This is a genomic window from Sulfitobacter sediminis, assembly GCF_040811725.1.
GTDB lineage: Bacteria > Pseudomonadota > Alphaproteobacteria > Rhodobacterales > Rhodobacteraceae > Sulfitobacter > Sulfitobacter sediminis.
The window spans coordinates 110,773-219,653 of record NZ_JBFNXX010000005.1 but is presented as its reverse complement, the minus strand read 5'-3'; the positions used below and the strand labels follow the sequence as shown (position 1 = coordinate 219,653).

Sequence of the window (108,881 nt, the reverse complement as noted above, 5' to 3'; positions counted from 1 at the left end):
CGACACTCAGCGCCAACCCGCGTCAGGCGGTGCTCATCTGGCAGCGCGGGCCCTTGCGCCCGGAGGGGACTTTGCTGCATTGACACCCCGGCGGATTCCGCTCATCCCTGAACCTTCAACCAAAGCGATCCCGGAGCGTTCCTCATGTCCATTCCCCAGTCCGGCGGCGGCCCCATCGAGCGGTATGAACAGCTTGCCGAATACCTCGAAGCCGGGTGCAAGCCGCGCGAGGATTGGCGCATCGGGACCGAGCACGAGAAGTTCGGCTATTGCAAGGACACGCTGAAGCCCTTGCCCTACGAGGGCGAGCGGTCGATCCGGGCGATGCTGGAAGGGCTGCGCGACCGCCACGGCTGGGCGCCGGTCGAGGAAAAGGGCAAGCTGATCGGGCTGGTCAAGGACGGTGCCAATGTCTCGCTGGAGCCGGGCGGGCAGCTGGAGCTGTCGGGTGCGCCGCTGGAGAACATTCACGAGACATGTGACGAGGTGAACCAGCACCTGCGCGAGGTCAAGGACGTGGCGGATGACATCGGGGCGGGCTGGATCGGCCTCGGGGCCGCACCGGTCTGGACCCATGAGCAGATGGATCTCATGCCCAAGGGCCGCTACCGGCTCATGAACGACTACATGACCCGTGTGGGTTCCATGGGGCGGGTGATGATGCGGCGGACCTGCACGGTGCAGGTGAACCTCGACTTCGGGTCGGAGGCGGACATGGTGCAGAAGATGCGTGTCGCACTGGCGTTGCAGCCTGTGGCGACGGCGCTTTTCGCCAATTCGCCGTTCTTTGAGGGCAAGCCGAACAGCTACAAGTCGCTCCGGTCGATGGTCTGGCGCAATCTGGATGCGGCGCGGACAGGGACCTTGCCATTTGTCTTTGACGAGGGCTTCGGGTTCGAGCGCTGGGTGGAATACGCGCTCGATGTGCCCATGTATTTCGTCTACCGGGACGGTGAGTATATCGACGCGCTGGGAATGTCGTTCCGCGACTTCCTGAAGGGCAAGCTGCCCGCGCTGCCGGGCGAGACGCCCACGCTGAGCGACTGGGCGGATCACCTGACCACTGCCTTCCCCGAGGCGCGGATGAAGAAGTTCATCGAGATGCGTGGGGCGGATGGCGGTCCGTGGCGCAGGCTTTGTGCGCTGCCTGCGTTCTGGGTCGGACTGATGTACGATCAAGGCGCGCTGGACGGGGCATGGGACCTTGTGAAGAACTGGACGCCCTCGCAGCATGACGCGCTGCGGGTGGCAGCCTCCATTGACGGGCTGCAGGCGAAAGTCACGGGCATCGACATGCATGAGATTGCACGCGAGGCGGTCGCCCTGTCAGAGGCGGGGCTCAGGGCCCGTGCGCGCACGGGTGCGGGCGGCATGGTCCCGGACGAGACGCATTTCCTGAGCGCGCTCAAGGAAAGCATCGAGACAGGGCGTGTGCCCGCCGACGATCTCCTTGCCGACTACCATGGCAACTGGAATGGCGATCTGTCGCGCATCTACGCGGACTACAGCTACTGATCTGCGGTGAACAGCTCAGCCTATGCGGGCCGTCAGCACCTTGAAGGCAATTGCACCGAAGGCCAGCGCGAAGAAAGCTTCGAACCAGCGCTTTGCGCCGAGATAGGCGCGGGCCATGGGCGGTGACGAGAAGATCACCGCGTAAAGATGGAACATCACCGTGCTTTGCAGTCCAACCGCGAGAATCACGAGAACCAGCGCGCTGACCGGTGCGTCGGGCGGCACGCCGATTGCATAAAGCGCGCCGAAGAACAGGATCGCCTTGGGATTCGTCAGGTGCAGCGCCAGCCCCTTGCCATAGGCGCGCCGGGGCGACGTTGCCGGGAGCGCCCTGGCCTGAACCCTGTTGCCCACCCAGGCAGAGCGCGCCGCCTTGATCGCCAGCCAGATGAGATATCCCGCGCCCATCAGGCGGACGATCTCGAACACCCAGGCATGAGCGGCCATGACCGCGCCAAGGCCGAATGCGGCAGAGATCGACCAGATGAAGGACCCCGTCGTCACACCCGAGGCCAGCGCCAGCCCCGCGCGTCTGCCGGAAGCCATGGAGGTGCCCGCGATGGCCAGCGTGGCGGGACCGGGGCTGCCGACGGCCAGAAGGGCGGCGAACAGGATCACGGGCAGGTTGATGTCGGTCATGCGGCGGCGCTTTCATCCGGGGCGAAGGAGCGCAGGAAGGCGATCACCTTTTCGGCGGGCATCTCGCAGGGATAGAGCCTGGGACCGCTTTCAAGGTCATAGAGGTTGAGGCTGATGTAGTCGGCACCGCCCAATTCCCTGGCGACCACTTTTATCGACCGGCCCGCGCTGAAGGCGTCGCGCGTCAGCAGGTAGCGTTTGCCGTGAGCGCTGCCGGTCAGCGCGCCCAAAGGCAGCTTCTTGATACGTGCGACGATGTCCCCGGGCGGTGTCACCCCTTCTGGCCGATCCGGGGTTCGGTGCCTTCACGGATGCGAATGATATTCGAACGGTGCCGCACATAGAGAAGGATCGTCAGCGCGATCCCGAGCAGCAGGGCATAGCCGTAGCCCAGTCCGACCAGCAGGAAGGTGGAGGAGGAGGCGGCGGCAAGACCGCCCATGGACGATGTCCGCGTGACAGCCGCAGCAAAGAGCCAGACGAGGCAGCAGCCGATGCCCACGGGCCAGGCCAGTGCCAGCATGATGCCAAGAAAGGTCGCCACGCCCTTGCCGCCACTGAATCTCAGCCAGACGGGATAGCAATGGCCGAGCATCGCAAAGAGCGCCGCAACCTGCACCGCATCCTCACCCGAGATGAACCGCGCCAGCAGCAGCGCCACGGCACCCTTCGCAGCATCTAGGATCAGCGTCAGCGCGGCAGCTTTCTTGCTGCCGGTGCGCAGCACGTTCGTCGCGCCGATGTTGCCCGACCCGATGTTGCGCAGATCGCCCAGCCCCATCATCCGCGTCAGCACGATGCCGTAGGGGATCGAGCCCAAGAGGTAGCCGACAACGGCCCAGACGATCAGAACGGTGATGGAACTATCAAGGGGCGGCATCAGGGCATCTCATACACGCTTATTCCGGCGACAAATGTTTGCAGCACCTTACCCTGCATGCGCATCCCGTCAAACGGCGTGTTGAGCGACTTCGACCGCAGGTTGAACCGGTCGAGGACAAAAGGCGCATCAGCATCGAAAAGCACAAGGTCGGCGGGGGCCCCCGCGCTGAGCCTGCCGCCCGGCAGGCCGAGGCGTTTTGCGGGGTTCAGCGACATCGCGCGCCAGAGCGTGGGCAGGTCCATCAGCTCGGCGTGGACAAGCCTCAGGGCGGCGGGAAGCAGCGTCTGCAAGCCGACAGCACCGGAGGCGGCTTCCTCGAAGGGCAGACGCTTTGATTCCTCGTCCTGCGGCGTGTGCATGGAGCAGACCACGTCGATCAGGCCGCTCGCCACCGCCTCGGCAACGGCAAGGCGGTCGTCCTCGTCACGGAGGGGGGGCTTGAGTTTAAAAAAGGTCCTGTAGTCGGCCACGTCGAGCGCGTTCAGAGTGAGGTGATGGATGCCGACACCTGCGGTAATGTCGAGACCGTTCTTCTTGGCCCGCGCCAGTGCGGGCAGGGCGCGCGCAGTGGTGATCTGGTCGGCGTGGTATCTCGCCCCTGTCATTTCGATCAGCGCGATGTCGCGGTCGAGGCCCATGCGCTCGGCCATCGGCGAGACGGCGGGCAGGCCACGGAGCGAGGCGAACTTGCCCGACGTGGCGGCGGCACCGGCGCTGAGGATCGGTTCCTGCGGGTGGGCGATGACCAGCGCGCCGAGGCTACGGGCGTAGGTCAGCGCGCGGGAGAAAACCTTGGTGTCGCTGACCACGCGGTCGCAATCGGTGAAAGCGGCAGCGCCTGCGTCCATCAGAAAGCCGATCTCGGTCATCTCGCGCCCGGCACGCCCCTTGGTCAGTGCCGCCATGGGGACGACATTGACGGGCGAGACCTCCTTGGCGCGGCGGGTGACGAATTCGAGCGTTTCGGGGTTGTCGATCGCCGGATCCGTGTCGGGTCGGACGATCATCGTGGTCACGCCACCCGCTGCTGCCGCCAGCCCGGCGGAGCGATAGCTTTCCTTATGCCGCTCGCCCGGTTCGCAGACCTTGACGCCCAGATCGACGATACCGGGGGCTAGGTATTTCCCCTTGCAATCAATTACCTCCGCGCCCGCTGGCAGGGGATCGGGCGCGGCACCGATCTGCGTGATCCTGCCATCCGAAACGGAAAGCGATCCCTCGGTGATCGTGCCCGCCTCCGGGTCGATGAGCTTGGCGTTGGTGAAGTGCAACGTCATGGGGTCTTGAAAGCCTCTCTCGCGGTCATGTCCTCTTGCCCGAAAAGTTGTTGCGAACCAAGGGGAGTCATCACTGGGGATCCCTTTTCGGCGGCGGGGCGGCGGCGGCACGCAGTTGGGCAGCGGTCTCGGCGGGGAAGGGCAGATAGCGCATCACGATGCGCTGGCCCGAGTGCAGGCGTACGGTGACCCGCCCGCCGAACTGGTGGCGCGCATCGGCGATCTCGGAAAGCGGCACCTGCAAACGGCCGTCGATATCGTCGTGCAGGAAATGGCCGTCGCTGATCTGCCACAGATCGGCCCGCGCGTTGCGCCAGCGCAGCAAATCCTCGATCGCAAAACCGGCGGTCAGGATCGCGGCCCCCAGCAGGCCCCAGCCCGCGGGCAGTGTTGCGAAGATGGCGAAGAGCAGCACCACAGCCAGAAGTGCGGCAAAGGTCATTGCAGAGCGGATCAGCACACGGCGCAGGAACACCCGTCGCACCGGGGCCCAGCTGAGCTCGTCGGGCTCTATGCGATCCACAGCATGATGCCCACGATGCCGAAAGCCACCAGGAGGGCGATCATGGCAAGGCGGCCTGATATTTTCGGATCTGGCTTTGGCTCCTGCATCCGGGGGTATCCTTTCAACTCAGGTCTTTCAGCGAAGCGCCCACCACAGCACACCAAGAACGATGAGGCCAAGGATGACCACCACGATTGATCCGCTGTTTCGCCGTCTGGCGGCGGGCAGGGGCGCGTTGTCGGGCGTACCGCTGTAGGGCAAGGCGGCCTCGGCCTCGAGCTTTTCGGTCGGGGTTTCGGGCCGGGTTTGCGCGTATGTCCCGATCAGCGTGAGGCTGGGGTCGGGGCTCAGGGTTACGGGTGCGCCGCCGAAGGCCGAGGAATGGACCAGCATCACCCATCCGTCGAGGGCGGCCAGTTTCGCACGATCCCGGCGCAGATCTTCCTCGCGCGCGTCGATCCCTTCGCGCAGATAGCCCATCAATCCGACCTCGTCGAGATCGGAGACCGCAAAGACCTCGACCCCGTCCGTATTGAGCACATCGGTGCCCAGGCTGGCCTTTTGTTGTTCTGCATCATCGCGCAGCGCCCGCGCGTCGGGGCCAGACATCGACAGCGAAAAGATGCGCGTCGTACCCTGTTCGCCCCGGGGAATGTCGATCTTGCTCATGTTGCCACCTATACCGCCTCAAGCGCGCGCTGGCGCAGGTTTCGGGCCAGCAGGTCCATCGCCGCCATTCGGACGGCCACGCCCATCTCCACCTGGTCCTGAATGACGCTGCGGTTGATGTCGTCGGCAAGCGTCCCGTCGATCTCGACCCCTCGGTTCATCGGGCCGGGGTGCATCACGATGGCGTCATCCTTGGCATGTGCGAGTTTCTCGGCGTCCAGCCCGAAACGGTGGAAATACTCCCGCTCGGAGGGGATGAAGCCCCCGTCCATCCGCTCTTTCTGAAGCCGCAGCATCATCACCACATCGACGTCCTTCAGGCCCTTTTCCATGTTGTCAAAGACCTCGACGCCGAAATCGGCGATGCCCGCAGGCATCAGCGTGGGCGGACCGATCAGGCGGATGCGGTTCTCCATCTTGCCCAGCAGGATGATGTTCGACCGGGCCACGCGGGAATGCGCGATGTCGCCGCAGATCGCGATTGAAAGCCGGTGCAGCCGCCCCTTGGCGCGCCGGATCGTCAGCGCATCGAGCAGGGCCTGCGTCGGGTGCTCATGCCGCCCGTCGCCCGCGTTCAGGACGGCGCAGTTCACCTTCTGCGCCAGCAGGTCCACGGCACCCGACTGCGGATGGCGCACGACCAAGAGGTCGGGGTGCATGGCATTGAGCGTCAGCGCCGTGTCGATCAGCGTCTCACCCTTTTTGATCGAGGACGCCTGCATTGCCATGTTCATCACGTCGGCCCCGAGCCGCTTGCCCGCGATCTCGAAACTGGCCTGTGTGCGGGTGGAGTTTTCGAAGAACATGTTGATCTGGGTGAGCCCGGCCAGCGCATCGGCATGCTTGTCCGGGCGGCGGTTGAGGTCGGCATATGTGTCCGCCAGATCGAGAATCGTGACGATATCGCTTTGCGACAGATGTTCGATGCCAAGCAGGTGGCGGTGCGCGAAGGACATGGGCGGGCGACCTCTTTCTCTTTCATGGTCTTATAGAGGGCGGCTTGCCCGCGCGGCAAGGCGATGCGGCGGAATAGGTCCGGAAGCAACAGGGGGGATTTAGGTCAGCCAGCCGGAGGAGTACGCTGCGTTTATGGAATCATCGCAGTTTCATCACGACCTCGCGCTGCTCGACTGGCAGATCGAACTTGGCGCGACCGAGGCGATCGGGGATGCGCCGGTCAATCGCTACGAGGTACCAGCGGCGGCGGAAAAACCGGCGGCTCCGCGTGAAGCACCGGTCGCGCAGGCGGCGACGACTGCGGTCGATCCCGTGGCGGTGGCCGAGCAGGCGGCGCGCGGCGCGCAGACGCTGGACGAATTGCGCGCGGCGATGGCGGCTTATGAACTCTGCGATCTGAAGAAGGGCGCGCGCAACCTCGTCTTTTCGGACGGGGTGCCGGGTGCGCGCGTGATGCTGGTGGGCGAGGCCCCTGGGCGCGACGAGGACCGCGAGGGGCGTCCTTTTGTCGGGCGGGCCGGGCAGCTTTTGGACCGGATGCTGGCGGCGATCGACATGGGTCGGGCGCATGCGGAACGGCCTGTCTACATCACCAACGTCCTGCCCTGGCGTCCGCCTCAGAACCGTGATCCGAAGCCCGAGGAGATCGCGATGATAAAGCCCTTCCTGCTGCGCCATATCGAACTGGCCAAGCCGGAGCTGCTGGTGATCGTCGGCAACTGGTCCTGCCAGGCGCTTCTGGGCAAGCGCGGCATCACCCGCCTGCGCGGCACCTGGACCGAGGCGGCGGGGCGTCCGGCGCTGCCGATCTTTCACCCCGCCTACCTTCTGCGCTCGCCCGAGTTCAAGCGCGAGGCCTGGGCGGACCTTCTGAGTCTGAAGGCGAGATTGAAAGCCGAATCATGATCGACCCGCTGCTCTATCTCGCGTTTTTGCCCGCGGCGCTGGCGCTGGTGCTGACACCGGGGCCCGATATGCTTTTCGCCATGGCGCAGGGGTTGCGCGGCGGGCGCATGCCCGCCATCGCGGCGGCCGCAGGGATTTCGGTGGGCGCCTTCACCAACGCGGCGCTGGCAGGTCTGGGCATGGGCGCGCTCGTCGCGGCGGCCCCCTGGCTTTTCGGGGTAATCCGTTGGGTCGGGGTCGCCTACTTGGTCTGGCTGGCGATAAAGACCCTGCGCAATCCGCTGATCGGGGAACATGGCCGCTCTGTGCGCCCCTCGCGCGCGTTTCGGGACGGCCTGGTTGTGAATCTCTCCAACCCTTCGGTGATCCTGTTTATCCTCGCCTTCATCCCGCAGTTCGTGGACCCCGCGCAGCCGATTCTGCCGCAGTTCCTGATCTACGGCGGGACCATCGCCGCGCTGGGCTTTGTCGTGAAATCCCTCGTTGGTATCAGCGCGGGCGGATTGGGCCGCAGGCTGGCGCGCAATCCACGCATCGAGCGGGCACTGCGCTGGACGACCGCGAGCATCTTTGGCGCACTGGCCGCGCGCGTCGCATTGACAGGAGGACGGGCATGAGCCGCATCGACGAAAGCAAGGAATTCATTCCGGTCCGCATCGCCGTGCTGACCGTGTCGGACACCCGCGACCTGTCGCAGGACAAGTCCGGCGATGTCCTGCAGGGCCGGATCGAGGCAGCGGGCCATACGCTGGTCGAACGGCACATCCTCCCTGACGAGCGGGACCAGATCGCCGAACAGTTGCGCCTGTGGTGCGCGGACGATGGCATCGACGTGGTGATCACCACCGGCGGCACGGGACTGACGGGCCGCGATGTGACCGTCGAGGCGCACCGAGATGTCTATGAAAAGGAGATCGAGGCTTTCGGCACGATTTTCACCATCGTGTCGATGCAGAAGATCGGCACCTCCGCGGTACAAAGTCGCGCCACGGGGGGCGTCGCGAACGGCACCTACCTTTTCGCTCTGCCCGGATCGCCCGGCGCCTGCAAGGACGCCTGGGACGAAATCCTGCAAAAACAGCTCGATTACCGCCACCGGCCCTGCAATTTCGTGGAAATCATGCCGCGCCTTGATGAGCATCAGCGCCGCAAGTAGGAAAATTCTGCCACTGCGACGGAAATTTCTGACATAATCGTATAGGACTTGTGGCTTGGTATTTCGGCAGGGGCGTTTAAGTTATGCCTCTGAGAAATCTTGCAAAGATCGGACGGAAATGCGGTTTCTTCGCCAAAGCATGATCGGCCTTTTCCTGGCTTCGGTGACGCTGGGGCTCCTGGTCTATGCCGCGACGCTTGTCGGAGACGCGGTACGCGAGCGGCTGGCGGACAAGCCAAACGGCCCGCCCGCGCGGGAGCGTGTCTTCGCTGTCAACGTGATCACGGCGACACCGACGGATGTCATTCCGGTGCTCGAGACCTTTGGGGAGCTACACAGCCGCCGCCAGCTTGAATTGCGCGCGGCCGACGGAGGCCGGGTGATCGAATTGGCCGAGGGGTTCGAGGACGGCGGGCTGGTCACGGCGGGGCAAGTGCTTGTCCGGCTCGATCCGGCGGATGCACAGGCTGCCGTGGACCGCGCGGCCAGCGATGTGGCCGACGTCGAGGCAGAGGGTCGCGATGCGGCCCGGAGCCTTGATCTGGCGCGCGCTGAACTGGCGGCCTCGGAAGAACAGGCGGCGTTGCGCGAACGCGCTTTCGAGCGGCAGCGCGATCTGGCCGAACGGGGTGTCGGAACGGCGAGCCTGACGGAAACCGCCGAGCTTGCGGCTTCTGCCGCGCGGCAGGCCGTGGTGTCGCGCCGTCAGGCCGTCGCGCAGGCCGAGGCCCGCGTCGATCAGGCTGCCACGCGTCTTGCCCGCGCCGAGATCGCGCTTGCCGAGGCCGAACGACGGTTGGAGGACACGGTGCTGCGCGCGCCCTTCGACGGGGTGCTGTCGGCGACTGACGTGCTTGTCGGGCGGCTGGTCTCGCCCAACGAGCGGCTGGCCGAGTTGATCGATCCGGATGACCTTGAAGTGTCCTTCCGCCTGTCGACCGCGCAATATGCGCGGCTCCTCGACGATAACGGCGACCTGATCAGGGCCGATCTGACCGCGACGCTGGACGTGGCGGGTGTGGATCTGAGCGCCGAGGGTCGCATCAGCCGCGCCAGTGCAGCCGCGGGTGAGGGCGCAACGGGACGGTTGATCTTTGCGCTGCTGGAAGATGCGGCGGGGTTCAAGCAGGGGGATTTCGTTACCGTCCGGGTGAAAGAACCGCTCTTGCGGGATGTGGTGCGCCTGCCTGCCTCGGCGCTTGGTGCCGATGGAGCATTGCTGGTGCTGGACGCCGAGAACCGGCTTGAGGCAATTCCGGTGCAGTTGCTGCGTCGGCAAGGGGATGACGTGCTGGTGCGCGGTCCGATCACGGGCCGGCAGGTGGTCGAGGCGCGCTCGCCGTTGCTGGGCGCGGGCATTGCCGTCAAGCCGCTCCAGCGCGATGCGGCGCCCGCCGCGACCGAACCCGAGATGCTGGAACTGACAGACGAACGCCGGGCGCGGCTGATGGCCTTTGTCGAGGCGAACGACCGGATGCCGGCCGAGGCCAAGGCACGGGTGCTGGCGCGGCTTGCCGAACCGATGGTGCCCGCGAACATGGTCGCCCGCATCGAGAGCCGGATGGGGGGCTAAGCCATGGCCCGCCCCATGCCCAGGGCCGCCGGAGGGCTTCTTTCCTATTTCGTGCGTCACAGGACGGCGGCGAACCTGCTCTTGCTGGTGCTGCTGGTTGCCGGTTTCGCTTCTGCACCGAACATGCGGGCGCAATTCTTTCCTGATGTGATCATAGACAACGTGACCGTCACGACCTTCTGGGAAGGGGCTGGGGCCGAGGACGTGGATACGGCCATCGTCCAGGTCTTGGAGCCTGCGCTGCTCTCGATCGAAGGTGTCGAAGGGTCGGTAAGTACCTCACGCGAGGGCCGCGCCATCGTAACGCTGGATTTCGAGCCGGGCTGGGACATGGCGCGCGCGGCGACTGACGTGCAGACGGCGGTCGATGCCATCACCACCCTGCCCGAGGAGGCCGAGGAACCCACGGTCAGACGTGGCGCGTGGCGCGACAGGGTCACCGACGTGGTGATCACCGGCCCGCTTTCGCCCGAGCAACTGGGCCGCTTTGCCGATGAATTCGTCACGCGATTGTTCGCCGCGGGGGTGACGCGCACCACGATCGAGGGGATCGCCGCCCCGCAGACGCTGGTCGAGGTGCCCTCGGCCCAACTCATCGCCTACGACGTGACGATGGAGGATATCGCCGCAGCCATCGCCGAAGAGGTCGATGCCGACCCGGCCGGCGATGTGACAGGGGCCAACGCGCGGGTGCGCACGGGCACGGCGAAGCGCTCTGCAAGCGAGATCGCGGGCATCGTCCTGCGCTCGAACCCCGACGGCTCGAAGCTGACGATTGGCGATATTGCCACCGTCCGGCAGGAGGGTGCCGACCGCGAGCGCGGCTTTTTCGTAGGCGCAGACCCCGCGATTTCGGTCCGTGTGGATCGGTCTGATCGGGGGGACGCCATCGGTATCCAGGAAACGGTTGAGCGCGTTGCCGCCGAGCTTCAGGCAAGCCTGCCCGCCTCGGTCACGGTTGAACTGATCCGGACGCGGGCCGAGGCGATAACCGGGCGTCTCGATATCCTGATCGACAACGGCCTGATGGGCCTGGGGCTGGTGATCTGCCTGCTTTTCCTGTTCCTCAACGCGCGCACCGCCTTCTGGGTCGCGGCGGGTATCCCCGTGGCCATGGGCGCGGCCATCGCGCTGATGTATCTTGGCGGGCTGACGATCAACATGGTCTCGCTCTTTGGTCTGATCATCACGCTCGGCATCGTGGTGGATGACGCCATTGTCGTGGGCGAACACACCGATCATCGCTTCCGCATGGGCGAGACCGCGATGCAGGCGGCCGAGAACGCGGCAAGGCGGATGGCGATGCCGGTCTTTGCCGCGACCATGACTACGATTATTGCCTTTTTCGGCCTGCTGGCCGTCGGTGGACGCTTTGGCGACCTGATCCGCGACATTCCCTTCACTGTGATTGCAGTGCTGGCCGCCTCGCTGGTCGAGTGTTTCCTGATCCTGCCCAACCATATGGCTCACGCGATGAAGGCCGCGGACAAGCAGCATTGGTACGACCTGCCGAGCCGCGTCGTGAACGCCGGATTCGTCTGGCTGCGCGAGCGGGCTTTCCGGCCCCTCATGGCGGGGGTGATCAAGGCGCGATACGTGGTGCTGGCCGGAACGGTCGCGATCCTTGCCACGCAGGTCGCGCTCTTTGTGCGCGGCGACGTGCAGTGGCGGTTTTTCAACGCGCCCGAGCGCGGGTCGGTTACGGGCAATTTCATCATGGCCGAAGGCGCCACGCGTGAAGACACACTCGAGATGATGCGCGAGATGCAGCGCGCGACAGAGGCGCTGGGGGCGGAATACGCAGAGCGCTATGGCACGAACCCTATCGACTACGTGATTGCGCAGATCGGCGGCAACGCGGGCTGGGGGCTGGCCGGGGCGGACAACAAGGATGCCGATCTGCTGGGCGGGATATCGATCGAGCTGATCGACGCGGACCTGCGGCCCTATTCCAGCTTTACCTTTGTCGGGGAATTGCAGGACCGCGTGGTGCAGCATCCGCTGGCGGAGACCGTCAGCTTCCGCGGCTGGCGTTCAGGTCCCGGCGGCGATGCGCTCGACGTGCAGTTCTTCGGCGCGGATACCGAAATACTCAAGGCGGCGTCGGAGGACTTGCAGAATGCCTTGCGCCAGTACCCCGAGGTCAGCGCGGTGCAGGATAACCTTGCCTACGACAAGGAAGAGCTGATCCTCGATCTGACGCCGCAGGGGCAGGCGCTTGGCTTTACCATCGATACGCTGGGCCGCGCCCTGCGGCATCGCCTGGGCGGGATCGAGGCTGCGACCTACCCCGAGGGACCGCGCTCGGCCGCGATCCGGGTGGAGCTGCCCGAGGGCGAGCTGACGGCGGATTTCCTTGACAGGACGCAGATGCGCTCGCCCAGTGGGCTCTACGTGCCGCTGGCCGACATCGTGAGCGTCGAACGGCGCACCGGGTTCAGCACCGTGCGGCGGGAGAACGGCATTCGCCTGATCTCGGTCACCAGCGACATCTCTGAGGACGATCCGGCCCGCGCGACCGAGATACAGGATGCGCTGCAGAACGATATCCTTCCGCGCATCGCCTCCGAGCAGCAGGTGGAATTCCGCCTCGCTGGGCTGAGCGAGCAGGAGGACGAGTTCCTCAACGATGCGATGACGGGGCTGATCCTGTGCCTGACGGGGATCTACTTCACGCTGGCCTGGGTCTTTGGCAGCTGGACGCGGCCCGCGGTGGTCATGGCGATCATCCCCTTCGGGCTGGTCGGCACGATATACGGTCATGCGCTATGGGACGTGCCGCTGAGCATGTTCACCGTGGTGGGGTTATTGGGGATGACGGGCATCATCATCAACGATTCCATCGTGTTGGTGACGACCATCGATGAATACGCCGAAACGCGGGGCCTGATCCCGTCGATCATCGACGGGGCGGCGGACCGGCTGCGGCCCGTGATGCTGACCACGATGACGACCGTACTGGGCATGGCCCCGCTGCTTTACGAACAAAGCCAGCAGGCGCAATTCCTGAAACCCACGGTGATCACGCTGGTCTACGGTCTTGGTTTCGGCATGGTGCTGGTCTTGCTGGTCGTACCGGCACTGATTGCCATGCAGCACGACATCGCGCGCCAGGTGGCTGCAATGCGCCGGGGGCTGCGTGCGCCCGTCAGTACGGTGCGGTTGGGCCTCTTCCTGCTCTGGGCCGCCATCTTGGCGTGGGGAGGCGTCACCCTCGGGTGGGCGGCATGGCACGATGCGCTGCACCCTGCGCTCCTGGCCGCTCTGCCCGCTGCCGGGTCCGTGCCCGCGCTGACGGCAGGGCTGCTGCTGTTCGTCGCAGGGGCCGGGACGGTTGCACTTGTCGGTTATATCTTCGCCGCCTTGGGCTTTGCTTTCGCGCGCCGCCGCCGGGCGGGCTAAGGCGCGTCAGTCGCTGGCGCAGCCGCGGATGTCGACGGCATGTTTGCTGCCCAGCACGGTGATGCGGATATCCGAACGGTCAAGCACCACGGGGGCGTCTCCGCTGCCCATCATCTCGCCCGTCGCCACCAGCGTGCTGCCGTTGCGCACGGTTTCTGTCTCGCTCATCCAGAGGCCGGGCTGACCGGGCTCAATGATCACCACCTCGTCACCGCCCGCAGACGGCAGGGCAAGCGTTGCCGTGATTTCCAGCCCATCCACCGTGGGCGTGAGCGCGCAGCGCGCCGAGGTGACGCCCGCCTCTCGTTCGCTGAAGGGCTGCGCAGCGAGTGCAGCGGCGATCTGGGCCGTGGGCTTTGTGTTGGTGTCCGACAGGACCGCGTCCAGCGTCATCTGGTGTGGCACGCAGATGTCGCTGCATACGCCGATATCGAGATGCGCCCTGAGCGAGATCGGCTGACCGGGCACACGGGGGGCAAGGGCGATCGGCAGGATCAGATCGCCGGAATAGCCGATGGTCCGCATTCCTGCGGCCAGAAAGACCTCGGGCGCGGGCCAGGTGATCCCGACGCCGCCAAGGTTTTGGGACCCCGACCAGTCGAACTCGGGCGGGATGCCCGCGTCGCCCGGCGTGCGCCAGTAGGTCTTCCAACCCGGCGACAGCTGCAGCCGAAGGGCGGCGATCCGTGTGCCATCCGGCTGCGTCCAGCCGGTCAGGATCTCACCTCTGACGGGGGTCTCGAAGGCATCACCGGCAGCCAGCGGCAGCGCGCCGATCCACCCAAGGGCCAAAGCAGAGAGCATACTTCTGATCATGGTACCTAGATGGTCGATTTCACCCGCACTTCCAAATCACGTTTGCTTCAAACTTTGTTTCGAAGGGCGGGGCAAGGGCAAGAACCTTGCATGGGGCGGCGCGGGCGGGCATCCTTGACCCAGCTGACCTCACTGACAGGCGGTCCCATGAGCACCGATACGCTTTCGCTGACCGGCAAGCTGCTCATTGCGATGCCCGGCATGGGCGATCCGCGGTTTGCGCATTCGGTCGTCTTTCTCACCTCGCATTCCGAGGAAGGGACGATGGGGCTCGTCGTCAACAAGCCGGCGGTAGGCGTCAGCCTCTCTGATGTTCTCGATCAGCTTTCGGAAGAGTCCGGTCCGGCCAAGCGGCAGCTTGGTGTTCATTTCGGGGGGCCTGTGGAGACCGGGCGGGGTTTCGTGCTGCATTCCGACGAATACCGCTCTGCGATGCAGACCCTGCCAATCGAGGGTGGCTTTGCCCTTACGGCGACACTCGATGTGCTTGAAGACATTGCCGAGGATCGGGGGCCGGAGCGGGCGCTTTTGATGCTGGGCTATGCGGGCTGGGGACCGGGACAGCTCGAGGGCGAGATCGCCCAGAATGGCTGGCTGACGGCGGATGCGGCGCAGGAGCTGGTCTTTGATCTGCCCGATGCCGAGAAATGGGAAGCCGCGCTCCGCTCGCTCGGGATCGACCCGCTGGTGCTCTCGGCAGCGGCGGGCCGAGCCTGAGCCTTAGCGCGGGGCGGCGGCGCGGCGCAGCCGGTCGTTGATCGCGCGGCCAAGGCCGGTCATGGGGACGGGGGCCACGGCAATGGGTTTTCTCATGGCATCGAGCCGGTGCAGATAGTCGAAGAGATGCGCTGCCGCCTCGACGAGATCACCAGAAGGCGAGAGGTTCAGATCGCCCGGGATGGCGCCGAAACCCAGCATCACCTCGCCCGGTTTTGCATGATCGGCATTCAGGCGGACCCGCGCGTCGGGTGCGTAATGGGACGAGAGTTGCCCCGGCGCTGAGATCTCCTCTGTCTCGGGTGCGGCCAGCGGCGCGCCAAGGGCGGTCTCGATCGCTTCTTGCGGCAGGCCGCCCGCCCGAAGCAGGACGGGTGCGGGACCGGCAAGGCCGACGATGGTGCTTTCCAGCCCGACCGAACAGGGGCCATCGTCGAGCACCGCCGCGATCCTGCCATCAAGCCCCGCAAGAACGTGGTCGGCGGTCGTCGGGCTGATCCGGCCCGAGGGATTGGCCGAAGGTGCAGCCACCGGGCCGCCGAACTGCCGCAAAAGCGCCCGTGCCGTATCATGGGCGGGCACCCGGATCGCCGCGGTGTCCAGCCCGGCGGTGACAAGCGAGGACAGGCCATGCCCTTCCTTCAGCGGCAGCACCAGCGTGAGCGGACCGGGCCAGAAGGCCGAGGCGAGTATTTCGGCCGAATCGGACCACACCACGAAGGCTTGCGCCGCTGCGCGGTCGGCGACATGGACGATCAGCGGATTGAAGCTTGGCCTGCCCTTGGCTTCGTAGACGCGGGCCACCGCCGCGCCGTTCCGCGCGTCCGCGCCGAGGCCATAGACTGTTTCTGTCGGGAAAGCGACCAGTGCACCCTCGGCCAAAAGCGTCGCCGCCTCGTTGAGACCGCCTGTTTCGGGCCTAAGTCTTTTCGTGCGCATGGTCCGGGACTCTCGTGACGCTGCGTTAGGGTTGCAGGTGGCAAAGCCCGCATTTCATGGTAATCCGCGCGTGCCCTTATCAGGGCCCCGTCCGGGTTGCCAAGCCAATCTGTGAATACCAGAGGAACCACACATGCCCTTTCACGCTGCCGTTGACGAGTACACTTTTCTGATCGAACACATCCTGGATGCCGAGGCACTGCGACAGACAGACAAGTTCGCCGAAGCGACCAGCGATCTGACCCAGGCGATTCTCTCCGAGGCGGGCAAGATGTGCGATGAGGTGCTGGCGCCTCTGCAGCGTGCCGGTGATCTGCACCCGGCCCGGCTTGAAAACGGTGTCGTGCGCACTTCGCCCGGTTTCGACGAGGGCTGGAAGGCCATCGCTGAAGGCGGCTGGATCGGCATTTCGGCCGACCCTGAGTACGGCGGCATGGGCCTGCCGATGCTTCTGACGAGTGCCGTGAACGAGATGATGTCGGGTGCCTGCCTGTCGCTGCAGCTCGCACCCCTGATGGGGCAGGGCCAGATCGAGGCGCTTGAGCATCATGCCAGCGAGGAAATCAAGGCACTTTATCTCCCCAAGCTGATTTCCGGCGAATGGACCGGCACCATGAACCTGACCGAGCCGCAGGCGGGTTCAGACGTGGGTGCCCTCAAGACCAAGGCGGAGCCCAACGGCGACGGCACCTACAGCATCACGGGGCAGAAGATCTATATCACCTGGGGCGATCACGACATGGCGGAGAACGTCTGCCACCTCGTGCTGGCCCGGCTTCCCGGTGCGCCCGAGGGGACGAAGGGCATCAGCCTCTTTCTGGTGCCGAAGTTCCTGCCCAAAGAGGACGGCTCGGTCGGCCCGCGCAACGGCGTCACCACCGTGAGCCTTGAGCACAAGATGGGGATCCATGGCTCCCCTACGGCGGTGCTGCAGTACGAGAACGCCAGAGGCTGGATGGTGGGCCCCGAACAGGGTGGCATGGCGGCAATGTTCACCATGATGAACAACGCCCGTCTTGGCGTCGGCTGCCAGGGCATCGGCGTGGCCGAGGCCGCCTTTCAGCACGCGATGGCCTACGCGCTTGAACGCAAGCAGGGGAAGTCGATCCACGGGTTCACCATCGCGGCCCATGCGGACGTCCGGCGGATGCTGATGGCGATGAAAGCGGATGTCTTCGCCGCACGCGCCATCGCGCTCAGCTGTGCAATGGCCATCGACATGGCGGAGGCGACGGGCGATGCCGGATGGGCCGCGCGCGCGGCGTTTCTGACACCCATCGCCAAGGCCTTCGGTACCGAGGTTGGCATACGCGTCGCCGATATCGGCATCCAGGTTCACGGCGGCATGGGGTTCGTCGAGGAGACGGGGGCCGCGCAATTCCTGCGCGACGTCCGCGTGACGGCGATCTACGAGGGCACCAATGGCATTCAGGCGATGGACCTTGTTGCGCGCAAGATGATGGACGGCGGCGAAATGGCGGGCCGCATGCTGGACGAGATCGAGGAAGGCGCCGAAGCCGCCCGCGCCGATCTGCCCGACATGGCCGAGGCCGTCTGGCAGGCAAGCGAGACCCTGCGCGAGACGACCGACTGGCTCACGTCGAAGGAGGATCTGACCGACCGTTTCGCGGGTGCTGTGCCTTATCTGCACGCCTTTGCCCGCGTGCTGGGCGCGCATTTCCATTTGCATGCGGCGATGGCCGACCGGGGTGGCCCGCGCGAAAAGCTGGCGCGGTTCTACATGAACCGGCTGCTCCCCGAGCACGCGTCGCTTCTTGAGACAGTGCGGATCGGTCAGGACGACCTTTATGCCATGGACCTCGACGAGTTGTCCGCCTGATGAACACGCAAGCACCAGCCGGTTTGCGCTATCCGTGGGACACGCCGCCTGCCCATGGCAGCGAGGTTATCGAAGTGGCCGATGGCGTGCTTTGGCTGCGCATGCCGCTGCCCATGAAGCTAGACCATGTGAACATCTACGCGCTCGACGAGGGCGACAGCTGGACGATCGTCGACACCGGTTTTGCGTCGAAGAAGTCCAAGGCGCTGTGGACGGAGGCGCTGGCGGGGCCGCTGGGCGGCAAGCCGGTGAGCCGTGTTGTGGTGACACACCACCACCCCGATCACGTCGGCCTCGCAGGCTGGTTCCAGACCGAGCACGGGGCGGAACTGGTCACCACGCGCACCGCCTGGCTGACCGCGCGGATGCTGACGCTGGATGAACAAGAGGTCGCGCCCGCCGAGACCCTCAGTTTCTATCGCCAGTCGGGGATGGACACCCATATCCTTGAGAAACGCAAGCAGGACCGGCCCTTCAATTTCGCAGATATCGTCGCCCCGTTGCCGCTGGGCTACACCCGGATCAAGCAGGGCGACACGATCACTATGGGCGGGCGCACCTGGGACATCCACATCGGCAACGGCCATGCGCCCGAACACGCCACCTTCTGGAGCCGGGATGACAACCTCGTCATCGCGGGCGATCAGATCCTGCCCTCGATCAGTCCCAACGTCGGTGTCTATCCGACCGAACCCATGGCCGATCCCATAGGCGAATGGCTGGAGGCCTGCGAACGCCTCGCCCCCCTCGCGCGCGTCGACCACCTTGTCTTGGGCGGGCACAAACTGCCCTTCACCGGCCTGCCCAAGCGGATGGAGCAGTTGATCGATAATCACCATGGAGCCTTGAAACGGCTTCTGGATTTCATCGAAACGCCCAAGGCTGCCTCGGAATGCTTCGCCCCCTTGTTCAAAAGAACGATAGGAGAAGCGGAATACGGACTGGCTCTGGTTGAAGCGGTGGCGCATCTGAGCCACCTTTACCAGACAGGCCATGCCACGCGCAGCTTGCGTGAGGCGGATGGCGCATGGATTTACCAGCGCAAGGGGTAAGGGCCCATGGACGACACGATCAGCACCGCTGCGGAAGCCATCGAGGCCGACGCCCTTCCGCGCCTTTACGAGGCCCATTGCAGCCCCGATGAGTCCAGCAACAAAGGCCCGAACGTGCCCGACTGTATCGCCCGGAAACCCGTCACCCAGAAAAGCCCCGCGCAATGGGCCTACGAGCGGACGGTGCTTTACCTCAGGAACTTCGAGGAACAGCTCGACAACGAACACGAGGTCGCCATGGGTTTTGTCGGTGGCAATGCGGGCGTGCTGCGGATCGAGGGGATGGGCTATTTCGACCCTGACATCGTCACGTTCTATGGCACAGACGCCGAGGGCGGGCGTACGCAGTTGGTCCAGCACGTCAGCCAGCTGAGCGTTATCTTCCGTGCGTTGCCCAAGGCCAGGCCGGGCAAGGCCCCGAACCGCATCGGCTTCCGGCTTGTCGAAGATCTTGAAAAGGCACAGGCCGCGACATCCTGACCGCTGCCTGCGGATGTGCTTTGACCGCGTGACAGCATTGTGCAAATAGGGTAGTTAGCCCGAAACCAAGACTCTGAGGGACATCAAAATGGCCGAACACGAACATGGCACCATGGACATCAAGACGCAGGAAAAGACCTTTGCGGGGTTCATGAGCTTTGTCACCAAGACGACGATCATCATCCTCGTCCTGCTGGTCCTGATGGCGATCTTCATCCGCTGAACAGCTTTGGTTCCGCGACGGGGGCGATCATCGTGAGAAAGCTCTTTGCTGCGCTTGTCGGTGTCGCCCTGATCGCGGGTTGCTCCGTCGACAACAGTCCCGACAGCCCGCCGCAGGCGGTTGCCGCCGCGGCCTATCGCTCGTCCGAACCGCCCAGCATCACCGTATTTACGATGGTGAACAACCGCACCGGCGCGGGCGGCCATTCCTCACTGATGATCAACGGCTCGCAGCGGGTTATCTTCGATCCGGCAGGCTCCTTCCGTCTGAGTCCCGTGATCGAACGCGGCGACGTTCTTTACGGCATCACGCCCGGCTGGTTGCAGGCCTACAAGTCCGCCCATGCGCGGGCGACATTCCACGTCGTTTCGCAGGAAATCCCGGTCACGGCGGAACAAGCCGAGATCGCGTTGCGTCTCGTCCAGAAGAACGGCCCGGTGCCCGGTGCCTTCTGCACCAACGCGACCACGGGCGTCTTGCAGAACGTGCCGGGCTTCGAGAACATCAAAAGCACCTTCTACCCCGTCAAGTTGATGGAGCAGATCGCGGAGCGTCCGGATGTAAAGACGACGAAGCTTTTCGAGGATGACGAGGGCCACATCATCGACGCGGTCCGCGCCGTGCGTCTAGCCCAGCAGCAGTAGCATCCCGTAAAGCGTCGCACCGCCAGCCAGCATCGCCGCCAGCACGTTTTTCGAGATGAGGCCCACCGCCAGCGTCACCGCCGCCGCGGCCATCCGTGCAGGGTCTGGCACGCCGTCCGTCGCTGCGGGCCAGAGCACCTGCGGCGCCACCAGCGCTGGCAGGACCGCAACCGCCGTGTAGCGCAGATGGCGCAGCAGCCATGCAGGCATCGGCCGGTCGCCCACGAACCCTGTGAAGGCAAAGCGCAACAGGAAGCTGCCCAATCCCAGCCCGATGATCACGCTCCAGAGGGTGGTCTTGTCGATCATGTCTCGGCCCCCTTGCGGCGCTCCAACCATAGTTCGACCTGCGCACCCGCGATCATGCCCGCCGCCCCCGCGATGATGATGCCGAGGGAATAGGGCACGCCCGCGGCCAGCAGGCTGACCACCACCGCGACAAAGGCCGCGGCCACATGGGCGAGGGTACGGAACATCGGCCCGATCATGGCCAGAAAGGTGATCGGGATCGCGAAATCGAGCGCCCAGCTTTCGGGGACTTGTGCGCCGAGAACCGCGCCCACGACCGTAAAGACATACCAGAGCGGCGCCACAGGCGTGACCGCACCAAGGAAATAGGCGACCCGCTGGGGTACGGTCATCGCCGGTTCCCGCTCGAACTTGCTGACCGCCACGATGTAGGACTGATCGACGGTCAGGTAGGCCGCCAGCGCCCGCTGCCAGAGCGGTGCGGAACCGATGTAAGGCGTGAGCGAGGCGGAATACATCGCCATGCGCAAATTCACCGCCAGCGCCGAGGCCAGCACGATGATCGTCGGTGCCTCATCCTGCATCAGTTGCAGGGCGGTGAATTGTGCGGCCCCCGCGATGACCACCAGCGAGAACACCAGCGCTTCGACCACGTTGAGCCCCGCCTCGACCGCCAGAAGCCCGAAGAGCGCGGCGAATGGAATGATCACCAGGATAAACGGCAAACCGTCAAGAACGCCCCGCACGTAGGCGGATTTCGGTGTGGAGGTGCGCATGGGAAATCCTTAGACTGCGAGGACACTCGTAACGGCATCGGCTGAGGGATACAATTGGCCCAGAACCCGGATATCAGCGACTATCTGATCGCGCCCGATCCTGCCGCGCCGCGGCTGACCCGAGCGGTCGAAGGTGTCGACCACGACGGGCAGCGGACCACCATCCGCGTGGTCGAGGAACGGCCCCTCACGATCTACCTCAACAGCCAGGAAATCGTCACCGCGATGACCATCGGAGATTATCCGGAGTTTCTTGCGCTCGGCTTCCTGCGGAACCAGCACATGCTGCGGGCTGACGATGAGATCACCGGGGTCGATTACGACGAGGAGCTTGAGGTCGTCGTCGTGCGGACCGCGCGGCAGACCGATTATGAGGACAAGCTGAGCCGCAAGACCCGCACCAGCGGCTGTGCCGTGGGCACTGTCTTTGGCGACATGATGGAGGGGCTGTCGGACGTCATCCTGCCGCACACCCCGGTGCGCACCTCGTCGCTCTATGCGCTGTCGGCCAAGATCAATCGCACGCCGTCGCTTTATCTCGAGGCGGGGGCGATCCACGGCACGGTGCTGTGCCAGGGCGACCGCCCGCTCGTCTACATGGAGGACGTGGGCCGCCATAACGCGGTGGACAAGATCGCGGGCTGGATGCTGTCGGAAGAGGTCCTGGCCGATGATAAGATCCTCTACACGACCGGACGGCTCACGTCGGAGATGGTGATCAAGACGGCGATGATGGGCATTCCGGTCCTTGCCTCGCGCTCCGGCTTTACCGCCTGGGGGGTGGAGATCGCGCAGCAGGTGGGGCTGACGCTGATCGGGCGGATGAAGGGCAGGCGCTTCGTCTGCCTGAGCGGAGAGGAACGGCTCATTCGCGATGCCGATCCGGCGGCTGTCGCCGATGAGCCCGCGCGTATAGGCCGCAAGGGGGGTGTGGCGTGAAACAGCCCTACGGTGTCATCCTTGCCGGAGGGCAGGCAACGCGGATGGGCGGTGGCGACAAGGGGCTTCTGTCGCTTGGGGGCCGCACGCTCCTTTCGCGCGTGATCGACCGGCTGGAGCCGCAGGTCGCGGGTCTGGCGCTCAACGCTAATGGCGATCCGGAGCGCTTTGCCGATGTCGGGCTGCCGGTGATCCCCGATAGCATCGACGGTTTCGCCGGACCCCTCGCAGGCGTTCTTGCCGGGCTCGACTGGGTGGCCGAGCAGGGGGGCGAGACCCTTGTGACCGCCGCCGCCGATACACCTTTCTTCCCCCGCGACCTCGTCCCGCAGCTTTTGCTGGCGAGTGAGGGCATGGAACACCCCCTTGTTCTGGCGGCGACCCCAGATGCCAAGCGCGGCACCGCGCGGCACCCGACCTTTGGCCTCTGGCCCGTGGCCCTGCGCGATGACCTGCGGCAGGCGCTTAAGGAAGGCCTGCGCAAGGTGATCCTCTGGACCGACAGGCACGGCGGGCGCGAGGCGCTCTTTCCGCAGGAGGCGGCCTTTTTCAACGTGAACACCCCCGAAGACCTCGCGCAGGCGGAGGCGATGCTGTGAGGATCTACGGTGTCGTCGGCTGGAAGAACGCGGGAAAGACAGGGCTCATGGAAAGGCTGGTATCCGAGATCACCGGACGCGGCATCACCGTCTCCACTGTGAAGCATGCGCACCACAGCTTTGACGTCGATCATCCCGGCAAGGACAGCTATCGCCACCGCGCGGCAGGAGCGTCCGAGGTGATCCTCGCCTCGCGCAGCCGGGTCGCACTGATGCAGGAGTTGCGCGGCGCGGATGAACCGGACCTCGCCACACTGCTCGCCCGCCTCAAACCCGTCGATCTGGTGCTGGTCGAAGGCTACAAGCGCGACGGGCATCCCAAGGTCGAGGCGCACCGGGCAGAAACCCGCAATCCGCTGATCGCGCCGGGCGATCCGACGGTGCGCGCGGTGGCAAGCGACGTGCCGCTCGACCTCGACCGCCCGGTTTTCGATCTGAACGACACGCGAGCGATAGCCGATTTCATCCTGGCGGAGGTGGGTCTGTGAGCGTTTTCGATACGATCGTCATGGTCGACTGGGCAGGCGGGAACGACCGTGGGCCGACGCCTAAGAAGGATGCGATCTGGGCCGCTGTGAACCACGACGGTGTTGCCGAAGAGCCTGCCTATCTGCGCAACAGGCAGGTTGCCGAAGAGTGGCTGAGCAACCTTCTCGAACAGGAAACCGCGCGCAAGCGGAGGGTGATGGTTGGTTTTGACTTCCCCTTCGGATACCCGGCCGGATTTGCCCACGCGCTCACCGGGTCGAACAATCCCATCGACCTCTGGCACTGGTTCGAGGAACGGATCGAGGATGCACCGGACCGCAACAACCGCTTCGAGCTGGCAGGCCAGATCAACCGTGCGCTCAGCCACGGCCATGGTCCCTTCTGGTTCTGCCCACCGGGCCAAGAGATCGAAGGCTTGCCTGCGACCAAGAACGGCTACCGGAACCCTTTCCCCGAGAGACGGCAAAGCGAAGCGCGGGCCAAGGGGGCTTTCACATGCTGGCAGATGGGCGGGGCAGGGGCCGTGGGCGGTCAGGTCTTTACCGGCCTGCCGGTGCTCGCGCGGCTCAGGCGGCAGTTCCACGCGGCGATCTGGCCCTTCGATGCGCTCGACCGGGAAGTGGCCTTTGTCGAGATTTGGCCATCGCTTACCGTCGGGACCGCTCCTGACGGGATGATCAAAGACGCCTGGCAGGTGACAGAGGTTGCCCGGCAGGTCGCGGCCCTGTCGCCCGAGCGGCTGGCCGCGATGCTGGACGTGACGGCCCCAGAGGAAGGCTGGATTTTCGGTCTCGGGTTCGAGCAGGAGCTTGCCGCGCCGCCCCTGCGGAACGATTGCTTTGCCCTGCCGCCCGGTGTCCATTGGACGCTCGTGGACGAGGCTTTGACCATGCTGCGCGACAGGCTGTCGCCGGTGACGGGCTTTGAAACGGTGCGGCTGGGCGCGGCGTTGGGCCGGATCGCCGCCGCCGATGTCCGGGCGCGCCGGTCCAATCCCGCGCTGCCCAATACCGCCGTGGACGGCTACGGCTTTGCCGGGGCGCGGGGCGAGGGCGTCCATGAATTGCCGCTCATGCCGGGACGCGCCGCAGCGGGAGATGCGCCCGGCGAGGTGCCCCAGGGCCATGCCATCCGCATTCTGACCGGCGCGGCGCTGCCCGCAGGGGTCGATACGGTCGTGCTGCAGGAGGATGTCGTGCGCGACGGCGAGCGCATCCGCTTTTCGGGCCCCGTCAGGCAGGCTGCCAACACCCGCAAGGCGGGCGAGGATGTGGCCGTCGGGGAAACGGTGGTGGCGGCAGGCCGCCGTATCACGCCCGCCGATCTGGCGCTGTTGTCCGCCACAGGCAGCGCCGACCTCGATGTGCGGCGACCGCTGAAGGTCGGGGTGCTCTCCACCGGCAGTGAGCTGGTCGAGGTGGGCGCGGTGGCGGCTGACGGTCAGGTCTACGACGCGAACCGCCCGATGCTGCTGGGGATGATCTCGCGCTTCGGGCACGAGGGCGTCGACCTGGGCCGTCTGCCCGATCACCGCGAGGCGATTGAACTGCGGCTGAACGAGGGCGCCCTTGCCTGCGATGTGATCCTGACCAGCGGCGGCGCATCGGCAGGGGACGAAGACCACGTTTCGGCGCTTCTGCAGGAGGCGGGGGCGATGTCGCTCTGGCGTATCGCGATCAAGCCCGGGCGTCCGCTGGCGCTGGGTCTGTGGCGGGGCAAGCCGGTCTTCGGCCTGCCGGGCAACCCGGTCGCGGCCATGGTCTGCACCCTGATCTTTGCGCGGCCGGCGATGGACCTGCTTGCCGGTGCCGACTGGTCCGTGCCCCAGGGCTTCGAAGTGCCCGCGGGTTTTTCCAAACGCAAGAAGGCGGGCCGCCGCGAATACCTGCGCGCGCGGATGCGGGACGGACGGGCAGAGGTCTTTGCCTCGGAAGGGTCTGGGCGGATCAGCGGGTTAAGCTGGGCGGAAGGGCTTGTGGAATTGCCGGATCAGGGGATGGAGGTGACGCCCGGAGACATGGTGCGCTTCATTCCTTTCGGCAGTTTCGGGGTTTGACATGAGCAATGGAACTAACAACCACAGCCCTTCCTACGGCTTCAAAACTCCGATGGACCTTCTTCTAAAGCTGGAACGTGAAATTGAGCAGTTCAGCGCGCCACCCCTTCCTGATGAAATCTTCAATAGCATGGTAACGGCACATTGCCTGAGGGATTGGACCAAGACTCACTACAAAAATAAGCCAAGTGTCGACCTGCTCGAAATCGCCGAAGAAGTAAGGCTCCCTCCGAATTGTGTGTCTTGGATAAGCGATTTAGAGGCAGCGGACCTAGGACAAGGAACACCCGAAGAACAGATTGCAATTTGCCTTTCTGATTGCCTGAATTTAGCTCGGGCGATAGCTAACGCAAGTAAGCACTATTATTGGCATAAAGATGTTCAATCAGTCTCCCAAGACCCATCCATCACCGATGCCTATCAATATTTCTTCACTAGTACCCGACCGGATGTCTATGTGACTATTGAGGGCAGGCATTACGGAGTCACACAGATTGCGTCAATTGTAGCGCAATTCTATCGAGGCTATCTCTCTGTTCTATCGAATGAATAGCTCCGCGCGATCGACGTTTGAAAACTAATCGAACGTCCCCGCACAGCGCCCCAGCAACATGAAGGCCCGCGAGGTGCGCGTATCCGCCATCGCGGAAATCTCGCTGTCGCTCGCGTTCTTCTCGAACTCGGCGAATGTCTTGTCGAAGCGGCGCAGGAAATGATGCGCGGCATCGCGAAAGATCGGATCCTGCTTCATCCGGGCGTTGGTCAGCGCCAGGGAGGAGCGGTCGCGGATGCCGCCAAGGGGCGCGATGGCCCGGCCGCGCGCGCCCTGTGCGAAGTGTCGCCAAACTTCGGGCCGCGCCCGGTCGGGACGCAGGTCGTCCATGTAGATGCCATCCTGGCTCATCAGCGTCAGCACATCTTGCGCGGCCTGCACCAGTTGCGAGGTGTTGCGGTCCTTCAAAGCACGGCGCAGCGCGGCGAACCCCACCTCGTCCTCCGCCGTTTCGGGGAAGTTCAGGGCGCGGATGAAATCCTCGTTCGACAACTGCGGGGCCATGTCGCTGGCCTGCGTGCCAAGCGCCAGCGCGGGCTGATTGTCGACGGGCTGCTGCACTGGCGCGAGGCGCTGGCGCGCATTTTCCTCCCGGCGCGACTGGAAGGTGGCAAGCGCCGTCTCGGTTTTGCGCGCTGTTGCCGCGATCTCGTCAAGCTTGCGGGTGACCGAGGTTTCGGGCCGCAGGTTTTGGCTTTGCTGCTGGTTGAGGTAGGACTGGCGCATCGCGTCGATCGCCGACTGCAGGCGTTGGCTTTCCTCGCGCATGACCCGGCTGGCCTTGGCCGCCGTCGCCGCCACCCAGATCATCGCCACGGGCATGAAAACGGCAAGCATGGTCATCAGGAATCGTAGGCTTTCCGCGCCGTCGCCCGCCGGGCTGTCATCGCGCAGGATCAGGAAGAAAAAGATCGCACCCAGAAGCCAGATCGCGCTGAGGACGATCGCGATAACCTCGATGCTTGTGATCGTCTCCTGCTTGGGCCGGTCGTAGATGCCAAGCGACGTCGGACGCGCGGGTGTGGCTGCCCCCTTGGAGCGGCTTTCGGTGACGTCTTGCGGGGACTGTGTCGTCTCAGCCATCTAGGCACTCCCGCTCAGGCGTAAACGATCTTGAGAACCTCATAGGCTTTGTCGCCCCCCGGCGTACGCACTTCGACGGAATCACCCTCTTCCTTGCCGATGAGAGCACGTGCAATGGGTGACTTGATGTTGAGTAAACCGTTCTCGATCCTGGCTTCGTATTCGCCGACGATCTGGTAGGTCTTCTCCTCGTCCGTATCCTCATCCACCAGCGTGACGGTTGCGCCGAACTTGATCGGACCCGACAGCTTGGAGGGATCAATCACCTCGGCAAGCGAAATCACGCCCTCCAGCTCCTTGATCCGGCCCTCGATGAAAGACTGTTTTTCCTTGGCGGAGTGATATTCGGCGTTCTCGGACAGATCCCCGTGCTCGCGCGCCTCGGCAATCGCCTTGATGATCGCCGGGCGATCCTCGGTCTTGAGTTGCTTGAGTTCCGCCTCGAGGGCGGCGTGCCCTGCGCGGGTCATCGGGAGCTTTTCCATGGGCCTTTGTCCACGTCATCTTGGCCGCGCACTGACACTCCGGTGCGCAGCCGTTTCTCTTCTCAGGTCAAAGGATACCTGACCCAATCCGGGGTGGAATTGCAAGGGGCCTTCGGGCACCCGGCAAACCCCGGCCGTCAGCCGTATTGGACAACCTCGTATTCGATGCCGTCGTGGTCATGGAAATAGAAGCGCCGTCCGGGTTCGTAGTCTGCGTGGTTGCCGGTCTTGAAACCGTGCGCCTTGATCGCGGTCTCGGCGGCGTCAAGGTCGTCGACCGTCACCGCGATATGGTTCAATCCGCCCACCGTGGTGTAATTCCCGCCGCTATTCGCATCGGGCTTGCCCGGTGTGTACAGCGCCACGTAGGCGTCATCGGTCCCGACGTGCACCGTGTGCCCGCCTGCAATGGCATCGCCCTGCCAGCGGATATGCCACCCGAAAAGCGTCTCCATCCAGGCGGCCGTCTTGGCCGGGTCCGAGACGGTGTAATTGGCGTGTTCCAGTTGCGCGGCCATGACAAATCTCCTGTATTGCATGTTCGATGAAGGCAGCGTAATTTCTAAACCTAACTTTAGGTCAAGGTATTTTTCATGGCAGTTTCAGAAGGTCTTTCCATCGGAGCGCTGGCGGATCGCACCGGTCTCGCCGTTTCGGCCATCCGCTATTACGAGGCCCAAGGGCTGATCAGGCCATGGCGGAACGCCGGCGGCCAGCGCCGGTTCGAACGCGCCGACCTGCGGCGGCTGAGCTTTGTCATGATCGCCCAGCAGTTCGGCTTTACCCTGCCGCAGATCAAGGCGCTTCTCGATCAATTGCCGGGAGGGCGTACGCCAACCAAGTCGGACTGGGCCAGCATCAGTGAGGGTTTTCGCGAGGCGTTGGATCAGCGGATCGAGACCCTGACCAGGCTGCGCGACAATCTCGACGGCTGCATCGGCTGCGGCTGCCTCAGCCTCGAGGCCTGCGCGCTTTACAACCCGACCGACCGCGCCGCGCAAAAGGGGCAGGGGCCACGCTACCTGATGGGGGACAGCCCCGAGAGCTGACGCATCCCGGTCCCGCAGCGCGCGTTTGCCTGAGGTATAGAGGTTTCGATCTGGCCAATCCGCGCTGGGAACAACACCAATGGTTGCAAGGTTGGGCTTTCAACCGACGAAAGGAAAGCCCATGCCGCATGCCGATCATCAATATCTCGCCCCCGGGTTCATGGCGACCCTCGTCTGGCTGACTGTTTTGGGCGCCATCGGTCTTGTCGGCGGGAATATCGTCGGTTCAATCGTGGTCCCCAACCACGACTTTGTCGCCGACACGGTCAGCGATCTTGCTGCCGGACGATACGAGATCATCCAGGACGTCTCGCTCTATGGTTTCGCCATCTCGCTTGTCGCGCTCGGCCTTGCCTCCGCACATGTCCACAACGGCGTGACCCGCTGGAGCCTCCTGACCTTCTGCCTCGTGCTGCTTGCGCTATGCGTCGTCATCATCGGCGCGCGTAACGAATACGGCGATGGGGACAACGAGGGCATCGTCATCCATATCTACATCGTCTACGTCCTCGGCATCCTGTTCACAGCCGTCTTTGCACTGATGGCGATGGAGGGTGGGCGGATCGCGTCCTTCATGAGACCGCTCTCCTGGATATGTCTCGCCCTTTGGGCGATCGCAGCGCCGATCTTCTTCATCCTGCCGACGGAATGGGACGGCATCTGGGAACGCGGCCTTGGCATCATCACGGTTGTCTGGACGCTCGGCTATGCCATTGCCTTGCGTCAATTCGCCCAAGAGCATCGGGACGAAACGCGCTAATTTTCACCCTACGTCCCGATTGCATTACGGCAATCGCTCGTTTAGCCAACGTGAAACGTATTTTTGCCCGGAGGGAATCCCAGCCATGGCCGATATCGAACGCGAAGCAATGGAATACGATGTGGTGATCGTGGGGGCGGGCCCCGCCGGTCTGTCTGCCGCCATTCGCCTCAAACAACTCGATCCCGATTGCAACGTCGTGGTGCTGGAAAAAGGCTCCGAAGTGGGCGCGCATATCCTCTCGGGCGCCGTGCTGGACCCCATCGGCATCGACCGCCTGATCCCCGACTGGAAGGAAAACGGCGCGCCGATCACTGTCCCGGTGAAAGAGGACAAATTCTACATGCTGGGCGAAAACGGCCAACTGCGCGTGCCAAACTTTCCCATGCCGCCGCTGATGAACAACCACGGCAACTACATCGTGTCGATGGGCAACGTCTGCCGCTGGATGGCCGAACAGGCCGAAGCGCTTGGCGTCGAAATCTTCCCCGGCATGGCCTGCTCGGAACTCGTCTACGGCGAGAACGGCGAGGTGAAGGGCGTTGTGGCGGGCGAATTCGGCATCAGCCCAGACGGCACCAAGGGCGACGGCTATGAGCCCGGCATGGAACTGCACAGCAAATACGTCTTCCTCTGCGAGGGCGTGCGCGGGTCGCTCTCTAAGCAGGTGATCGCGAAATACGAACTCGACAAGGGCAAGGAGCCGCAGAAATACGGCATCGGCATGAAGGAAATCTGGGAGATCGACCCGGCCAAGCACAAGGAAGGCTCCGTCACCCACACCATGGGCTGGCCGCTGGAAAAGAACGCAGGCGGCGGTTCCTTCATCTACCACCTCGACAACAACCAGGTCTACGTGGGCTTCGTTGTCCACCTTGGCTACAAGAACCCACATGTCTTCCCCTACATGGAATTCCAGCGCTTCAAGCATCACCCGATCGTCGCCGACCTGCTCGAAGGCGGCAAGCGGGTGGCCTATGGCGCGCGGGCGATTACCGAAGGCGGTTATCAGTCCATGCCCAAGATGACCGCGCCGGGCGTGGCGCTGCTCGGCTGTTCCGTCGGCATGGTGAACGTGCCGCGCATCAAGGGCAATCACAACGCCATGCTCTCGGGCATCGCAGCCGCCGAAGCGGCACATGCTGCGATCAAGGACGGCCGTTCCGGCGATGAACTGCCCGACTACGAAAAGGAGGTTCGCGAAGGGGCCATCGGCCGCGACCTCAAGAAGGTGCGCAACGTCAAGCCGCTGTGGTCCAAGTACGGCCTCACCGCGTCGCTCGCCATTGGTGGCTTCGACATGTGGTGCACCTCGATCTTCGGCGCGTCCCTGCTGGGCACCATGGGCCACGGCAAGTCCGATGCCGAGGCGACGGAGCCCGCTTCCAAGCACAAGGAAATCGCCTATCCCAAGCCCGACGGTAAGCTCAGCTTCGACCGCCTGACCAACGTGTCCTTCTCCTTCACCAACCACGAGGAAAGCCAGCCTGCGCATCTAAAGCTGACGGACCCGGATATCCCGGTGAAAGTGAACCTGCCGAAATACGCGGGCCCCTCGGCGCGCTATTGCCCGGCGGGCGTCTACGAATTCGTTCAGGAAGACGGCAAGGACCCGCGCTTTGTCATCAACTTCCAGAACTGCGTGCACTGCAAGACATGCGACATCAAGGACCCCAGCCAGAACATCACCTGGACCACGCCGCAGGGCGGGGACGGGCCGAACTATCCGAACATGTGACCCGTATCATCGGGAAAACGGCAAAGGCGGGGCTTGTCCCCGCCTTTTTTCTTGCGCGGGTGGCTCACAGCTTCGTCATGCGACATGCGCTCCCATTGCACTCGCAATAGGACCTGTTAGCCTTGCGCCAAAGCAATCGAGGCAGTCCAAGATGTTCAGAAATGTCCTTACCGGTGTGGCCGCGCTGCTGCTGAGCGGCGCTTTCGTCCCCCAGGCAAGCGCCCAATCCGTGGCCGGTGCCTACCTTGCCGCGCGCAATGCTGCGGTGAACAGCGATTATGCCGAAGCCGCCCGCTACTACGCCGAAGCGCTGGCGCGGGATCCCGGCAATGTTGAGCTGATCGAAAGCACGGTGCTCGCCCAGCTGTCCTTTGGCGATGTTGACAGGGCCATACCGCTGGCGCGTCAGTTGGAGGAAAAGAACCAGAACTCGCAGGTAGCCCGGATGGTTATCACCGCCGATCTTGCCCAGCGGGGCGAATTCCCGCCGCTTCTTGACCGCGCGCCCGATACCAGCGGCATTGGCCCCTGGGTGGATGGCCTCGTCAAGGCATGGGCGCACATGGGCGCAGGTGATGTGACCTCGGCCATGGCTGCCTTCGACGGGCTGTCACGAGAGGCGGGGATGCAGGGCTTCGTGATGTACCACAAGGCCCTCGCGCTGGCGAGCGTGGGGGATTTCGAAGGGGCCGAAGCGATCTTTGGCGGAGCACAGGCCGGTGCCATCGGCCAGACCCGGCGCGCCGTTATGGCCCATGCGGAGATCCTCGGACAACTCGGCCGGCACGACGAGGCGCTGACCGTGCTGCGCGCCAGCTTCGGTGAGGCAACTGATCCTGAACTGGATCGCCTGATCGCCGCGCTGGAGGCGAAGGAAGCCATCAAGTTCTCACACGTACGCGATGCCACTGCCGGAATTGCCGAGGTCTTCTTCACCTTCGCCGCCGTGCTCAAATCCGAGGCGGCGGGTGATTACTATGTCCTTCTGTATTCCCGCATTGCCCGGTTCCTGCGCCCTGATCACATCGACGCATTGCTGCTGACAGCGGACCTGCTGGAAAGCCTCGGCCAATACGACCTGGCGATAGAGGAGTACAAGGCCGTTCCGGCGGACGATCCGGCGTTCCACGTGGCCGAACTGGGCCGCGCCGAGGCGCTACGCCTTTCTGGCAAGGAGGCGCAGGCCGTCGAGGTCCTGGAGCATCTGACCCGCACCCATGGCGATCTTGCTGCGGTGCATTCCACCTTGGGCGATGTTTTGCGCAAACAGGAAGACTACACCCGCGCCATCGCCGCCTACGACCGTGCCATCGAATTGTCTTCAGAGACGACGCCCGCCCGCTGGGTGCTTTTCTACTCGCGCGGTATCGCCCACGAACGTTCGGGCAACGAGGAGGCGATGGAAGCAGATTTCCGCGCCGCGCTCGAGCTGAACCCCGAACAGCCGCAGGTGCTCAACTATCTGGGCTACTCCATGGTCGAGCAGAAGCGCAATCTCGACGAGGCGCTCGAGATGATCGAACGCGCGGTCGCGGCCAGCCCCAACAGCGGCTACATCGTGGATTCTCTGGGCTGGGTGCTCTACCGCCTTGGCCGCTACGAGGAAGCCGTGGTGCAGATGGAGCGCGCGGTCGAACTCCTCGCTGTCGATCCTGTGATCAACGATCACCTGGGTGACGTCTACTGGGCCGTGGGCCGCAAGCGAGAGGCGGAGTTCCAGTGGAGCCGCGCGCTGTCCTTCATTGATGAAGAGGACAACGACAGCGAGGCAGACCCGGCCCGCATCCGGCGCAAGCTGGAAGTGGGTCTCGACAAGGTGCTCGAGGAAGAAGGCGCGCCGCCCTTGAAGATCGCCAATGACATCTGAGGTCTTTGCCCCGGCAAAGATCAACCTCACCCTGCATGTGACGGGCCAACGGGCGGATGGATACCATCTGCTCGATTCGCTTGTTGTCTTTGCGGACATTGGCGACCGGCTCTGGTTCGCGCCCTCCGAAACCCTGTCGCTCACCGTGACGGGTCCCTTTTCCGGTGGCGTGCCCACCGACGACCGCAACCTCGTCTGGCAGGCTGCGGAGAAAGCGGGTCAGACAGCGGCCATTACGCTTGAAAAGAACCTGCCCCACGGCGCGGGCATCGGTGGCGGATCGTCGGATGCTGCTGCCGTCCTGCGCCATTTCGGGGTGAGCGACGGGCAAGGGGCGCTGGGCGCAGACGTCCCCGTCTGTCTCATCCCATCGGCCCAGCGGATGCGTGGGATCGGCGATGTGCTGGAGCCTGTGCCGAACCTGCCGACGCTGGAAGCGGTTCTCGTCAACCCGGGCGTTCACGTCCCGACACCCGAGGTGTTCAAGGCGCTCGACCGCCGGAACAACCCGCCGATGCCGGATCACCTGCCCGAGTTCCAGAGTGCAGGGGATTTCACCGCCTGGCTCGCTGGCCAGCGCAACGACCTGCAAACGGCAGCGGCTGCGCAGGCGCCCCAGATCGACGATGTTCTGAAGGCTCTGAACGCATGCCGGGGCCTGAAATTGGCCCGCATGTCCGGCTCCGGTGCCACAGTTTATGGTCTTTTTGAAGATCGCTCGGCAGCCGAAACCGCTGCAACCGCACTTGCTGACGCGCACCCTGACTGGTGGGTCCGCGCCTGCCGCCTCAGCTGATCCGGCTCACCACGTAATCGGCGATATCGAGAAGCATGCCCTTCACCTCGTGATCGGGCAACGGCGCCAGAGCGGCCTTCGCCTTCGCAGCCCACCCCAGCGCATCCTGCTGCGTGGCCGCCAAGGTCCGATGCTTGTCCAGCAATCCCAGCGCGTGCTCAAGATCGCCCTCTTCCTGACGACCCTTCTCGATGGTGCGCACCCAGAAGGCCCGCTCTTCGGCATCCGCCTTGGCCACCGCCTTGATCACCGGCAGCGTCAGCTTGCGTTCGCGGAAATCGTCACCGACATTCTTGCCCGTGGCCCCGCTTTCGCCCTGGTAATCCAGAAGATCATCCACGATCTGGAACGCGATCCCCAGCGCATCGCCATAGTCAAAGAGCGCCTGCACCGTCGCGTCATCCGCCCCGGCGATCACGCCGCCCACTTCCGTCGCAGCCGAGAACAACGCCGCCGTCTTGCCCCGCACCACCTGCAGATAGACGCCCTCATCCGTCGCCAGGTTCTGCGCCGCCGTCAGTTGCAGCACTTCGCCTTCGGCAATTGTCGCCGCCGCGTTCGACAGGATCCTCATCACCCGCATTGACCCAGGTTCGGTCATCAACTGGAAAGACCGCGCGAAAAGATAGTCGCCCACCAGCACGCTCGACTGGTTGTCCCACAGCAGGTTCGCCGTGGGCCGCCCTCGCCGTTGCTTGCTTTCGTCGACGACATCGTCATGCAAAAGCGTCGCGGTGTGAATGAACTCCACCGTCGCCGCCAGATGCACGTGATAGGGCCCCGCATAGCCCAGCATCCGCGCCGCCGCCAAGACCAGCATCGGACGCAGCCGCTTGCCGCCCGCGCCCACCAGATGCGCCGTCACCTCCGGGATACGCGGCGCATGTTCCGAGGCCATGCGCTCGGCGATCAGCGCGCTGACCTTCTCCATGTCGCCGCGCAGGTAGGCGGCCAGACGGTCATGGGGTTTCACGCTTGTTTCGATGTTCATCCGGACGACCTTAGCCCATAAATCCAATGAGGCTCGACAATCTGGCCATTCTGGCTCAAACCACCGATATGAAGGAACTCTTGCGCACAACGGACATGACGGTCATCGCCTTTGCCCAGGCCCTTCTTGCCGGTGAGGATATAGACTGCTTCGCGATGGACGTAAACATGAGCGCCCTCGAAGGCGGTATCGGTATTTTCCCGCGCCGCCTGATGGTGCACCCAGACGATCATGCGGCGGCCGAACGCGTGCTTCTGGAAAACAACATCGACCTGGGAATGTGAGCGCGTCCGCCGACAGCGACCTCACGCATGACGCCTTCCTCGGCGGCAGGCTGCACCTGTGGCAGCCCCGACAAGGCTACCGTGCCGGTATGGACGCGGTTCTGTTAAGTGCTTCCATTCCTGCGGAAAAAGGCCAACGCGTGCTGGAGCTGGGCTGCGGTGTGGGCACCGCGATCCTCTGTCTCGGGACGCGCTTGCCGGGGCTGACGCTCACCGGCGTGGAGCGCGATGCCGCCTTTGCGGCACTCGCGCGACGCAACGGGGGCGAGGCGCTAGAACTGGTCGAAGCCGACCTTTCCGACATGCCCCTGCATCTCCGCCAGCGACAATTTGATCACGTGCTCGCCAATCCGCCGTTTTATGACCGCGCTGCTTCCGTTGCGTCAGGCGAACCCTCGCGCGAGGCGGCGCATGGGGCGGACACGCCGCTACAAACCTGGGTCAGGACGGCGGCGCGCAGACTTGCACCAAAGGGTCAGGCGCATTTCATCCATCTGACCGAGCGCTTGCCTGACATCATCCGTGCCCTTCCGCACGAGATGGGATCGATCGAGGTGTTGCCGCTGACCGCCCGCCCAGGCCGCGCACCCGAGCGTATCATCCTGCGCGCCCGCAAGAACGGGCGCGGCGCCTTTCGCCTGCACGCGCCGCTGATACTGCATGAAGGTCCTGCCCATATCGAAGACGGCGACAGCTACGTCCCCGCAATCGCCGCTGTCTTGCGCGACGCGGCGCCGCTGCAATTCTAGGCGGCGTTAGGCAATCCTTTACCACCGCTCGGGGTATGCTGCGGGGCGGCGTGACTTGCGCCGCGATCTGTGATCCACTCGAATTCTGAACATTCATCAAGGAGGTATACATGGCTCTCAATGCACATCTGGAGACTCTCAAGCGGAAGCACCAGGAGATGAGCGAGGCTGTCGAACGTGCCCAGCGCTCTCCCGGGATTGACGATCTGGAAGTTGCAACGATGAAGAAGGAAAAGCTGCGCCTGAAAGAGGAGATCGCGCGGCTGTCGAGTTAGCCTCAGCTCTTACGATTGAAAGCTTGCGCGGGCCGCAGCCACGGCACCGCCGGTAATCAACAGGGCCGCCCAAAGCAGCGTATAGCTTGGGGCGGCCACACCGGCCATGACCAGCACCAGCGTCGACAGCAGAGGCGCAGCGTAGGAACTTGTTCCCAAAAGCTGGATGTCACCGCGTTTCACCCCGATATCCCAGACGAAGAAGGCAAGGCCGACCGGGCCAAGCCCAAGTCCCGCGACGGATGCCCAGGCTAGGGGCGTTTGCGGCCAAACGGTTTCTTCGAAGAGCAGGTGCAGCGGCAGTGAAAGCGCGGCCGAAGCCACGCAGAACACACCCACCGTCGCCGTCGGTGCGCTGCCGACCACGCGCGACAGCACCGAGTAGCTCGACCAACTCAACGCGCAGAGAAAGGCAAGCCCGTAGCCCGCGGCGTATTCCTGCGAAAATCCGTCGCTGCCCCCCAGTATGATCACGGCAGCACCGGAAAAGCCGATCAGCGCCCCGACCAAATGCCCGGCGCGCAGTTTTTCCGAAGGCAGGAAGCCCGAGAAGATCACGATCAGCAGGGGCCAGAGATAGGCGATGAGGCCCGCTTCCGCCGCTGGCGCAAGGCGCAGCGCCGAGAAATAGAGCGCGTGATAACCAAATAGCCCCAGTGTCCCAAAGATGTAGACGCGAAAGGGGACCTGCCTAAGCGCCCCGAGGCCACCCGCCAACCATCCCCAGATCAGGCCCAAGGTGCCGCCAAGGGTGAAACAGAGCGTGTTCAGCAAAAGCGGCGGTGTCGGTGCCGACCCGACGGTAAAGAGTGCAAGCAAGGCCCAAAGCAACACGGCGACAAAGCCGGTTGCGGTCGCCTGTGGCCGGGTCATTCGAGGACGGGTCTTTCCAACATGTCGAACCCATGGGCGATATGCGCGGTCCTGTCAATCTCGCGCAGGATCCAGTTCTGGAAGGCTGCGATCTGGGGTCGCGTTTCGGCTCCCTTGGCACAGACAAAGCGAAAACGCGCGCCGGTCGGCAGTGCCTTGCCATAAGGTGCCACCAGCCGCTCCTCCGCGAGGTCCTTGATGACCAGGGCGCGCCGCCCAAGCGCCACGCCGATCCCGGACATCACGGCATCAAGCGCATGGTCGGCTTGCGAAAACCGGGGCCCGGTTGGGACCAGCGGCTCGATCCCCATGGCGGCGGACCATGTGGCCCAATCGGCGGGCGGGTCCAGAAAACCGATGGACTCGTCAACGATCAGAACGGCATCGCGCAGGCTTTCCGGCGTCGGATAGCGCTCGGCCATTTCCGGAAGCATCACCGGCGTCACCCATTCCTCGGCCAGCGGCAGGGAATAGAGACCCGGGTCCGGGCCATAGCCAAAGCGGATCGCTACATCCACATCGTCGCGGGCGAAGTCCATCAGCCTGAGCGAGGCGGAAAAGCGTAATTCGATCTCGGGATGTTCATGGGCGAACTGGAAAAGCCGGGGGGCCAGCCACTTGGCCGTAAAGGCAGGACCGGCGGTTACCGTCAGGGATTGGTGGTCCTGCGTCCGTTGCGCCGCGCGCCAGCCATTCGTCAGTGTTTCGAACGCCGCTTTCGCATCCGGGGCCAGCGCCCGGCCTGCGTCGGTCAATTCCACCGCCCGGTTCAATCTGCGAAAGAGCGGGGCGCCTAGATGCTCCTCCAGCGACTTGATCTGAAAGCTCAGCGCGGCGGGCGTGACGTTCAGTTCTTCCGCTGCCTTGGCAAAGGACATGTGCCGTGCAGCCGCATCGAAGGCGCGCAGGGCTGTCAGGGGGGGGGGACTCAATGCCATGTTCAATTAAGTACATCTTAACCGAAGCGTTGAAAAGTCTCGTTTGTCGGTTTCCGGTCAAAGGTTCATATTCGTTTCAAGACAGAAACACTAAAGATTCCAGCCGAAAGGACCCTCCCAATGACCGAAGCCACAACCAACCGCACCACCCGCAATGCGATGCAAAACGCCCACCAGGAACGCGCCGCCGCGATGCAGGCGGCCTGGGCCTGGCTGCGCGGTAAGGCTTCCCGCTGAAGGCTGCAGACTTCTTACGGGATAAGGAAAGGGCGGCTCGATCGAGCCGCCCTTTTTAGTCTCGCAATCCTTTCGGATCAGACGAAGAACTGCGCCCCGTTGGCCGAAATCGTCGAGCCGTTGATAAAGCCCGCGTCATCGGCGACAAGGAACTTGACCGCGCGCGCAATCTCTTCGGGCTCGCCCAGACGCCCTGCGGGGATCTGCGCGATGATGCTCTCGCGGACCTTCTCCGGTACCGCCATCACCATGTCCGTTGCGATATAGCCCGGGCAGATCGCGTTCGCGGTGATACCCGCGCGCGCGCCTTCCTGCGCGAGGCTCTTGATGATGCCCAGATCGCCCGCCTTGGTCGCGGCATAGTTGACCTGCGCGAACTGGCCCTTCTGGCCGTTGATCGAAGAGATGACGACGATGCGCCCGAACTTGCGCTCGCGCATGCCCGGCCAGATCGGGTGAATGGTGTTGAAGACGCCGGTCAGGTTGGTGTCGATCACTTCGTGCCACTGCTCGGGCGTCATCTTGTGGAAGGGGGCATCGCGGGTGATGCCCGCATTGGCGACGACGATCTCGATGGGGCCCAGGTCCGCTTCGACCTTCGCGATGCCTTCCTTGGACGATTCGTAGTCCGCCACGTTCCATTTGTAGGTCTTGATGCCGGTCTCTTCGGTGAACTTGGCCGCTGCCTCGTCATTGCCGGCATAGGTGGCGGCAACGGTATAGCCTGCTTCTTTCAGCTCTTTGGAAATGGCGGCACCGATGCCTCGGCTGCCTCCGGTAACAAGTGCGACGCGGGACATGATATCCTCCTATCTTTCGGGTAATTTTTTGTCGTATTCGAATCTGGGCGCGCAATTATCTTGCGCGCCCGATCTCTTTAGGGGCGCTCAAGGCACATGGCAACACCCATACCGCCCCCGATGCACAGCGTGGCGAGGCCTTTCTTGGCGTTGCGGCGCTTCATCTCGAACAGCAGCGTGTTCAGGATACGCGCGCCAGAAGCACCGATGGGGTGACCGATGGCGATGGCACCGCCGTTGACGTTAACGATGGCCGGATCCCAGCCCATGTCCTTGTTCACGGCACAGGCCTGTGCGGCAAAAGCTTCGTTGGCTTCGACCAGATCGAGGTCCTCGGCCTTCCAGCCCGCTTTTTCCAGCGCCTTGCGCGAGGCATAGATCGGGCCCACGCCCATGATCGACGGATCAAGACCGGCGGTCGCATAGGACGCGATCCGTGCCAGCGGCTCGATGCCGCGCTTCTCGGCTTCATCGGCGCTCATCAGCAGGGCGGCGGCAGCGCCGTCGTTCAGGCCAGAGGCGTTCGCGGCGGTGACGGAGCCATCCTTGGTAAAGGCCGGACGCAGCTTTTGCATGGCCTCGATGGTCGCACCGTGGCGAATGTATTCGTCGCTGTCGACGATGGTGTCGCCCTTGCGGCCGGGCACGGTGTAGGCGACGATCTCGTCCTTAAACTTGCCGGCCTTCTGCGCGGCTTCGGCCTTGTTCTGCGAGGCGACGGCGAATTCGTCCTGCTGGTCGCGGCTGATCTGCCACTTCTCCGCGACGTTCTCGGCGGTCTGGCCCATGTGATAGCCGTTGAACGCATCCCACAGGCCGTCCTTGATCATCGTGTCGATGAGCTTCATGTCGCCCATCTTCTGACCGGCGCGCATCGCCTGGGCGTGGGGCGACATGGTCATGTTCTCCTGACCGCCAGCCGCCACGAGGGCGGCATCGCCAAGCTGGATGTGCTGGGCACCCAATGCAACGGCCCGCAGACCCGAGCCACAAACCTGGTTGATGCCCCAGGCTGCGCTTTCTTTTGGGAAGCCTGCGTTGATATGCGCCTGGCGGGCAGGGTTCTGGCCCTGGGCCGCGGTCAGCACCTGGCCGAGGATGGTCTCGGAGACCTCGGAGGCATCGACACCCGCGCGGGCGACGATTTCCTTGAGAACGGCGGCACCCAGGTCATGGGCGGGCGTGTTCGCGAACGAACCGCCAAAGCTGCCAACTGCGGTACGTGCGGCGGATGCGATGACGACATTGGTCATAGGACTGGCTTCCTCTTCCATATGGCCGGGGATCAGGTGACGCCCGTACGCTCCCGCACGACGCGACTCCCCCGCCTTCTGCGGTGGGTCTTACATGATGCGCTGCATCGCGGCAACTGACGTTGGGGAATGACGGCTATGCATGCTTGCGCCCTGGAAATCTCCGCTAGGCCGTCTTGGATTTTGCACTGCGCAGCCAGGCCGGCTGTACCGTCGGTGCGCCGAAGAAATATCCCTGCAAGCAATCCACGCCCATCTCTGACAAGAGCGCGGCATCCTTGGCCTGCGCGACACCCTGTGCGACCGTGAGCATGTCGAAATGCCCCGCGACCGAGAGAAGCGCGGCGGTGATCGCGCGGTTGTCCGGGTTCTGCGCGATGCCGCTGACGAACTGACCGTCGACCTTCAGAATATCAAAGAAGAAATCCTTGAAATACCGGATCGCTGTATGCCCGGCACCGTAGTTGTCGAGGGCGAAACAGATGCCCAACGGCTGCAATTCATCCATCAGACCGACCACAAGCTCGGGCACCAGCATGGCCGAATCTTCCGTGATCTCGAGGATCAGCCGCTCCCCGACGGTGTCGTCCTGCTTGAGCACGCGCATGAGCGTCTTGTGCCAGCTTTGATAGCCGATTGACCGTGCCGACATGTTCAGCGACAGCCGCAGACCCGGATTGTGCCTGAGAGCCTGCAAGCCCATGCGCAGTGTCAGCACGTCCAGCTCGCGGCCCAGTTCGCAGTTTTCGACCTCGGATACGAACTCCCGCGCCGGGATCACCCGGCCCGTTGCGTCCAGTACGCGAATCAACCCTTCGTAGAAGGCCACCTTCGTCTGTGCGCTGGCGCGCATCACCGGCTGGTAGGCCAACATAACCTGCCGGTGCCGGATGGCGTCCTCCACCATCGACAAAACCTCGGCATCGCGGCGCGTCACCGCATAGTTCAGCGGGTTTTCCATACCCGGCATCACGTCGGCCCTGCGGTTATTGAATCGATTGACCACGGCAATTTACTTTCGCTGATCCGTGGCAGACCATGTAAGCCAAGTGATAAGCACCTGTTAAGATCGCGATTTGGCTTGAATTGAATCCGCCGGTCGCAGCGGGAGGGGGCGCGAATGGAACGCTGCGGATGGGCCGGGCCGGAACAGATATACAAAGACTACCACGATACCGAGTGGGGCGTGCCCGAATGGCAAAGCCGCGCGCTTTGGGAAAAGCTTATTCTCGATGGTTTCCAGGCAGGGCTGAGCTGGATCACGATCCTCAAGAAGCGGGAGAATTTCCGTCGTGCCTTCGCCGGGTTCGATCCCAACATCATCGCGGAATGGGGCGACGGGGAGGTCGCGCGCCTGTTGGGGGATGCGGGGATCATCCGCCACCGGGGCAAGATCGAGGCGACGATCGCCAACGCCAAGGCCTGGCAGGAGATCGAGGCACAGGGGGGCTTTGATCGCTTCATGTGGCGCTATGTTGACGGCACCCCGCTGCAGAACCGCTGGCAAAGCCTGGCCGAGGTGCCGGCCAAGACCGACCTGACCGAAAGAATATCCAAAGACCTCCGCAAGGCAGGTTTCAAGTTCTGCGGCCCCACGATCGTTTATGCCTGGATGCAGGCCTGTGGCTTGATCAACGACCATCTCGTCTCCTGCCCGCGCCATGCCGATTGCGCGGCGCTGGCCCGGCAAAAGCCGATGCGCTGACCGCGCCACGGTTAAGGCCCAGTTCACGATTTTCTCTGATGATCCGCCGCGAGGGAGCGCGCCATCGATCCGGTGGCGGTTTCGGCGATTGCCGGTCCCCGCCCCGTTGTCGTCTAGAAGGACCAAGCCCATGCAAAACGTTCAGCCCGGCGGCACGCAGACGTCGCTGACGAATTACTTCGAGCAGGTCGATTCCGCGGCCCTGCACGATTGTGACCGCGAACGCATCCATCTGACAAACGCCACCCAGGGCAGCGGTACGCTGATCGTCGTGGACCCGGGCACCAGCCGCATCGTTGCCGCCTCGGCCAGCGCGCCGGGGTTCCTCGGTATCCCGATGGCCAGCCTGCTCGACTGCAAGCTTGAGGGCGTCGATACCGATCTCGCCGAACAGGTCGCGGGCGCCCACGATGACACGCAGATCCTGCACGAGGTGCTGGATTGCACCTTCACTTTCAACGGCATGTCCCATGATACCGTGACGCATCTGCACGACGGACGCCGCATTATCGAGTTCATCCCCAACCTCAGCCCGTCGCCCGGCGAGGCGCGCAAGAACATGCGCATTTGCTCGAAGGCCTGTGCGCGCATTCTCCATGCCGCGAGTTTCGCCGAGGCGCTTCAGATCGCCGTCGAGGCCGTGCGTGACATCACCGGTTTTGCCCGGGCCAAGATATATCGCTTTCTGCCCGATTGGTCGGGCGAGGTGATCGCCGAAAGCCGCAGTTCGGCGCTGCCGTCCTACCTCGGGCTCTGCTTTCCGGCGGGTGATATCCCCAGGCAGGTCCGCCACATCATGTCCATCATACCCTACCGCGCCATCGGATCGTGCAGCGATGACACCGTGCCGATAGAGCAGCGCGCGGATTTGTCAGGGCCACTCGACCTGACCTGGTCGGTCCTGCGGTCGGTATCCCGGATGCACACGGCCTATCTGCGCAACATCGGGGTGAAATCGGCCTTCTCGACCAGCCTGATGTACGACGGCAAGCTTTGGGGCCTGATTGCCGCACATGACGTCGATGAAGGTATCCTGCCCTTCGATTGCTGGAGCCTCGTGCAGGAAATCGGCACCGCCGTCATGCTGCGAAACGCACAACAGCAGAGGACCGACATCGCCGACATGATCTCGCGCCTACGCCAGGTCGAAAACGGGTTCGCCGCCGCGCTGCGCAAGGACGGCGATGTGGAATCGGTGCTGTCCAAGCTCATGCCGGTGTTGCGCGAATTTCTCGGCGCCGACGGTTTTGCCTTCCAATTCGGCAGCAACCTGCATGTTACCGGCCAGACTCCGCCAGCGGATTTCATCCGCGAGTTGATCACATGGGCGGTGCGCAAAGGTGAAAGCTCCGACCAGTACCAGACCATCGCCCTTCACGAGGACTGGACACCGGCAAAAGAGCATGTCGAAACCGCCTGCGGCGTACTGATCCAGCCCATCGTTGTACACAGGGTCTGCCAGCTGATCTGGTTCCGCGGGCCGATCACGCGCACCGTCAACTGGGCCGGTCGGCCCGAGGACAAGGAAAAGCCCCGCGCGCTGGGCCCGCGCGCCTCCTTCGATAAATGGGTACAGCAGCACGAGGACCAGAGCGCCCCCTGGCGCGAGGTGGAGTTGCAGAGCGCGCGGGAAATCTTCCAGGAGTTCCTCGACATCATGGCGGCTCAGCTTCTGCTGAAGGAGGAAAACGCCACGCTGCGCCAGTTCGCGGCAACCGCCGCCCACGATCTGCGCGCCCCCTTGGTGGGGCTGAACCTCGCGCTCGACTGGATGAGCGAGGACGGTTTCAGCGCCGAGTCGATCCGTGAAACCCATGCGCTTGCGCAGCGCTCGTCCAAGCGGATGCAGGATTTGACGGAGGGGTTGCTTGAACTGGTGGTGCTCGAAAACCAGACCCAGAGCTTCGATCCCGTCGGCATGGAGAAGCTGATCGAGGATATCACCCATCTGCTCAGCGCGCAGATCAGGGAAACGAAGGCGCAGATCATCGTTGACGAAATCCCGGTCCTCGCCGGGACGCAGCGCCTGCTGCTGCGGCTCTTCCTGAATCTGATCTCGAACGCGATCAAGTACCGCAGCTCGGACCGCAAGCCGCGGATCAAAATCAGTGCCCGCAACCAACAGAATGGCTTTGTCGAGATCGCCGTGGCCGACAACGGCGTCGGCATTCCTTCCAAATATGCCGAGCGGATCTTTCAGCCGCTGCAGCGGCTCCATTCCAAGGACGAGGTCGAGGGGGCCGGGCTCGGCCTGGCGATCTGCCAGCGGATCGTTTCGGCACACGGCGGGACCTTGCGTCTCGACACTGACTACACAGGCGGTGCCTGTTTCCTGCTTCGCCTGCCGACGCATCAGGGCTAGGATGTCATGCTACCCGTCCTTCCAATGATCGACGTGAGGGAAGACCTCGCCCGCGCGACCGCACCGGCGCACCTTGCCCTTCACGATCACCGCTGGATCGGCCAGCTCGCCGCGCCCGGGCTGTCCCGGGAGGTCTATCGCGGCATCCTCACGGCCTATCGGATCGTCCATGAGGAGGTCGAAGACCACCGCAACGCGACAGGCCTCTTCGAACCGCTCAGCCTTGCGCCTGCCGTTGCGGCCCTGCGCGCGGACCTCGATGTGCTGGGGCCATTTCCGCATCCGATTCCGCCGCCGCGAGACACCGAGTTGTCCGCCGCAGGACTGCTCGGGGCGCTGTACGTCTTGCACGGCGCAGGTTTCGGTGCGCGCAGCCTGCGGGCCGGGGCCGCCCGAAATCTGACGGGGGCGCCCCTCGGCTATCTCACGCTCGGTACGTCGCCCGCGCTTTGGCGCAGGCTCAAGACGAGCCTTCAGGACCTTGCAGAAGACCCGCCAGCCCGCGCCCGGCTGGAACGCGGCGCGCGGGACACTTTCGGCAGAGTGGGGGAGACAGTCAGCCATATCTGTGAAGGCGCAACCACGGTGGATGCCGGCGCTGTTTTCCCGCCATCCCTGCATTGACTTTGCCGATTCTCCCCGTATAAGCGCCGTCTGTTGGTGTTGGTGGCCCCCGCAAGGGGAGGCCTGTCGGGGCTTCGGCCCAGAGGACAACGCCCTTCAACCGGGCTGTGCAGCTGCACGGCCCAAAAACCATATGAAGGAGATCAGCCGTGACCAAACGCACGTCTGCCAAGCACAAGATCGACCGCCGCATGGGCGAAAACATCTGGGGCCGTCCCAAGTCCCCGGTCAACCGCCGCGAATACGGCCCCGGCCAGCACGGCCAGCGCCGCAAGGGCAAGCTTTCCGATTTCGGCATTCAGCTGCGCGCCAAGCAAAAGCTCAAGGGCTACTACGGCGACCTGACCGAAAAGCAGTTCCGCCGTATCTACGCCGAAGCCGAGCGTGTGAAGGGCGACACCGGTGAGAACCTGATCGGCCTGCTCGAGCGTCGCCTCGACGCCGTGGTCTACCGCGCCAAGTTCGTGCCGACCGTTTTTGCCGCGCGCCAGTTCGTGAACCACGGCCATGTCCGCGTGAACGGCCAGAAGGTGAACATCCCCTCCTACCGCGTGAAAGAAGGAGACGTGATCGAGGTCCGCAACCGCTCCAAGCAGATGGTTGCCCTGCTCGAGGCCACCCAGCTGCCCGAGCGTGACGTGCCGGATTACATCGAGGCCGACCACTCCAAGATGACCGCCAAGTTCGTGCGCACCCCGGCGCTGGGCGATGTGCCCTATCCGGTGATGATGGAACCAAACCTCGTCGTGGAATTCTACGCGAAGAACTAAGTCTTCGCGGACAAAAGCAAAATACGGGCCGCGACGGGACAACCGCCGCGGCCCTTTGCATTCAGGGAGAACATTTGCATGACCACCTATCCGACCTATGGCCGCATCGACGGCCCGCTTGTCATCATCGGCTTCGGCTCCATCGGGCGCGGCACGCTGCCGCTGATCGAACGGCATTTCGATTACGACAGCGACAAGCTGGTGGTCATTGAACCGGACGACGGTGTCGCCAACTTCCTCAAGCAGCGCAAGATCCGCCACATCCAGCAAAAAGTGACCCGCGACAATTACCGCGAGCTGCTGGGCGACCTGTTCAAGAACGGAAAAGGGTTCTGCGTCAATCTCAGTGTCGACACCTCCAGCCTCGACATCATGAAGCTCTGCCACGAGCTTGGCGTGCTCTACATCGACACCGTGGTCGAACCGTGGGAAGGCTTCTACTTCGAAACGCCTGATAACGCCAAACGGACCAATTACGCTCTGCGCCAGAAGGTCCGGGACGAGAAAGCCGCCAACCCCGGCGGCACCACCGCCGTCTCCTGCTGCGGCGCCAATCCCGGCATGGTCAGCTGGTTCGTAAAAGAGGCGCTGCTGACCCTCGCCAAGGACACGGGCCATGATGCCACGGCCCCCACGAACCGCGACGGCTGGGCAAAACTGATGCAATCCCTCGGCGTCAAGGGCGTGCACATCGCCGAGCGTGACACACAGGCCCGCCGCGTGCCGCGCCCGCGCGGTACCTTCGTCAACACATGGTCGGTCGAAGGCTTCATCGCCGAAGGTTTCCAGCCGGCGGAACTGGGCTGGGGAACGCACGAAACATGGTTCCCCGAAAACGCCCACGGCTACGACACCGGCTGCCAGGCCGCGATCTGGCTCGAACGCCCCGGCGCCATCACCCGCGTGCACACCTGGTGCCCCACACCGGGCCCGCAGTTCGGTTTCCTCGTCACCCATAACGAGGCGATCTCGATCTCCGACTACTACACCGTCGGCCCGGCAGACGCGCCCGAGTTCCGGCCCACCTGCCACTACGCCTACCACCCCTGTGACGACGCGGTGCTTTCGCTGCACGAGATGTTCGGCTCGGGCGTGACGCAGACCAAGCATCACATCATGGAGCCCGACGAAATCGTCGAGGGCATCGACGAGCTTGGCGTGCTGCTATACGGCCACGAGAAAAACGCGCTCTGGTACGGCTCGCGCCTCAGCAATGCCGAGGCCGTCGAACTGGCCCCCTACCAGAACGCCACCGGGCTTCAGGTCTCCTCTGCCGTGCTCGCGGGCATGGTCTGGGCGCTTGAAAACCCTCAGGCTGGGATTGTCGAGACCGACGAGATGGACCACGCCCGCTGCCTCGAAGTGCAACGCCCCTACCTAGGCCCCGTGGAGGCGCACTACACCGACTGGACCCCGCTCGTGAACCGCTGGGAGCTGTTCCCCGAGGACATCGACGAAAGCGACCCCTGGCAGTTCCGCAACGTGCTGGCAAGCTGACGCGCGCGACGATTTTGCCATGGTGCGCCGCGCGCCCGCCCGCTAGATAACGGGCAAACCAAGGAGAGACGCCGCATGACCGCCTTGACACCGCAACCCGGCATCATGGAGATCGAGCTGTATCAGGGCGGCAAAAGCGCCATTGCCGGCCGCTCTGACGTGCTAAAGCTCAGCTCGAACGAGAACCCGCTTGGCCCCGTGCCCGCCGCCCTTGACGCGGTAGCCGCAGCGGCGCGCGACATGCACCGCTACCCGTCCACCGACCACGCCGCGCTGCGCACCGCCATCGGCGAGGTCTGGGGTGTCGAGCCTGACCGCGTCATCTGCGGCGTGGGCTCCGACGAGGTGCTGCAATTCGTCACCCAAGCCTACGCAGGACCGGGGGACGAGATCATCCACACCGAACACGGCTTCTCGCTCTACCCGGTGCTGATCCACATGGCCGGTGCCACGGCCGTCTGCGTGCCCGAGCGCGAACGCGTCGTGGACGTCGACGCGATCCTTGCCGCCGTCACCGACCGCACCCGTATCGTTCTGCTGACCAATCCCGGCAACCCCACCGGCACAATGATCAGCGACGCCGAACTTGACCACCTCGTAGACGCTTTGCCCGAAACGGTGCTTCTCGTCATCGACGGGGCCTACACCGAATACGCCGCGGGCTACGACGGCGGCCTGCGCCATGCGGCCACACGCCCCAACGTGCTGATGACCCGCACCTTCTCCAAGATCTACGGCCTCGGCGGGCTGCGCATCGGCTGGGGCTATGGCCCGAAAAAGATGATCGAGGTGATGACCCGCATCCGCCAGCCCTTCAACCTCTCGGTCGTGCAGCTTGCCGCCGCTGAAGCCGCCGTGCGCGACACCGCGTGGGTCGAACGCTGCGCCGCCCTCAACGCCGAACAACGCGCCCGCCTCGTAGGTGCGCTCGGCCAGCTCGGCATCGCCTGCGACGCGTCTGAGACCAACTTCGTCCTCGCCCGCTTCGCCGACGCGACTGAGGCCCGCTCCGCAGAGGATGCGCTGACCGCCGACGGCATCCTCGTCCGCGCCGTCGCGGGCTACGGCTTTCCCGAAGGTCTGCGCATCACCGTCGGCGACGCCGACCAGACAGGCCGCGTGATTGACAGCCTCAACAGCTGGCGGACCGCAGCATGAGCGTGATCTACGACCGCGTCGCCCTGATCGGCCTCGGCCTCATCGCCTCATCTATGTACTGGGCCATGAAGCGGGACGGCCTCGCAGGCGAGGTCACCGGCTACGCCCGCTCCGAAGACACACGCAACACCGCGCGCGAGATCGGCCTCTGCGACCGCGTCTGCGACAGCATCGCGGAGGCGGTCGAGGGCGCGGACCTTGTGGTCCTCTGCGTGCCCGTCGGTGCCATGGGCGCCGTCGCCGCCGAAATGGCCCCGCACCTCAAACCCGGCGCCACCGTCTCGGACGTGGGTTCCGTCAAGGTCAACGTGATCGAAACCGTCGGCCCGCACCTGCCGGAAGGCGTCCACTTCGTCCCCGCGCATCCGCTCGCTGGCACCGAACACTCCGGCCCGCGCTCCGGTTTCCCCGAACTCTTTGCAAACCGCTGGCTCCTCATCGTCCCCGTTGAGGGCAGCGACCGTGATGCGGTCGACCGCCTCCGCAGCCTTTGGGAGGCAATGGGCTCCAACGTGGCCGAGATGGACGCCGAACATCACGACCTCGTCGTCGCCGTCACAAGCCACGCGCCGCACCTTATCGCCTACACGATGGTGGGTGTGGCCGACGACCTGCGCCGCGTCACCGACAGCGAGGTGATCAAGTACTCCGCAGGCGGTTTCCGCGACTTTACCCGCATCGCCGCCTCCGACCCCACCATGTGGCGCGACGTGTTCCTTACCAACAAGGACGCCACGCTCGAAATACTCGGTCGCTTCACCGAAGAGCTTTTCGCCCTTCAACGCGCCATCCGCCAGGGCGACGGTGAGCACCTTCACGCCTATTTCACCCGCACCCGCGCAATTCGCCGTGGCATTATCGAGGCCGGACAGGATACAGATGCCCCGGACTTCGGTCGTGCTGGGGGGCGCAAAAAATGATCAGGGCAGCGGTGCTGGGGGGTCTTCTGGCTTTCGCGCAAACGGCGCAGGCCGCCGACCCCTCGGTCTCGCTGCGCCCCGTTCCGCGCGGGGGTGAAGCTGTCGTCCAGCCGCTCAAGCTGGAACCCACCGGCACCATAGCACAGCCCGCGCAATCCACCGACCAGGAACGCGCCCGCGACCGTGGCGGCCTCTTTGCCTCGCTCCGCCCGCTCTTCCGCAGCGAGAAGGCAGAAAGCGATGGCCGCGCCCAGAAGCGCCTGCGCGAAAAGGGCGCTGTCTGCGGTGACATCGACATCCAGGGCGAAAAAGTCGGTCGCGTCACCGGCAACATCAAGGGTTGCGTGGTCGAAGACGCGGTGCGCATCCGCTCCGTCTCTGGCGTGGGCCTCAGCCAAAAATCGGTGATGGACTGCAAGACCGCCGGTGCACTCAAATCATGGATCGAAGGATCGGCCAAGCCCGCGCTCTCGAAGAAAGGCGGCGGGCTCAAGTCGATCCACGTCGCCGCCCACTACGCCTGCCGCACGCGTAACAACCAGAAGGGCGCGAAACTGTCCGAACACGGCAAAGGCAGGGCCATCGACATTTCCGCCTTCCGGCTGCGCGACGGGACCGAGGTCAGCGTGCTGACCGGCTGGCGCGCGCAGCGCTTCTCGGACGCACTCAAACGCATGCACAAGGGCGCCTGCGGCCCCTTCGGCACGGTACTCGGCCCCAACGCGAACCGCTTCCACCGCGACCATTTCCACTTCGACACCGCCCGCTACCGCTCCGGCACGTTCTGCCGCTAGTTCAGAACCAGCCGCGGCGCAGGCCCCAGCAGGATCGGCCCCAGAAACATCTCGCCCCCCCGAAACGCCACCGGCAGGTTGAGCGTCTCGGTCGAGCCGCCGAGGTTCGCCAGCGCGTTCAGCACCAGCTCCACCTGCACCCTCTGCCCGGCATCGACCACCCCCGCCGTTGCAGCCCGGTCCAGGATGTCGCGCCAGCGCTCCACCCGCAACAAGACCTCGCCTTGCGGTACGCCCCCCGCGTCGAATTGAACCGCGCCCTCGGCTGTCGCCCTCAGGTCGCCCCATGCCAAATCCCACTCTAGAATGGCGATCTGACGCAGCTGCGGCACGCGTTCATCCAGGCTGCGCCGGTCGAGGGGCCTGTCGAAGGTCACCCGCACATCGACCCAGAAAGCTTCGAAGGCCTGCGGCCAGCCGTCCGGCAGCGCCATTGCCGTCCGGATCACCTCCCCAGGCACGAATGACGCGGCGGCGAGTTCGATCTTGTACGTTTCGCGCGCCTCCGCGTCCTGGGTCAGACCAAAGCGCAGTTCCGTCGCGCTCAGAACATTCCCCTCGGGCGTCTCCAGCGCCCAGCCCGCACTCGTGGCGCTCAGCGTTACCAACTCAAGCGACGGGCCGGGATGCAGGCTGAGCACCGCTGCGGCATCCTTCGGATGCAGAAAAAGCGGGCCGGTCGGCCGGATCAACACGACGGGCCTGTCGGGGACGCTCAGGGTCATGTCCCCCGGCCAGTAGGCCGGTGCGCTAAGGTCAAACCTGTCAATGGCCAGCCCTGTCCCGGTCAGATCATCGGAAAGCGCGACGTTCGTGACCGTTGCCTCCAGCGCGCCCGGAAAGCCGCTCACCGCCACCCCGCCGAGTTCCGTCCGCCACCCCTCCGCCTCCAGCGCGACTAACGTATCCGTGATCCCGCGCTCAAGCCGCTGGGCCGACACCCACCACCAGCCGCACCAGAGCACCGCCAGCACCACCACGATCCAGACCAGCCTGCGCAACGCGATCCCCCTTTGACTCCGGTTCCAGATGCGGTTTACGCATCCCTGCAACAAAGGACCAGCGCAATGGCAATGTGGGTATTCGGCTACGGCTCGCTTCTCTGGAACCCCGGCTTCGAGGTGGCGGAACGCGTCATCGGCACGCTGCCGGGCTACGCTCGGTCGTTCTGCATGCGCTCCATCCACCACCGCGGGACCGAGGAAAGACCAGGCCTCGTCCTTGCCCTCGACCGGCAGGACGATCACGCCTGCACCGGTATGGCCCTGCGGGTGGCCCCGGGGCTTGAAACGCAAACGCTCGACTACCTGCGTGATCGCGAGTTGATCTCATCGGCCTATGTCGAGAAAAACCTGCAAGTCGCGCTGGCCGACAGCCGCGTGGTCGAGGCCGTGGTCTATGTCGTCGACGAAACCCACGTGCAGTATTGCGGCGGCCTGCCTCTGGAAGAACAGGCGCGGATCATCGCATCCGCCGTCGGCGGGCGCGGTCCGAACACTGAATACCTCTACAATACCGCCGACCACCTCCACGAAATCGGGCTCAATGACCCGGACCTCGAATGGCTCTCCATGCGCGTGCGCGCACTCACAACATAAATCCATGGCATACGCGCGCATTTTCGGTGTAACGTCTGCCCAGAGCAGGCAAAAAAGGTCAGGAGCACCGGCCTAATGGCGCAACCGCAGCGCACGCAAAGACCGCAGTTTTCCCAGCCCGTCCGTCAGATATCGCTGATGCTGATCGTGTTGGGCCTCACCGGCTTCGGCGCCTTCCTCGCGCTGCCCTCGGTCTACCCGATTTTTGCAGCCAACCCGTATCTGAACGGCTTCATCGTCTTCGTCTTCATCATCGGTCTCTTTGCCTGTTTCTACCAGGTTTTCCAGCTGATCGGCTCCGTCCGCTGGATCGAGAATTTCGCCTCCGACAGCCCCGATCCCGACACCTCCGCCCCGCCGATGCTGGCCCCTCTGGCCGCCCTACTGCGGGCGCGCAATGCCCGGACGCAAATATCAGCAAGCTCCAGCCGCTCGATCCTCGACTCCGTATCGACCCGCATCGATGAGGCGCGCGAAATCACGCGCTACATCGTCAACATGCTGATTTTCCTTGGCCTTCTGGGCACGTTCTATGGCCTCGCCACCACGGTGCCAGCCGTCGTCGACACTATCCGCAGCCTCGCCCCGTCCGAAGGCGAAGGCGGCGTCGCCGTCTTCAGCCGCCTGATGACCGGGCTCGAGGCGCAATTGGGCGGCATGGGCGTCGCCTTTGGCTCCTCTCTCCTCGGCCTCGCCGGATCGCTGATCGTGGGCCTTCTGGAGCTCTTCGCGGGCCACGGCCAGAACCGTTTCTATCAGGAGCTTGAGGACTGGCTCAGTACCATCACCCGCGTCGGTTTCAGCGCGGGCGAGGATGCGACCGTCGAACAGAACATCATGGCGGGCGTCGTCGACCACATGGCCGAACAGATGGAGCGCATGCAGCAGCTCTTTGCAGAAAGCAACGCCAGCCGCGCCGCCGTGGACGAAAAGCTCGACCGCCTTGCCGATGCGGTGGACCGCATGACCGAACGGATGCAGCCCGCAGACAGCTCCGCCGCCGCACTCGAACGCATCGCGCGCGGGCAGGACCGCCTGATCACCGCGATCGAGGCACAGGACAAGGGCGAGGGCATGGACGCCGAAAGCCGCATGCGCCTGCGCTCCATCGATGTGCAGATGCTGCGCATTCTCGAGGAGCTTTCCGCCGGACGGCAGGAAACCATGGCAGAGTTGCGCCACGACATCTCGCTTCTGGCGCGCGCCATCTCGGGTCGAAAACAGAACGGGCAGGGGACCGGACCGCGCCGCGTGCGCCTGACGGACAAGCCGGACGGAGAGGAAAGCTAGATGGCGCTCTCCCGGCGCACGGGCACGCGGTTCCAGAGCTCGATCTGGCCGGGTTTCGTGGACGCGATGACCGGGCTCCTGCTGGTCCTGATGTTCGTGCTGACGATCTTCATGATCGTGCAATTCGTCCTGACCGAACGGATCACCGGACAGGAAAGCGAACTCGACGCACTGGCGGGCGAGGTCGCAGCACTTGCGCAGGCGCTCGGGCTCGAAGAGCAGACCACCTCCCGGCTCGAGGCGCGCCTCGGCGCGCTCAACGCCTCGCTCAACACCACGCAAGACCAGCTTGATGCCGCGCAGGCCCGCCTGACCCAGCAGGACGCGCTCATCGCCTCGCTCACCGCCGACCGCGACGCACAAGCCGCCGCACTGCGCGAAGCCGGACAGGAGATCACCCGCTTCGAGGCCCAGGTCGCGGGCCTGCTTGCGCAGCGCGATACGGCGCTCGGCGAACGCGACGCCGCCCGCGCCGAGATCGACGCGCTGGAAACCCGGCAGGCGGAACTGCTGAGCGAGCAGGAGGCGCTCAACCTCGCCCTCGCCACCGCCCGGACCGAGATCGACGCCCAGACCGAGGCCGCCCGCCTCGCAGCCGCCCGCCGCGAGGCACTGGATGCACTCGTCGCCGATCTACGCGCCCGCAATGCCGAAACCGAGGCCCAGATGGCCGATCTGCAAACACAGGTCGATGAAACCGCGCAAGCGCTCAGCGCGGAAGAAGCCGCGCGTCTGGCCGAAGCCGCCGCGGCGCAGGCGCTCCGCGAACGGCTCGCCAATGCCGACGCCGAACTTACCGCCATGACGCTGGCCCTCGAAGCCAAACGCAAGGAGGCCGAGGACACGCTCACACTCCTCGCCGCCGCCCGAACCGCCCAAGGCGATCTCGATCAGAAACTCGCCGAAGCCCTGATCCGTCTGCAATCCGCCGAAGCCGCCGCCGCCGAAGGGGCCGAGACCCGCACTGCGCTTGCCGAGACCGAACAGGAACTTGCCCGACTGCGCGCCGAGACTGAGGCCGTCGCCGCACAAAGCGCCGAGGAACGCGCCCGACTGCAAGCCGAGGCCGCCGCCCGCCAGCAGGAAGCCGAAGCCGAACTCGCGCGCCTCCGCGCTGCCGTCGCCGCGCAAGAGGCCGCCGCCGCAGACCTCACGACCGACCGCGAGGAATTGCGCCGCCGCCTCGCCGCCGCCATTGCCGCGCGCCTCGCCGCCGAAAGGGCAGCTCAGGAAACCAGCACCGACGCGGAGCGTCAGGCGCAGCTTCTCGCCTCTGCCCGTGCCGCATTGGCCGAAGAGGAGCAGATCAGCGCCGAAGCGCAGCGCCAGACCGAACTGCTGAACCAGCAGGTCGCCGCCCTGCGCACCCAGTTGGGCAGCCTGCAGGCGCTGCTTGACGATGCCAGAGAACGTGATGCCGCCAAGGACATCCAGCTGCAATCGCTGGGCTCCGAACTGAATACCGCACTTGCCCGCGTCGCCGCCGATGCCAGCCGCCGGGCTGAGCTTGAAGCCGCCGAACGCGCAAGGCTCGAGGCCGAGGCCCGCGCCCGCGATGCTGAGAACCGCGCGCTGGAGGCCGAGGCCGCCGCCCTCGCCGCCGAGGCAGAAGCGCTGGCCGCCCGGACGGAAGACCTCGAACGTTACCGCTCCGAATTCTTCGGCCGCCTCCGCGAGGTGCTCGGCAACCAGGAAGGCGTCCGCATCGAGGGCGACCGTTTTGTCTTTTCCTCCGAGGTGCTCTTCCCTCCCGGCGGTGCCGTCCTGTCGGATGAAGGCGAGGGCGAGATCGCCAAGGTTGCCAACATCCTGCGTTCGGTCGCCGGGGACATCCCTTCCGAGATCGACTGGGTCATCCGCGTCGACGGCCACACCGACAACACGCCGCTCCTGCCCGGGGCGCAATTCGCAGACAACTGGGAACTCAGCCAGGCCCGCGCTTTGTCGGTCGTGAAATACATGATCAACGCGCTCGGTATCCCGCCTGATCGCCTTGCCGCCAACGGCTTCGGCGAATTCCAGCCCGTGGCCTTCGGCGACAGCCCCGAGGCCCGTGCCCAGAACCGCCGGATCGAGCTGAAGCTGACCGAGAAATAGCGCCCGCTATTCGACCGCTACCGTGATCTCAGCCTCCCGCCGTTCGACGACTGCCTCACCCCGGATCAGCTCCGCCACACCGCGATAGACGCCCTCCGGCCAAACCCTGCGGCCCCGCAGCCTCTTGCCCACTGCGCGGAACGCCTGCGCGTGGTTCCGCTCCAGCCGCGTATCCCGGCTTATCACTTCGCCTTCCGGCCCCGTGATCGTCAGCCGCATGACATCGCCCGCGCGGGTGCCAAAGCTGAATCCATAGACTACCAGCGCAGGGGCATCGGGGCGCAGCATATCCACTCCCGCCAGACCCGCCTTCACGCTGTCGTAGTCCGGGATCGCATCTGTCAGCCCCACCTCGACAAGCCCCCCGGGGCGGTAGGCAGGCGCTTCGGCCCAAAGCGTGCTCTCAGAGGACGCTTCACATGTCAAAGTGCCATCCGGATCGAAGGGGTCTACTGGCACGCCATTGCGCCGCACCGACATATGCACATGCGGAAACTCAGCCCGCCCCGACTGGCCCACCTGGCCCAGAACGTACCCCGCCCTCACCGTCTGCCCCGTGATCACGGCGACGGAGCCTTCGCGCAGATGACAATACTGCGTCTCCCACCCGCCGGGATGCGCCAGCACCACGCCATTGCCGCACTCGCGCCCCTCGACCGCGTCACGGGTCTCCTCGGTCCAGCCGGTGTCCGGCATCCCGTCGCGATAGCCCCGCACCCGGCCCCCCGCTGCGGCCAACACGTTGATACCCGCAGCCATCGCCGCCCGCGTTGGCACCGCGAAGTCCGTCCCCTTGTGCCCATCGTAGCTGAGCGTGCCGCAGGCGTAATCGCTGTGCCCCTCACCGGGGTCGCGGTCCATGTACTGCTGGATATAGCAGTCCTGCCCAAGGGTGCAGTCGATGGGCAGCCACAAAAGAAAATCCTCCGCCTGCGCGGGGCAGGCAGAGGACAAAATCAGGGCCAGCGCGGCCCGGCGCATCAATCAGCGGTCAGAAGCGGCGGCTTGTTGCCCGAGATCTTGGGCGTCTCAGGGTCGAGGATGGTGAGGTCCAGCTCACCCTTCTTGACACCCACCTTGACAACACCACCCTTCGCCAGCTTGCCGAACAGCAATTCCTCGGCCAGCGGCTTCTTGATGTTCTCCTGGATCACGCGGCCCAAGGGGCGCGCGCCCATCTTGCTGTCGTAGCCCTTGTCGGCCAGCCATTCGGCGGCGGGCTTGGTCAGCTCGAAGGTCACGTTGCGGTCCATCAACTGCGCTTCAAGTTGCAGCACGAACTTCTCGACCACCTGCAGGATGACCTCTTTCGACAGCGGCGCGAAGGAGATCACCGCGTCCAGACGGTTGCGGAATTCCGGCGTGAAGGTGCGCTCGATCGCCGCCGTATCCTCGCCCTCGCGGCGGTCACGGCCGAAACCGATGGCTTCCTTGGCCTGCTCCGCCGCACCGGCGTTCGAGGTCATGATCAGCACCACGTTGCGGAAATCCACCGTGCGGCCGTTGTGATCGGTCAGCTTGCCGTGGTCCATCACCTGCAACAGGATATTGTAGACATCCGGATGCGCCTTCTCCATCTCGTCCAGCAGCAGCACGCAGTGCGGATGCTGGTCCACACCGTCCGTCAGCATGCCACCCTGGTCGAACCCGACATAGCCCGGAGGCGCACCGATCAGGCGGGAAACCGCGTGCTTTTCCATGTACTCCGACATATCGAAGCGCAGCAGTTCCACACCCAGCGTATCCGCCAGCTGCTTGGCCACCTCGGTCTTGCCGACACCGGTCGGCCCGGCGAACAGGTAGTTACCGATGGGCTTTTCAGGCTCGCGCAGACCGGCACGGGCCAGCTTGATCGACGACGCCAGCGCTTCGATGGCCTTGTCCTGCCCGAACACCACGCGCTTGAGCGAGGCTTCGAGGTCCTTCAGCACGATCACATCGTCCTTGGACACGTTCTTCGGCGGGATGCGCGCGATCTTGGCGACCACGCCTTCGATCTCCTTCGTCCCGATGGTCTTGCGCCGCTTCGAGGCGATCACCAGATGCTGTGCGGCACCCGCCTCGTCGATCACGTCGATAGCGCTGTCGGGCAGCTTGCGGTCGTTGATATAGCGCGCCGCCAGTTCCACCGCCGACTTGATCGCGTCCGAGGTGTACTTGACCGAATGGTGCTCCTCGAAATAGGGCTTCAGGCCCTTGAGGATCTTCACCGTGTCCTCTACCGACGGCTCGTTCACGTCGATCTTTTGGAAGCGACGGCTGAGCGCGCGGTCCTTTTCGAAGTGCTGACGGAACTCCTTGTAGGTCGTGGATCCCATGGTGCGCAGCTTGCCACCGGCCAGCGCGGGTTTCAGCAGGTTCGAGGCGTCCATCGCCCCGCCCGACGTCGCACCGGCACCGATCACCGTGTGGATTTCGTCGATGAACAGCACCGCATCGTCATGCTCTTCCAGCTCCGAGACAACAGCCTTCAGCCGCTCCTCGAAATCCCCACGATAGCGGGTCCCGGCCAGCAGCGCGCCCATGTCGAGCGAATAGATCGTGGTGTTCTTGAGAACCTCGGGGGTCTCACCGGCCACGATCTGGCGTGCGAGACCTTCCGCGATGGCGGTCTTGCCCACGCCCGGATCACCCACCAGCAGCGGGTTGTTCTTGCGGCGGCGGCAGAGCACCTGGATGCAGCGCTCGACTTCCATGTCGCGCCCGATCAGCGGGTCGACATTGCCCTCGCGTGCCTTGGCGTTGAGGTCCACGCAGTACTTGGCCAGCGCGCTTTCTTTCTTTTCGCCCTCGGTCACGCCCTGCGGCTCGTCCTCGGTCTCGGGCGCGCCGGTGACGGGCCGCGCCTCGCCATAGGCGGGGTCCTTGGCGACACCATGGGCGATGTAGTTCACCGCGTCGTAGCGGGTCATGTCCTGCTCTTGCAGGAAATAGGCGGCATTGCTCTCGCGCTCGGCAAAGATCGCGACCAGCACGTTGGCTCCCGTCACTTCCGTGCGGCCCGAGGATTGCACGTGGATCGCGGCGCGCTGGATCACGCGCTGAAAGGCGGCGGTCGGCACAGCCTCGGAGCCATCTACGTCCGTCACGAGGTTCGACAGGTCCTCGTCGACGAATTCGACCAGCGTGTCACGCAGTTCTTCCACATCGACCGAACAGGCTTTCATCACCTGTACCGCGTCGGGCTCGTCGATCAGCGCGAGCAGCAGATGCTCCAGCGTCGCGAATTCATGTCTGCGGGCATTGGCCAGTGCCAGCGCCGCGTGGATTGCCTGCTCAAGCGTATTAGAGAATGAAGGCACGAGTGCGCTCCTTATCCTTCGGGGCCGGTCAGGGTGCTGCGGGATAACAGGGCCCCGGTCCGACCATGGCCTCTTAGTACTAGAGTTTGGTTGATCACGGCCCGGCTTCAAGCTTTTTCTTACGAAAGGCTCTCACATTTCCCGTTATCGCGGTATTTTGCACCCATTTGTCGCAGTCAGAAATTGTCTTTCCGTTTGCGAATTTCAGCAAAGATTTCTGCGTCAGGGGCGGTTGGCATCCCCAGGTTCGCGCGAATGCCGGGATCGGCGGCGCGCAGGAAGGGATTGGTTTCCAGCTCGGTTGAAAGTGTCGATGGGACAGTAGGCTCGTCCTTGGCGCGGGCGGCATTAATTGCGTCTGCCCTCGATATAAGTGCCGCGTTTTCCGGATCAACCGTCAGCGCGAATTTCGCGTTCGACTGGGTGTATTCATGGCCCGAGCAGATCACCGTATCGGCGGGCAGCGCCATCAGCTTCTGCATGCTGCCCCACATCTGCGCCGCCGTCCCCTCGAACAGCCGCCCGCATCCCAGCGCCATCAGGCTGTCGGCGGTGAAACAGGCTTTGGCACCGGGAACGTAAAAGGCGATGTGGCCCACCGTATGCCCCGAGACGTCGAATATCTCCGCCTCAAGAGAGCCCAGCTTCACCCTGTCCCCTTCACTCACCTCGACATCGAGATCGGGCAACCGGTGCGCATCCGCCTTCGCCCCCACCACCTTTGCCGGATGCTCTGCCAGCAGATCGGCCAGCCCGTCCACATGGTCCCAGTGATGATGCGTCAGCCAGACCTGGCTCAGCGTCCATCCCCGATCCTCCAGCGCCGCCTTGATTGGCCCCGCCTCAGGCACGTCGATCACCGCGACCTCGCCGCTGTCGCCATCGCGCAGCAGAAAGGCGTAGTTGTCTTTCAGACAGGGGACGGTGATCAGATCAAAGGCCATGGCACTCTCCTCATTCGCTGGTATGGTCCGATCAGACTGACACCGCTGAGGCCAAGCTGCAATGCACCTCGATGTGCAAGACCTGCGCAATTTCTACTACCGCAGCGCGCTGGGCCGCGCCGCGCAGAAGTCGCTGCGCGGCCGTCTGCTGGAGCTCTGGCCGGAGGCCAAGGGGCAGACCGTCGTGGGTTTCGGATTTGCTGCCCCGCTCCTGCGTCCCTATCTCAAGGACGCGCGCCGGGTGATCACGCTGATGCCCGGTCCCCAGGGCGTGATGCCCTGGCCCGCCGGGCTTCCCAACACGTCCGTGCTGACCGAGGAGACCCTCTGGCCGATTGAGACCGGCCACGTGGACAAGCTGGTGCTTCTTCACGGGCTGGAGACTTGCGAACGTCCCTCGGATCTATTGGAGGAATGCTGGCGCGTACTGGGTCCGGGAGGCAGGGTGCTTTTTATTGTGCCCAACCGTGGCGGCCTTTGGGCCCGGCGCGACGTCACCCCCTTCGGCTACGGCCGTCCCTATTCACCGGGTCAACTTGACGCGCAGCTGCGCAAGCACCAGTTCCTGCCCGAACGTCATGTTGGCGCGCTCTACCAGTTCCCCTCGCAACAGCGCGTCTGGATGAAATCCGCAGGCCTTTTCGAGCGTATCGGCCGGCACGTCCCCGCAATGATGGCAGGCGGCGCCTTCATGGTGGAGGCGACCAAGCTGGTCTACCCGCCCAAGGGAACCCGCCAGCGCACCCGCAAGCGTGTGAGCGTGCTGGAGGGGCTGACCGAACCCGCCGTCGGCAGCGCGCGGGTATAAGCGGCGCGGCGCTGTGCCGCCTGTCGAGGTCATTGCTTGAGAAAAATCAAAACGGCTTTGCCAATCTCGGCCATAGTCTTCCCGCCATGTCTGCCACCAAACTGACAGTCCGTCAGGGGAGCACCGCCATGAAGAGTCTGATCCTCTACTTCTCCCTCACCGGGACCACCGCGACCCTTGCTCAGGCACTTGCCGAAGCGCTCGATGCGGATATTGCCGAGATCACCTGCGCGCGCTACGCGCCGGGCGGGTTCAGTTTCTGGCGGTACCTGAAGGCAGGGCGCGACAGCCTGCGCGGACACCTGCCACCGGTGGACGTGCCGGAGATTGCGCTGTCGGATTACGATCTCGTCGTGCTGGGTGCCCCGATCTGGACGAGCTACCCCGCCGTGCCGCTGCGCGCCTACCTCTCAAGCCAACCCAAGCTGCCCAGCCGGATTGCCGCCTTTTTCACCAGCGGCGGCGATGCGGCCGCGGAAAAGGCTGCCGAAATGGTGTCGAACGCCGCGGGCAAACCGCTTGCCGCGACGCTGACGGTTCAGCAGCGCAAGGTCCTCGCAGGCGATTTCACCGAGCCGGTCAAGGCGTTCGCCGCCCGGCTCAAGGCCGACGCGCAATGATCCGCCATTCGTGCGGCTGTCAGGGGCGGATCACCGCCCACGCCGCTGAACCACACATTCGTACCCTTGGATCAACCCACGTCCGCGCGATACGCTGAAAGCACCGAAAGGATGCACCGCGCCATGCAAAAGAACGTCCTGATCCCCGCTGCTCTCGCGACACTTGCGCTGATCGCCACCCCTGCGTTCGCCGGGAGCGGTAAGCACAAGAACAAGCGCTACGACGGTCCGCTCGTCATCTACGACTGTCCTCCGGGCCTCGCTAGGAAGAACCCGCCCTGCGTGCCGCCGGGACAGGCACGAAAGCGCTGGGGCGAATACCATCCGCGCTACCGCATCGGCGATATCATATACCGCGACTATCGCGTCATCCGGGACCGTCACCGCTACGGCCTGCCGCGTGATGGACTTTATTATCTGGTCGGGCGCGAGGTCTTCCGCATCTCGCCCGAGACGGGGCGCGTGCTGGCCTTCATCGGCCTGGCAGATGCGCTTTTGAACTGAGCGGACACCAACGCCAAAGGCCCGGCATCTCGGCCGGGCCCTTACCTGATCCTGCCAGTGATGTCAGAAGCCGAAGAAAGCTGGGTTTATGCCGGCACCTTCAAGAAGGTCTCCAAACCCTCCTTCCGTGCTTTCGTCACCGCTCGGCTCGGTCCGTCCATCCTCTGCCTCGGCAGCAGCCGGCTCTTCGCCCACCAACAGGTCCTGCGTCTCGGTGACAGAGGTAAAGGCGATGGTCGAGGTGATCACCGGCTTGTCGTTGATGTAATTCGTCATCCGCACCTCGTAGTCCTCGCCGCTGGTCGGATCGCCCTTGATCAGCAGTGTTTCCTCGCCGAGGTAGATTTCCGCAAGCACCTGGCCGCTGGCGTTCTGGCCATCTGCGTCATTGACCAGTGCCGCGATCTGGTCGGTCGACAGGCTCGTGACATCAGCGTCGGTGCGGATCAGGAAGGCGCGCTTGGTGGTGTTGGTGTCGCCTTCGGTACCTTCCTCGGTCTCGTCGTAGACAAGGTGCAGGTTGCCGGTGACGTCGTTCTCGAAATCGAACTTCAGAACGTCGCCCGGGTTCAGCAGTTCGATCTGTGCCACGTGGCGGCCGATGTCATCCTCTGCCACGTGCATGATCACGTTGGTGCTCGACTCGAACTCCTTCACCCAGCTCAGCGTGCGGACGTTGGCGCCGTTCTCATCGGGTTCCCACGTGATCGTGCGGCTGTTGACACCGTCGTTGCCATTGATCTCGCTGTTCAGGCCGGCGTCCACAGACTTGGTGCCGACGTTGTAGTCGATGCGGAAGGTCGTGTGGTCGTCGTAGCCGACCTCGATCCGGTTCACGCCCTCCGGGGCAGTCACGACATAGTCGGCATCGCTCGGGGTTTCTGCTTCGGCGCCGTTGGCAACGATAAGCTCCAAATCGACAGCCTCGCCATCGGGGCCGGTGACGGTGACCAGATCGCCCGCCGGCAGCGGGTCTTGCTCGGGCTCCACCACGACGGGCGGCTCGTCCTCGACGGTCTCTTCACCCTCGGGCTCGCTTTCGGTTTCATCCTCGACCGGGTTCAGAACGAAGGGCACGGGTGCCTGCTTGGAAGGATCGGTGAAACTGTCGCCCATCGGCGGGCGTGCGACCGCGTCGTCCTCGCTGACGATCTCCTCGGCTTCGGGCTCTTCTTAGGGCGCTTCCTCGGCGACCTCTTCCTCCGGCGTGGTTTCCTCATCCTCGATGATTTCTTCGGCTGCGGCCTGTTCTTCGGCTTCTGCCGCGCGCTCCGCTTCCAACTGCGCGATGAATGCCTCGAACCGCTCCGACATGTCGTCGCTGGGGTTCGCTTCCAGTTCCGCGATGAAGGCGTTGATGCGTTGGATTTCCTCGGCGTCCGGATCCTCGAGCGGGATGGTTCCGGGATCGAAGAAGGACAGCAGGTCGTCGCCCTGGTGCTGGGGTGGATTCAGATCGTCCTGCGTATCCTCGTTCTGCTCCAGCCCAACCGGATCGTCGTCCCCGTCAAAGGCCATGGCGACGAAGCCAACGGACAGAAGTGACAGAAAACCAATGGCAAACATGCTGCGGTTCCTCGTGTAACGGCCCACGCGGCGCGGACCGATTGAATCGATTTGCCAAGAATTCGCTGGAAATTCTGACACCAGTGAGGCGAAACGCGGCTACAGCAAGGCAAGATTCGTATAAATTCGTCGACTTTCCCGCCCGCCGCGCCACATTCTGCGCCGTGCCCGCGATGCTTGCGCTAACGCCGTCAAATAAAGGGGCAGGGGGGTCATATCAGCGCACGTTACTGTGTTGCGGTGCGGCAAACCCTCTGCTACATGGCCCCTGATTTAGACGTCTTGAGCCACTTCAAGCCGCGCCAACGATCCGGTGACGCGACTGCTTCGCGTATGTCCGGGTAAGTGAACGAGAGGATGGACGTGTCCGAAACAGTTTCGATTTCCACCGGCATCGCCCAGCGTTACGCATCCGCTGTCTTTGAACTGGCCAAGGAGGCCAAGAAGGTCAAAGAGATCGAGTCCGATCTGGACGCGCTGCAGTCTGCGCTCGATGACAGCGAAGACTTCCGCAACCTGATCAATTCCCCCATCTACACCCGCGAAGAGCAGGGCACCGCAATCACCGCGCTGGCCAAGAAGATGGGCCTGTCGGCAACCATGGCGAACACGCTCGCGCTGATGGCCTCCAAGCGCCGCCTTTTCGTTCTGCCGCAACTGGTCAAGACGCTGCGCGACCAGATCGCCGAGGACAAGGGCGAGGTCACCGCCGAGGTCACTTCCGCAAAAGCGCTGACCAAGGCGCAGTCGGACAAGCTTGCCAAGTCGCTCAAGGCGACGACCGGCAAAGAGATTTCACTTCAGACCAGGGTCGATGAAAGCCTCATCGGCGGTCTTATCGTCAAAGTGGGCTCCAAGATGATCGATACCTCGATCCGCTCGAAGCTCAATTCCCTCCAGAATGCAATGAAAGAGGTCGGATAAATGGGTATCCAAGCTGCAGAGATTTCTGCGATCCTGAAGGACCAGATCAAGAATTTCGGTCAGGAAGCCGAAGTCGCCGAAGTGGGCCGCGTGCTCTCCGTCGGTGACGGTATCGCCCGCGTCTACGGTCTGGACAACGTCCAGGCCGGCGAAATGGTCGAATTCCCCGGCGGCATTCAGGGCATGGCCCTGAACCTTGAATCCGACAACGTCGGCGTCGTGATCTTCGGCTCCGACCGCGACATCAAAGAAGGCGACACCGTCAAGCGCACCAACTCCATCGTGGACGTGCCAATCGGTGACGAGCTTCTGGGCCGCGTTGTTGACGGCCTCGGGAACCCCATCGACGGCAAGGGCCCGATCAACGCCAAGCAGCGCGGCATCGCCGACGTCAAGGCACCGGGCATCATCCCGCGTAAATCCGTGCACGAGCCCATGGCGACCGGCCTCAAGGCCATCGACTCCATGATCCCGATCGGCCGTGGCCAGCGCGAGCTGATCATCGGCGACCGCCAGACCGGCAAGACCGCCGTGGCGCTCGACGCGATCCTGAACCAGAAGTCCTATAACGAGGCCGCAGGCGACGACGAGAGCAAGAAGCTCTACTGCGTCTACGTCGCCATCGGCCAGAAGCGCTCCACCGTGGCGCAGCTGGTCAAAAAGCTCGAAGAGAGCGGCGCCATCGACTACTCGATCATCGTCGCCGCCACCGCGTCCGAGCCTGCGCCCATGCAGTTCCTCGCACCCTACGCCGCAACCGCCATGGCGGAATACTTCCGCGACAACGGCCGCCACGCGCTGATCATCTACGATGACCTGTCCAAGCAGGCCGTGTCGTACCGCCAGATGTCCCTGCTGCTGCGCCGCCCGCCCGGCCGCGAAGCCTACCCGGGTGACGTTTTCTACCTGCACTCCCGCCTGCTGGAGCGTTCGGCCAAGCTGAACGAGGACTTCGGCGCCGGTTCGCTGACCGCGCTGCCGGTCATCGAAACCCAGGGTGGCGACGTGTCGGCCTTTATTCCGACCAACGTGATCTCGATCACCGACGGCCAGATCTTCCTTGAAACGGAACTGTTCTACCAGGGCATCCGCCCCGCCGTGAACACCGGTCTGTCGGTCTCCCGCGTGGGCTCCTCCGCCCAGACCAAGGCAATGTCCTCGGTTGCCGGTCCGGTGAAACTGTCCCTCGCCCAGTACCGCGAGATGGCGGCCTTTGCCCAGTTCGGCTCCGACCTCGACGCCGCAACCCAGCGCCTGCTGAACCGTGGCGCGCGCCTGACCGAGCTGATGAAGCAGCCCCAGTATTCGCCGCTGACCAACGCCGAGATCGTCTGCGTCATCTACGCGGGCACCCACGGCTACCTCGACAAGCTCGAAGTCAGCCAGGTCGGCGCATGGGAAAAGGGTCTGCTGAACCACCTGCGTTCCAAGCACGCGGACCTTCTCAAGGACATCACCGAGAACGACCGCAAGGTGAAGGACGAGCTGGAAGACAAGATCAAAGCAGCGCTCGACGCCTACGCCGCTGACCACGCGTAAGGAGAGATAAGGCAATGCCAAGTCTCAAGGACCTTAAAAACAGGATCTCGTCGGTCAAATCGACCCGCAAGATCACCAAGGCCATGCAGATGGTCGCCGCGGCGAAGCTACGCCGCGCGCAGGAAGCTGCCGAAATGGCACGCCCCTATGCCGAACGGTTCAATGCCGTGATGGCGGGGCTTGCCGCGTCGGTTGGCGGTTCGGACAGCGCGCCCAAGCTGCTGTCCGGCACCGGGTCGGACGACGTGCACCTGCTCGTCGTCATGACCTCTGAACGCGGTCTCTGCGGCGGCTTCAACACGAACATCGTGAAAAAGGCCAAGACCATGGCGCGCGAATTGCTCGCCAAGGGCAAGACGGTGAAAATCCTCACCGTCGGCAAAAAGGGCCGCGACCAGCTCAAGCGCGATTACGGCGATCACCTGACCGGCCATATCGACATGTCGAACGTCAAGCGCCTCGGCTACGCCGATGCGCAGGGCATCGCCAAGAACATCCTCGGTCGCTTCGACGCGGGCGAATTCGACGTCTGCACGCTGTTCTACTCGGACTTCGTCAACGTCGTCAGCCAGGTGCCCCAGGCCAAGCAGATCATCCCCGCAACGTTCGACGAGGATGCTCAGGGCGACGATGCGAACACGCTCTTCGACTACGAGCCCAGCGAAGAGGCGATCCTCGCCGACCTGCTGCCGCGCGGTGTCGCCACGGCGATCTTCTCGGGCCTGCTGGAAAACGCAGCCTCCGAGCAGGGCGCACGGATGTCCGCGATGGACAACGCCACCCGCAACGCGGGCGAGATGATCGAGAACCTGACCATCGAATTCAACCGCTCGCGTCAGGCCGTCATCACGAACGAGCTGATCGAAATCATTTCCGGCGCGGAAGCGCTGTAGACAAAACCGGAGAAACGACATGGCAAACGCAGTCGGCAAAATCACGCAGGTCATCGGCGCCGTCGTTGACGTGCAGTTCGAAGATCACCTGCCGGAGATTCTGAACGCCCTTCACACCCCCAACCAGGGCAAGACGCTGGTGCTCGAAGTGGCCCAGCACCTCGGTGAAAACACCGTCCGCGCCATCGCGATGGACGCCACCGAAGGCCTCGTGCGCGGTGCCAAGGTGGAAGACACCGGCGCGCCCATCGCCGTGCCCGTGGGCAAGGCGACCCTGGGCCGCATCCTGAACGTCACGGGCGAGCCCGTCGACGAAAAGGGCCCGGTCGAGACCGACGAAACCCGCCCGATCCACGGCGACGCCCCGGCCTTCGAGGCACAGTCGACCGAGACCGAGATCCTCACCACCGGCATCAAGGTCATCGACCTTCTGGCCCCCTACACCAAGGGCGGCAAGATCGGCCTCTTCGGCGGTGCCGGCGTGGGCAAGACGGTTCTCATCATGGAACTGATCAACAACATCGCCAAAGTGCACTCGGGTCTGTCCGTGTTCGCCGGTGTGGGCGAGCGGACCCGTGAGGGCAACGACCTTTACCACGAGATGATCGAATCCGGCGTTATCGTCCCCGACAACCTGTCGGAGTCCAAGATTTCGCTGGTCTACGGCCAGATGAACGAGCCTCCCGGTGCCCGTATGCGCGTGGCCCTGTCCGGCCTGACCCTGGCGGAGCAATTCCGCGACGAATCCGGCGCAGACGTGCTGTTCTTCGTGGACAACATCTTCCGCTTCACCCAGGCCGGTTCCGAGGTGTCCGCTCTCTTGGGTCGTATCCCCTCCGCTGTGGGCTACCAGCCGACACTGGCCACCGACATGGGCGCTATGCAGGAACGCATCTCCTCGACCAAGAACGGTTCGATCACCTCCGTGCAGGCCGTCTACGTGCCTGCGGACGACCTGACCGACCCCGCGCCTGCAACGTCCTTTGCGCACCTCGACGCGACGACCGTTCTGGACCGTGCGATCTCGGAAAAGGGCATCTACCCGGCCGTGGACCCGCTGGGTTCCACCTCCCGCCTTCTTGATCCGCTGGTCATCGGCGAAGAGCACTACAAGGTCGCCACCGACGTGCAGCAGGTGCTTCAGCGCTACAAGTCGCTGCAGGACATCATCGCGATCCTCGGCATGGACGAACTGTCGGAAGAGGACAAGCTCACCGTGGCCCGCGCCCGCAAGATCGAGCGTTTCCTCAGCCAGCCCTTCGACGTGGCCAAGGTCTTCACCGGCTCCGATGGTGTGCAGGTCCCGCTCGAGGACACGATCGCATCGTTCAAGGCGGTTGTGGCCGGCGAATACGACCACCTGCCCGAGGCAGCCTTCTACATGGTCGGCGGCATCGACGAAGTGAAAGCGAAAGCCGAAAAGCTGGCAGCGGAAGCCGCCTGATAGGAGCCTGATCCATGGCAGACACGATGCAATTCGATCTGGTGTCGCCCGAGCGGCGGCTGGCCTCGATGCAGGTCACATCCGTCCAGATCCCCGGTGCCGATGGCGACTTGACGGCGATGGCGGCCCACGCGCCCACCATCACCACCCTGCGCCCCGGCGTGCTGACGGCCGAAGGGCCCGAAGGCACCGAGGATTTCGTGGTCACGGGCGGCTTTGCCGAGATCCGCGCCGACGGCGTGTCGGTCCTGGCCGAGCGCGCGCTGCCCAAGGGCGACATGACCCAGGAACACCTCGACGAGATGATCGAAGAGGCGCAGGCCGCCTATTCCAAGGCGAAAGAGGTCTTCGAGAACGAGCCGGGCCCGGTTGACGACGCGGCCAAGCTGTTGGCGGACATGGTCGCCATGGGCACCCACATCGGGCTGGACCCCAAGGCAGCCAACCTCTGATCTGGGTTCACTGAACACGAAAAAGGCCCCGCAATCGCGGGGCCTTTTTTGTTGCAGGACGGGTCCGCGCCAGATCGTTGACCCTCCGGCATTGCGGGCGATCAGCGAGGGGTCTCCCGTCTCAGACAGGCATCGAAGGCAAGGGCGGTCTCCCGCCGTCCGGAGACTTTCACCGCCCTCCCGTCAATCAATACCTGCAGCGGAATGCTCGCCATGATCCAGCGGGCCAGCCCACCATTCACCTGCGCCAGACGAACCTCCGCGGCCCCTTGCGACGCCTCGATAGCAAGGCCGCTCTCCGTCCCCAGGACAAGGTACGTGCCGCTCTCAAAGTCCAGAGCGATGCTTCCGATCCAGCCGCCGCGATACCGCCGCTTGAGGTTGAGCACCATGTTCCGCGTCTGAACGGTTTCATCCGGTGCGGGCGGAAAGTCGAGGTAGGCACTCCCGAACTCCGCGAGCGCCAGAACCACGGGCTCCACGCGACGTCCCGCCGGGGTCAGCGCATAGCCCCCGTCCTCCTTCGATACCAGCCCCGCTGCGACAAGGTCCCTGAGCCGCTTGGCCAGCAGGTTCGTGGTGATCCCGGGCAGCCCCTCAAGCAGGTCCTTGTAGCGGCACGGACCGACCAGCAGATCGCGCAGAATCAACAGCGTCCAGCGCTCCCCCAGCAGGTCGAGCGCATAGGCGGCACCGCAGAACTGCTTGTATTGCTTCATCTTCTCGAACTTTACTTTTTAATAGTTTCCGCAGCATACTATCAAAAAGTAAAGTGGACAACGCCATGATCACCCCCGCGCCCCTGGGCCTCTTCCTCGCCGTCATCCTTGGGCTCGTTCTGGCCTTGATCCTCGTCTTCGCGCGTGCCTTCCCGGAAAACCGGACACGGGTCACCCTTGCCCTGCTGTGCTGGATCGCGCTCACGGGGGCGCTGCCCGTCGCTTTTGCCGCGGCTGGCCTCCCGGCCACCGCGCAATTCGCGTCCTTTGCTGCGACGCTGCTGCTTGTCATGGCCCTTGCCGTCACGGGCACCGGCGCAAGGGTCGTCCAGGCAAACGGTCTCGCGCTGCTCGCGGCAATCCAGTGCTTTCGCCTGCCGCTCGAAATCGTGCTGATCCGGTGGTACGAGGCGGGTTTCATGCCCCTGCAGATGACATGGCGGGGCGACAACCTCGACATCCTCACCGGCTGCCTCGCCCTGCCTGCGGCGCTTCTCATCGCGCGCGACATCCGCCCGCGTGCCGTCGCATTTGCTTTCAATGCGCTCGGTCTCGCGATGCTGCTGCGGATCATCTGGATCGTCGCATTGTCCAGCCCCACACCGCTGCGCGCGCTGCTCGGCGGCTACGAGGGCGGACCGGACGTCCTTGTCGGGCTCTATTTCCCTTCCGTCTGGATTGCCTCGGTCGGTGTCGCTAGCGCCATGTTCTTGCACCTAACCTCGCTCGCGCATCTGCTGCGCAGCCGCCAGACCCGCCCGGCCCCTGTCCAAAGCTGACAGGCCGACGCTCAGGCAGGCGGAACGGCTCGGGTCCCCGATATCGCCCCCTTTGCGCCCGACTATCGTCATCGCGGGCCGGTAACACTTTCGCGATCCAACCGGAGGAACCGCGCATGAAGGCACGCTTTATCATCTTCGCGTTCGCGCTGCCCACGGCCGCCACGGCCCAATCCTACAGCGAAAGCATGGCCGACTGCGCGTCCTTTTACCAGAACGCCGCGCAATGGGTCCGCACCGACGAAAAGGCGGAGCAGATCATGGCAAACACCCGCAAATGGCACGCCGCTGCAGTCACACAGGCCCGCGCCGAGGGCCGCCCCGTGACGGCAGACGCCATGTGGGACAAGATCAACGCCAAGACCGACGCTTGGGAGGCGAAAGGCCTCGGGTTCGCTTTCACCCAGGAATTCCGCGACTGGGCCAGCTACTGCCGCAAGTTCGCGAAACACACCGGCGTTGACCTCACTTTCTGAAACGCCCCCGGTTCAGGCAGCTCCCCGCTCAATCCAAGCCTTCCAACCCCCGCATATGTCAGGTATCCCCGTCAGGTAGCAATGACCGAGGCGAGACACCCGCGCGCATGCAGAAACTCAGAAGCCATACCGTCGGCATCGACAGCGGTGACGTGATGCTGTTCACCGACTACGAGAACGATGGCGACATGTGGACCGGGCGGGGCCAGCGCGAGCGCCGCCGCCACATCAAGTTCGCCGAGGAATTCAAGAGCCCGCCCACGGTTCAGCTCTCCCCCTCGCTCTGGGACATGGACGCCACCACCATCATGCGCGCCGACATCACGGCCGAGGCGGTGACGCGCGCGGGTTTCGACATGGTCTTCCGCACATGGGGCGACAGCCGCGTCGCCCGCATCCGCATCGCCTGGATGGCCATCGGAGAGATGTCCGAACTCGACGATTGGGACGTGGTGTAGGGCAGGGTTCACCCCGCCTGACCTCGCTCCCGTAAGGTGGGGTTCACCCCACCTTACCCCCGACCCCATTGAGCTTGCCCCCCCAAGCTGCCACTCTCCCTCCAATCCACTCCGGAGGCCCCCCATGCTTGGCTACCTGACCGTTATCCTACTCTGCCAGCTCGCCGGAGAGGTCATCGTCGGTACCCTTTCACTCCCCATCCCCGGCCCGGTCCTCGGCATGGTGCTGCTCTTCCTCCTGCTCCTCGCGCGCGGCGAGGTCCCCGAGGCGCTTGACCAGGTCTCCACCGGCCTCCTCCGCTCCATGTCGCTCCTCTTCGTCCCCGCAGGCACAGGCGTCATCCTGCATTTCAAACTGCTGGGCGAGGCGCTCCTGCCTCTCGGCCTGTCCCTCGTCGTCAGCACCATCGCCACCATCGCTGTCACAGCACTCCTGATGCGCTGGCTGGGCAGGGGGGGCTCCCGATGGATAGCCTTCAGGAAACCTGGGTCTACCTCAGCGCCTCGCCGCTCTTTCACCTGACGCTGACGCTGGTGGCCTTCCAGTCGGCCAACTGGCTCTTCGAGCGAGCGGGCCGCAATCCGCTTCTGAACCCCGTGCTCGGGGCGACCATCGTCGTTGTCGCGGTTCTGCTGATCACCGGCACCGACTACGGCACCTATTTCGAGGGTGCGCAATTCGTCCACTTCCTGCTCGGCCCCGCCACCGTGGCGCTTGCCGTGCCGCTCTACCGGCAATGGCACCGCGTCCGCCAATCGGCACTGGCCATCACGGTCAGCCTGCTTGCAGGGTCGATCACTGCTATCCTCACGGCCGTCGCCTGGGCGCTCGGCGGATCGACAGAAATCCTGCTCTCCGTCGCGCCCAAGTCGGCCACCGCGCCCGTCGCCATGGGCATCGCCGAGGAACTGGGCGGCCTGCCGTCGCTTACGGCGGTGCTGGTGATCGTCACGGGTATCTTCGGCGCGATGTTCGGCCCGCTGGTCCTGAACCTGATCGGCGTGAAAGACTGGCGCGCCCGCGGCCTCGCCATCGGCACGGCCAGCCACGGGATCGGCACCGCCCGCGCGTTACAGGTCAACGAAACCGCCGGGGCGGTCTCGGGCCTCGCCATGGGTCTCAACGCGCTGGCAACGGCACTCCTGCTGCCCGTCCTCTGGGGCCTGCTGTCGCGCTTTTTCCTCTAAGGTCTCAGACCTTGTACATCCCGTCGTAGATTGGCTCCAGCGTCTCCGCCTCGAAAAGCGACGACACCGACGTTCCGTTCCAGATATTCAGGATCGCCTGTGCAAAGATCGGCGCGGTGGGCACCACGCGGATATTGGGCGCGTTCTTGATCGCCTCCGTGGGGGCGATCGTGTCGGTGATCACCAGCGACTTCATCACCGATTTCGTCACCCGGTCCACCGCCGGGCCCGACATCACCCCATGGGTGATGTAGGAATGCACTTCCTTGGCCCCGTTCTCCAACAGCACCTCGGCCGCCTTGCACAGCGTCCCGGCGGTGTCACAGATGTCGTCCACGATCAGGCAGGTCTTGCCCGTCACGTCCCCGATCACCGTCATCTCGGCCACTTCACCGGGCTTCTCGCGCCGCTTGTCCACGATGGCCAGCGGCGAATTGATCCGCTTGGCCAGTTCCCGCGCCCGCGCCACGCCGCCCACGTCCGGGCTGACGATCATCAACTCGCCCATCCGCTCCTTGAAGTGGCTCTTGATATCCAGCGCAAAGACCGGCGAGGCATAGAGGTTGTCCACTGGAATATCGAAGAACCCCTGTATCTGCGCGGCATGCAGGTCCATCGTTAGCACCCGCTCGATCCCCGTGCCCACCAGCATGTTGGCGACCAGCTTGGCCGTGATCGGCGTGCGCGCCTTGGTCCGCCGGTCCTGCCGGGCGTAACCAAAATAGGGCAGCACCGCCGTCACCCGCGCCGCCGAGGACCGGCGCAGCGCATCGGCCATGATCAGCAGCTCCATCAGGTTGTCATTGGCGGGGTTCGAGGTGCTCTGGATGATGAACATATCCTCGCCGCGCACGTTCTCGAAGACCTCGACGAAAATCTCCCCGTCGTTGAACCGCTCAACCCGCGTATCGACCAGCCCCACGTTGACGCCCCGGTGCAGTGACATGCGGCGGGCTATCGCCTTGGCCAAAGGCATGTTCGCATTGCCGGAGATCAACTTTGGCTCGGAAGTTAACGGCATGGGGAAAGTCTCCGGTTAGCAGCGGGATATGACAGATTCGTGACGTTGAACCCCGCTTAGCACGCAGCTACGGTGCGGCAAAGCCAAGGAGGTCCATATGCCCCAGATCGACTACTTTTTCGCGACACTCTCACCCTATTGCTACCTTGCCGGGACACGGCTGGAAGTGGTCGCCGAAAAACACGGCGCCACGATCAATTACAAGCCCTTCGACATCATCGCCGCCTTCTCACGGACCGGTGGCACGCCCCCCAAGGACCGCCACCCCAGCCGCCAGGAATACCGCGCGCAGGAACTGACGCGGCAAGCGAAAAAGCTCGGAATGAAATTCAATCTCCAGCCCGCCCACTGGCCCACCAACGGCGCTCCCGCCGCCTATGCCTTCATCGCCGCGCAGAACGCGGGCGGCGGCGATCTGGGGAAGCTTGCCCATGTCATCACCCGCTCCGTCTGGGCCGACGAAAAGGACATCGCGCAGGATGACGTCATCCGCGCCTGCCTGACCGAGACAGGCTTCGACCCCGCGCTTGCCGACAGCGGCCTTTTGCAAGGGGCCGAAACCTACGCCGCCAACCTCGAAGAGGCGGTCGAACGCGGCGTTTTCGGCGCGCCCTTCTATTTCGTCGACGATCAGCGCTTCTGGGGTCAGGACCGTATCGCCGACCTCGACCTTTACCTCTCGGGCAAACTGTGAGGGCGCAGCCGGGCTTCACGCCCCATGTCACGACCTTCGGCAAGGGCCCGCGCCCCGCGCTGGCGCTCCATTGCACCATGGCCTTCGGCGGCGCGTGGAAGGGCTTTGCCCAGGCGCTGCCCGACCTCACCATCACCGCCCCCGACATGCCCAGCCACGGCCGCAGCGCCGACTGGGACGAGGTGAGCGATTTCGCCGACACGGTCTTTCAGGCCTCGCTATCTGTCATGGGTGACGAACCGATGGACGTCATCGGCCATTCCTTCGGTGCCGCCACCGCCCTGCGCCTTGCCGTCAAGCATCCCGCGCGCATCCGCAGCCTCACGGTGATCGAACCGGTCTTCTTCGCCATAGCCCTTGCCGACCGCCCCGAAACCCTTGCCCAGCACGACCGCGACGCCCAACCCTTTCGCGATGCCATCGCCGCCGGCGATTACGAAACCGCCGCCCGCACCTTCAACCGCCAATGGAGCGCCGATGCGCCCAAGTGGCACGACATGCCCGAACGCACCCGCGCCGCCATGACCCGCGCCATCCACGTGGTCCCCGACACCCACGCCTTCCTCTACGACGATACCGCGGGCCTCCTCGCCCCCGGTGCGCTTGACGCCTGCACCATCCCCACGGTCGTCATGCGCGGCGAGCACGCACATTCTGCCATCATCGCCACCAACGACGGCCTCGCCGCGCGCATGCCGAACGCCGTGCAATCGGTAATCGAAGGGGCAGGGCACATGGCCCCGATCACTCATCCTGCAGAGGTAGCCGCGGCGATCCGCAGGATTTTATGATAGTGGAACCATCTGCTGCGCAGCGTATACCGCGGCGGCAGCAACCAGTGTGCCCACCATATGGCCGAAATGGGCATAGCGACGCGGGACCATGAACCACCCCGGCGCACCGATGCACAGAACCGCAAAGCCGGTCCCAAGACCCTCCGCAAGGTGTTGCCCGCGGATCATGTCGTCCGTCGCGCCTTGCCAGATCGCATTCCCAAGTGCAGCGACATAGAGCACGCCAAGAACGAACCAGTAATAAGACCCCAAATTGCCCAGCACGACGGCCCGAAGCTTGCGGTGAAATGCCTGCAGTTCACCGGTGCGAACATATTGCACGGCCCAGACCACAAGTGTCAGAAATACCGCGCCGATAGTATATGCGATCAGCAATGACAGGGCTTGCGGCCAGTCTCCAGTGTCCAGAAAGATCAAGGCCGCGAAGCCGAGTACCCAAAGCAGGAAACCGATGGCAACCGCCCGCCACAGCCAAAGCAGAACTTCCTGCAACCTGCTCCGCATGTCCGATGTCCCGCCCCTGACCATACGGCTCAGCGCGATGTCATCGGTTGGACCGTCAAGGGACGGCGTGGCGGATGGGTGGGTCATTTCGGTCCTCAAGGTTGCTTCGACCGACGGGTACTAAAGCATTGCGGCAAGTGTCGGCCCAACTTCGGGCAAGACCATGTCAATCGCCGTAAGACACTCCGCCCCTTCCACGGTCTTACCGATACTGATGCCCTTATCGGCGACGAGACCGCGGATTGCCCCGCACCTTGTGACTTCGACGCGTGCAGGTTCCTGACGGTTCTGTTGCGCAGCAGATCCACCGCCCCTGCCATCATCGCCACCAACGACGGTCTCGCCGCGCGCATGCCCGACGCCGTGCAATCGGTGATCGAAGGGGCAGGGCACATGGCCCCGATCACCCACCCAAAACCGGTGGCAGAGGTGGTGCGGGAACTGCTGGAGCGAAGCTGAGGGACCTCGGACAGCACAGCGCTTGCCGATGCCTTCGGCGCAATTCCCCTGACGCCCGCCAAGGTTGGGTGATGCATGGAATTTGCCTACCCGCTCGCCGTCGGTACCGTTTCTCGGCATCGCCGGGGCCAGCAGAACCTGATGACCTGCGGAGGCGAGGTCTCGCATCGGATCAATTTCCGGCTTTCCCTTGTCAACGCTTGACGCAGAACCGTCGGCAGACGCAGGGGTGGAAAGAAGCCAGCAAGCGGGCGGCCAACACGCCGTTGTCCCGCCATCCCGCGGGACCGGTCCTCGCCTGCGGCAGTCGGTTCTGACCCAAAGGTTTTCTTCCGCCGTTCGCCCAATCGTAACGATCTCTTCCTAGGGTCCGTCCAAGTTCGATGAGCATGCCGATGAGCTTGGAAAACATATTGCAGAATTTCCTTTCCCTCACGCAGGACGCGGTGGCTGCTGGCTATCGCGCGAAGGGGGACGACACCGCACGGCTCGTCTACGTGAACCAGGGTTTCGTGGACGTCTTCGGATACACGCTCGAAGATGTGGTCAACCATCCCGCCTCGATCCTTCACGACCACGATGACTGGCGCGATTTCGTGGAAAAGATCGCACCGCAAATCGCTGCAGGGCTCCCACGGTTCCAGTCGGAGGCCCGCAACAGACGCGCGGACGGGTCGAAATTCTGGGCCAGCATCTCATTGATGTACGCTGATTACGACGAAGACGGCGGACGCTACAGCGCTGCTGTCTATCGCGATATCTCCGAACTCGTGCAGCAGCGCACGAACGCGGAGGCCGCGCAGACCCGCCTTCTGGATGCGATCAACGCCTATCCCGATCCTTTCGCGATCTACCAAACCGATGGCACGCTAAGCATCTGCAACTCGGCCTATGCGGCCGTCTCCTCCAAAGACCCGCAGAAGATACGGCCGGGCATGACCTACCGCGAGATCGTCAGCATCACGCTGGACGACGGGCTGCAACTGGAACCGCCCGAGGGCCGGAAAGCTTATTTCGAAAGGACGGAGAACGAGGCCCGCGCAGGCATTGACGTGGTCGATCTCGAGCTGCCCGGGGACAGGCATCATCGCGTCATGCGCAATGTCTCCGAGTCCGGAAACATCATCGTCCAGCGCGTCGATATCACCGAACTCGTCCGGCAGCGCCGCGCCGCCGAAGAGGCGCAGAACCGGCTGTTGTCCGCCATAAACGCATACCCCGACCCCTTCGTGATCTACGATCGCGACATGCGCCTCGTGACCTGCAACACGGCCTACCGAGAATCCATGTCGACCAACCCCGAAGCGATCAGGCCCGGCATGCACGTGGGTGAGGTCCTCAACCACGCGATGGATTGCGGGTTGATCCCGGAGCCACCCGAGGGGCGGGAGGCCTATGTGAACGGAATAATCGAGGACGCTCTGAAGGGCAAAAGGGCCGTCGACATCGAATTCGCAGGCGACACCCATAACCGGGTGCTGCGCAGCATCACCGAAAACGAGGACTACGTTTCCATCAGTGTCGATATCACTGAACTCGTCCGCCAACGCCACACCGCCGAGGCCGCGCAGAAACGGTTGATGTCCGCGATCAACGCCAATCCCGCGCCATTCTGCATCTACGAACCGAACGGCACGCTTGTCGCTCATAACCGGGCCTACGCTCTCGACTTCTGCAAGGATCCGTCGAGGATCAGGGCAGGCATGAAACTTGATGAGGTCATGCGCGTTGCCCTCGAAAATCGCGTGTTTCCCGACGCGATCGGTCGGGAGGAAGAATGGCTGGCCAATATGATGGCCAACAAGCGCACTGTCGCACCGGTGGAGGATATCAGACTCTCTGGTGACCGCATCCACCGCACCTTCCGCTCGCACTCCGATGACGGCGACCTCATCATCATGCGGATCGACATGACCGAGCAGATGCGCCAGCGCAAGGCACTCGAGGAACACGCCGAGCAACTTGAACGCGCGAATGACGAGATCACCTACAAGGCCTTTCACGACGAACTGACCGGCCTTGGCAATCGCCGTTACCTGATCGACGAATTCGAGAAGTTTCGCCAGAAACGCGAAGCAGACGGTGGAGAACTGGCCGTGCTGCACATCGACCTCGACCGTTTCAAACAGATCAATGATACCATGGGCCACGCGGCCGGTGATCACGTCCTGAAAGAGGTCGCAGAGCGCATACGCGGCCGTGTGCGGCCCGATGACGTGGTGGCACGGATCGGCGGCGACGAATTCGTCATCCTGATCTGGCAGCCCGAACTGACGGAACGACCTCTCGCACTCGCCGCGACCCTGGTCAACGATATGTTCAGACCCTGCAGTTTCCAGGACCGCGAGTGCCGCTTCGGCGCATCGGCAGGCCTCGCCTGCACCCCCCTTGCGGAGGTCGAGGATTTGCTGACCTCATCCGACATCGCGCTTTACAAGGCGAAACGCGGCGGCCGGGGACAGGTGGGCGTGTTCGATGCGCAGGACGTGGAAGAGATGCTCAGGACCAAGGCCATGGCCGACGACATTCTGCGGGGCATCGAATCCTCGGAATTCGTTCCATACTATCAGCCGCAGATCGACGCGAGCAGCGGCCAGGTTGTCGGCATCGAGGCGCTGGCCAGGTGGGAGCATCCCGACAAAGGCATTGTTCCGCCATCGGAATTCCTTTCCGTTGCGGCGGACCTGAACGTCGTCTCCGATATCGATAGCCTGATCTTCGAAAAAGCGATTGCCGAATGCAGTGAATTGTTTTCCGGCAGTGACATCATTCCTAGTCTCTCCTTCAACGTCAGCGCCAACCGCGTGATCGAGGGCGCTTACGAGAACATTGCCCGACACGTGTCGCAATACCCCGGCGAGATTGCTTTTGAGCTGCTCGAGACGATCTTTCTCGAAGAGCAGGACGATGTGTTCCTTTTCCAGCTCGACCGGTTGCGCGATCTTGGCATTTCCATCGAGGTGGACGATTTCGGTAGTGGACGTGCCTCCATTGTGGCCTTGCAGCGCATCGCGCCGGATCGGCTCAAGATCGACGGGCGCCTCGTCATGCCAATCGCGGAGAGCACGAGCGCCGCGCGGTTGGTCAAGTCGATCATCGAGATTGGCAATGCCCTTTCCATTCCGGTCGTCGCCGAGGGTGTTGAAACCGCCGAACACGCGCGCATCCTCGCGGAACTCGGGGCGGATCGACTGCAGGGCTATCATTTCTCGAAGCCGCTGAGCGGTTCGAGGCTGCGGGACTACCTGTTCGGCAGCCTGCGTCAGGCTTGCTCCAACTGACGACCAAGCGCGCCGGATAAACGCCGGATCAAAGTCTTATGCCTCTTTCAGAAATGCCCCAGAAAGGCGTCGATCTGATCCCGCCCGATCGACCAGTCGCAGACCAGCCTGCACGAGATCATCTCCTCCTCCGGCCCCTCCAGCCCGCCATGCCGCGCATAGCGTGAACCGGCCTCGGCAAGCGTTCGGTGGATGCGCCGGGGGAAGTTGACGTAAAGCATGTTTGCCTGCGGCTCATGCAGGAATTGCACGCCCTTCGCCCTCAGGCCTTCAATCAAGTATCCCGCGTTTTCATTGGCTTGTTGGGCAATATCTTTGAAAGCATCGTGCTCAAGATACCCCGCCATCTGCGCCGACAGGTAGCGGTGCTTTGAAAACAGATGCCCCGCCCGCTTGCGCCGCAGCTCGAACTCCCATGCCTTGGAAGGATCAAAGAAAACAACGGCTTCGACACCCATGCAGCCGTTCTTGGTGCCGCCAAAACTGACGACGTCGACGCCCGCCTTCCACGTCATCTCGGCCGCCGTGCACCCCAGGCTCACCATCGCATTCGCAAATCGCGCCCCGTCCAGATGCACCGGCAAATCATAGCGCTTCGCCACCGCGCTGAGCGCCTTCAGTTCGTCCAACGCATAGACCGTCCCCCGTTCCGTGACTGAGGTCACCGACACCGGCCCGCGCTGCGCGGAATGCACGTCGCCCTGCGGCGTCTCAGCGATTGCTGCCTCCAGCCCTTCGGGCGTGATCTTGTCGCCCGTGTCGATCAGTTTCAGCTGCGCGCCGCCGGTGTAGAACACCGGGGCGTTGCACTCATCCACTTGAATATGCGCGATTTTCGAGCAGTAGATCGTCTGCCACGGCTGCGTGTAACACGCGAGCGCCAGCACGTTTGCCGCCGTCCCTGTGGCCACCAGATAGACCGCCGCATCGGGGGCCTCGAACACCCGGCGGATGCCCGCGCGGACCTCGTCCATCAGGTCGTCATTGCCATAGGCCATCTGGTGTCCGCTGTTAGCGGCGATGACCCTGTCCATCACCTTTGGGTGCACCGGGCCGGAATTGTCGGAGGCGAAAAACATCACTCAGGCTCCTCGATCACGTAGTCTTCCCATTCCTCGAAAGGCGTGTCGAACTCCGACACGGTCTGCCCCCGGACCGAGATACCCGCCTCATGGACGGTTTCGGCCGTGCCGCTGATCAACGGATGCCAGTCGGGCAGGGGTTTTCCCTGCCACAACAAGCGGTAAGCGCAGGTCTTGGGCAGCCAATAGGCATGGTCTGCGATGGTGTCGGGGCGCAGCACGATGCAGTCCGGCACGAAGGTATGGCGGTTCTCGTAATGCGTACAGCGGCAGGTCGAATCGTCCAGCAGGCGGCAGGCGACGCGGGTCAGGACCACGACGCCGCTGTCCTCGTCCTCCAGCTTGTTTAGACAGCATTTCCCGCAGCCGTCGCACAGCGCCTCCCATTCCTTGGGGGACATCTTTGCCAGCGGCTTCTTCTCCCAGAACCGCGGGCGCAGCCCGTCGCGGGTGATCGAATCGGTCATAGCGCCGCCAGGATCGCGCGGGCCTCGGCGCTGTCCGCGTCCATCTGGGTGATCAACGCGTCGATGCTGTCGAATTTCTCTTCGCCCCGCAGGTGGTCGATCAGCGCGACCGACAGGTCGGCGCCATAGAGATCACCTTTGAAATCAAAGATATAGGTCTCAAGATTGGCCTTGTTTTCCCCGAACATCGGACGCACGCCGAGGCTGGCGACGCCGTGATAGCTGCCCTTGTGCGGCCCGTCGAGCACGTCCACCAGCACCGCGTAGACCCCGAAGGCGGGCTGGTGCAGCCCGTCGATGGACATGTTCGCCGTGGGATAGCCCAGCTCGCGCCCACGCTGCTCGCCGGTGATCACCGGCCCGTCGATCCGGTGCCAGTGGCCCAGCATATCCTTGGCCAGACGCGGATTGCCCTCGCTCAGCGCCGCGCGGATTGCGGTAGAGGACACCGTCTGTTCCCCCTTGACCATCAACGGTGCGATGGTGACGCCAAAACCGTACTTGTCGCCAAAGGCGGCAAGGTCCTCCGCCGTCCCCGCGCGGCCCTTGCCGAAGCAGAAATCGGCCCCGATGACCACGTGGCTCAGGCCAAGCCCCTGATGGATCACGTCGCGGGCGAAAGCCTCGGGCGAGAGCGTGGCCATCTGGGCGTTGAAGCTGAGTTCATAGAGCTTTTCGACGCCCAATTTCTCGAGCCGGTGCGCACGGGCTTCGGCGCTCATCAGGCGGAAGGGCGGGGCGTCGGGGGCAAAGAATTCACGGGGATGCGGCTCGAAGGTGACGACGCCCAAGGGGGCCTCGGGGGCCGCGTCGCGCGCGAGGTTGATCACCGTCATGTGGCCCCGGTGCACACCGTCGAAATTGCCGATGGCGGCGGTGGCCCCCCGGTCCTCGGCACTGACGAATTGATAATCCCGGATGATCCGCATGGCCTCTGCGTAGCGGCGCGCGGGGGGAGAGACAAGCAGCGAACGCGGACAGAGAGGCCAAAACAATCACGCGCGGTCCGAGGGGCCGCGCGCTTCATGTGAATCCTTTGAGGATCAGTCGAACTTGCGGGACGGTGCCAGCACGGTCGCCTCACCGATCAGAACCTTCTTGCCGTCAACCGAGCAGTGGCAGTCCATCTTCACCCGGCGCTTGGAAAACTCGATATCTGTCACTTTCACCTCGGCATAGACCAGATCGCCGGGGCGGACGGGCGCGAGGAACTTGAGCGACTGGCCCATGTAGACGGTGCCATGGCCCGGAAGCTGTTCACCGATCACGGCAGAGATCAGGCCGGCGGTCAGCATGCCGTGGGCGATGCGGCCCTGAAAGATCGTGTCCTGCGCGTAATCGTCGTCGAGGTGCACCGGGTTATGGTCGGTCGAGATCTTGGCGAACATCTCGATATCCTCGTCGGTGATCACCTTCTGAAGATAGCGGGACATGCCGATTTCGATGTCTTCGATGCAGATCGTGCCGCGCGGTAGATTGTCCAACATGTGCCATCCTCTGGGTAATAAAATGCCATCTAGCAGGCGAAAGTTGTAACTTAATTACTTCGCAGGCGCAGAAAGGCAAGTAAAAAATCACTACCTGAGGAAACCGATCGTGTAGGTGGGTGAGGACATTTCCTTTTCCAGGTAGGCACTTAGCGAATCCGGGTCCGGTTGACGTTGCGTTTTTGTCTCACTGGCGGCGAGGCCACCGGAGATGAAAAGGGAATCGATATCCTCTCCCATGGCGCCCTTGATGTCCGTCAGCACCCCGTCGCCGATGCAGAGAATCCTGTCATCGGGCACGTCCGCCCCCAGCGCAAAGAGCCTGCGGCGCGCCAGATCGTATATCGGCGGATGCGGTTTGCCGAAGTAGAGGCTCTCGCCGCCCATCTCGGTATAAAGCCGGGCCAGCGCGCCCGCGCACCATTCGCGCTGTTCGCCCCGGTCGACGACGATATCGGGATTGGCGCAAAGCAGCTTCAGGCCCTTCTGCTTGGCATAGAGGAACTGCGGGCGCATGACGGATGGATCGGCATGCGGGTCCTCGGGACCGCAGCAGACGATGCCTTCGGCCTGATCCAGCGGAACCTGTTCGATATCCACCGGGTCCTGGATGAGGTGCAGGGGGTCAAAGAAATTCTGGTCATGCGGCTGGCCGACGAACCAGACCTTGCTGCCGACCGTGCCCCGGAACATCGCGGCGCGCGCACTGTCGCCGGACGTGGCGATGGCATCCCAGCTGTCTTCGGGGACGTCGAAGGTGAGAAGCTGTTTGCGCACGCCAGCATGCGGGCGGGGGGCGTTGGTGACGAGGATGACCTTGCCACCGCCTGCGCGGTACTTTTGCAGTGCGCTGACGGCCTCGGGAAACGCGGTCACCCCGTTGTGCACGCAGCCCCAGAGATCGACGAACAGCGCGTCGTAGCGCTCGGCAATCTCGGACAGGGATTCGATGATCTGGGACATGGGATGCTCCGGCATTGTTTGGGGCAGGCTTAGGGGATCATAGGGAAAGATGGAACCGCCTGCGCGCCCGTCAATCGCTGTTGCCGGGGATCTGGCGGTTGCGCGTCCAGTCGAACTTGCCCTCATCGCGTTCTTGCACGGCCTGTTTCCAGCCGACTGCTTCGCTGCGAGCCTTGAAATTCAGCCCCTCCGGCGAGTGCCGCGTAATGCCGTCGAAAACGGTGGCGAGGCGCTGGGTCTGGGTCAGCGTCGCCTCCATGGTCTGGTTGATGACCATCTTGTGCATGGCCAACTGGTTGACCGGCACGCTCGCCATGCGCGCGGCGAGCGCATCGACCTCCGCATCAAGCTGATCGGCGGGCACGGATTTCAGGACAAGCCCCATCTCGGCGGCTTCGGTCCCGGTGATCTTGTCTCCGGTGAACATCATGCGCTTGGCCTTTTCCGGACCCAGCCGGTAGACCCACATCGCCGTGGTCGGACAACCCCAGACGCGGGCCGGCATGTAGCCGATCTGCGCATCCTCGGCCATCACGACCAGATCGCAGCACAGCGCGATGTCGGAGCCTCCGGCAACGGCGAAGCCGTGGACCTTGCAGATCACCGGTTTATGGGCACGAAAGAGCGACATGAAGGCCTGCGTGTTGGCCCACATGAACTGGTAGTCCTGCATCGGGTCCCAGGGCATCGGCTGCGTGATCTTGTTGTCCGGGTCAGCGGCGTAGTGGGCCAGGTCGTAGCCCGCGCAGAAGGCCTGGCCCGCGCCTTGCAGGATCATCACGTGCACCTCGGGGTCCGCGTCGGCGCGCTGCACGGCGGCTTCCAGATCGCGGGGCATGTCGTCGTTGATGGCGTTCATGACCTCGGGGCGGTTGAGGGTGAGGCGGGCGATGCGGCCCTCGCGGGCATAGGTGACGGTGGACATGGGGTTCTCCGGTTTTAGCGGAGCCTACGCGAAGGCACCTGCGGGGCGCCAGCGGTTCCGGTGCAGCGCGGGGCCTTGCCATCCGGCGCGTCGCGGGGTTTTCTGGCGCGGTTGTGCAGTGCGCGAGGGGAGATCACCATGAAAACCACACGCATGGGTCCGGACGGCCCGGAGGTTTCGCAATTCGGCATCGGCGCGATGTCCTTCGCCGGCATCTACGGCGATGCGACGGTCGAGGAAAGCCACGCCGTGCTCGACGCCTGCCGCGCGGCGGGGGCGGTGCATATCGACACGTCGAACGTCTATGGCAACGGGCGTTCTGAGGAGATCATCGGCGCGTGGTTCGCCAAGACACCGGGCGCGCGGGACGAAATGCACCTGGCGACCAAGGCCGGGATCACGCGCGGCGGAGAGCGGCGGTTCAACAACGATCCGGAGTATCTGGAAGAGCGCCTTGATGGGAGCCTCAAGCGGTTGGGCGTCGAGTGCGTCGACCTCTTCTATATCCACCGGTATGACCGGACGCATACGCCGGAGGAGGTGGCCGGCAGCCTCAAGCGGCTGATCGAGAAGGGCAAGACGCGGGCGGTCGGGTTCTCCGAGATCGCGCCCTCGACCCTGAGGCGGGCCTTTGCGGAATGCCCCATCGCGGCGGTGCAGTCGGAGTATTCGCTATCCACCCGCGCGCCTGAGCTGGGGATGGTACAGGCTTGCGCGGAGCTGGGCACGACGCTGGTGGCCTTTTCGCCGGTGGGGCGGTCGCTGCTGACGGATGCGCCCTTCAGCTATGAGCGGGGGCAGAGCCATGCCTTCCTCGCCAGCAACCCGCGCTTCATGCAGCCAAACTACGACGCCAATATCGCCGCGACGGACCGCTTCCGCGCGCTGGCCGCCGAGATGGGGGAGCCCGCGGCGGCGCTGGCGATTGCCTGGTGCATCGCAAAGGGCTCGCTGCCCATTCCCGGCACCAAGAACACCGCGCATCTGAAGGAATTGCTGCGGGGGGCGGAGATTGATCTGACACCCGAGGATATTGCCCGGATCGAGGCGGTGCTGCCCGTGGGCTGGGCGCATGGAGACCGCTATAATGCCACGCAATGGGAAGGGCCGGAGCGGTATTGCTAGGTCCGTCAGGCTTCCGCATCGCCCTCCGGCAGGAATTCCAGCAGATCGCCGGGCTGGCAATCGAGCGCCGCGCAGATCGCGTTGAGTGTCGAGAACCGCAGGCCGCGCGCCTTGCCAGAGCGCAGGATGGAGAGGTTCTGTTCGGAGATGCCGATCTGTGCGGCCAGTTCCCGCGAGGTCATCTTGCGTTGCGCCAGTGCGACGTCGAGCCGGACGACGATGGCCATGTCAGATCACCTCGCGGTGGTCTTGCCAGAGCGCGGCCCCGAGGGCGAAGGCATGCGACGTAAAGCCCGCAAGCAGGGCGGCCAGCAGGGTCGTGATCTGTCCGGTCCCGATGGAAATCGCCAATGTTCGGGTGCCGACCGGGTAGTGCCAGGTGGTGATCACCGACGCGAGTGCGTGGGCGATCATGCCCCACAGAAGCATGGCCCAGAGAAACCATGCAAGACGCCGGGCCGCCGCGCTGGCGGCGACTGCGTCGGCGAGCAGCAATCCTTGGAAGACGGTGCGCGCCTGCCATACCACCGCGATCCAGACGCCGATCTGGGCCAGCAGCAAGCCCCCGAGGGCCGCGCCCTGTAGCGACGCCAGACCGTCGTCATAACCTGCGGCGCGGGCGAGCCAGCGCCCCGCGCCTGCCGGGTCAAGCATCAGCCACCACAAGACAAAGATCCCTGCTGCGATCAGGAGGACAAGTAGGGCCGACAGGATCCGCCGCAGAACATCGGCGGAGCGCAGGAATGCGTCAGTTTCCAAGGTCATCATGTTTTGATCCTATTACTTAATGAAAAATATTAATATATGAACTTTACTCAATCATTAATGGAGGTCAATGGCGATGTTGAGGTGTCTTGTTCTATTTACCGTTCTAGCGATGCTCTTATCTGCCTGCGGCAGTATCGGCCCATCAGGGCTGGCCGCACTGGCGCGGCTCGATCCATTGAATTCCCCCGCCGGGTCGCTTGCGGTTGCTATCAGCGTACCTGAAAACCTGTTGCTGTCGGACGGCGATGCGGCGCTGACGCTGGCCTTTTCCCCGCACGACAAGGCACAGGCAGCACCGGTTTCCACAACGCTGCCGCTGACCATTCGAACGGGTGCCGACGCACCCTTGGCGCGCTCGGCGGGCCGGAAGGTTTATGTGCTGGGCCTGAGCGTGGGAGATGCGGCTCGCTTCAGGAGGACCCAGGCGACGATCCGGTCACTTAGAGAAAATGCTGTGCATGGGCAGGGGAGCCTTCAGGTGTCGGTGACGGGTGGATGTCTGATCCGTCCGTTGGGCGAGGCCTTGCCGGTCGCAACCTGTTTGCGCCCTGATCCCTCGGCAGCTTTCATTCCGCTGACGCGGGAGACGGACCTATTCGATGTGCTCAATACGACAGAGGCCAGAGCACTTCGGGCGCGCCTGGGATCCTGCTGAGCGATCCGGTGGCCGGAACGCCGCGAGAGGCACCGGGCCGCGAAAGCTGACGGCGGCTCAGGCCAGACGCCGGAACAGGCTGAACTGGAAGGACTGCGCGCTGCCCCAGGGGGTTTCGTGCCGGATCGCGCGGTCGGCCAGCCGGGTGTAGCCGGGGCCAAGCCTTTCGCTCAGGCTGTCGGGGCTGTAGCGCATCACGGGCAGGCCGCTGCATGTCTCGGGGCCATCGGGGGCGAAAGTGGCGATGATCGCGTGACCGCCGGAGCCGAGGGCCCTCTTCATCCGTGCGAGGTAGGCCTCCTGATCTGCGGTTACGGTCAGAAAGTGGAACACCGCGCGATCGTGCCAGATGTCATAAGTGCGTGTCGGGGTCCAACGGGTAATGTCGGCCACGGTCCATGTGATCCTTGCCGCGTTTCCGCCCATTGCCTCCCGTGCCTTTTCGAGCGCAACCCGCGAGATATCGAGCACGGTGATATCCTTCAGGCCCTTGTCGACGAGTTGTGCCGCGAGGGGAGATCTGCCGCCGCCGATGTCGATGACGGATGTTGCGGGGGTGATGCCCGCCAGCGTGCAGAGTTTGACGGAGGCGGTTGGATCGTCCTGGTGCCAGCTGAGCTGGCTTTGGGATTTTTCGGAATAGACGGTGTCCCAGTGATCCTTGCCGCGATCTTGCACTGCAGTCCCTCTCCTGGCCTGGGGCAAGGTTAGCCGACAAGACACCGATGAGCCAAGGGTGCAGGAGGCCTGCACCTTACAGGGTTGCGCCCGTAAGGTGCGGCTGTGGCGCACCCTCGTTTTACATCGTCAGGCTCGGGATGATCTGCTTTTTGCGGCTCATGATGCCGGGCAGGACCACCGTGTCGCCCGTCACCGCGGCGCCGAAGCTTTTCTCGGCGATGGTCTTTACCGTGTCGTTCGGCACCAGCAGCGTAGCTTCCTCCTTGAGGATGTCGACGATGAAGAGCAGCACTTCCGCCGCACCGTCCGCCTTGGCCACGCCGGGCATGGCGGCCATCAAGGCATCCTTGCGCTCCAGCAGCGGGGCGGGCGAGGTGGTTTCCAGAACGCTGACGCGCAGGCCGGTGCCCTCGAGGTCGAATTCCTTGCTGTCCATGCGCAGCAGCTCTTCTTCGGAGAAGGCGGAGACGTCGGATTTCGCGGCGAACATCTTTTCCGCGTATTCCGTGATGTTCACCCCCAGTTCCTCGGCGATGGAATGGGCGATGGCACGGTCTTCCTGCGTCGTGGTGGGCGAGCGGAATTCCAGCGTGTCGGACAGGATGCAGGACAGCGCCGCGCCCTTAATCTCACGCGGGGTCTGGGCCCAGTCCTTGCCGATCTTTTTCCACATGATCGTGGCGGTGCAGGCAAGCGGCTGAATGTCGATCTCGATGGGGCCGCGGGTCTCAAGGCCTGCCACCAGGCGGTGATGGTCGATAATGCCGGTGATGTTGGCGTCGTTGATGCCCGCAGGCAGTTCGGCGGGGTTGTTGGTGTCCACGATCACGACGTCGGTGTCGGCGGGCAGGTCGGTGATGATCTCGGGCTTGTCGAGGTTCCAATGATCCAGCACGAAAAGCGCCTCGGTATTGGGCTCGCCCAGCAGGACGGGCTTGGCGTCGATACCCTTGATGTTGTTGAGGTACCAGGCCCAGACGATGGGGCTGCCGGTGCTGTCGGTGTCGGGGGATTTATGGCCGAAAACGAGGGTGGTCATGGGCTCGGTCCTTGTGTCGGAATGCGATTTGCGCGCCTTATAGGAGTGCTGCCCGGCAATGTCACGACCCGGCGGTCACAAGCCCAGTTCGGCGCGCTTTTTCCTTGTCAGCGCCTCGATGGCCATGTCGTAGGAGGCGCGGATGTGGTCCCTGAGGCTGTCGTCGGGAAGGCCCGGTTTGTCGTAGTGCTGTATCCATTTCAGACCGCGTGAGGCCATGTAGGGCGCCGGTCGCAGGCCGGGGCTGTCCGAAAGCACCTCGAAGGCGAGCCGCGTGGTCTTGAATGTCACGGTGGCCCCGGTGTCGGCCATGCCGATCACGGCGAAGACCTTGCCGCCCACCTTGTAGACATCGGCATTGCCCCATTGGACCAGGTGGGTGGCATGGGGCAGGGCGGCGCAGAAACGGTTTAGCTCATCCCGGATCATGGGGGCAGCCTAGTGGCTTGGAGCTTGCGCGCAAATGGGCAATCATGCGGCCATGACGAAACCGCGTGAAACGGACATCTACCCCCCGATCAAGGGCTTTCTCGAGGATCAGGGCTATGTCGTGAAGGCAGAGGTCGGCGCGGCGGACGTCGTTGCGGTCCGGGGCGCCGAGCCGCCGGTGATCGTAGAGCTGAAGACGGGCTTCTCGCTGTCGCTGTTTCACCAGTGCATTGCCCGGCAGGCGGTCAGCGATGACGTCTATCTGGCCGTGCCACGCCAGACGGGCAAACGTTTTTCCCGGGCTGTCAAGGAAAACAAGGCGCTGGCGCGGCGTCTGGGGCTTGGGCTGATCACCGTGCGGCTGAGTGACGGTCTGGTCGAGGTGCATTGCGATCCGGGGACCTACGCCCCGCGCAAATCTGCAAAGCGGCAGGGCCAGCTTTTGCGGGAGTTTGCCCGGCGGCAGGGCGATCCCAACGATGGCGGCCAGACGCGGGCCGGGCTGGTCACCGCCTACCGGCAGGACGCGCTAAAGATCGCGGTCTATCTCTTCGAGGTGGGGGCGAGCAAAGGCGCGGATGCCAAGCGGGAGACCGGGGTCGTCCATGCGACACGGATGATGCGGGACAATCACTACGGCTGGTTCGAGAAGGTCGAGAAGGGCGTCTACGGGATCACGCCCGCAGGGGCCGATGCGGTCAGGACGGCGGGGCGGGTGCTTGGGGCAGACTGAGCGTCGAGGCGGCCGAGGTCGTTGGGACCCAACGGGGCGCGGCGCAGGTCGGCGCGGGTCAGCAGGCGCCGGCAGCGGTCCCCATGGGGTGGCAGGTCCGCGCTACCGCTGGACATTGTCGCGAGGTTCGCGCCGAGGTCGCCAGGGGCGTGATAGAAGGTTTCGGTCCAGACACCTTCGACCTCGACCAGCGCGTGTCGGGCGAGGACGAGATGGATGTAGGTGATCGCGTTCGGCCGGTTCATCTGTATCCGCGCACCCTTGCACCAGTCCAGCACATGCGCCGCGCGCACCAGCGCGCTGCCGCCCCGGGCGGCGAAGGCGTGCTGGCGCGAGACATGCATGCGCGCCCATGGCAGGCCGTCGCCGAAGGCGCCCGCTTCGATCACCACGGGCCTCAGGGCGGCTCGGATGCGCAGGCTTTGCGGCGCGAACCGGCGGCGCAGGAGGAACCGCACCGGCTGGTTGCCGTGATCGGCGGTCGTGACAAGGTCGCCGGGTTTCAGCGTGCCGATGGGGCGCAGGCCCGAGGGGGTGCGGATGCGGAGGCGGGGTGTGAAGCACGCCGGATTGAACTGGGCGGGTGCGCCGTTCTGCGGGGGAATGTATTCGGCATCGGTCAGCAGCTGGTTTCTGAGATCGCCTTCGCCGTCGGGCTCGGTGCCAGGCACGAAGTTGAGGGTCAGTGAATCGGAGGAATTGCCGACGAAGGTCAGCCGCCAGGTGTCGGCGTCGATCTGGGTGAAAACGACATCGCCTTCGGGCGTCTCGCCGATGTAGACGAAATCGTTTTCGCCGTCGAAATTGAAGGCGGTGTCGTGGCCCTGACCGGGCTCGAAGCGTACCACGTCGCTGTCGGTGTCGGCAGGATCGTCGACACCCCCGCCATCGGTGCGCGCCATGTAGAAGCTGTCGTCCCCCGTGCCGCCGTCGAAGTAATCGTCGCCCGAGCCGCCGTCGAGACTGTCCGCCCCGTCCCCGCCGTAGAGCGCGTCGTCGCCCGCGTGCCCGGACAGCACGTCGGCGCCGCCGTCGCCATGGATCGTGTCGTTGCCCGCGCGCCCGATCACCGTGTCGGCGTCCGCGCCGCCGCGCAGGCTGTCGTCGTCGCTGCCGCCGTCGACCCAGTCCTGCCCCGCGCCGCCGTCCATCGTATCGGCCCCGGTCTCGCCGAAAAGCTGGTCGGCGCCGTCGTTCCCCTCGACCGAGTCGTTGCCGCTGCCGCCCTCGATGGTGTCGTTGCCCAGGCCGCCGGTCAGCGTATCGTCGTCGTTCTCGCCGTCGATGAAGTCGTGGCCCTCGCCGCCGTCGATGGTGTCGCGCCCGTCGTAGCCAAGGAGCGTATCTTCCCCGGCGTTGCCCTCGATGCTGTCGTCGCCGGTCCAGCCGTCGACGTAGTCTGCACCGTCGCCACCACGCACGGTGTCGCGGCCAGCGCCGCTCTCGATGATGTCGTTCCCGCCGTTGCCGGAAATGGAATCGTCATTGTCGCCGGTCGTGATCGTATCGCTACCGGTCGAGCCGTTGACCGTGGCCATCGTCTTCTCCACACACCCCTGCGATAGGATGCGAACCTGGCTGCAAGGGCGCGAAGGCCGGGTTAAGAAACCCGTCCGGTGGCCGGAAAAATGCCTCGGATTTTTCCTGTCTGCGCTGTTGACAGATTGCCGCATGGCCCTTAGCTAGACGCCGTTAGCACTCAGGCAGAGTGAGTGCTAACGCCTGATCGGCCCGCTAAAGGGCAGCAGGCTGGGAGTAACTTGGAGCCTTAAGGAGCTGCAAAGATGGCATTGAAACCGCTTCATGACCGTGTGCTGGTCAAGCGCACAGAAAGCGAAGAGAAAACCGCCGGTGGATTGATCATCCCTGATTCCGCCAAGGAAAAGCCCTCCGAGGGTGAAGTCGTGGCTTGCGGCGAGGGCGCGCGCAAGGACAGCGGCGAACTGATCGAAATGGCCGTCAAGCCGGGCGATCGCATCCTGTTCGGCAAGTGGTCCGGCACCGAAGTGACCATCGACGGGCAGGAAATGCTGATGATGAAGGAAAGCGACATCATGGGGATCCTGTCCTGATCCGCAGGACGGCCCTGACAGTCGCGCAACATCAATTCGAATTTAGGAGAAACGAAAATGGCAGCTAAGGACGTCAAATTCGACACCGAAGCCCGCAACAAGATGCTCAAGGGTGTGAACATCCTGGCAGACGCGGTCAAAGTCACCCTCGGCCCCAAGGGCCGCAACGTGGTTCTGGACAAATCCTTCGGCGCACCACGCATAACCAAGGACGGTGTGTCCGTGGCCAAGGAAATCGAGCTTGAGGACAAGTTCGAGAACATGGGCGCGCAGATGGTCAAGGAAGTGGCGCAGCGCACCAACGACGAAGCCGGTGACGGTACCACCACCGCAACCGTGCTGGCCCAGGCCATCGTCAAGGAAGGCATGAAGTCCGTTGCCGCGGGCATGAACCCCATGGACCTCAAGCGCGGCATCGACATGGCAACCGCCAAGGTCGTCGAGGCCATCAAGGCCGCCGCACGTGAAGTTTCCGACAGCGACGAAGTGGCGCAGGTCGGCACCATCTCCGCCAACGGCGAGAAGGAAATCGGCCGTCAGATCGCGGATGCGATGCAGAAGGTCGGAAACGAGGGTGTGATCACCGTCGAAGAGAACAAGGGCCTCGAGACCGAGACCGACGTCGTGGAAGGCATGCAGTTCGACCGCGGCTACCTGTCGCCCTACTTCGTGACCAATTCCGAGAAGATGACCGTCGAGCTAGACGATGCCATCATCCTGCTGCACGAGAAAAAGCTCTCTTCCCTGCAGCCGATGGTTCCGCTGCTCGAGCAGGTGATCCAGTCCCAGAAGCCGCTGCTGATCGTGGCCGAGGACGTCGAAGGCGAAGCGCTGGCGACCCTCGTCGTGAACAAGCTGCGCGGTGGTCTGAAGATTGCCGCCGTCAAGGCACCGGGCTTTGGTGATCGCCGCAAGGCGATGCTGCAGGACCTCGCGATCCTGACCGGCGGCCAGGTGATCTCCGAAGACTTGGGCATGAAGCTTGAGTCCGTGACCATGGACATGCTGGGTTCGGCCAAGAAGGTGTCGATCACCAAGGACGAGACGACCATCGTCGACGGTGCAGGCGAGAAGGCCGAGATCGAGGCGCGCGTCAATCAGATCCGCACGCAGATCGAGGAAACCACCTCCGACTACGACCGCGAGAAGCTGCAGGAACGTGTGGCCAAGCTGGCGGGCGGCGTTGCCGTCATCCGCGTCGGCGGCATGACCGAGGTGGAAGTGAAAGAGCGCAAGGACCGTGTGGACGATGCGCTGAACGCGACCCGCGCGGCCGTGCAGGAAGGCATCGTCGTGGGCGGCGGTGTGGCTCTGGTTCAGGCAGGCAAGAAGCTTGACGGCCTGACTGGCGACAACAATGACCAGAACGTCGGTATCTCCATCGTGCGCAAGGCCCTCGAGGCACCGCTGCGCCAGATCGCCGAGAACGCAGGCGTCGACGGTTCGGTTGTTGCCGGCAAGATCCGCGAAAGCGAGGACCTCAAGTTCGGCTTCAACGCCCAGACCGAGGAATATGGCGACATGTTCAAGTTCGGCGTCATCGACCCCGCGAAGGTCGTGCGCACCGCGCTTCAGGACGCAGCCTCCATCGCTGGTCTGCTGATCACCACCGAAGCCATGGTTGCCGACCGTCCGCAGAAGGACAGCGGCGGCATGGGCGGCGGCATGCCCGACATGGGCGGCATGGGCGGCATGATGTAAGCCGTCCCGTCCGGACGAAATTACGCAAAGGGCCCTTCGGGGCCCTTTGTTGTTTCGAGTTAGGACAATTGGTGCCCCTTCACGCGCAAAACGTCGACCAGCCGCGGGTATCGTTAACACATATTAAACATCCACGGTGCTAGCCTCCGCGCACCCAAGCGCCGAGGTTTCCATGCAACACCAGACCGCCCCCGCCGCCGATTCCACCGTCGCGCCGCTGCCTGCCGTTGCCGGTTCTTCCCAGGATATCGAGGATTTCATTTATCTCATCAGCCATGACGTGCGTGCCTCGGTCCGCGCCCTTCTGGAACTGCCGCAATGGATCGCGGAAGATCTGCAAGAGGCAGGCATTCCCATCGAAGGCTCGGTCGCCTCGTCCATCGAGATGATGAACCGCCATACCGGCAGGCTCGACCGGATGCTGGTCGATCTTCTGACCTATTCGCGGATCGGCCGCATGCAGGAGGTGCGCGAGATCGATCTGACCGAGGCACTTGATCAGGTCCTAGAAGAGGTGCAGCCACCCGCCGGGTTCGAGGTGGTGCGCAGCCTCGATTGTGACACCGTCACCATGGGCGAGCGTGATCTGCTGACCCTTCTGGACGCCCTCATCCGAAACGCGATCAAGCATCACGACAAGGAACACGGCCGCATCGTCGTTACCTCCCATCGCGACGGCACCAAAACCGTCATCCGCGTCGCCGACGACGGGCCGGGGGTGGAGGAGAGGTTTCGCGAGAAGGTCTTTGGTGCAATGCGCACCCTGCGCCCGCGCGACGAGGTCGAAGGCAGCGGGATGGGCCTTGCCCATGTGCGCAAGATCGCAATGCTCTATGGTGGCAGCGCGCGGATGGAGTCGTCTCCCTACGGTCGTGGCTGCATGGTCGACGTGCGGATCGGCGTCTCTCACAACTAGCCAGACAGTCCGATCTCTTCATTTCGCGACAGTTCTGCCCCGAGCGTTAAGAATTGATCAGGAATTTGGGTGAATCCTAGGAGCACATCGAAATTCCAAGGATGAGACCCCATGCTAGAGGTAGCCCCAACACCGTCTCAGTTCCCAACGCAACTTCCGGTGCCGCGCGAGATTCGCGCGCTCTTGCTGGACGACAGCAACTTTGACCGCGCCCGCATCCGGCGGCTCAGCGACAAGACCAACCTGTCGATCCGTCTGGACGAGGCGGATAGCATCGCCCAACTGGACGAGGCCGTCGCGCGCGAAAACTATGACCTGATCCTGATCGACTACCGCCTGCCGGTGGGTGACGGGATGGAGGCACTGAAGCATGTGCTCGACAACGACCTGAACCGTCACGCGGGCAAGATCATGATCACCGGCGACAATGCCCGCGAGACCGTGGTTGAGGCCATGCGCGGCGGCTGCCACGATTTCCTGATGAAAGAGGAAATGGATGTCGAGGCCCTGCGCAAGGCGATGTTGAACGCGCTCAGCGCCGCACAGCAGCGCCAGCAGATGATCCTGCACGAGGCCCAGCAAACGGAGATCATCCGCCAGGGTCTGGTTGCCGCCATGCAGGACCGCGAAGTGCAGGGCAACGTGATATCCATCGTCCGCTCGCACTTTCCTCAGGGTGACGGAAACCGCTATCACGCCGCAGATATGGACGCGCTGCTGGCCGCGTTTAATGACGAGGACGAATTCATCTTTCACTAGGAACAACGGACCACGGCCGCGGATGCGCGCTCGGCGGCTTCCCCCTTGGCGGCATTGCGAACTACGGCTAAGCCAATGGCATGCGCCTTGTCCTTGCCACCGTCCTTACGATGATCGCCTTTGCATCGAATTCGATCCTGACGCGCATGGCCATCGACGGCGGACATATCGACCCGTCAGGCTTTGCGCTGGTGCGGGTCGTCTCGGGCGCGCTGGTGCTGGGCATGCTCATTACCCTGCGTGGCGGCGGGCTTCCGCTCCTGCGGCGCAATCGCATTCCCGGTGCGGTCAGCCTTGCCGTCTATCTTGTCGGCTTCACGCTCGCCTACCTCACGCTTGATGCGGGTCTTGGCGCACTCATTCTGTTCGGTGTCGTGCAGATCACCATGTTCGCCCATGGTGCCCTCAGCGGCGCGGCGCCCTCGCTCCGTCAGATCACCGGCGGAACCATCGCATTCCTGGGGCTGCTCATTGCCTTGTGGCCCGGCCCCGGCGGTGCCGCTGACCCCGGGGGCGCTCTGCTGATGATCTTTGCGGGCCTGGGTTGGGCAGCCTACAGCATCCTCGGGCGCAGCGCCGCCGACCCGCTGGCCTCGACGGCGGCAAACTTCCTGCTTTGCGTGCCCATTTTGCTGGTTCTGCTGGCGGGCACCGGTCTGCGCTTTGGCATCACCGGCATCGCGCTGGGCATCGTCTGCGGCGGTCTCACATCGGGGCTGGGGTATGCCTTGTGGTATTCGGTCCTGCCCCGGCTCACCGGTGCCACTGCCGCCATCGTTCAGCTCAGCGTGCCGATCCTCGCGATCCTCGCCGGTGCGCTTTTGCTGGGCGAAGCCATCGGGCTGACGGTCATCCTGGCCACGCTGTTGGTGGTCGGCGGCATCGGCTGGTCTGTCACCGCACGATCGGCTCCAGCGGGTCGTAAGTAGGCGCGCCACCCTCATCAAAGGCTACGGCAGCAAGGCTGTCTGGTTTGTGCGGCAGACGCACCAATTCCTCGCGTGTGACCCAATGCCATTCGGACACGATCCGTTCGGCGTCCTGCCAGCCGGGGTCGATCTCGGCGCTGCCGGTCAGATGACAACGGAAATAGACATCGACCTGGTGAAAACTGCTTCCCGGATCATGGAACTCATTCACGAGGCAGGGCGCGCCCACCTCGATCCTAAGCCCGGTTTCCTCGTAGACCTCTCGCACCAGATTGTCAGGCAGCGACGCGCCCACCTCGACCCCGCCGCCGGGTGCGCACAGCAGATCGCTCTGCCCGTTGGGGTAGGCATTGACCATCAGCAGCCGGTCCAGATGCACAATGACGGCACGGACGGCCAGCCGGGGGGATTTGGGGCGCATGGGCGTTCTTTCGCAAGGTAACTGCGGCGCAGCATTTCACACGCGCGCAATTCAGTCTATCTGATGTCCCATGAAAGTCCGTTTGTTGATCCTTGCCGCCTTCGTGGCCCTCGGTGCCTGCCAGCAAAGCCTGGCACAGCAGGATCGTTGCGTGGTCCTGCTGCACGGGCTGGCGCGGACCGAGACGTCATTTGCCCTCATGGAAGCGGCGCTGGAGAACGGCGGCTATCGCATCATCCGTCCCGGCTACCCCTCGACCGAAGCGCCGGTGGAGGAACTGACCCGCCGCACGATCCCCGATGCGGTCGCGGCCTGCGGGACACCCAAGGTCGATTTCGTGACCCATTCCATGGGTGGCATCCTCGTGCGGCAATGGGTGGCCGAGGCGGGCCCGGACCGCGTGGGCCGCGTCGTCATGCTGGGCCCGCCCAACCAGGGGAGCGAGGTTGTCGACCAGATGGACGACATCGCCGCCTTTGACTGGATCAATGGCCCCGCCGGGCTGCAGATGGGCACCGGGACGGATTCGCTGCCGCGCAGCCTGCCGCCGGTGACCTTCGAGCTGGGGGTGATCGCGGGGTCTCAGTCGCTCAATCCCTATTTCTCGACCCTGCTGCCGGGGCTGGATGATGGCAAGGTCTCGGTCGCCTCGACCAAGGTGGAGGGGATGAAGGATCATATCGTCCTGCCTGTGACCCACACCTTCATGATGAACAACCCCCGCGTGATCGCGCAGACCATGGAGTTTCTGCAGACCGGCGCCTTCGACCGCACGATGAGCTGGATCGACGGGGTTCTCGAGACCCTGGGCTGCCCAGAGGGGGAATGCATTCCGGGTGTGGAAGGTAGCGATGCCAAACCTTGACCTTGTGGGCGCCGACGTGCTGCACCCTGACGGGTTGACGGACGCGCCGCTGTCTTTTGCCGATGGCCTGATCGCCGATACGCCCGTGGGCAGGGCGGTGGACCTGAGCGGCTATATCGTGCTGCCCGGCATCGTGGACGTGCATGGCGACGGCTTCGAACGCCACCTCGCCCAGCGGCGCGGTGCGATGAAGCAGATGGACGAGGGGCTCATCGCCTGCGAGGCGGAGCTTGCGGCCAACGGGATCACTACGGCGGTGCTGGCGCAGTTCGCAAGCTGGGAAGGCGGGATGCGCGGCCCTGAGTTCGCAGGCCAGGTTTTTGAGGCCATCCGCGACGTGAAGGACCGGCTCGTCACCGACCTGCGCCCGCAGCTTCGGCTGGAGATTCATCTGCTTGATCTATACGACACGCTGCCCGCGCGGCTGGCGGAATGGGACGTGGGATATGTCGTCTTCAACGACCATCTGCCCCACGACCGGCTTGCGGCGGGCAAATTGCCGCGCAGCCTGAACGGTCAGGCGCTGAAAGCGCGGCGGAGCCCCGAAAAGCACCACGCCTACATGCTTGAGCTGCACGGGCAGCGCGATCAGGTGCCTGCCGCGCTGGATGCCCTGTGCCCCCGGTTGGCAGAGGCGGGGGTGCGCATGGGCAGCCATGATGACGCGACCGCCGAGGGCCGGGCGATGTGGCGCGCGCGCGGCGTGCAGATTGCCGAATTCCCCGAAACGCTGGAGGCGGCGGAGGCTGCTTTTCACGCCGGCGATGCGGTGCTGATGGGGTCGCCCAACGTGGTGCGCGGCGGCTCGCACAAGGGCAACATCTCGGCCATTGACGTGATCGCGATGGGGTATTGCCGCGCGATCGCGTCGGACTATCACTACCCGTCCCCGCGCCGTGCGGCGCTGATGCTGGCCGATGCGGGGGTTTGCGATCTCGCACAGGCTTGGGCCCTGATCTCATCCGGCCCCGCCGCTGTTCTGGGGCTCGAGGATCGCGGCACGCTGGCCCCGGGCAAGCGCGCGGATTTCGTCGTGCTGGATCGCGACAGCCGCCGCGTCGCCGCCACCTTTGCGGGCGGGCGCGTGTCCTACATGTCGGGAGAGATTGCCGAGCGGTTCCTGGCCTAGCTGGTGATCCGGTTCACATGCCCCATCTTGCGCCCCGGCTTGGTCTCGGCCTTGCCGTAGAGGTGGATGGCGCAGTCCTTTTCTTTCGCCAGTTCCGGCACGCGGTCCATGTCGTCGCCGATCAGGTTCTCCATGGTCACATCCGCATGCCGTGCGCCGTCGCCCAGCGGCCAGCCGGTGATCGCGCGGATGTGCTGTTCGAACTGATCGACGGTGCAGCCGTTCTGTGTCCAATGGCCGGAATTATGCACGCGTGGGGCGATTTCGTTGACGACGAGGCCTTGCGCCGTGACGAACAATTCGACCCCCAGAACGCCCACGTAATCCAGCGCGTTCAGAATCTTGGCCGCGATCAGCACCGCGTCGGTGCGCTGGGCGGGGCTGAGGCGCGCGGGAACGGTGGTGGTGCGCAGGATGCCCTCGCGATGCACGTTCTCGCCGGGATCGAAACAGGCAACCTCGCCGGTGGTGCCACGCGCCGCGATGACCGAGACCTCGTGGCTGAAATCGACGAAGCCTTCGAGAATCGCCGGGGCGCCGTTCATATCGGCCAGTGCGGGGTGGGCGTCTTCGGCGCTTTGCAGCCGCGCCTGTCCCTTGCCGTCGTAGCCAAAGCGCCGGGTTTTGAGGATCGACGGCGCGCCGATGTTGTCTAGCGCCGCGTCCAGCGCCGCACGGTCGGGGATGTCGGCAAAGGGCGCGACGGTGAGGCCGAGCTCCTGCAAAAACGTCTTTTCGGTCAGCCGATCCTGCGAGATGCGCAGCGCCTCGCGGCCCGGACGGATCGGCACCTGCGCCTCGATCAGGTCGAGTGCGGCGGTCGGCACGTTCTCGAATTCGAAGGTAACGACATCGCATCCTTCAGCGAAGGCGCGCAGTGCCGCTTCATTCTCGTATGGCGCGGTGGTCACCCGTTCGGCCACCTGCCCGGCGGGGGGTGCCGCGCCGGGTTCATAGATATGACACCGATAGCCTAGCCGCGCAGCCGCGACCGACAGCATCCGGCCAAGCTGCCCGCCGCCCAGGATGCCGATGGTGCTGCCGAGGGGGAGCGGTTCAGTCATCGCTCGGCTCCTGCGGGATCGAGGCGCTGAGGGCCGCGCGCCAGTCGTCGAGCCGCTTGGCAAGCTTTGCATCCTGAAGCGCAAGAATGCCTGCCGCCATCAGCGCCGCATTCGCAGCCCCGGCGGACCCAATCGCCATGGTGGCCACCGGATAGCCCTTGGGCATCTGCACGATGGAATAAAGCGAATCCACGCCGGACAACGCCCGCGTCTGCACCGGCACGCCGATGACTGGCACCCGCGTCTTCGAGGCCATCATCCCCGGCAGGTGCGCGGCCCCTCCGGCGCCCGCGATGATCACCTGCAATCCGCGCTCGACAGCCGTCTTGCCATAGTCCCACAGCCGGTCGGGCGTGCGATGGGCCGAGACGATCCGGCTTTCGTAACCGACGCCCAGTTCGTCGAGCAGCACGGCCGCCTCGCGCATGGTGGCCCAGTCCGACTGGGACCCCATGATGATACCGACAGGGGGGGTGGTCATCTTTGTCTGCCTTCGCCAGAGGATCGGAGCGCGCACTATAGCCAGTAAGCCCCGCAGGGCAACGGGTTATGGGGGTCAGGCGATGATATCCGGCGTCAGGCGGTCCTCGATCATGGCGATCATGTCCTTGAGCCGCAGCTTGCGTTTTTTCAGGCGTTGAACGGTCAGCTGGTCCGATGTCCCTCGCTCGGTCAGCGCGCGGATCGCCTCGTCCAGATCGCGGTGTTCGCGCTTGAAAACCTCAAGCTCGACGCGCAGGACCTCGTCGGTTTTCATCGCCAGATCGTTGGGGGCGTTCATGCGGCCTGATTCCGTTCAACCTTGTGTTATTTCTCAATATAGGCGTTCACCGTGAATGGGCAAAGCCCTTGCATGGCCGCATTTCCGCCCCCATATTCAGCACAAGGGTCGCCATAACGGGGCCCGTGATGACTGTCGCTTGAACCGTAAGGACGTGTCGCATGACAAAACTGACGCTTGCTTCCTATCCTCACATGCTGGGGTTCGAACAGCTGGAGCGTGTGCTGGAACGCACAGCCAAATCCGGCAACGAAGGCTATCCTCCGTTCAACATCGAGCAGACCTCAGACTGGAGCTACCGTATCACGCTCGCCGTGGCCGGTTTTTCCGAGGATGATCTGTCGATTACCATCGAGGACCGCCAGCTCGTGATCCGTGGCCGCCAGACCGACGACAGCGAAGGGCGCGTGTTCCTGCATCGCGGGATCGCCTCGCGCCAGTTCCAGCGGTCCTTCGTGCTGGCCGACGGCGTCGACGTGGGCGAAGCGCGAATGGAAAACGGTCTGCTGCATGTGGACTTGACCCGCGCCAAACCCGAGACAGTTGTACAAACCATCAAGATCAAGAAAGGGTAGGACGATGCATGACATGAACACCCCTTCCGGGGATCGAACAGTATACGTCAAGACGATTGCCGTGACCGATCTGCCGCGTGAAGTACGAGATCAGGCCGAGGGCCTTGAACATCTTTACGCTGTTCACGATGCGCAGGGCCAGCAGCTGGCGCTTGTCGGGGACCGCAAGCTCGCTTTCGTGCTGGCGCGACAGCATGACTATGCACCGGTAATGGTGCACTAGGGCGACTTGGGCGCAGACACTCTTGCTAAGGCCGCAGATGATCCTGCGGCCTTTGTTGTCTAGGGGAGCAGGATATGGAATTCGATTTCGACTGGGTTGACGCCTTTGCAAGCGAGGCTTTCGGCGGCAATGGCTGTACGGTTGTGCACGGGGGCGCGGTCCTGTCCGATAAGACCTGCATGGCCTATGTACGCGAAACATCCCTTGTCGAATGTACCTTCACAGGCCCCTCCGAGGTCGCCGATTTGCGGGTGAAATACTACCTCGCCAGCCGGGAGATTCCCTTTGCCGGGCACCCTACCATCGCCACCGTCGCGGCGCTGATCCACCGCGGCAAGGCGGGCGAGGGCAGCCTGACGCTGGAAACCGGGGCGGGGATCATCAAGGTCGACATCGCGAGCGATCTGATAACAATGACCACGGTCGCACCGACCTTCGGTGCCGAAATCCCGCGCGAGATCGTGGCCCCCGTCGGCGGCATCACTGCCGACGACATCGTCGCGCCGCCACAGCTTGTCGCAACCGGTCTGCCGTTCTGTATCACGCTGGTCAAGGACCGTGCCACGTTGGAACGGGTGTCGCTGAACTCCAAGGCGCTGAACGATTACTTCGCCCACCTGGGGCAAGAGACAACGGATACGCTGGAGCCATACTGGATCACGCTTGAAGGTGCCACGGCAGAGGGCGATACCTTTGCGCGGCTCCTGCTGGCGCCGCCGTCCCCGCCCGAGGATCCGTTCACCGGGTCTGCGACCAGTGCGGCAGCCGCCTATCTCTGGTCGCGGGGCCTGATCGCCGGGCCGCGCTACACGGCCGAGCAGGGGCACGGCTTGGGCCGCCCCGGACAGGCGCAGGTCGAGGTGCTGGGGCCTGCCGATGCGATCACCGGCGTCCGTGTGAGCGGGCGCGGCGTGGTGGTGATGTCGGGGACGGCATACCTGGTCTGACGGAGCGGAGAATTCCCTTGCAAGGAAATCCACAAGACTCTTGCAAAAGCCTTGGCCGCGCGCGGGGTTGAAGCCGGACAGAACCGACCGGCCACACCGTCTTATTGCGCCGCAATGAGCCCCATGCTCTCCAGTTTCAAAAGCACCTGATGCGCGCAGGTGTCGACCTCGACACTCTCCGTCTCAAGTCGCAGCTCCGGCTTCTCCGGCACGTCGTAGGGGTCTGAAATCCCGGTGAACTCCTTGATCTTCCCCTCGCGTGCCAACTTGTAGAGGCCCTTGCGGTCGCGCCGTTCGCATTCCTCGAGGCTGGTCGCCACATGCACCTCGACGAAGGCACCGAAGCTTTCGATCTCTTCGCGCACGGCACGGCGGGTGGTGGCATAGGGCGCGATCGGCGCGCAGATGGCGATGCCGCCATTCTTGGTGATCTCGGAGGCCACGTAACCGATGCGGCGGATATTGAGGTCGCGGTGTTCCTTCGAAAAGCCAAGCTCGGAGCTGAGGTTCTTGCGCACGATATCCCCGTCGAGCAGCGTCACCGGACGCCCGCCCATCTCCATCAGCTTGACCATGAGCGCGTTGGCGATGGTCGATTTTCCCGAGCCGGAGAAACCGGTGAAGAACACGGTAAAGCCCTGCTTGGATCGCGGCGGGCGGGTGCGGCGCAACTCCGCCACGACTTCAGGAAAAGAGAACCAATCGGGGATCTCGAGCCCCTCCTGCAGACGCCGCCGCAATTCGGTGCCCGAGATGTCGAGGATCGTCACGTTGTCGCGGTCTTCGATTTCGTCCGCGGGCTCGTACTGCGCGCGCTCCTGCACGTAGACCATCTGTTTAAAGTCTACCATCTCGATGCCCATCTCTTCCTGGTGCTGGCGGAAGAGGTCCTGCGCGTCGTAGGGGCCGTAGAAATCCTCGCCCTTGGAATTCTTGCCCGGCCCCGCGTGATCGCGGCCGACGATGAAATGGGTGCAGCCGTGGTTTTTCCGGATAAGCCCGTGCCACACCGCCTCGCGCGGGCCGGCCATGCGCATGGCGAGGTTCAGCAGGGACATGTTGGTCGTGGCGGCCGGGTATTTGTCCAGCACCGCCTCGTAACAGCGCACACGGGTGAAGTGATCGACATCGCCGGGCTTGGTCATTCCGACGACCGGATGAATGAGCAGGTTCGCCTGTGCCTCGCGCGCGGCGCGGAAGGTCAGTTCCTGATGTGCGCGGTGCAGCGGGTTGCGGGTCTGAAAGGCCACCACCTTGCGCCAGCCCACCTTGCGGAAATAGGCCCTGAGTTCATTGGGCGTGTCGCGCCGGGCGCGGAAATCGTAGTGCACCGGCTGCTGGATGCCGGTCACGGGTCCGCCGAGGTACACCTTGCCCGCCTTGTTGTGCAGGTAGTTCACCGCCGGATGCGCGTCGTCATTGGTACCGAACACCTTTTCCGCCTCGCGCACCTTGTCGGGCGTCCAGCGGTCGGTCACGGTCATCGTGGCCAGGATCACGCCTTCCTGGTCGCGCAGCGCGATGTCCTGCCCGATCTCGAGGTTGTTGGCAAACTCCTCGCCCACGTCCAGCGTGATCGGCATGGGCCAGAGCGATCCGTCGGCCAGCCGCATGTTCTCGACCACACCGTTGTAATCGTCCTCCGACAGGAAACCCTTGAGCGGGTAGAACCCCCCGTTCATCAGCAGCTCAAGATCGCAGATCTGGCGCGGTGTCAGGTCGTGGCTGACCAGATCGGCGGCCTCCACCTTCATCTTCTGGGCTGAATCGTAGGACACGAAAAGCTCCGGGATCGGAGCGAGGTTGGGAAGCATGCTCATCTTACTCTCGTCATTTGCCTCTGGACTCTGAGAGGCTTTGGCCCGCCTATGCCGTCTGCCGGGGGGGCGTGTCCAGCATGGCATGGGCCTTGGGGGGCAAAAAGTGTCTTTCCGATGCAGGAATGTCCGTTTTGCCGCCTCAGGCGGGTTCTTTCGCGCCGAGAATGCTGAGTTGGTCGCCCAGATTGCGCGCATCCTTTACCGGCCAAGCGTGGAGCGGCTCGCTCAGCCCCCGCAACTCGAGGGCGGTCAGCACGGTCTCGGGCAACAGATGCCCCGCCGCCCGCAGAAGCGGGGACGAGACGAAGGCCTGAACGCCGAATTCCTTCGTGACCCCCTCGATCCTCGAGGCGGTGTTCACCGTATCGCCGATCAACGTGCGGGGCGCATTGCCTGCCGCCCCGATCTCTCCCAGCACCACCTCGCCCAGATGCGCGCCGATCCCGATGGCCACGGGGCTTTGCCCCTCGGTCTGCAAGGTTTCGTTAAAGGCCTCCAGGCACTGCGCAATTCCCTCGATTGCACTCAGCGCTGCCTTTGCGGAACTTTCGGCATCGGCCGTCTCGAATACCGCGAGAAATCCGTCGCCCAGATACTTGTCCACCGTGCCCCCCGCCCGCGTGATCGCGGGGACAATGGCGTCAAAGAAACGGTTCAGCAGAAAGACCACGTCATAAGGCAATTGCCCGGTCGTCCGGGCGGTAAAGCCGCGCATGTCGAGGAACAGCAGCGCAAGCTTGCGCTCCTCTCCCTGGCTGGCGTGATCGCGCGACTTGCGGCGGCCGTCCGGCTGGAAGACCCGAAAGACGGTCATCGGATGCATGGGCCTGATCTGGCAGGCAAGACGGGTGTTGGGGTCTGCGCCCACGGCCTCGAGGCTGCGCGCCTCCGCCTCGCTTGGCGGATGAAGCAGGTCCCCCCCTTCTTCCACGATCACGCGGCAGGTCGTGCAACGGCCCCGCCCCCCGCAGAGCGAGGCATGGGGCACCCCACGCACGCGCGACATCTCCAGAAGCGTCAGGCCCTTGGGTGCGGTAATCTCTGTGCCGCTCGCGTAGGTGATCCTTACCGATTGCCGGCGCGACCGGATGTACTTGACCCCGTAGACCACCGCCAGGATCACGAGGATCGCCACGAAGACCCAGCGTGTCTGTCCGGTCAGCGCGATGAGCGTGGCAAAGGTCTCGCTGTCGGGAAAGTTGAACCGGGTGAGCAAGGCAGTGCGCATCTCGGGATCGGCGAAGAGCGCCTTCATCCGACGCCCCTCGACCAAGAACCCCGCAAGCGCAAAGCCGGGCACCAGCGCAGCAAAGCCGATCAGCGCGGGCAGCGCCCTGCGCCACCAGACCTTGCCGCGCAGCCAGAAATGCAGACCGACACACCCATGCACCCAGACCACCAGCAGCAGAAGACTTTGCTTCCAGCCATCCCAGGTGTCATGCAAAAGCAGCGTGATATACCCCATCTCGTCGTTCACGCCGTAGATTTCATGCGTGGTGCGCGTGTGGATCAGATGCGCCACCAGCAACAGCGGGATCACCACGCCAAGGGCGATCTGCGCCGCCTCCCAGAAGGGCATGCGCAGCGTCCCGCGCCCTGCAAGCTTGGTCAGCGCGAGGATCATATGAACGAGGAAAGCACCGTAAAGGATGATCGTCCCGATCAGGCTGCGCGTCACGATCTGCCGCCAGTCTTGCGCCACTTCCATCCAGACCGGCGACAGCAGGCCCAGACCGATGTTCAGAAAATGCGCCAGCGCATAGACAAACAGAACCAGCCCGCTTGCGATGCGCAAGCGCGTGGCCCACGTGCCGCGCCAGAGATCGTCCATGTCCTGCCCCTCGGCTTACCGCCCGACTTTGGGCGGCGGCAGGGGGCAGGTCAAGCGCAGGAGCCTATTCCGCCACCTGCGCGCCGTAGCCCATGGGCAGGGAGGTATCCTTGCCGCCCTCGACCTCGGCATCCTCGCCATGCTCGGCAAGGAACCGCTCGGCCTCAAGCGCTGCCATGCAGCCCATGCCGGCGCTGGTCACCGCCTGGCGGTACTTGTGATCCGTCAGATCGCCCGCGGCAAACACGCCCGGTATGGAGGTTTCGGTGCTGTCCGGCTTGGTCACCACGTAGCCGCCCATGTGGGTTTCCAGCACATCCTTGACCAGCTCATTTGCGGGCGCGTGGCCAATCGCCACAAAGACGCCCTTGCAGGGGATGTCCGTGATCTCGCCCGTCTTGACATGCTTGACCTTGATCCCCTCCACCCCCAGCGGGCTGTCGGTGCCATAGACCTCTTCCAGGGTGTGGAACCACAAGGGCTCGATCTTGGGGTTCTTCATCAGCCGGTCGATGAGGATCTTCTCGGCTCTGAGTTCGTCGCGGCGGTGCACCAGCGTCACCTTGGACGCGAAGTTGGTCAGGAACAGCGCTTCCTCCACAGCGGTGTTGCCGCCGCCGATCACCACGATCTCTTGCCCGCGATAGAAAAAACCGTCGCAGGTCGCGCAGGCCGACACTCCGAAGCCCTTGAATTTCTCTTCCGACGGCAGGCCCAGCCACTTTGCCCGCGCGCCGGTGGCAAGGATCACCGCGTCGGCCACGTAAGTCGTGCCGCTGTCGCCCTTTGCATGGAAGGGCCGCGAGGAGAGGTCCAGATCGGTGATGATATCGCTGATCACCTCGGTGCCCATGGCCTTGGCGTGGGCCTCCATCCGCACCATCAGGTCGGGGCCCTGCACCTCGGTATCGCCGGGCCAGTTCTCGACCTCAGTCGTGGTGGTCAGCTGCCCGCCCGGCTCGATCCCCTGCACGAGGATCGGCTCCAGCATCGCGCGGCTTGCATAGACGCCGGCGGTATAGCCCGCTGGCCCCGAGCCAATGATCAGTACCTTTGTCTTGCGTGTCTCGGCCATCTGCTGCATCCCCCGGATCAATCTGTAGCGGCCCGCCCGATATAGCCCCGCCCGGGCAGCACTTAAACCCCTTGCAAAAGCCCCGGCGAAGGTCCATGTCGGCGCGGCTCGATCTTTGTCGAAAGAATCTTGCGCTAGCACGAAACATTATTGCGGCTGCGCGCGGCGCTGCTATAAGAATCGCAATTTCAAAGGGGACTTCGATGGCAGGAACACGGCTTGATCCGATTGATCGGAAAATCCTGGCTGAGCTGCAGGCCGATGGGCGCATGACCAACGTCGAACTGGCCAAGCGCGTGGGCATCTCGGCCCCGCCCTGCCTGCGCCGCGTCCGGACGCTCGAGGAACAGGGGTATATCCGGGGATATCATGCCGACGTGGACGCGCGCGAACTTGGTTTCGAGGTACAGGTCTTTGCCATGGTGGGCCTTGCCAGCCAGGCCGAGGCCGACCTCAGCGCGTTCGAGCAGAAGTGCCGCGACTGGCCGCTGGTGCGTGAGTGTCACATGCTGAATGGCGAAGTCGATTTCATTCTGAAATGCGTGGCCCCCGACCTGTCGAGCTTTCAGAGCTTTCTCACGGGCAGCCTGCTGACCACCCCCAACGTGGAAAGCGTCAAGACCAGCCTGGTGATCCGGGGTGCCAAGGATGAACCCGGCGTGCCCTTCGACGTGCTGGAAAAGCGGCTTCAGGTCACGCCCTGAAGGCGGAGCACGGATTTATCAGACCTGCCTGAGACCACCGCGCCCCGGCCCTGTTCCGGGGTTTGATCGCTTGCCGACGAGGCCCCGGGATCATGTCCGCGGCTTGGCATTCTCAGCTTGCCGGGTGACGTATCCGCGACAACGCTTCCGCCCTCTCAGTGCGCATCAGCCTCCGCACGGACCTCGGGCGCGCGCGGATGCGCAAGCGGTCCGAAGTCCGCCACCTCGCCCACCAGCGGGAACATGCCCAGAAACCGTTCCCGCAAGCCTTGCGGCAGCGAGTGAAGCGCCACCGTGCCCGGGTGATAGGTCTCCATCTCGATCCCGCCCGCAATAACCGTCGCATGCCGCTCAAGACAGATGTGGAACAGGCGCACGGGCGTCGGCGGTACCACTCTTATCACGTTCACACCGTCGGCGAATTCATGCACCGGCGTCAGCAAGCGCTGCTCCCCCGCTTCGGCGCGCAGGCGATGTGGGGTGTGCAGGATACGCGCGGCCGGGCCAAGGGTGATAAAGGAGCTGGGCCGCCCCACGCCGAAGGCATCCGCCATGATCCGCACAAGCGGCATCCGGCGGCCCGCATCCGCGGGAACAAAGCTGCTTGACCCGATCCAGTTCACCCGGGCTTCTTCCCCGTCGCCGGTATTGACCATATCGCCCGGCTGCAGGTCCTCGATGGCGACGGGCCCCCGCGGCGTGGCGATCAGCGTGCCTCGCGCGAAAGCGGAAAAGGCGTTCTCGAACAGCGGCACCGCCGGTGCCTTGTCCTGACCGATATACAGCGATCCATCGCCGCGCAGCGCGGCGATCTCGTAGCTGCGCATGGGCATCTTGAGCCCCGGACCCGGGTCGCGCGGCAGTCGGGCTGCCGGGCGAAAGTCGCGCAGATGAGCGGGTGAGGTGGTCGGGCGTGGGCCCGTGGCGGCGGTCAAGGTCATGCGATCCCCCTTACAAAGGTTGGTCACATCCGTGTTGGCCCCCACCAACAGCACGGAAATAACGGAATGTCATTTCAGTCTTCGGTAGAGACAAAATCCCGCCAATCAGGCCGCTTTGTCAAAAATTGAGAGACATTGGTGACACATTTGGCCCCAATTAATGCCCGCTTTGCCTTTCTGTTTCCTTAATTGCCCCCGAATTGCCACATTTCAGGAAAAAGAAAAGGCCCCGAAGGCGAATCGTCGCCTTCGGGGCCTTGACCAAACCAATGAACTGATGATGCGGTACTGCGCCTTGGAGGAAGGAGGATCAGGCCGTCTTGCGGGGCTTTTCGGCCGCGTTGCGCTTGGCGGTGAAGGCCGCGCGGCGGGCACCGCGGGCCCAGGGCATCACGGTGTCTTCCTTTGCGGCGGCTGCGACGACGCCCTTGATGAAGCGGGTGTTGGTTTTCATGGCTCTCTTCCTCGGTTGTTGGTTTGGGGCGTTTGCCCTTGCTTGAGGATGACTATGGCGGGCCAATCGGGCCGGTTTTTGGCGATTGATAACTTTTTCGAAAAAGTTTCGGCCGTCGCGCGCGCCATTTGTGACAAGGCTGCCCCAATTCGCGAAACCCCTTGTTTTCAAAGGAAATCAGTGCATGCGGGTGATCAATCCGCGAAAATTCGGCGTATTGTTTCCACTTCTGGTTCTGCAAATCGGGCATCAGGGGGGCGCGTTCTGCCCCAATTGCGTCAAGATCAGAGGGCGATGACCGAAATCAGGCGACCGTAGTCCGCTTCCTTCGCGTGTGTGGCGCGGCGGAAGGAATAGAAACGCGCCGGGTCGCTGTAGGTGCAGTGGCGCGTCCATTCCGCGTGGCCGATGCCCGCATCGCGCAACCGGCTCAGGCCAAAGCCCGGCAGATCGAACAGCATCCGGTCGCCGTCCCCCTGCACAAAGAAGCGGCTGAAGGACGGATCCTCGGCCAGGAAATCGTCAAAGAACTCTGGCCCGACCTCGTAGGCACGCTGGCTGATGCAGGGGCCGATGACGGCTGTGATGCGCGCACGCTCCGCCCCCAGCTTTTCCATCGCATCGACCGTCGCCTCCAACACCCCGTCCAGCGCCCCGCGCCAGCCTGCGTGGGCGGCACCGATGACCCCGGCCTCGGCATCCGCGAAAAGCACCGGCTGGCAATCGGCGGTCAGCACCGACAGGGCCACCCCGGGCGTCTTGGTAACAAGCGCATCGGCCTTGGGTTTGTCAGCCAGCGGCCCGTCGACATGCAGCACATCGGCCGAATGCACCTGATGCACACCAACCATATGTTCCAGCGGCACACCCATCGCATCTGCCACGCGGCTGCGGTTGATGGCGACGATCTCGGACTGGTCGGTGCTGCCGGGGCCGCAGTTCAGCCCCGCGTAAACACCGGAAGACGCCCCGCCGCGACGGGTGAAAAACCCGTGGCGCACATCGGCCAGACTGTCAGACGTAAGGATTTCGAGCGTCATGTTCCAAGTCCCGCTGGGGCGGCACGGCCCTCGGGCCGAAGCGCCATTACCTTGAACAAATTTC

122 protein-coding genes (2 of these 122 only partly in view) are annotated in these 108,881 nt (G+C 64.0%); 69 read left to right on the top strand and 53 right to left on the bottom strand.

The genetic code is table 11. The features are described from left to right. A protein-coding gene (locus AB2B41_RS08980) for a hypothetical protein (RefSeq protein ID WP_367877440.1) crosses the window boundary here: on the top strand, positions 1–83 show its 3' portion. 448 nt of this gene lie to the left of the window's left edge; only the last 83 of its 531 coding nucleotides appear in the window; its start codon lies beyond the left edge, outside the window; its stop codon occupies positions 81–83. A 61-nt stretch (positions 84–144) separates the two neighbouring features. Continuing rightward, entirely contained in the window at positions 145–1,515 is a 1,371-nt protein-coding gene (locus tag AB2B41_RS08975; protein ID WP_367877439.1) for a glutamate--cysteine ligase, read from the top strand. A 15-nt stretch (positions 1,516–1,530) separates the two neighbouring features. Here the strand turns inward: AB2B41_RS08975 and AB2B41_RS08970 are convergent, their stop codons facing one another. The 7 genes from AB2B41_RS08970 to AB2B41_RS08940 all read right to left on the bottom strand — a co-directional run bounded on the left by AB2B41_RS08970 (position 1,531) and on the right by AB2B41_RS08940 (position 6,444). After that, the gene (locus tag AB2B41_RS08970; RefSeq protein ID WP_367877438.1) at positions 1,531–2,154 is read right to left on the bottom strand and encodes a LysE family translocator; all 624 of its coding nucleotides are present in this window, start codon (positions 2,152–2,154) and stop codon (positions 1,531–1,533) included. Continuing rightward, positions 2,151–2,429 (bottom strand): hypothetical protein, encoded by a 279-nt coding sequence (locus AB2B41_RS08965; protein ID WP_367877437.1) that lies wholly within the window; start codon positions 2,427–2,429, stop codon positions 2,151–2,153. The genes AB2B41_RS08970 and AB2B41_RS08965 overlap by 4 nt, the downstream gene beginning before the upstream one ends. Then, positions 2,426–3,034, bottom strand: coding sequence for a glycerol-3-phosphate 1-O-acyltransferase PlsY (gene plsY, locus AB2B41_RS08960; RefSeq protein ID WP_367877436.1), 609 nt, complete (start codon positions 3,032–3,034; stop codon positions 2,426–2,428). Before plsY ends, AB2B41_RS08965 begins: the two co-directional genes overlap by 4 nt. Beyond that, positions 3,034–4,314, bottom strand: a complete 1,281-nt coding sequence (gene pyrC / locus AB2B41_RS08955) for a dihydroorotase (RefSeq protein WP_367877435.1) — start codon at positions 4,312–4,314, stop codon at positions 3,034–3,036. The genes plsY and pyrC overlap by 1 nt, the downstream gene beginning before the upstream one ends. A 70-nt stretch (positions 4,315–4,384) precedes the next feature. After that, entirely contained in the window at positions 4,385–4,837 is a 453-nt protein-coding gene (locus tag AB2B41_RS08950; RefSeq protein WP_367877434.1) for a hypothetical protein, read from the bottom strand. Positions 4,838–4,954: 117 nt separating this feature from the next. Then, positions 4,955–5,488: a hypothetical protein gene (locus tag AB2B41_RS08945; protein ID WP_367877433.1), complete on the bottom strand. Its 534-nt coding sequence runs from the start codon at positions 5,486–5,488 to the stop codon at positions 4,955–4,957. Positions 5,489–5,496: 8 nt separating this feature from the next. Then, positions 5,497–6,444, bottom strand: a complete 948-nt coding sequence (locus AB2B41_RS08940; protein WP_367877432.1) for an aspartate carbamoyltransferase catalytic subunit — start codon at positions 6,442–6,444, stop codon at positions 5,497–5,499. A 133-nt stretch (positions 6,445–6,577) separates the two neighbouring features. On the opposite strand from AB2B41_RS08940, the gene AB2B41_RS08935 reads away from it, so the two are divergent. The 5 genes from AB2B41_RS08935 to AB2B41_RS08915 all read left to right on the top strand — a co-directional run bounded on the left by AB2B41_RS08935 (position 6,578) and on the right by AB2B41_RS08915 (position 13,482). Continuing rightward, positions 6,578–7,351 (top strand): uracil-DNA glycosylase, encoded by a 774-nt coding sequence (locus AB2B41_RS08935; protein ID WP_367877431.1) that lies wholly within the window; start codon positions 6,578–6,580, stop codon positions 7,349–7,351. Then, positions 7,348–7,968 carry a LysE family translocator gene (locus AB2B41_RS08930; RefSeq protein ID WP_367877430.1) on the top strand — a complete coding sequence of 207 codons (621 nt, stop codon included), beginning with the start codon at positions 7,348–7,350 and terminating at the stop codon, positions 7,966–7,968. Before AB2B41_RS08935 ends, AB2B41_RS08930 begins: the two co-directional genes overlap by 4 nt. Further along, positions 7,965–8,507 carry a molybdenum cofactor biosynthesis protein B gene (gene moaB, locus AB2B41_RS08925; RefSeq protein WP_367877429.1) on the top strand — a complete coding sequence of 181 codons (543 nt, stop codon included), beginning with the start codon at positions 7,965–7,967 and terminating at the stop codon, positions 8,505–8,507. Before AB2B41_RS08930 ends, moaB begins: the two co-directional genes overlap by 4 nt. Before the next feature lie 118 nt (positions 8,508–8,625). Beyond that, entirely contained in the window at positions 8,626–10,080 is a 1,455-nt protein-coding gene (locus tag AB2B41_RS08920) for an efflux RND transporter periplasmic adaptor subunit (RefSeq protein WP_367877428.1), read from the top strand. 3 nt (positions 10,081–10,083) lie between these two features. Next, a complete protein-coding gene (locus AB2B41_RS08915) occupies positions 10,084–13,482 on the top strand; it encodes an efflux RND transporter permease subunit (RefSeq protein WP_367877427.1) in 3,399 nt (1,132 codons plus the stop codon). A gap of 6 nt (positions 13,483–13,488) precedes the next feature. Here the strand turns inward: AB2B41_RS08915 and AB2B41_RS08910 are convergent, their stop codons facing one another. Next, a complete protein-coding gene (locus tag AB2B41_RS08910; protein WP_367877426.1) occupies positions 13,489–14,298 on the bottom strand; it encodes a protein-disulfide reductase DsbD domain-containing protein in 810 nt (269 codons plus the stop codon). A gap of 147 nt (positions 14,299–14,445) precedes the next feature. Between AB2B41_RS08910 and AB2B41_RS08905 the strand changes: the two genes are divergently transcribed. Further along, complete coding sequence (locus AB2B41_RS08905; RefSeq protein ID WP_367877425.1) at positions 14,446–15,015, top strand: YqgE/AlgH family protein; 570 nt, start codon at positions 14,446–14,448, stop codon at positions 15,013–15,015. A 3-nt stretch (positions 15,016–15,018) separates the two neighbouring features. Here AB2B41_RS08905 and AB2B41_RS08900 read toward each other — a convergent pair whose 3' ends face one another. Beyond that, complete coding sequence (locus AB2B41_RS08900; protein ID WP_367877424.1) at positions 15,019–15,954, bottom strand: L-threonylcarbamoyladenylate synthase; 936 nt, start codon at positions 15,952–15,954, stop codon at positions 15,019–15,021. Between the two features lie 133 nt (positions 15,955–16,087). Here AB2B41_RS08900 and AB2B41_RS08895 point away from each other — a divergent pair, with 133 nt between their 5' ends. From AB2B41_RS08895 to AB2B41_RS08875, 5 genes are all read left to right on the top strand, one after another. After that, positions 16,088–17,794, top strand: a complete 1,707-nt coding sequence (locus AB2B41_RS08895) for an acyl-CoA dehydrogenase family protein (protein ID WP_367877423.1) — start codon at positions 16,088–16,090, stop codon at positions 17,792–17,794. Continuing rightward, positions 17,794–18,846, top strand: coding sequence for an MBL fold metallo-hydrolase (locus AB2B41_RS08890; protein WP_367877422.1), 1,053 nt, complete (start codon positions 17,794–17,796; stop codon positions 18,844–18,846). Before AB2B41_RS08895 ends, AB2B41_RS08890 begins: the two co-directional genes overlap by 1 nt. A gap of 6 nt (positions 18,847–18,852) precedes the next feature. Beyond that, on the top strand, positions 18,853–19,326 hold the full coding sequence (locus tag AB2B41_RS08885; RefSeq protein ID WP_367877421.1) for a DUF6173 family protein: 474 nt from the start codon (positions 18,853–18,855) through the stop codon (positions 19,324–19,326). An 88-nt stretch (positions 19,327–19,414) separates the two neighbouring features. Then, positions 19,415–19,549 (top strand): aa3-type cytochrome c oxidase subunit IV, encoded by a 135-nt coding sequence (locus AB2B41_RS08880; protein WP_367877420.1) that lies wholly within the window; start codon positions 19,415–19,417, stop codon positions 19,547–19,549. Between the two features lie 32 nt (positions 19,550–19,581). Continuing rightward, the gene (locus AB2B41_RS08875) at positions 19,582–20,193 is read left to right on the top strand and encodes a hypothetical protein (protein ID WP_367877419.1); all 612 of its coding nucleotides are present in this window, start codon (positions 19,582–19,584) and stop codon (positions 20,191–20,193) included. On the opposite strand, the gene AB2B41_RS08870 is transcribed toward AB2B41_RS08875, so the two are convergent. Both AB2B41_RS08870 and AB2B41_RS08865 read right to left on the bottom strand, forming a co-directional pair. Then, positions 20,176–20,502: an AzlD domain-containing protein gene (locus AB2B41_RS08870; protein WP_367877418.1), complete on the bottom strand. Its 327-nt coding sequence runs from the start codon at positions 20,500–20,502 to the stop codon at positions 20,176–20,178. The genes AB2B41_RS08875 and AB2B41_RS08870 overlap by 18 nt on opposite strands. Then, on the bottom strand, positions 20,499–21,218 hold the full coding sequence (locus tag AB2B41_RS08865; RefSeq protein ID WP_367877417.1) for an AzlC family ABC transporter permease: 720 nt from the start codon (positions 21,216–21,218) through the stop codon (positions 20,499–20,501). The genes AB2B41_RS08870 and AB2B41_RS08865 overlap by 4 nt, the downstream gene beginning before the upstream one ends. Positions 21,219–21,266: 48 nt before the next feature. On the opposite strand from AB2B41_RS08865, the gene AB2B41_RS08860 reads away from it, so the two are divergent. The 5 genes from AB2B41_RS08860 to AB2B41_RS08840 are packed head-to-tail and all read left to right on the top strand — an operon-like array spanning position 21,267 to position 25,854. After that, positions 21,267–22,157, top strand: coding sequence for a formate dehydrogenase accessory sulfurtransferase FdhD (locus tag AB2B41_RS08860; RefSeq protein ID WP_367877524.1), 891 nt, complete (start codon positions 21,267–21,269; stop codon positions 22,155–22,157). Beyond that, complete coding sequence (gene mobA / locus AB2B41_RS08855; RefSeq protein ID WP_367877416.1) at positions 22,154–22,756, top strand: molybdenum cofactor guanylyltransferase MobA; 603 nt, start codon at positions 22,154–22,156, stop codon at positions 22,754–22,756. The genes AB2B41_RS08860 and mobA overlap by 4 nt, the downstream gene beginning before the upstream one ends. Then, a complete protein-coding gene (gene mobB, locus AB2B41_RS08850; protein WP_367877415.1) occupies positions 22,753–23,244 on the top strand; it encodes a molybdopterin-guanine dinucleotide biosynthesis protein B in 492 nt (163 codons plus the stop codon). Before mobA ends, mobB begins: the two co-directional genes overlap by 4 nt. Further along, positions 23,241–25,301: a molybdopterin-binding protein gene (locus AB2B41_RS08845; RefSeq protein ID WP_367877414.1), complete on the top strand. Its 2,061-nt coding sequence runs from the start codon at positions 23,241–23,243 to the stop codon at positions 25,299–25,301. Before mobB ends, AB2B41_RS08845 begins: the two co-directional genes overlap by 4 nt. A gap of 1 nt (position 25,302) precedes the next feature. Continuing rightward, a complete protein-coding gene (locus AB2B41_RS08840; protein WP_367877413.1) occupies positions 25,303–25,854 on the top strand; it encodes a hypothetical protein in 552 nt (183 codons plus the stop codon). A gap of 24 nt (positions 25,855–25,878) precedes the next feature. Here AB2B41_RS08840 and AB2B41_RS08835 read toward each other — a convergent pair whose 3' ends face one another. The 3 genes from AB2B41_RS08835 to AB2B41_RS08825 all read right to left on the bottom strand — a co-directional run bounded on the left by AB2B41_RS08835 (position 25,879) and on the right by AB2B41_RS08825 (position 27,940). After that, positions 25,879–26,937 (bottom strand): hypothetical protein, encoded by a 1,059-nt coding sequence (locus tag AB2B41_RS08835; protein ID WP_367877412.1) that lies wholly within the window; start codon positions 26,935–26,937, stop codon positions 25,879–25,881. 14 nt (positions 26,938–26,951) lie between these two features. After that, a complete protein-coding gene (greA, locus tag AB2B41_RS08830) occupies positions 26,952–27,422 on the bottom strand; it encodes a transcription elongation factor GreA (protein WP_367877411.1) in 471 nt (156 codons plus the stop codon). Between the two features lie 137 nt (positions 27,423–27,559). Next, positions 27,560–27,940 (bottom strand): VOC family protein, encoded by a 381-nt coding sequence (locus AB2B41_RS08825; RefSeq protein ID WP_367877410.1) that lies wholly within the window; start codon positions 27,938–27,940, stop codon positions 27,560–27,562. Between the two features lie 75 nt (positions 27,941–28,015). Here AB2B41_RS08825 and soxR point away from each other — a divergent pair, with 75 nt between their 5' ends. The 5 genes from soxR to AB2B41_RS08800 all read left to right on the top strand — a co-directional run bounded on the left by soxR (position 28,016) and on the right by AB2B41_RS08800 (position 33,632). Continuing rightward, positions 28,016–28,471 carry a redox-sensitive transcriptional activator SoxR gene (soxR, locus tag AB2B41_RS08820; RefSeq protein WP_367877409.1) on the top strand — a complete coding sequence of 152 codons (456 nt, stop codon included), beginning with the start codon at positions 28,016–28,018 and terminating at the stop codon, positions 28,469–28,471. A gap of 121 nt (positions 28,472–28,592) precedes the next feature. Then, on the top strand, positions 28,593–29,231 hold the full coding sequence (locus AB2B41_RS08815) for a DUF998 domain-containing protein (protein ID WP_367877408.1): 639 nt from the start codon (positions 28,593–28,595) through the stop codon (positions 29,229–29,231). Between the two features lie 85 nt (positions 29,232–29,316). Beyond that, entirely contained in the window at positions 29,317–30,969 is a 1,653-nt protein-coding gene (locus tag AB2B41_RS08810; RefSeq protein WP_367877407.1) for an electron transfer flavoprotein-ubiquinone oxidoreductase, read from the top strand. A 151-nt stretch (positions 30,970–31,120) separates the two neighbouring features. Continuing rightward, a complete protein-coding gene (locus AB2B41_RS08805; RefSeq protein ID WP_367877406.1) occupies positions 31,121–32,836 on the top strand; it encodes a tetratricopeptide repeat protein in 1,716 nt (571 codons plus the stop codon). After that, positions 32,826–33,632 carry a 4-(cytidine 5'-diphospho)-2-C-methyl-D-erythritol kinase gene (locus AB2B41_RS08800; RefSeq protein WP_367877405.1) on the top strand — a complete coding sequence of 269 codons (807 nt, stop codon included), beginning with the start codon at positions 32,826–32,828 and terminating at the stop codon, positions 33,630–33,632. The genes AB2B41_RS08805 and AB2B41_RS08800 overlap by 11 nt, the downstream gene beginning before the upstream one ends. Here AB2B41_RS08800 and AB2B41_RS08795 read toward each other — a convergent pair. Next, positions 33,625–34,623: a polyprenyl synthetase family protein gene (locus AB2B41_RS08795; protein WP_367877404.1), complete on the bottom strand. Its 999-nt coding sequence runs from the start codon at positions 34,621–34,623 to the stop codon at positions 33,625–33,627. The genes AB2B41_RS08800 and AB2B41_RS08795 overlap by 8 nt on opposite strands. Positions 34,624–34,691: 68 nt before the next feature. Between AB2B41_RS08795 and AB2B41_RS08790 the strand changes: the two genes are divergently transcribed. The 3 genes from AB2B41_RS08790 (at position 34,692) to AB2B41_RS08780 (ending at position 35,931) form a co-directional block, all read left to right on the top strand. After that, positions 34,692–34,907, top strand: coding sequence for a putative signal transducing protein (locus AB2B41_RS08790; protein ID WP_367877403.1), 216 nt, complete (start codon positions 34,692–34,694; stop codon positions 34,905–34,907). After that, positions 34,904–35,656, top strand: coding sequence for a tRNA1(Val) (adenine(37)-N6)-methyltransferase (locus AB2B41_RS08785; RefSeq protein WP_367877402.1), 753 nt, complete (start codon positions 34,904–34,906; stop codon positions 35,654–35,656). Before AB2B41_RS08790 ends, AB2B41_RS08785 begins: the two co-directional genes overlap by 4 nt. A gap of 110 nt (positions 35,657–35,766) precedes the next feature. Further along, the gene (locus AB2B41_RS08780) at positions 35,767–35,931 is read left to right on the top strand and encodes a YdcH family protein (protein ID WP_367877401.1); all 165 of its coding nucleotides are present in this window, start codon (positions 35,767–35,769) and stop codon (positions 35,929–35,931) included. A 9-nt stretch (positions 35,932–35,940) separates the two neighbouring features. Here the strand turns inward: AB2B41_RS08780 and yddG are convergent, their stop codons facing one another. From yddG to AB2B41_RS08755, 5 genes are all read right to left on the bottom strand, one after another. Beyond that, entirely contained in the window at positions 35,941–36,804 is an 864-nt protein-coding gene (yddG, locus tag AB2B41_RS08775; protein ID WP_367877400.1) for an aromatic amino acid exporter YddG, read from the bottom strand. Then, a complete protein-coding gene (locus tag AB2B41_RS08770) occupies positions 36,801–37,742 on the bottom strand; it encodes a transcriptional regulator GcvA (protein WP_367877399.1) in 942 nt (313 codons plus the stop codon). The genes yddG and AB2B41_RS08770 overlap by 4 nt, the downstream gene beginning before the upstream one ends. Before the next feature lie 314 nt (positions 37,743–38,056). Next, the gene (gene phbB, locus AB2B41_RS08765; RefSeq protein ID WP_367877398.1) at positions 38,057–38,779 is read right to left on the bottom strand and encodes an acetoacetyl-CoA reductase; all 723 of its coding nucleotides are present in this window, start codon (positions 38,777–38,779) and stop codon (positions 38,057–38,059) included. Positions 38,780–38,856: 77 nt separating this feature from the next. After that, positions 38,857–40,032 (bottom strand): acetyl-CoA C-acetyltransferase, encoded by a 1,176-nt coding sequence (locus AB2B41_RS08760; protein ID WP_367877397.1) that lies wholly within the window; start codon positions 40,030–40,032, stop codon positions 38,857–38,859. 166 nt (positions 40,033–40,198) lie between these two features. Continuing rightward, complete coding sequence (locus tag AB2B41_RS08755) at positions 40,199–41,038, bottom strand: EAL domain-containing protein (RefSeq protein ID WP_420014283.1); 840 nt, start codon at positions 41,036–41,038, stop codon at positions 40,199–40,201. Between the two features lie 114 nt (positions 41,039–41,152). Here AB2B41_RS08755 and AB2B41_RS08750 point away from each other — a divergent pair, with 114 nt between their 5' ends. The 8 genes from AB2B41_RS08750 to AB2B41_RS08715 all read left to right on the top strand — a co-directional run bounded on the left by AB2B41_RS08750 (position 41,153) and on the right by AB2B41_RS08715 (position 49,862). Beyond that, on the top strand, positions 41,153–41,737 hold the full coding sequence (locus tag AB2B41_RS08750) for a DNA-3-methyladenine glycosylase I (RefSeq protein ID WP_367877396.1): 585 nt from the start codon (positions 41,153–41,155) through the stop codon (positions 41,735–41,737). A gap of 130 nt (positions 41,738–41,867) precedes the next feature. Then, positions 41,868–44,099, top strand: a complete 2,232-nt coding sequence (locus AB2B41_RS08745; protein WP_367877395.1) for an ATP-binding protein — start codon at positions 41,868–41,870, stop codon at positions 44,097–44,099. A gap of 6 nt (positions 44,100–44,105) precedes the next feature. Beyond that, positions 44,106–44,723 carry a biliverdin-producing heme oxygenase gene (locus AB2B41_RS08740; RefSeq protein WP_367877394.1) on the top strand — a complete coding sequence of 206 codons (618 nt, stop codon included), beginning with the start codon at positions 44,106–44,108 and terminating at the stop codon, positions 44,721–44,723. A gap of 149 nt (positions 44,724–44,872) precedes the next feature. Further along, positions 44,873–45,493 carry a 30S ribosomal protein S4 gene (rpsD, locus tag AB2B41_RS08735; protein ID WP_367877393.1) on the top strand — a complete coding sequence of 207 codons (621 nt, stop codon included), beginning with the start codon at positions 44,873–44,875 and terminating at the stop codon, positions 45,491–45,493. A gap of 78 nt (positions 45,494–45,571) precedes the next feature. Then, positions 45,572–46,990, top strand: coding sequence for a homospermidine synthase (locus tag AB2B41_RS08730; protein ID WP_367877392.1), 1,419 nt, complete (start codon positions 45,572–45,574; stop codon positions 46,988–46,990). Positions 46,991–47,065: 75 nt separating this feature from the next. Further along, complete coding sequence (gene hisC, locus AB2B41_RS08725; protein ID WP_367877391.1) at positions 47,066–48,148, top strand: histidinol-phosphate transaminase; 1,083 nt, start codon at positions 47,066–47,068, stop codon at positions 48,146–48,148. Then, positions 48,145–49,068 (top strand): prephenate/arogenate dehydrogenase family protein, encoded by a 924-nt coding sequence (locus AB2B41_RS08720; RefSeq protein WP_367877390.1) that lies wholly within the window; start codon positions 48,145–48,147, stop codon positions 49,066–49,068. The genes hisC and AB2B41_RS08720 overlap by 4 nt, the downstream gene beginning before the upstream one ends. Continuing rightward, a complete protein-coding gene (locus AB2B41_RS08715) occupies positions 49,065–49,862 on the top strand; it encodes an extensin-like domain-containing protein (RefSeq protein ID WP_367877389.1) in 798 nt (265 codons plus the stop codon). Before AB2B41_RS08720 ends, AB2B41_RS08715 begins: the two co-directional genes overlap by 4 nt. Here the strand turns inward: AB2B41_RS08715 and AB2B41_RS08710 are convergent. After that, a complete protein-coding gene (locus tag AB2B41_RS08710) occupies positions 49,859–50,863 on the bottom strand; it encodes a DUF2125 domain-containing protein (protein ID WP_367877388.1) in 1,005 nt (334 codons plus the stop codon). The genes AB2B41_RS08715 and AB2B41_RS08710 overlap by 4 nt on opposite strands. A gap of 66 nt (positions 50,864–50,929) precedes the next feature. On the opposite strand from AB2B41_RS08710, the gene AB2B41_RS08705 reads away from it, so the two are divergent. From AB2B41_RS08705 to AB2B41_RS08695, 3 genes are all read left to right on the top strand, one after another. Then, positions 50,930–51,460 carry a gamma-glutamylcyclotransferase gene (locus AB2B41_RS08705; RefSeq protein WP_367877387.1) on the top strand — a complete coding sequence of 177 codons (531 nt, stop codon included), beginning with the start codon at positions 50,930–50,932 and terminating at the stop codon, positions 51,458–51,460. 75 nt (positions 51,461–51,535) lie between these two features. Next, positions 51,536–52,750: a biopolymer transporter ExbB gene (locus AB2B41_RS08700; protein WP_367877386.1), complete on the top strand. Its 1,215-nt coding sequence runs from the start codon at positions 51,536–51,538 to the stop codon at positions 52,748–52,750. Continuing rightward, positions 52,751–54,847, top strand: coding sequence for a peptidoglycan -binding protein (locus AB2B41_RS08695; protein WP_367877385.1), 2,097 nt, complete (start codon positions 52,751–52,753; stop codon positions 54,845–54,847). It begins immediately after the preceding gene. A 6-nt stretch (positions 54,848–54,853) separates the two neighbouring features. On the opposite strand, the gene AB2B41_RS08690 is transcribed toward AB2B41_RS08695, so the two are convergent. The 3 genes from AB2B41_RS08690 to gloB form a co-directional block, all read right to left on the bottom strand. Further along, a complete protein-coding gene (locus tag AB2B41_RS08690; RefSeq protein WP_367877384.1) occupies positions 54,854–55,828 on the bottom strand; it encodes a M23 family metallopeptidase in 975 nt (324 codons plus the stop codon). Next, positions 55,828–58,149: an ATP-dependent Clp protease ATP-binding subunit ClpA gene (clpA, locus tag AB2B41_RS08685; protein WP_367877383.1), complete on the bottom strand. Its 2,322-nt coding sequence runs from the start codon at positions 58,147–58,149 to the stop codon at positions 55,828–55,830. Before clpA ends, AB2B41_RS08690 begins: the two co-directional genes overlap by 1 nt. Before the next feature lie 176 nt (positions 58,150–58,325). Next, the gene (gloB, locus tag AB2B41_RS08680) at positions 58,326–59,093 is read right to left on the bottom strand and encodes a hydroxyacylglutathione hydrolase (protein WP_367877382.1); all 768 of its coding nucleotides are present in this window, start codon (positions 59,091–59,093) and stop codon (positions 58,326–58,328) included. A gap of 61 nt (positions 59,094–59,154) precedes the next feature. Here gloB and AB2B41_RS08675 point away from each other — a divergent pair, with 61 nt between their 5' ends. From AB2B41_RS08675 to AB2B41_RS08665, 3 genes are all read left to right on the top strand, one after another. Further along, a complete protein-coding gene (locus tag AB2B41_RS08675) occupies positions 59,155–59,901 on the top strand; it encodes a methyltransferase domain-containing protein (RefSeq protein WP_367877381.1) in 747 nt (248 codons plus the stop codon). A 128-nt stretch (positions 59,902–60,029) separates the two neighbouring features. Then, positions 60,030–60,521 (top strand): flavodoxin family protein, encoded by a 492-nt coding sequence (locus tag AB2B41_RS08670; protein ID WP_367877380.1) that lies wholly within the window; start codon positions 60,030–60,032, stop codon positions 60,519–60,521. Positions 60,522–60,644: 123 nt separating this feature from the next. Continuing rightward, complete coding sequence (locus AB2B41_RS08665) at positions 60,645–61,025, top strand: hypothetical protein (protein ID WP_367877379.1); 381 nt, start codon at positions 60,645–60,647, stop codon at positions 61,023–61,025. Positions 61,026–61,088: 63 nt separating this feature from the next. Here AB2B41_RS08665 and AB2B41_RS08660 read toward each other — a convergent pair whose 3' ends face one another. Next, the gene (locus tag AB2B41_RS08660; RefSeq protein WP_367877378.1) at positions 61,089–62,141 is read right to left on the bottom strand and encodes a hypothetical protein; all 1,053 of its coding nucleotides are present in this window, start codon (positions 62,139–62,141) and stop codon (positions 61,089–61,091) included. Between the two features lie 57 nt (positions 62,142–62,198). Further along, positions 62,199–62,591, bottom strand: a complete 393-nt coding sequence (locus tag AB2B41_RS08655) for a hypothetical protein (RefSeq protein ID WP_367877377.1) — start codon at positions 62,589–62,591, stop codon at positions 62,199–62,201. Positions 62,592–62,954: 363 nt separating this feature from the next. Between AB2B41_RS08655 and AB2B41_RS08650 the strand changes: the two genes are divergently transcribed. From AB2B41_RS08650 to AB2B41_RS08630, 5 genes are read left to right on the top strand one after another with little or no spacing between them, the layout of a single operon-like run. Continuing rightward, the gene (locus tag AB2B41_RS08650) at positions 62,955–63,515 is read left to right on the top strand and encodes a F0F1 ATP synthase subunit delta (protein WP_367877376.1); all 561 of its coding nucleotides are present in this window, start codon (positions 62,955–62,957) and stop codon (positions 63,513–63,515) included. Then, positions 63,516–65,054, top strand: a complete 1,539-nt coding sequence (gene atpA, locus AB2B41_RS08645) for a F0F1 ATP synthase subunit alpha (protein ID WP_367877375.1) — start codon at positions 63,516–63,518, stop codon at positions 65,052–65,054. It abuts the gene before it with no gap. Between the two features lie 14 nt (positions 65,055–65,068). Next, positions 65,069–65,947, top strand: coding sequence for a F0F1 ATP synthase subunit gamma (locus AB2B41_RS08640; RefSeq protein WP_367877374.1), 879 nt, complete (start codon positions 65,069–65,071; stop codon positions 65,945–65,947). Between the two features lie 19 nt (positions 65,948–65,966). Then, positions 65,967–67,391 (top strand): F0F1 ATP synthase subunit beta, encoded by a 1,425-nt coding sequence (gene atpD / locus AB2B41_RS08635; RefSeq protein WP_367877373.1) that lies wholly within the window; start codon positions 65,967–65,969, stop codon positions 67,389–67,391. 14 nt (positions 67,392–67,405) lie between these two features. After that, complete coding sequence (locus tag AB2B41_RS08630; protein WP_367877372.1) at positions 67,406–67,843, top strand: F0F1 ATP synthase subunit epsilon; 438 nt, start codon at positions 67,406–67,408, stop codon at positions 67,841–67,843. A gap of 101 nt (positions 67,844–67,944) precedes the next feature. Here AB2B41_RS08630 and AB2B41_RS08625 read toward each other — a convergent pair whose 3' ends face one another. Beyond that, positions 67,945–68,562 (bottom strand): winged helix-turn-helix transcriptional regulator, encoded by a 618-nt coding sequence (locus AB2B41_RS08625; protein ID WP_367877371.1) that lies wholly within the window; start codon positions 68,560–68,562, stop codon positions 67,945–67,947. Between the two features lie 65 nt (positions 68,563–68,627). On the opposite strand from AB2B41_RS08625, the gene AB2B41_RS08620 reads away from it, so the two are divergent. The 5 genes from AB2B41_RS08620 to AB2B41_RS08600 all read left to right on the top strand — a co-directional run bounded on the left by AB2B41_RS08620 (position 68,628) and on the right by AB2B41_RS08600 (position 71,463). Next, positions 68,628–69,341 (top strand): hypothetical protein, encoded by a 714-nt coding sequence (locus tag AB2B41_RS08620; protein WP_367877370.1) that lies wholly within the window; start codon positions 68,628–68,630, stop codon positions 69,339–69,341. A gap of 116 nt (positions 69,342–69,457) precedes the next feature. Beyond that, positions 69,458–69,817 (top strand): hypothetical protein, encoded by a 360-nt coding sequence (locus AB2B41_RS08615; RefSeq protein ID WP_367877369.1) that lies wholly within the window; start codon positions 69,458–69,460, stop codon positions 69,815–69,817. A 107-nt stretch (positions 69,818–69,924) separates the two neighbouring features. Then, positions 69,925–70,275, top strand: coding sequence for an H-type lectin domain-containing protein (locus AB2B41_RS08610; protein ID WP_367877368.1), 351 nt, complete (start codon positions 69,925–69,927; stop codon positions 70,273–70,275). Positions 70,276–70,399: 124 nt separating this feature from the next. Beyond that, positions 70,400–70,798 (top strand): CidA/LrgA family protein, encoded by a 399-nt coding sequence (locus tag AB2B41_RS08605; protein ID WP_367877367.1) that lies wholly within the window; start codon positions 70,400–70,402, stop codon positions 70,796–70,798. Next, positions 70,741–71,463, top strand: a complete 723-nt coding sequence (locus AB2B41_RS08600) for an LrgB family protein (protein ID WP_367877366.1) — start codon at positions 70,741–70,743, stop codon at positions 71,461–71,463. The genes AB2B41_RS08605 and AB2B41_RS08600 overlap by 58 nt, the downstream gene beginning before the upstream one ends. A 4-nt stretch (positions 71,464–71,467) precedes the next feature. Here AB2B41_RS08600 and AB2B41_RS08595 read toward each other — a convergent pair whose 3' ends face one another. After that, the gene (locus AB2B41_RS08595; protein ID WP_367877365.1) at positions 71,468–72,484 is read right to left on the bottom strand and encodes a ribose-phosphate pyrophosphokinase; all 1,017 of its coding nucleotides are present in this window, start codon (positions 72,482–72,484) and stop codon (positions 71,468–71,470) included. Between the two features lie 97 nt (positions 72,485–72,581). Between AB2B41_RS08595 and AB2B41_RS08590 the strand changes: the two genes are divergently transcribed. Continuing rightward, complete coding sequence (locus AB2B41_RS08590) at positions 72,582–73,178, top strand: 2-hydroxychromene-2-carboxylate isomerase (RefSeq protein ID WP_367877364.1); 597 nt, start codon at positions 72,582–72,584, stop codon at positions 73,176–73,178. Next, positions 73,175–73,969, top strand: coding sequence for an alpha/beta fold hydrolase (locus tag AB2B41_RS08585; protein ID WP_367877363.1), 795 nt, complete (start codon positions 73,175–73,177; stop codon positions 73,967–73,969). Before AB2B41_RS08590 ends, AB2B41_RS08585 begins: the two co-directional genes overlap by 4 nt. Here AB2B41_RS08585 and AB2B41_RS08580 read toward each other — a convergent pair. Continuing rightward, positions 73,964–74,464 carry a hypothetical protein gene (locus AB2B41_RS08580; protein ID WP_367877362.1) on the bottom strand — a complete coding sequence of 167 codons (501 nt, stop codon included), beginning with the start codon at positions 74,462–74,464 and terminating at the stop codon, positions 73,964–73,966. The genes AB2B41_RS08585 and AB2B41_RS08580 overlap by 6 nt on opposite strands. A 303-nt stretch (positions 74,465–74,767) precedes the next feature. On the opposite strand from AB2B41_RS08580, the gene AB2B41_RS08575 reads away from it, so the two are divergent. The 3 genes from AB2B41_RS08575 (at position 74,768) to AB2B41_RS08565 (ending at position 78,216) form a co-directional block, all read left to right on the top strand. Further along, on the top strand, positions 74,768–74,935 hold the full coding sequence (locus AB2B41_RS08575) for an alpha/beta fold hydrolase (RefSeq protein ID WP_367877361.1): 168 nt from the start codon (positions 74,768–74,770) through the stop codon (positions 74,933–74,935). Positions 74,936–75,010: 75 nt separating this feature from the next. Continuing rightward, entirely contained in the window at positions 75,011–75,139 is a 129-nt protein-coding gene (locus AB2B41_RS08570) for a hypothetical protein (protein ID WP_367877360.1), read from the top strand. Between the two features lie 191 nt (positions 75,140–75,330). Next, the gene (locus AB2B41_RS08565) at positions 75,331–78,216 is read left to right on the top strand and encodes an EAL domain-containing protein (protein ID WP_367877359.1); all 2,886 of its coding nucleotides are present in this window, start codon (positions 75,331–75,333) and stop codon (positions 78,214–78,216) included. Between the two features lie 47 nt (positions 78,217–78,263). On the opposite strand, the gene AB2B41_RS08560 is transcribed toward AB2B41_RS08565, so the two are convergent. From AB2B41_RS08560 to AB2B41_RS08535, 6 genes are all read right to left on the bottom strand, one after another. After that, on the bottom strand, positions 78,264–79,295 hold the full coding sequence (locus AB2B41_RS08560) for a threonine aldolase family protein (RefSeq protein ID WP_367877358.1): 1,032 nt from the start codon (positions 79,293–79,295) through the stop codon (positions 78,264–78,266). Beyond that, positions 79,295–79,765, bottom strand: coding sequence for a YcgN family cysteine cluster protein (locus AB2B41_RS08555; RefSeq protein WP_367877357.1), 471 nt, complete (start codon positions 79,763–79,765; stop codon positions 79,295–79,297). The genes AB2B41_RS08560 and AB2B41_RS08555 overlap by 1 nt, the downstream gene beginning before the upstream one ends. After that, positions 79,762–80,694, bottom strand: a complete 933-nt coding sequence (locus tag AB2B41_RS08550) for a bifunctional riboflavin kinase/FAD synthetase (RefSeq protein WP_367877356.1) — start codon at positions 80,692–80,694, stop codon at positions 79,762–79,764. Before AB2B41_RS08550 ends, AB2B41_RS08555 begins: the two co-directional genes overlap by 4 nt. Before the next feature lie 114 nt (positions 80,695–80,808). After that, entirely contained in the window at positions 80,809–81,252 is a 444-nt protein-coding gene (locus AB2B41_RS08545) for a MaoC family dehydratase (RefSeq protein ID WP_367877355.1), read from the bottom strand. A 90-nt stretch (positions 81,253–81,342) separates the two neighbouring features. Beyond that, entirely contained in the window at positions 81,343–82,215 is an 873-nt protein-coding gene (locus tag AB2B41_RS08540) for a TIGR01459 family HAD-type hydrolase (protein WP_367877354.1), read from the bottom strand. 70 nt (positions 82,216–82,285) lie between these two features. Further along, positions 82,286–83,140: a crotonase/enoyl-CoA hydratase family protein gene (locus tag AB2B41_RS08535; RefSeq protein WP_367877353.1), complete on the bottom strand. Its 855-nt coding sequence runs from the start codon at positions 83,138–83,140 to the stop codon at positions 82,286–82,288. A gap of 138 nt (positions 83,141–83,278) precedes the next feature. Between AB2B41_RS08535 and AB2B41_RS08530 the strand changes: the two genes are divergently transcribed. Continuing rightward, complete coding sequence (locus AB2B41_RS08530; RefSeq protein WP_367877352.1) at positions 83,279–84,265, top strand: aldo/keto reductase; 987 nt, start codon at positions 83,279–83,281, stop codon at positions 84,263–84,265. 5 nt (positions 84,266–84,270) lie between these two features. Here the strand turns inward: AB2B41_RS08530 and AB2B41_RS08525 are convergent, their stop codons facing one another. Continuing rightward, positions 84,271–84,492: a helix-turn-helix domain-containing protein gene (locus tag AB2B41_RS08525; RefSeq protein ID WP_367877351.1), complete on the bottom strand. Its 222-nt coding sequence runs from the start codon at positions 84,490–84,492 to the stop codon at positions 84,271–84,273. A 1-nt stretch (position 84,493) separates the two neighbouring features. Then, positions 84,494–85,033: a hypothetical protein gene (locus AB2B41_RS08520; RefSeq protein WP_367877350.1), complete on the bottom strand. Its 540-nt coding sequence runs from the start codon at positions 85,031–85,033 to the stop codon at positions 84,494–84,496. 109 nt (positions 85,034–85,142) lie between these two features. On the opposite strand from AB2B41_RS08520, the gene AB2B41_RS08515 reads away from it, so the two are divergent. Further along, entirely contained in the window at positions 85,143–85,688 is a 546-nt protein-coding gene (locus AB2B41_RS08515) for a hypothetical protein (protein WP_367877349.1), read from the top strand. Between the two features lie 57 nt (positions 85,689–85,745). Here the strand turns inward: AB2B41_RS08515 and AB2B41_RS08510 are convergent, their stop codons facing one another. The 3 genes from AB2B41_RS08510 to AB2B41_RS08500 form a co-directional block, all read right to left on the bottom strand. Next, positions 85,746–86,366, bottom strand: a complete 621-nt coding sequence (locus tag AB2B41_RS08510) for a class I SAM-dependent methyltransferase (protein WP_367877348.1) — start codon at positions 86,364–86,366, stop codon at positions 85,746–85,748. Between the two features lie 121 nt (positions 86,367–86,487). Further along, the gene (locus AB2B41_RS08505) at positions 86,488–87,408 is read right to left on the bottom strand and encodes a manganese-dependent inorganic pyrophosphatase (RefSeq protein ID WP_367877347.1); all 921 of its coding nucleotides are present in this window, start codon (positions 87,406–87,408) and stop codon (positions 86,488–86,490) included. Between the two features lie 75 nt (positions 87,409–87,483). Continuing rightward, a complete protein-coding gene (locus AB2B41_RS08500) occupies positions 87,484–87,837 on the bottom strand; it encodes an MmcQ/YjbR family DNA-binding protein (RefSeq protein WP_367877346.1) in 354 nt (117 codons plus the stop codon). A 52-nt stretch (positions 87,838–87,889) separates the two neighbouring features. Between AB2B41_RS08500 and AB2B41_RS08495 the strand changes: the two genes are divergently transcribed. Further along, complete coding sequence (locus AB2B41_RS08495; protein WP_367877345.1) at positions 87,890–88,570, top strand: DUF2161 domain-containing phosphodiesterase; 681 nt, start codon at positions 87,890–87,892, stop codon at positions 88,568–88,570. Here the strand turns inward: AB2B41_RS08495 and AB2B41_RS08490 are convergent. After that, on the bottom strand, positions 88,504–90,120 hold the full coding sequence (locus AB2B41_RS08490) for a Hint domain-containing protein (protein ID WP_367877344.1): 1,617 nt from the start codon (positions 90,118–90,120) through the stop codon (positions 88,504–88,506). The two genes, AB2B41_RS08495 and AB2B41_RS08490, sit on opposite strands and share 67 nt — an antisense overlap. Before the next feature lie 234 nt (positions 90,121–90,354). On the opposite strand from AB2B41_RS08490, the gene AB2B41_RS08485 reads away from it, so the two are divergent. The 5 genes from AB2B41_RS08485 to AB2B41_RS08465 all read left to right on the top strand — a co-directional run bounded on the left by AB2B41_RS08485 (position 90,355) and on the right by AB2B41_RS08465 (position 94,947). Further along, positions 90,355–90,642 carry a co-chaperone GroES gene (locus AB2B41_RS08485; protein ID WP_367877343.1) on the top strand — a complete coding sequence of 96 codons (288 nt, stop codon included), beginning with the start codon at positions 90,355–90,357 and terminating at the stop codon, positions 90,640–90,642. A gap of 57 nt (positions 90,643–90,699) precedes the next feature. Continuing rightward, positions 90,700–92,343 (top strand): chaperonin GroEL, encoded by a 1,644-nt coding sequence (groL, locus tag AB2B41_RS08480; RefSeq protein ID WP_367877342.1) that lies wholly within the window; start codon positions 90,700–90,702, stop codon positions 92,341–92,343. A 172-nt stretch (positions 92,344–92,515) separates the two neighbouring features. Further along, the gene (locus AB2B41_RS08475) at positions 92,516–93,259 is read left to right on the top strand and encodes a sensor histidine kinase (RefSeq protein ID WP_367877341.1); all 744 of its coding nucleotides are present in this window, start codon (positions 92,516–92,518) and stop codon (positions 93,257–93,259) included. A gap of 111 nt (positions 93,260–93,370) precedes the next feature. After that, positions 93,371–94,018: a response regulator gene (locus tag AB2B41_RS08470; protein WP_367877340.1), complete on the top strand. Its 648-nt coding sequence runs from the start codon at positions 93,371–93,373 to the stop codon at positions 94,016–94,018. 80 nt (positions 94,019–94,098) lie between these two features. Continuing rightward, the gene (locus AB2B41_RS08465) at positions 94,099–94,947 is read left to right on the top strand and encodes a DMT family transporter (RefSeq protein WP_367877339.1); all 849 of its coding nucleotides are present in this window, start codon (positions 94,099–94,101) and stop codon (positions 94,945–94,947) included. On the opposite strand, the gene AB2B41_RS08460 is transcribed toward AB2B41_RS08465, so the two are convergent. Further along, entirely contained in the window at positions 94,913–95,368 is a 456-nt protein-coding gene (locus AB2B41_RS08460; protein WP_367877338.1) for an NUDIX domain-containing protein, read from the bottom strand. The two genes, AB2B41_RS08465 and AB2B41_RS08460, sit on opposite strands and share 35 nt — an antisense overlap. A gap of 70 nt (positions 95,369–95,438) precedes the next feature. On the opposite strand from AB2B41_RS08460, the gene AB2B41_RS08455 reads away from it, so the two are divergent. Both AB2B41_RS08455 and AB2B41_RS08450 read left to right on the top strand, forming a co-directional pair. Beyond that, positions 95,439–96,233 carry an esterase/lipase family protein gene (locus AB2B41_RS08455; protein WP_367877337.1) on the top strand — a complete coding sequence of 265 codons (795 nt, stop codon included), beginning with the start codon at positions 95,439–95,441 and terminating at the stop codon, positions 96,231–96,233. Continuing rightward, positions 96,220–97,362, top strand: a complete 1,143-nt coding sequence (locus AB2B41_RS08450) for an alpha-D-ribose 1-methylphosphonate 5-triphosphate diphosphatase (protein ID WP_367877336.1) — start codon at positions 96,220–96,222, stop codon at positions 97,360–97,362. Before AB2B41_RS08455 ends, AB2B41_RS08450 begins: the two co-directional genes overlap by 14 nt. Here the strand turns inward: AB2B41_RS08450 and AB2B41_RS08445 are convergent. The 3 genes from AB2B41_RS08445 to AB2B41_RS08435 form a co-directional block, all read right to left on the bottom strand. After that, a complete protein-coding gene (locus tag AB2B41_RS08445) occupies positions 97,359–98,426 on the bottom strand; it encodes a 5-(carboxyamino)imidazole ribonucleotide synthase (protein ID WP_367877335.1) in 1,068 nt (355 codons plus the stop codon). The two genes, AB2B41_RS08450 and AB2B41_RS08445, sit on opposite strands and share 4 nt — an antisense overlap. Continuing rightward, positions 98,419–98,907, bottom strand: a complete 489-nt coding sequence (gene purE / locus AB2B41_RS08440; RefSeq protein WP_367877334.1) for a 5-(carboxyamino)imidazole ribonucleotide mutase — start codon at positions 98,905–98,907, stop codon at positions 98,419–98,421. Before purE ends, AB2B41_RS08445 begins: the two co-directional genes overlap by 8 nt. Positions 98,908–98,982: 75 nt before the next feature. Beyond that, the gene (locus AB2B41_RS08435) at positions 98,983–99,207 is read right to left on the bottom strand and encodes a YdcH family protein (RefSeq protein WP_367877333.1); all 225 of its coding nucleotides are present in this window, start codon (positions 99,205–99,207) and stop codon (positions 98,983–98,985) included. A 161-nt stretch (positions 99,208–99,368) separates the two neighbouring features. On the opposite strand from AB2B41_RS08435, the gene AB2B41_RS08430 reads away from it, so the two are divergent. From AB2B41_RS08430 to AB2B41_RS08420, 3 genes are all read left to right on the top strand, one after another. Continuing rightward, on the top strand, positions 99,369–99,782 hold the full coding sequence (locus tag AB2B41_RS08430) for an Hsp20 family protein (RefSeq protein WP_367877332.1): 414 nt from the start codon (positions 99,369–99,371) through the stop codon (positions 99,780–99,782). Positions 99,783–99,795: 13 nt separating this feature from the next. Next, positions 99,796–100,005: a DUF1150 family protein gene (locus AB2B41_RS08425; protein WP_367877522.1), complete on the top strand. Its 210-nt coding sequence runs from the start codon at positions 99,796–99,798 to the stop codon at positions 100,003–100,005. A 74-nt stretch (positions 100,006–100,079) separates the two neighbouring features. After that, on the top strand, positions 100,080–100,952 hold the full coding sequence (locus tag AB2B41_RS08420; RefSeq protein ID WP_367877331.1) for a PhzF family phenazine biosynthesis protein: 873 nt from the start codon (positions 100,080–100,082) through the stop codon (positions 100,950–100,952). 101 nt (positions 100,953–101,053) lie between these two features. On the opposite strand, the gene AB2B41_RS08415 is transcribed toward AB2B41_RS08420, so the two are convergent. The 3 genes from AB2B41_RS08415 to trxB all read right to left on the bottom strand — a co-directional run bounded on the left by AB2B41_RS08415 (position 101,054) and on the right by trxB (position 105,678). Beyond that, positions 101,054–102,772, bottom strand: coding sequence for a bifunctional sulfate adenylyltransferase/adenylylsulfate kinase (locus AB2B41_RS08415; protein WP_367877330.1), 1,719 nt, complete (start codon positions 102,770–102,772; stop codon positions 101,054–101,056). A 139-nt stretch (positions 102,773–102,911) separates the two neighbouring features. Next, entirely contained in the window at positions 102,912–104,603 is a 1,692-nt protein-coding gene (locus tag AB2B41_RS08410; protein WP_367877329.1) for an adenylate/guanylate cyclase domain-containing protein, read from the bottom strand. Between the two features lie 64 nt (positions 104,604–104,667). Next, positions 104,668–105,678, bottom strand: coding sequence for a thioredoxin-disulfide reductase (gene trxB, locus AB2B41_RS08405; protein ID WP_367877328.1), 1,011 nt, complete (start codon positions 105,676–105,678; stop codon positions 104,668–104,670). Positions 105,679–105,881: 203 nt separating this feature from the next. On the opposite strand from trxB, the gene AB2B41_RS08400 reads away from it, so the two are divergent. Beyond that, positions 105,882–106,382, top strand: coding sequence for an Lrp/AsnC family transcriptional regulator (locus AB2B41_RS08400; RefSeq protein WP_367877327.1), 501 nt, complete (start codon positions 105,882–105,884; stop codon positions 106,380–106,382). A gap of 155 nt (positions 106,383–106,537) precedes the next feature. Here AB2B41_RS08400 and AB2B41_RS08395 read toward each other — a convergent pair whose 3' ends face one another. The 5 genes from AB2B41_RS08395 to AB2B41_RS08375 all read right to left on the bottom strand — a co-directional run. After that, positions 106,538–107,323 (bottom strand): Hint domain-containing protein, encoded by a 786-nt coding sequence (locus AB2B41_RS08395; protein ID WP_367877326.1) that lies wholly within the window; start codon positions 107,321–107,323, stop codon positions 106,538–106,540. 310 nt (positions 107,324–107,633) lie between these two features. Continuing rightward, positions 107,634–107,777, bottom strand: coding sequence for a hypothetical protein (locus AB2B41_RS08390; protein ID WP_367877325.1), 144 nt, complete (start codon positions 107,775–107,777; stop codon positions 107,634–107,636). A gap of 52 nt (positions 107,778–107,829) precedes the next feature. Then, complete coding sequence (locus tag AB2B41_RS08385) at positions 107,830–108,027, bottom strand: hypothetical protein (RefSeq protein ID WP_367877324.1); 198 nt, start codon at positions 108,025–108,027, stop codon at positions 107,830–107,832. Between the two features lie 34 nt (positions 108,028–108,061). Beyond that, complete coding sequence (gene pgeF, locus AB2B41_RS08380; RefSeq protein WP_367877323.1) at positions 108,062–108,817, bottom strand: peptidoglycan editing factor PgeF; 756 nt, start codon at positions 108,815–108,817, stop codon at positions 108,062–108,064. Continuing rightward, positions 108,814–108,881: the 3' portion of a class I SAM-dependent methyltransferase gene (locus AB2B41_RS08375; protein WP_367877322.1), read on the bottom strand. The gene runs 994 nt beyond the window's last position; only the last 68 of its 1,062 coding nucleotides appear in the window; the start codon falls outside the window, past its right edge; it ends in the stop codon at positions 108,814–108,816. Before AB2B41_RS08375 ends, pgeF begins: the two co-directional genes overlap by 4 nt.

Bases quoted from the DNA above. Each gene is read 5' to 3' on its own strand.
- AB2B41_RS08670 (WP_367877380.1), top strand. From the start codon at position 60,030: ATGAAGAGTCTGATCCTCTACTTCTCCCTCACCGGGACCACCGCGACC.
- atpD (WP_367877373.1), top strand. From the start codon at position 65,967: ATGGCAAACGCAGTCGGCAAAATCACGCAGGTCATCGGCGCCGTCGTT.
- gloB (WP_367877382.1), bottom strand. From the start codon at position 59,093: ATGGCCTTTGATCTGATCACCGTCCCCTGTCTGAAAGACAACTACGCC.
- AB2B41_RS08905 (WP_367877425.1), top strand. From the start codon at position 14,446: ATGAGCACCGATACGCTTTCGCTGACCGGCAAGCTGCTCATTGCGATG.
- AB2B41_RS08935 (WP_367877431.1), top strand. From the start codon at position 6,578: ATGGAATCATCGCAGTTTCATCACGACCTCGCGCTGCTCGACTGGCAG.
- AB2B41_RS08565 (WP_367877359.1), top strand. From the start codon at position 75,331: ATGAGCTTGGAAAACATATTGCAGAATTTCCTTTCCCTCACGCAGGAC.
- AB2B41_RS08595 (WP_367877365.1), bottom strand. From the start codon at position 72,484: ATGCCGTTAACTTCCGAGCCAAAGTTGATCTCCGGCAATGCGAACATG.
- AB2B41_RS08515 (WP_367877349.1), top strand. From the start codon at position 85,143: ATGCTCTTATCTGCCTGCGGCAGTATCGGCCCATCAGGGCTGGCCGCA.
- AB2B41_RS08940 (WP_367877432.1), bottom strand. From the start codon at position 6,444: ATGTCCTTCGCGCACCGCCACCTGCTTGGCATCGAACATCTGTCGCAA.
- AB2B41_RS08385 (WP_367877324.1), bottom strand. From the start codon at position 108,027: ATGCCCGATTTGCAGAACCAGAAGTGGAAACAATACGCCGAATTTTCG.
- AB2B41_RS08590 (WP_367877364.1), top strand. From the start codon at position 72,582: ATGCCCCAGATCGACTACTTTTTCGCGACACTCTCACCCTATTGCTAC.
- AB2B41_RS08485 (WP_367877343.1), top strand. From the start codon at position 90,355: ATGGCATTGAAACCGCTTCATGACCGTGTGCTGGTCAAGCGCACAGAA.
- greA (WP_367877411.1), bottom strand. From the start codon at position 27,422: ATGGAAAAGCTCCCGATGACCCGCGCAGGGCACGCCGCCCTCGAGGCG.
- AB2B41_RS08395 (WP_367877326.1), bottom strand. From the start codon at position 107,323: ATGACCTTGACCGCCGCCACGGGCCCACGCCCGACCACCTCACCCGCT.
- AB2B41_RS08455 (WP_367877337.1), top strand. From the start codon at position 95,439: ATGAAAGTCCGTTTGTTGATCCTTGCCGCCTTCGTGGCCCTCGGTGCC.
- AB2B41_RS08740 (WP_367877394.1), top strand. From the start codon at position 44,106: ATGCTACCCGTCCTTCCAATGATCGACGTGAGGGAAGACCTCGCCCGC.
- AB2B41_RS08495 (WP_367877345.1), top strand. From the start codon at position 87,890: ATGACGAAACCGCGTGAAACGGACATCTACCCCCCGATCAAGGGCTTT.
- AB2B41_RS08810 (WP_367877407.1), top strand. From the start codon at position 29,317: ATGGCCGATATCGAACGCGAAGCAATGGAATACGATGTGGTGATCGTG.
- AB2B41_RS08865 (WP_367877417.1), bottom strand. From the start codon at position 21,218: ATGCGCACCTCCACACCGAAATCCGCCTACGTGCGGGGCGTTCTTGAC.
- AB2B41_RS08525 (WP_367877351.1), bottom strand. From the start codon at position 84,492: ATGGCCATCGTCGTCCGGCTCGACGTCGCACTGGCGCAACGCAAGATG.
- AB2B41_RS08445 (WP_367877335.1), bottom strand. From the start codon at position 98,426: ATGACTGAACCGCTCCCCCTCGGCAGCACCATCGGCATCCTGGGCGGC.
- AB2B41_RS08630 (WP_367877372.1), top strand. From the start codon at position 67,406: ATGGCAGACACGATGCAATTCGATCTGGTGTCGCCCGAGCGGCGGCTG.
- AB2B41_RS08410 (WP_367877329.1), bottom strand. From the start codon at position 104,603: ATGGACGATCTCTGGCGCGGCACGTGGGCCACGCGCTTGCGCATCGCA.
- purE (WP_367877334.1), bottom strand. From the start codon at position 98,907: ATGACCACCCCCCCTGTCGGTATCATCATGGGGTCCCAGTCGGACTGG.
- AB2B41_RS08475 (WP_367877341.1), top strand. From the start codon at position 92,516: ATGCAACACCAGACCGCCCCCGCCGCCGATTCCACCGTCGCGCCGCTG.
- AB2B41_RS08625 (WP_367877371.1), bottom strand. From the start codon at position 68,562: ATGAAGCAATACAAGCAGTTCTGCGGTGCCGCCTATGCGCTCGACCTG.
- AB2B41_RS08665 (WP_367877379.1), top strand. From the start codon at position 60,645: ATGCAAAAGAACGTCCTGATCCCCGCTGCTCTCGCGACACTTGCGCTG.
- AB2B41_RS08750 (WP_367877396.1), top strand. From the start codon at position 41,153: ATGGAACGCTGCGGATGGGCCGGGCCGGAACAGATATACAAAGACTAC.
- AB2B41_RS08815 (WP_367877408.1), top strand. From the start codon at position 28,593: ATGCCGCATGCCGATCATCAATATCTCGCCCCCGGGTTCATGGCGACC.
- moaB (WP_367877429.1), top strand. From the start codon at position 7,965: ATGAGCCGCATCGACGAAAGCAAGGAATTCATTCCGGTCCGCATCGCC.
- AB2B41_RS08805 (WP_367877406.1), top strand. From the start codon at position 31,121: ATGTTCAGAAATGTCCTTACCGGTGTGGCCGCGCTGCTGCTGAGCGGC.
- AB2B41_RS08530 (WP_367877352.1), top strand. From the start codon at position 83,279: ATGAAAACCACACGCATGGGTCCGGACGGCCCGGAGGTTTCGCAATTC.
- AB2B41_RS08770 (WP_367877399.1), bottom strand. From the start codon at position 37,742: ATGGCATTGAGTCCCCCCCCCCTGACAGCCCTGCGCGCCTTCGATGCG.
- soxR (WP_367877409.1), top strand. From the start codon at position 28,016: ATGGCAGTTTCAGAAGGTCTTTCCATCGGAGCGCTGGCGGATCGCACC.
- AB2B41_RS08800 (WP_367877405.1), top strand. From the start codon at position 32,826: ATGACATCTGAGGTCTTTGCCCCGGCAAAGATCAACCTCACCCTGCAT.
- AB2B41_RS08880 (WP_367877420.1), top strand. From the start codon at position 19,415: ATGGCCGAACACGAACATGGCACCATGGACATCAAGACGCAGGAAAAG.
- AB2B41_RS08415 (WP_367877330.1), bottom strand. From the start codon at position 102,772: ATGAGCATGCTTCCCAACCTCGCTCCGATCCCGGAGCTTTTCGTGTCC.
- AB2B41_RS08505 (WP_367877347.1), bottom strand. From the start codon at position 87,408: ATGACCACCCTCGTTTTCGGCCATAAATCCCCCGACACCGACAGCACC.
- AB2B41_RS08690 (WP_367877384.1), bottom strand. From the start codon at position 55,828: ATGCGCCGGGCCGCGCTGGCCCTGATTTTGTCCTCTGCCTGCCCCGCG.
- groL (WP_367877342.1), top strand. From the start codon at position 90,700: ATGGCAGCTAAGGACGTCAAATTCGACACCGAAGCCCGCAACAAGATG.
- AB2B41_RS08835 (WP_367877412.1), bottom strand. From the start codon at position 26,937: ATGGCTGAGACGACACAGTCCCCGCAAGACGTCACCGAAAGCCGCTCC.
- plsY (WP_367877436.1), bottom strand. From the start codon at position 3,034: ATGCCGCCCCTTGATAGTTCCATCACCGTTCTGATCGTCTGGGCCGTT.
- AB2B41_RS08745 (WP_367877395.1), top strand. From the start codon at position 41,868: ATGCAAAACGTTCAGCCCGGCGGCACGCAGACGTCGCTGACGAATTAC.
- AB2B41_RS08920 (WP_367877428.1), top strand. From the start codon at position 8,626: ATGCGGTTTCTTCGCCAAAGCATGATCGGCCTTTTCCTGGCTTCGGTG.
- phbB (WP_367877398.1), bottom strand. From the start codon at position 38,779: ATGTCCCGCGTCGCACTTGTTACCGGAGGCAGCCGAGGCATCGGTGCC.
- AB2B41_RS08660 (WP_367877378.1), bottom strand. From the start codon at position 62,141: ATGGGCGACAGTTTCACCGATCCTTCCAAGCAGGCACCCGTGCCCTTC.
- AB2B41_RS08675 (WP_367877381.1), top strand. From the start codon at position 59,155: ATGCACCTCGATGTGCAAGACCTGCGCAATTTCTACTACCGCAGCGCG.
- AB2B41_RS08700 (WP_367877386.1), top strand. From the start codon at position 51,536: ATGGCGCAACCGCAGCGCACGCAAAGACCGCAGTTTTCCCAGCCCGTC.
- AB2B41_RS08420 (WP_367877331.1), top strand. From the start codon at position 100,080: ATGGAATTCGATTTCGACTGGGTTGACGCCTTTGCAAGCGAGGCTTTC.
- AB2B41_RS08620 (WP_367877370.1), top strand. From the start codon at position 68,628: ATGATCACCCCCGCGCCCCTGGGCCTCTTCCTCGCCGTCATCCTTGGG.
- AB2B41_RS08605 (WP_367877367.1), top strand. From the start codon at position 70,400: ATGCTTGGCTACCTGACCGTTATCCTACTCTGCCAGCTCGCCGGAGAG.
- AB2B41_RS08760 (WP_367877397.1), bottom strand. From the start codon at position 40,032: ATGACCAATGTCGTCATCGCATCCGCCGCACGTACCGCAGTTGGCAGC.
- AB2B41_RS08840 (WP_367877413.1), top strand. From the start codon at position 25,303: ATGAGCAATGGAACTAACAACCACAGCCCTTCCTACGGCTTCAAAACT.
- AB2B41_RS08715 (WP_367877389.1), top strand. From the start codon at position 49,065: ATGATCAGGGCAGCGGTGCTGGGGGGTCTTCTGGCTTTCGCGCAAACG.
- AB2B41_RS08540 (WP_367877354.1), bottom strand. From the start codon at position 82,215: ATGTCCCAGATCATCGAATCCCTGTCCGAGATTGCCGAGCGCTACGAC.
- AB2B41_RS08870 (WP_367877418.1), bottom strand. From the start codon at position 20,502: ATGATCGACAAGACCACCCTCTGGAGCGTGATCATCGGGCTGGGATTG.
- AB2B41_RS08900 (WP_367877424.1), bottom strand. From the start codon at position 15,954: ATGCGCACGAAAAGACTTAGGCCCGAAACAGGCGGTCTCAACGAGGCG.
- AB2B41_RS08470 (WP_367877340.1), top strand. From the start codon at position 93,371: ATGCTAGAGGTAGCCCCAACACCGTCTCAGTTCCCAACGCAACTTCCG.
- trxB (WP_367877328.1), bottom strand. From the start codon at position 105,678: ATGGCCGAGACACGCAAGACAAAGGTACTGATCATTGGCTCGGGGCCA.
- pgeF (WP_367877323.1), bottom strand. From the start codon at position 108,817: ATGACGCTCGAAATCCTTACGTCTGACAGTCTGGCCGATGTGCGCCAC.
- AB2B41_RS08890 (WP_367877422.1), top strand. From the start codon at position 17,794: ATGAACACGCAAGCACCAGCCGGTTTGCGCTATCCGTGGGACACGCCG.
- AB2B41_RS08425 (WP_367877522.1), top strand. From the start codon at position 99,796: ATGAACACCCCTTCCGGGGATCGAACAGTATACGTCAAGACGATTGCC.
- AB2B41_RS08780 (WP_367877401.1), top strand. From the start codon at position 35,767: ATGGCTCTCAATGCACATCTGGAGACTCTCAAGCGGAAGCACCAGGAG.
- AB2B41_RS08655 (WP_367877377.1), bottom strand. From the start codon at position 62,591: ATGTTTGCCATTGGTTTTCTGTCACTTCTGTCCGTTGGCTTCGTCGCC.
- AB2B41_RS08885 (WP_367877421.1), top strand. From the start codon at position 18,853: ATGGACGACACGATCAGCACCGCTGCGGAAGCCATCGAGGCCGACGCC.
- AB2B41_RS08615 (WP_367877369.1), top strand. From the start codon at position 69,458: ATGAAGGCACGCTTTATCATCTTCGCGTTCGCGCTGCCCACGGCCGCC.
- AB2B41_RS08450 (WP_367877336.1), top strand. From the start codon at position 96,220: ATGCCAAACCTTGACCTTGTGGGCGCCGACGTGCTGCACCCTGACGGG.
- AB2B41_RS08695 (WP_367877385.1), top strand. From the start codon at position 52,751: ATGGCGCTCTCCCGGCGCACGGGCACGCGGTTCCAGAGCTCGATCTGG.
- AB2B41_RS08535 (WP_367877353.1), bottom strand. From the start codon at position 83,140: ATGTCCACCGTCACCTATGCCCGCGAGGGCCGCATCGCCCGCCTCACC.
- AB2B41_RS08600 (WP_367877366.1), top strand. From the start codon at position 70,741: ATGGATAGCCTTCAGGAAACCTGGGTCTACCTCAGCGCCTCGCCGCTC.
- AB2B41_RS08720 (WP_367877390.1), top strand. From the start codon at position 48,145: ATGAGCGTGATCTACGACCGCGTCGCCCTGATCGGCCTCGGCCTCATC.
- pyrC (WP_367877435.1), bottom strand. From the start codon at position 4,314: ATGACGTTGCACTTCACCAACGCCAAGCTCATCGACCCGGAGGCGGGC.
- AB2B41_RS08795 (WP_367877404.1), bottom strand. From the start codon at position 34,623: ATGAACATCGAAACAAGCGTGAAACCCCATGACCGTCTGGCCGCCTAC.
- AB2B41_RS08435 (WP_367877333.1), bottom strand. From the start codon at position 99,207: ATGAACGCCCCCAACGATCTGGCGATGAAAACCGACGAGGTCCTGCGC.
- AB2B41_RS08430 (WP_367877332.1), top strand. From the start codon at position 99,369: ATGACAAAACTGACGCTTGCTTCCTATCCTCACATGCTGGGGTTCGAA.
- AB2B41_RS08945 (WP_367877433.1), bottom strand. From the start codon at position 5,488: ATGAGCAAGATCGACATTCCCCGGGGCGAACAGGGTACGACGCGCATC.
- hisC (WP_367877391.1), top strand. From the start codon at position 47,066: ATGACCGCCTTGACACCGCAACCCGGCATCATGGAGATCGAGCTGTAT.
- AB2B41_RS08640 (WP_367877374.1), top strand. From the start codon at position 65,069: ATGCCAAGTCTCAAGGACCTTAAAAACAGGATCTCGTCGGTCAAATCG.
- AB2B41_RS08705 (WP_367877387.1), top strand. From the start codon at position 50,930: ATGGCAATGTGGGTATTCGGCTACGGCTCGCTTCTCTGGAACCCCGGC.
- AB2B41_RS08790 (WP_367877403.1), top strand. From the start codon at position 34,692: ATGAAGGAACTCTTGCGCACAACGGACATGACGGTCATCGCCTTTGCC.
- AB2B41_RS08545 (WP_367877355.1), bottom strand. From the start codon at position 81,252: ATGTTGGACAATCTACCGCGCGGCACGATCTGCATCGAAGACATCGAA.
- AB2B41_RS08390 (WP_367877325.1), bottom strand. From the start codon at position 107,777: ATGAAAACCAACACCCGCTTCATCAAGGGCGTCGTCGCAGCCGCCGCA.
- AB2B41_RS08970 (WP_367877438.1), bottom strand. From the start codon at position 2,154: ATGACCGACATCAACCTGCCCGTGATCCTGTTCGCCGCCCTTCTGGCC.
- AB2B41_RS08915 (WP_367877427.1), top strand. From the start codon at position 10,084: ATGGCCCGCCCCATGCCCAGGGCCGCCGGAGGGCTTCTTTCCTATTTC.
- AB2B41_RS08400 (WP_367877327.1), top strand. From the start codon at position 105,882: ATGGCAGGAACACGGCTTGATCCGATTGATCGGAAAATCCTGGCTGAG.
- AB2B41_RS08460 (WP_367877338.1), bottom strand. From the start codon at position 95,368: ATGCGCCCCAAATCCCCCCGGCTGGCCGTCCGTGCCGTCATTGTGCAT.
- AB2B41_RS08730 (WP_367877392.1), top strand. From the start codon at position 45,572: ATGACCACCTATCCGACCTATGGCCGCATCGACGGCCCGCTTGTCATC.
- AB2B41_RS08550 (WP_367877356.1), bottom strand. From the start codon at position 80,694: ATGCGGATCATCCGGGATTATCAATTCGTCAGTGCCGAGGACCGGGGG.
- AB2B41_RS08895 (WP_367877423.1), top strand. From the start codon at position 16,088: ATGCCCTTTCACGCTGCCGTTGACGAGTACACTTTTCTGATCGAACAC.
- AB2B41_RS08555 (WP_367877357.1), bottom strand. From the start codon at position 79,765: ATGACCGATTCGATCACCCGCGACGGGCTGCGCCCGCGGTTCTGGGAG.
- AB2B41_RS08465 (WP_367877339.1), top strand. From the start codon at position 94,099: ATGCGCCTTGTCCTTGCCACCGTCCTTACGATGATCGCCTTTGCATCG.
- AB2B41_RS08975 (WP_367877439.1), top strand. From the start codon at position 145: ATGTCCATTCCCCAGTCCGGCGGCGGCCCCATCGAGCGGTATGAACAG.
- AB2B41_RS08560 (WP_367877358.1), bottom strand. From the start codon at position 79,295: ATGTTTTTCGCCTCCGACAATTCCGGCCCGGTGCACCCAAAGGTGATG.
- AB2B41_RS08520 (WP_367877350.1), bottom strand. From the start codon at position 85,033: ATGATGACCTTGGAAACTGACGCATTCCTGCGCTCCGCCGATGTTCTG.
- AB2B41_RS08570 (WP_367877360.1), top strand. From the start codon at position 75,011: ATGGAATTTGCCTACCCGCTCGCCGTCGGTACCGTTTCTCGGCATCGC.
- AB2B41_RS08910 (WP_367877426.1), bottom strand. From the start codon at position 14,298: ATGATCAGAAGTATGCTCTCTGCTTTGGCCCTTGGGTGGATCGGCGCG.
- AB2B41_RS08500 (WP_367877346.1), bottom strand. From the start codon at position 87,837: ATGATCCGGGATGAGCTAAACCGTTTCTGCGCCGCCCTGCCCCATGCC.
- AB2B41_RS08825 (WP_367877410.1), bottom strand. From the start codon at position 27,940: ATGGCCGCGCAACTGGAACACGCCAATTACACCGTCTCGGACCCGGCC.
- yddG (WP_367877400.1), bottom strand. From the start codon at position 36,804: ATGACCCGGCCACAGGCGACCGCAACCGGCTTTGTCGCCGTGTTGCTT.
- AB2B41_RS08610 (WP_367877368.1), top strand. From the start codon at position 69,925: ATGCAGAAACTCAGAAGCCATACCGTCGGCATCGACAGCGGTGACGTG.
- atpA (WP_367877375.1), top strand. From the start codon at position 63,516: ATGGGTATCCAAGCTGCAGAGATTTCTGCGATCCTGAAGGACCAGATC.
- AB2B41_RS08930 (WP_367877430.1), top strand. From the start codon at position 7,348: ATGATCGACCCGCTGCTCTATCTCGCGTTTTTGCCCGCGGCGCTGGCG.